Below are 110,351 nucleotides of genomic sequence, written 5' to 3' on the forward strand. Positions count from 1 at the left end.
AAGGGCCAGGGCGCTTGGGACCTGGTCAAACAAGGCCTGGTGATGGTGCCCGAAGGCCGCGGCACCTTCACCCGCATGACCATCACCGAGAACCTGCAGATGGGCGCCTACATCCGCAGCGACAAGGCGCAGATCCTGGCCGATATCGACAAGGTCTTCAGCATCTTCCCGCGCCTGAAAGAGCGCAAAGACCAGTTGGCCGGCACCATGAGCGGCGGCGAGCAGCAGATGCTGGCCATGGGCCGGGCACTGATGGCCCAGCCCAAGGTCTTGTTGCTGGACGAGCCCAGCATGGGTCTCTCTCCCATCATGGTGGACAAGATCTTCGAGGTGGTGAACGACATCCACCAGCAAGGCGTGACCGTCTTGCTGGTGGAGCAAAACGCCAGCCGCGCCTTGGCGCTTGCCAACCGGGGCTATGTGATGGAGTCCGGCCTGATCACCATGACCGGCGAAGGCAAGGCCTTGCTCAATGATCCCAAGGTGAGGGCGGCTTATTTGGGGGAGTGAGTGGCATTTTCAGCGCGAAGCAAAGAAGGGCAGTCGAGTGACTGCCCTTCCCAAGTGGCATGGACAGTTCTGAGGATTTGAGCCGGATTGCCTCCCATGAAGTTCGGCAAGGCCTCACAACCTCGCCAATTCCCACACTCCTTACGGATTCAAAGCTATTGTCTTTTCAAGATACTGACCATGTCGTAGGAGCTTCAATGCAACTGAGCTCCCGCGCCGATCCTGAAGATAACTCATTAACCATTCGGAGTTCTGTATCGGAAGTCCGTCAATTGACAACAACTTGTCACCGACAAGCAGGTCTGCATTGAATGCCGGCGTGCCATCTGCAATTAGCCGAACGACCACTCCCTTGTTCGTTTGCAACTCTTGCCGCTCTAAGTCAGACAGGTCGCGGAAGAAGGCTCCAAGTCGAAACTTTTGCTTTATGAAAAAGACCGCTCCGTAGTCCGAGCGGTGAATTGTCATAGGCACATAATTTGTTGTGGTTCCGTATGTGGTTGTAGTCCCCGTTCCATAGGCAGTCGCGGATCCACGTGCTCCATAGGCGGTGGCTGTGGCGGTTGAGTAAGAGGTGGACGTTGTGGGTGTTGTGATAGGAATGCTCGAAGTGATTGAGCCCGTGTACTTCGGGCTAAGGATGAGTACCAAATCAGCGCCTACTTCTTTAGCCTGTGAGATAGCAGAGCCCTCCGATTCCGGTCGGCCGCTGTTAAACATCGAATTTCCAATCATGACGTATCCGCGCTTGGCATACGCGTCTATGACAACTTGAGCTTCTGTGGGCTGGGCTCGTTCAACGATTGGTGAGTCGGGTGGTGGGGCAACGCGCAATCTTGCAATGGCTTCTGCGGTAGCACCTTGCGCGGGGCGATAAAACTGCTTGTACCCGCTCGCACATCCGCTAAGGAACAAGGTGGCTAAGAGCGCGAGTAGTCCGTAGGTGTTTTTCATCATTGGTTATAGCGTTTGGTGCCTCAGCAAAAACTGGTTACTTAACTGGATATTGGCAGTCTAGCTTCTGTCAGCCGAAGAGAAGCTTCTGCTTTCTTTGCAAGAAGGTGACGATCATGTCGATTTGGCCGCGAGCGTGCAGGATGTTCCCTTTTTGGGATTCTGATGTAACCACTTTGTACCTGGATATGCCGGAAAGGCCGAGGTCACTTCCCTATGATCGTGTAATATGGTTACCAGTTTTCAACCCTCCGAGTTACATCGGTAGCTGAGCCCATGAACAAGACCCTCCTCGCCGTTACCGAACGCATCCGCCAACGCAGCGCCGCCACTCGTGGGCGTTATCTCGACGGGCTGGACCAGCTGGCAGGGCGCAAGCGCGGGGTGGAGCGCATGGGCTGCGCCAATGTGGCCCATGCGTTTGCGGCCATGCCTAGCAATGACAAGCTGCGCATCGTGGCCGAGAAGGCGCCGCATCTGGCCATCGTGACGGCCTACAACGATATGTTGTCGGCCCACCAGCCGTATGAAGGCTACCCAGCCCTGATTCGCCAGGAAGCCCATGCCCAGGGCGCCACCGTGCAGGTGGCGGGTGGCGTGCCGGCCATGTGCGACGGCGTGACCCAAGGTCTGCCGGGCATGGAGCTGAGCCTGTTCTCGCGCGACACCATCGCCATGAGCACGGCCATCGCGCTGAGCCACGATGTTTTCGACGCAGCCTTGCTGCTGGGCATCTGCGACAAGATCGTGCCGGGCCTGCTGATCGGCGCCTTGCACTTCGGCCATCTGCCCTGCGTGTTTGTGCCGGCCGGGCCGATGAGCAGCGGCCTGTCGAACAATGAAAAAGCCAAGGTGCGTGAGCTTTACGCTCAGGGCAAGGTCGGCCGCGAGGAGTTGCTGAAAGCCGAGTCCGCCGCCTACCATGGCGCGGGCACCTGCACCTTCTACGGCACGGCCAATAGCAATCAGATGCTGCTGGAAGCCATGGGTTTGCATGTGCCCGGCGCCGCCTTTGTGCACCCGCATGACCCCCTGCGCGAGGCCTTGACCCGCCAGGCCGTGCGCCAGGCCCTGAGCCTGACTCACAAACACCACTACACGCCCATCGGTCGGGTGGTCGATGAGCGCTGCATCGTCAATGCCATGGTGGCCTTGCTGGCCACCGGCGGTTCCACCAACCACCTGATCCACTGGGTGGCGGTGGCGCGTTCGGCCGGCATCTTGATCGATTGGAGCGATTTCTCCGAGCTCTCGGGCGTCGTGCCTCTGCTGTCCCGCGTCTATCCGAATGGCGCGGCCGATGTGAACCAGTTCCAGGCGGCAGGCGGCCCGGCCTTTGTGATCCGCGAACTGCTCAAGGTTGGCCTGATGCATGAGGACGTGCTGACCGTGGCCGGTGCTTCGCTGCAGGCTTTTGGCACTTTGCCTGCCTTGGATGAGGCGGGCAAGCTGGCCTGGCAAGACTTGGCACCGGCGAGCAAGGATGAGGCCGTGGTGCGCACGGCCGAGCAGCCCTTCAGCGCCACCGGCGGCCTCAAGCTGCTGGACGGCAATCTGGGTCGCGCCGTCATCAAGGTTTCGGCCGTGCCCGAGGATCGCCACATCGTCGAGGCCCCGGCCCGCATCTTCAGCGATCAGGAGTCCATGCTGGCTGCCTTCAAGGCCGGTGAGCTGGAACGCGATGTGATCGTGGTCGTGCGCTTCCAAGGCCCGCAGGCTAACGGCATGCCCGAGCTGCACAAGCTGACCCCACCTCTGGCCGTGCTGCAAGGCAAGGGCTTCAAGGTGGCCCTGGTGACCGATGGCCGCATGAGCGGTGCGTCGGGCAAGGTGCCGGCCGCCATCCACGTCAGCCCCGAGGCCCTGGCTGGTGGTCCCTTGGGCAAGCTGCGCGACGGCGACGTGGTGCGCCTGGACGCCACCACCGGCGAACTGCAAGCCCTGGTCTCGGCCGAGGAATGGGCGGCTCGCGAAGGGGCTCAGATCACCGAGCACCAAGCGCTGGAGAACGGCCACGGCCTGGGCCGCGATCTGTTTGCTGGCATGCGCCGCAATGTCCGCACCGCCGAAGAGGGCGCTGTGTCCTGGCTTTAATCAATGACATCGAAATCGACATGAGCATCACCAACACCCTCAGCCTGGCCAGCCACGGCCCCGTCATTCCCGTCATCGTGATCCAGCGTCTGGAAGACGCCGTGCCCCTGGCCCAAGCCCTGGTCGCCGGCGGCGTGCGGGTGCTGGAAGTGACGCTGCGCACGCCGGTCGCCTTGCAAGCCATGGAAGCCATGGCGCGCGCCGTGCCCGAAGCCATCGTGGGCGCCGGTACCCTGCGCAGCGTGGCGGATGTGAAGGCGGCTCGCGACGCGGGTTGCCAGTTCGGCGTCAGCCCCGGCTTTACCGAGGCGATTGGCGCGGCCTGCCATGAGCAGGGCCTGCCCCTGCTGCCGGGCGTGTCCACCGCCAGCGAGGTGATGCAGGCCAATGCGGCCGGCTATCAGTTCTTGAAGCTGTTCCCGGCCGTGGCCGTGGGCGGCATCAATCTGCTCAAGGCCTTGGGCGGCCCTTTTCCCGATGTGGCGTTTTGCCCCACCGGCGGTATCACGCTAGAGACGGCGCCGCAGTTCCTGAAGCTGGCCAATGTGAAGGTCTGCGGCGGTTCCTGGCTGACCCCTCAAGACGCCATCGACGCGGGCGATTGGGCCCGCATCACGCGCTTGGCGGCGGAAGCTGCTGCCTTGCGCGGCTGATCGACGCTAATTTCAGGTTTGATCGGGAAGATCAAACACCAGGCAGGTCGTGCTGGCGTGCGCATACAAACGCCCGTCATGCCCGACGAGGCTGGCCTCAGCGGTCGCCACCTGGCGGCCCGAGTGCACAACCTTGCCAACTGCCCGCACCAAGGGCACTTTGTCGGTCAGTGCCCGCACCAAGTTCACCTTGAATTCCAGCGTTGTGTAGGCCCGACCCACCGGCATGGTAGTGTGGACGGCGCAGCCCAGGGCGGAGTCCAGCAAGGTGGCGAACCAGCCACCATGCACCGTGCCCAGCGGGTTGTAGTGGCGGCGCAGGGGCTTGCCCTGAAAGACGGCCTCGCCATGGGCCACGCTGATCAAAGCGAAGTCCAGGGTCTCGGCAATCGGCGGCGGCGGCAAGTCGCCGGCAAGCATGGCTTGCATCACTTCCAGGCCGCTGCGGCCCTGGATTTGCTCGCGCGTGGCCAAGCCGGTCTGGGCCTGGATGTGGGCGCGCACGACGGCTTCTTCGGCCATCCACTGGGCCAGCACTTGATCCTGTTGTGACTCTGTCATGGGGTTTGCTTTCGCTTGGTGTCAGGTCTTGCTAGTTTCTTGCGCGATCTGTCGCAGTGCTTGCACAAACACCTCGGGCGGCTGGCCGCCCTGGATCAGATGGCGCTCGTTGATGATGATGGCCGGCACCGAGTGGATGCCCTGGGCCTGCCAGAAGGCCTCGGCCTCGCGCACCTCGCGGGCGTAACGGTCGCTGGCCAGGATGGCACGCACTTCCTCGGCATCCTGGCCCTGAGCCTCGGCCACGCTTTGCAGCAGGGCGTGTGAGCCGGGGTTTTGGCCCTCGGTGAAATAGGCTTTGAGCAGGGCTAGCTTCAGTTTCAGCTGCGCATCGCCGCCGAGTTCGCCCGCCCAGTGCAAGAGGCGATGGGCATCAAAAGTGTTGTAGATGCGGTCGCGCGCGCCCTTGGTGAAGGTGAAGCCCAGAGCCTCGCCGCGCTGGCGTATGGCCTCGCGGGTTTGTTCCAGCTGAGCCGGGCCGGCGCCGTATTTGCGGGCCAGGTGGGCGTTGATCTCTTCGCCCTCGGGGGCCATCTGCGGGTTCAGCTCAAAGGGCTGGAAATGCAGGGTCACCGGCAGCTCGGGCACTTGAGCCAGGGCTTGTTCGAGGGATTTGAGGCCGATGGCGCACCAGGGGCAGGAGACGTCGGAGACGAAATCGATTTTCATGATGGCCCACTCTAGCCGAGCCGGCGATCGCTTGCCCGGGCCAGGTAAAACCACTCCTGGCCGGGCAGGGCTTTGTTATTGGGGAAGACGATGCGGCCGCTGGATGGCGCCAGCACCGGTCGGCCGTCAAAGCGTGTGCCTATGCGCTGGCCCAGCTCGACCGCGTCGAAGCTGGCCCATTCGCGTTCGAATTTGTCTTCGGCATGCTCCCGGTCAATCACTTCATAAAGCTGCAAGAGTTCGGGGGGAGTGGCGGGCTTGTGCGGCTCCACCGCCTCGGGCGCCACCATGCCCAGATGGACTAGGGTGCGCAGAATCGCCAGCCTGGCCACCTCGGGGGCATGAGGGTCCAGGTGCTGCCCGCATTCCAGGGTCAGGCCGTAGCCGCCTTGCGAGCGCATGTACTCGGTCGTGCCCACGCCGTAATGCGGGTCCTGCACCAGCGAGCTCGCGCGCGTGCCGTCGGCGGCCAAGGCTTGGCGGCGTTGCAGGCCCAGCTCGTAGGTAGAGAGCCAGCCCTCGACGATGCGCCCCACGCCCAGGCAGGCGGCCAGCGCGCCTTCCTTGGCCGCGTGGGCAAAGGGCTCCAGCTCGCCCTGGTTGTCGCGCGGGCCCAGCATCGCAAAGGCCTGGCCCTGGCCTTGGAAGGAGTGCAGATCCAACAAGACCTCATGCGCTGCCAGCAAGGGGCAGAGCTGACGGGCGATGCGGTCCTCAAAGTCCTGCGGCACGACGGGCGGGCGCAGATTGCGGTTGAGATTGCGCTCGCCCTCGCGCCGCTGCAAGCGGTGGGCCAGGGGGTTGACGATGGGAACGAAGGTTAGGGTGCCGCGCAATAGCGCTAGCGTGCCGGCATCCAGCTGCGCCATCACCGACTCGATGGCCGATACGCCGCAGACCTCATTGCCATGCACGGCGGCGGTGACGAGCAGCTTGGGGCCGGCATGCAGGCCGGCGAATTGATGGATGCGCAGATGGCGGGGCTGGGGGGCTTGGCTCATGAGTATTCAGGTCTTGGGGAAAGGCGAGGGCCGATATTAGGACAAGGCTGGGGACGGCCGGCCAGGCCAGGTCGCCAGCACCACGCCGCTGAGGGCCAGAGCGTAGGCGATCAGCTGGTTTGCGCTGGGCCGCTCGCCCAGAAACCAGCCGACGAGGCCGGTGGCGATGGGCAAGAAAACCATGAACACCCCCGCCTTGGCCGCAGGCACTTGGCGCAAGCCCGTCATCCACAACCACACCGTCACCATGCTGGCCGCGCCTGCGTAGAAGAGCAGCAAGCCCCAGACGCTGAGCGTGGGGGCGCTGAAATCAAAGCTGAACGCCTGCCAAAGTCCTAGCGGCGTCACCAGGGCCATGCCCCAAAGATTGATCAAGGCGCTGATGCGCTTGGGGGAAACCTGGGCGGTGAGCTTTTTGCCTATGACCACATAAGTCGCCTCGCAGAACACGGCCGCGATCAGCAGCAGGGCGCCCAGCCATGTGGTGTGCTGCTGGCTGGCGGAGGCCTGACCCCGCTCCAAGGCCACCAGGGCGATGCCGCCCACACCCAGGCCTATGCCTAACAGCACCCGGCCGCTCATGCGTTCGGCCAGGAAGACGCGGCTGAGCAAGGCCACGGCCGCGGGAATCGCCGCCATGATGACGCCGGCGGCCATGGCCGAGGCTTGCTTGAGCCCGAAGAGCAGGCAGATGGAAAAGAGGAAGTTGCCGATAAAGGACTCCCAGAACAGCAGGCGCCGCGTGCGCGCATCCAGCGGCGGCTCGGCAGTACCCCGTTTGAGCCAGGGCGCCATCAGCACAGCCGCGATGCCAAAACGCAGCCAGGCCAGCAAAAAGACCGGGAAGCTGAGGATCAGCAGCTTGCTCAGGCCCACATAGCTCCCCACCAAGCTGGTGCTCAGGGCCAGGCAGGCGAGGGCGGCCCAGGGCAGGTGGTGGGTGGAAAGGCTGCTGGCAGGGCTGTGGGGCTGGGTCATGCCACCATCATGCCTCGGCGCTTGGGCTGGCTGGCTTTTGCACCGGCAGCGCCATGCCGACCGAACGCGGCGCGGTCTCTTTAAAACCGTACTGGGCGTACAGCGTTTTGGCCTGGCCATCGGCAATCAGGCTGACATAGCCCGTGGGAGGCACGGCCTCCCGCAGATAGTTTGTGATCTCGGCCATGATGCGTTTGCCCAGGCCCTGGCCTTGGTGCGCGGGCAGGACGGCGATGTCCACGACTTGAAAGAAGCAGCCCCCATCACCAATCACCCGGCCCATGCCTACCGGCGTGTCGGCCTGCAAGATCTGCACCGCGAACAGACTGTTTGGCAGGCCCAAGGCCGCCGCCTGATCGCTTTTGGCGCTGAGCCCGGCTTGCACCCGCAGGGCTTGGTAGGTGACCGCGTCTGGGATTTGCAGCAGGCTGCGGTAAGAGCTGTTCATGCCGTCGTCATCAAAGGTTTGGGTGCCACAGGCTTGGCCTGCTGTGGCGGGAGAGAGGCATTTTGCTTCAGGCCCAGGGCTAAACTGCGCTCAGCATTTTTCTCCCCAGTTTCCTTTCTTCTCAAGCCGCTCATGACGATTGCCTGGCATCTGTTCACCCCCTGGAGCGCCCTCATCGGCGGCGCCCTGATCGGCCTGGCTTCGGCCCTCTATCTCTTGGGCAATGGCCGCATCGCGGGCATCTCCGGCATTTTGTTCAGCCCCTTGCGGGCCCTGCTGAGTCGCCGGCCTCTGCGACCCGAGTGGACGCGCATCGCCTTTCTGCTGGGTTTGCTGCTCGCACCTTGGGCCTGGCTGGCCGTCGCGCCTTTGCCGGCCGCGCAGGCGGTGGCGGGGCCCGGCCTTTTGGTCGCCGCGGGCTTGTTGGTGGGCGTGGGCGTGCGCATGGCCAATGGTTGCACCAGCGGGCATGGGGTTTGCGGTTTGGCGCGCTTTTCCCTGCGCTCCTTGTTCAATGTGGGGGCCTTCATGGCGGCTGGCTTTGTGAGCGTGGCCCTGCTGCGCTGGGCGCTCTGAGATGGGCCTCTTGCTTGCAGCCCTGAGTGGTTTGATCTTCGGCCTGGGCCTCTTGGCCAGCGGCATGACGAACCCAGCCAAGGTGCAAGGCTTTCTGGACCTGGGTGCTGCCTGGGACCCCAGCCTGGCCTTGGTGATGGTGGGCGCCATTGCGGTGGCGGCGCTCGCCTTTGCCCGCGCGCGAGGCCGAGCCAGGTCTTGGAGCGGCGCGGCCATGGAGATCCCCCAAAACCAAACCATAGACCGGCGCTTGATCCTGGGCGGCCTGCTCTTTGGCGCGGGCTGGGGCCTGGCCGGTTTTTGCCCAGGCCCGGCCTTGGTGGCCCTGAGCAGCGGCATGCGCGAGGCCTGGATTTTTGTGCCCGCCATGTTGTTGGGCATGTTTTTGCATGACTGGCTGTCCAAGCCGCGCAACTCAGACAGCCCGCCCTGATTCACCGGAGTTCTTTCCCATGACCTCATCCCTGATCTTTCGCCAGCTCTTCGACCCCACATCCTCCACCTACACCTATTTGCTGGGCGATGCGGCCAGCGGCGAGGCGGTCTTGATCGACCCGGTGTTCGAGCATGAGCGCCGCGATCTGGCCTTGCTGCGCGAGCTGGGCCTGGTTCTCAAGGCCACGCTGGACACCCATGTGCATGCCGATCACGTCACCGGCGCCTGGCTGCTCAAGCAGCGCTGCGGCAGCGAGATTCTCTTGTCCGAGCACTCAGGGGCGATCAACTTCGACCGCCTGCTCAAGCATGGGGATCGGGTGGGCTTTGGCTCGCGCTATCTGGAGGTGCGGGCTACTCCGGGCCATACCAACGGATGTTTGAGTTATGTGCTGGACGATTTGAGCCGCGCCTTCACCGGCGACTGCCTGCTGATTCGTGGTTGCGGCCGCACCGATTTTCAGCAAGGCAGCCCAGGCCTGCTCTACCGCTCGGTGCAGACCCAGATTCTTAGCCTGCCGGACGACTGCCTGCTCTATCCCGGCCACGACTACCGCGGCCTGACGGTGACCAGCGTGCGCGAAGAGAAACGCTACAACCCGCGCCTGGGCGGCGATATCAACGAGGCCGACTTCGCCGGCTATATGAACCATCTGGGCCTGCCGCACCCCAAGCTGATGGATATTGCCGTGCCGGCCAATCTGCGCTGTGGGCGCCCCGAAGGCAAGGCCGGCGAGGCGGCGGACGATCAGCAATGGGCGGCGCTGACCTATAGCTTCAGCGGCATCTGGGAGATCACGCCCCAGGCCCTGGAAGAGCGCTTGGCTGCCGCGGCTGCCCAGCCCATTCAGCTCATCGATGTGCGCGAGCCGCAGGAGTTTGTCGATGTGCTGGGCCATATTCCTGGCGCGCAGCTCTTGCCGCTCTCCCAGCTCGCTGCGCGAGCGGGCGAATTGGATGCCAGCCGCCCCGTCGTGGCCGTGTGCCGCTCGGGCGCCCGCTCGGCTCAGGCCACGGTGCTTTTGCAGAAATCAGGCCTCAAACAAGTGGCCAATCTGACGGGCGGCATGTTGCGCTGGCGGGCCGAGGGCCTGGCCGTCGAGGGCGGGCAGGCCTGAGCGCTAGCCCCGCATTCTTTTGCAGGAGTCGCGCCTGACCAGGCGCGGCGCGGGCATCTCAATCTGCGGCTCTTCCCCCGCCAGCAGCTGCAGCATGGCCTGTGCGGCCAACTGGCCTAACTCGTAATTGGGCTGGTGCACGGTGGTCAGCGGTGGCAGAGAGAACTGCGAGCTGGCCATATCGTCAAAGCCCACCAGGGAGACGTCATCGGGCACCCGTAGCGAGCGCTTGTGCAGGGCCAGGGCGGCGCCTACCGCCATCTGGTCATTGGCCGCAAAGATCGCGCTGAAGGGCTGGCGGCTGCTCAGCAGGTTTTCTACCGCCAACATGCCGCTGACCTCGTGGTAGGCCCCGGGCACGACCAGCTTGGGCTCGAACGCCAGGCCGGCTTCTTCCAAGGCGGCGCGATAACCGCGCAGGCGCTCGGTGGCGTCGGGATGCTCGTCTTCGCCGGAGATGAAGGCAATCTGCTTGTGGCCGAGGTCGGTCAGATGCTGGGTGGCCAGGCGGGCACCCTCGAAGTTGTCGAAGTTCAGGGTGTAGAGGCCGGGGCTGCTGAGCGTACGGCCGGTGGCCACCACGGGCAGTTGCAGGGCGCAATCGGCCAGGGCCTGGTCGCTCAGGCGCCCGGTGAGCACGATGATGCCGTCGACCCGGCGCGAATGCAGCATGGTGATGCAACGCGCCTCGGTGGCGGCGTTCCAGTGCCCGCTGACGAACAAGGGGCTGAAGCCCGCAGGGTCCAGGGTTTCTTCGATGCCGCGCAGGGCCGCGCCGTAAAAAGGGCTGTCGATGGCCTGGGTGATCACGCCGATGCTCATGGAGCGGCCGCCGGCCAGACCCCGCGCAATCGGGTTGGGCACAAAGCCCAGCTCGGCGATGGCTTTGTCCACCGCCTCGCGCTTGGCCTCGCGCACGCCCGCCGTGCCGTTGAGGATGCGCGAGACGGTGCTGAGCGAAACCCCCGCGGCCTTGGCCACCATTTCAATCGTCACCAAGCCCTCTGGGTTGAGCTGACGGGGTCGATTGTTTGGGCTTGGAACCGGTGGCTTGGGCTTCTTCATCGCTCTCATGGGGCGCGGGGCGGGGATGCGGCTGCGAGTGTATCGCCTGGCCCCCGGCGCAAGCCTAGGCCCAGTCGAGCATGGCCTGTTTGGCTTGGCGGCTGACCTTGTACAAGCCCCAGTGCTTCTCGGGTTCCAGCGGGTCGGGTGAGCCCTTCCAGGGTTCGTCAAAGGCCTCGAAGACAAAGCAAAGAATGCCTTCGCCGTCCGTCCATGCCAGCAGATCGCGCAGATAGACGGCTTGCAAGTCCTCGGAGGTGTTGTGCGGTTCGATACCGCGACCATTGGAGTTGGTCGCCCAGCCGGCCTCGGTGATCACCACCGGCTTGTCGGGGTAGAGCTGGGCCACGCTGAGGTAGTTCTCGCGGGTGTAGTTCAAGGCCTCGTGGATGTGCTTGTACTCCCAGACCGGGTAGCTGTGCAGGGAGATGAAGTCCAGCTCGGCCACCAGGTCCTTGAGCTTGTGCCACCAGGGCACATAGTTCTCGCAAAAGGTCACCGGCTGTTTGACGCTGCGTTTGACCCGCCGCACATGCTCGATCATGCGCGGCACCGGCACATAGTGATCGGTCCAGTCCACCGTGGCTTCATTGCCCACGGCGACGGCGAAGACGAGCTCGGGGTTGGCATTGGCCAATTCAATCAAGCGGCCGACTTCGGCCTCGTTCTCGGCGATGCTGGCCTCGAGCTGGGCCTCGCTGTACTGGCCGCCCCAAGGGCAGCCGAAGTTATTCATCTCCGCGCCCAGATAGGCGCCCAGCATGACTTGAAAGTTCAGGCCTTCTTCGCGTATCACCTCCAGCACCCGCTGTGCATGCAGGCTGCAGTCGTAGAGGCGCAGCAGGCGCCAATGCGGCTGGAGCATCAGCAAGTCCTCCAGAATTTCTTCACGGGAGGGGTAGACGCGGCTGTCGGGGCTTTGCCCCTCGCGGTAGCCGGAGTAGCAAATGGCGCGGCCGGTAGGTAGATTCAACATCGTCTGTTTTGTTTTCATTCTTCAAACTTGAGCTTGCCGTCCTTGTTCCACAAGCCCCAAAAAGCGCCGACATCCCCTTCCTGACCGACCTTCCAGGCCTCGTCAAAGGCCGCGAAATAGAACACATCCACATTCGCCTGCTTGGCCCATTGCTGGGTGTCGAGGAAGTAGCGCATGGCCCCATCCTGCGAGGGCCTGGCGCCATGGAAGGCGCTGCCTTGATCGGGCCAGCCGGTCTCGCTGATGATGACGCGCTTGCCGCCGGCCACGGCCTGGGTGCGCTGCCACATGTCTTGCATATAGGCCACCGCCTGCTCGCGCGGGCAGCCTTCCCAGAAGGGGTAGCAATTGCTCAGGATGACGTCGCAGGCGGCGGTGATGCGCGGGTGCTGCTCAAACAAATAATAGGCATCGACATAGCCCACGGGCACGCCGGGCAGGGCTTCTTTGACCCGCTCAATCGTGGCCAGCAACTCATCCTCGGACATGTCTTTGCGCAGCAGCACCTCATTGCCCACGGCCACCAGATCGGCGTGGCCGGCGCGGGCGACGGCGATCAAGCCCTCGATCTCGCGCTCATTGATGGCTTTGTTGCTGCCCAGCCAGGCGCCGACCAGGGTCTTGAGGCCTAACTCGTGGGCGATGCGTGGTGTTTGCTCATGGCCATCGGTGCAGGAGAAGCTGCGTATCCATTGGGTGTGGGGCCGGATGATTTCCAGACGCTGCCGAATTTGCGGGGCGCTGATTCTGGCGCCGGGAGCCTGGCCCTCGGTATAGGGGCTGAAGCACAGGCCATGGACGCCTTGGTGCAAGGCCTGGCGGAACTCCAGGCTCAAGGCCGCCCTGGCTGCGCTGGAAAGCGCCGGTTCCGCCTGCGATGGCGAGGCCGGCAGGCCCTGGCCTTCAAGGCCGTGGAAGTGGAAGCGGTTTGACGTCGAGCCGTCTGGCGATCGCGACATCGAAGGGGGGAGTGAAGTGGAGGGCATGGCGGTTTGCATCGAGGGCGTGGGCAGTTCGTCTGGTTCTAGGGTTGAGGCCGTGGAGTTGGGCGGCGACGCATATTCCTGATCGGGCTCTGGGCTTGCGGTGGAATCGGGCGATGGCATCGCGCTGGGCGCGGGCGCTTGGGCGCGGCGGATGGCCAGCTCCGAGGCCATGGTGTCCACGGTCTTCTCGTCCAGTTCGTAGAACCAGAGTGCCGCCACGGCCAGGGCCGCGCCCACGGCGGGGATCAGGCTCATCATCTTGACAATGCCGTCGATGGTTTGCGCGCTCTGTGCCGCGTTGGCCTGGTAGCCGTAAAAGCTCAGCAACCAACCGGCGCCCGCGCCGCCCACCGCCCAACCCAGCTTCTGCGCGAAGGAGGCGGCGGAGAACACCAGGCCGGTGGCGCGACGCCCGTTCTTCCATTCGGCGTAGTCGGCCGTGTCGGCATACATGGCCCAGACCAGGGGTGCCGTGGGTGCCGCACACAGATTGATCAAGGTGTTCGCACCCCAGACCAGGGCTAGATTGTCGGAAGGTACAAAGTAGAAGGCGGCGGTCAAGAGGGCCGTGACCGACATCGAGACCATATAGAAATTGCGCTTGCCAAAGCGCTTGGACAAGGCCGGTGTCAGCATCACCCCGACGATGAAGGCCACGGCGCCGGTCGTCATCACAGGGCCGAACCAGTCCTTGCCGCCGGGCACGACGTTCTCAAAGTAAAAGATGGTGACCGTGCCACGGATATTGTTGAAGGTCAGGGCGGCGATGCCCACGGCACACAAGACCAGCCAGGGGCGGTTGGCCAGCAGGTCTTTGACGTCGTTTTTGAGGCTGGTCTTCTGGCTCAGCTCCGGGTGCACGCGCTCCTGGGTGAGGGCGAAGCAGGCCCAGTAGAAAATGACGGCGATGACCGAGTAGATCAGCATGGTCATCTGCCAGCCGCGCGGCGAGGTGTCGCTGCCGCCGAAGTAATGCGCCATGGGCATGGCGGTATTGACGATGACGAACACCGGCAGCAGAGCCATCACAAAGCGATAGCCCGAGGCGCTGGTGCGCTGTTTGGAGTCGGGGGTCAGCACGCCCAGCAAGGCGGAGTAGGGGATGTTGATGGCCGAATAAGCCACCATCATCAGGCTCAGCGTGACATAGGCATAAACGACCTTGGCCGTGCCTTGCAGATTGGGCACGGTGAAGGTGGCCACGGCCGTCACGGCCATGGGGATGGCCATCCACAGCAGATAGGGCCTGAAGAAACCCCAGCGCGTGCGGGTGCGATCGGCGATCGCTCCGATGACCGGGTCTATCACCGCATCGCCCATGCGGGTGACCAGGAGCATGGTGCCCATGGTCGCGGCGCTGAGCAGGAAGACGTCGGTGTAGTACTTGGCGATGAAGATGGAGAACATCTGCCAAAACATATTGGAGGCCAAGTCGCCGAAGCCGTAGCCAACCTTTTCGCGGACCGAGAGCTGGTGTTCTGATGCTTGTGTCATGGGCTGCGCTTTGTTCAGGCTTGCTTATGCCAGGGGAATTGGCCCTTGCCGCGGGGTGCCGCCTCGCCATAGCCGCCGACCTTGTCGTAGACGCGCACATAGTCGACGACCAGCTCGGCCGGGAAGCGGGTTTGTTCGTTAGGTGCGCCGGGGAAATTGCCGCCGACCGCCACATTCATCAGCAGGTAAAAGGGCTGATCGAAGGGCGCCGGCCAAGGATTCAGATCGGAGGCCTTGGCCGCATGGATGCCCAGGCCGCCGCGGCTCTTGCTGGAGCTCCACCAAAAGGACTGGGTCTTGGTCAGCACATCGTCCACGTAGAAGCGGATCTCGCCCGGCTCCCATTCCACCGCATAGACATGCCAGTCGCTCACCAGGCTGCCGCTGGGCAGATCATGCACATGGGTGAGCAGGGAGCGGGCCGGAAACTCGGAGCCGAAGTGGATGCTGTTCAGCACCTGCTGCGGCTTCTCGCCCACGATCTCCATCACATCGATCTCGCCGGACGCTGCCCAGCCGCCATAACGGTCGTCCTGCGGCAGCAGCCAGAGCGCGGGCCACAAGCCCTTGCCCCAGGGCACTTTGGCGCGGAATTCAAAGCGGCCGTAGAGCTTGGTGAACAAGGGCGCGCCGTCACGCTTGCGGGTCTTGAGCCGGGCCGAGGTGTAGCCGCAGCCATGCAAGGGCGCTTTGACCGCGCGAAGGGTCAGCAGGCTGTCGGCCACCGTCACGTTCTCGGGCTCGGCGGTGTAGTACTGCAACTCCTCATTGCCCCAGCCGGGCACCCAGACATGCTTGCGGTAGTCGTAAAAGCCATTGCCCAGGTCAAAGTCCCATTTGCTGCGGTCTACCGCATCGCCCTCGAACTCGTCATGCCAGACCAGGGTCCAGCCCTCTCGTTTGGACTGCATGGCGGGCTCACTTGTTCCAGTAAACAGCGTCGATCGTGAGCTTGACATCGCTGCCAGCCGCATTGCCGGTATAGGCATAGCGGTCGGCCAGCACAAAGCGGCCGAGGATGAGGGACAGATCCAGCTTGGGGTTCTTGCTGACAAAGTCCGCCACGGGGATGAGGACCTGGTGCCAGTTGCCGTCGTTGACATAGCCATAGCTGCCGCTGGCAATCTGCAGATAGGCTTCTTGCTGTACGCGGTCAGCGGTGTCGCTGATCAGGCCGATCTCGATCTTGCCGGGGTAGGTGGTCTTGATGCTGAAGCGCAGGCTGCCGTTGGCATAACCGGAGAGATTGGTGGTGACTTCGCTGCGCGACTGATACAGCATGCCCCAACCCCAGGTCTCGGGCTTGGGCTCCACTTCCAGGGCCTGCGGCCCATCGCCGGGTGCGAAGTCGGCCACCGACTGCCAGAAGGTTTTGACAAAGGGGTCGAATTGCAGGCCGGCCTCGCGCAGTTCGGAGCTGGTCGTGGCGTCGGCATAGATCACATAACGATCTTGGGCGACGGCAGGGTTGATCACGGCGGGCTGGAAGTAGACCGCGTCCGCATCGCTCAAGGAGGCGGTGGCCGGCTCGCTGGCGTCGCCGCTGGGCACCCATTGGGCGGCCGGGATCAGGTCCTTGATGGCGTAGCGCGCCTGGCGCTTCACATTGAACAAGCCCCATTTGTCGTCGCCTTGCTTCCAGGGCTCGTCAAAGGCTTCAAAGTAAAACACGGCCTTGGGGCCCGCGCCCGAACGGCCTTCGGCGGCCCAGGCGGCCAGTCGGTCCAGATACATTTTTTGATTGACGGGATGGGCGCGGAACTTCAGCTTGCCCACGTCGACCGCATTCCAGCCCGTCTCGCCGATGGTGATGGGCAGATCGGCCCGGCCCATTTGGTTCAAATGGTCCCGCGCCAGTTGGTATTGGCGGCGCGCTTCGGTGATGGCCGCGTCCATCATGGCTTTGGCGCGATCGGTCGCAGGCTTGTCGGTTTGGCGCCAGTCCCAGAGCTTGTCCACAAAGACGGTGTCCAATTCGGGGTAGGTGTGCAGGGAGGCAAAGTCGATCTGGTCCGTGACCACCGAGTTTTGCGCTCCGGCCCAGTAGGCATAGTTGTCGTCCGTGGTCAGGGGCTGGCTGATCTTGGCGCGCAGGGTTTTCAGATAGCCCGCCATGGTTTCGGGGCTGATGGGGTTGAGCGACCAGCTCACCATGTTCTCGTTGCCCACGCTGACGGCCAGCACGATATCGCTATAGCTATTGGCCAGATCGGCCGCACGGCTGAGCTGGGCCTGGTTGAAGCCTTCATTGCCGCTTTGCAGATAAACGCCCAGCTGGACCTTGATGTCCAAGTTGTATTTGCGGATGACTTGCAGCGTGCCGCGGCCGACCTTGTCGTCGCTGTCGAACAGGCGGATCAGGCCAAAGCCGGCCTGGATCAGCAGTTCCAAGTCCTGCTTGATATTGGCTTCGGGGATGGTCTCAGCGGCCAGGCCGGCCTCATTGACGGCCGTGCGGTAGGGCGAGTAAGCCACCGCCTTGCGGGCGTTGAACTGCGCACTCAAGGGCCTGACCGAGCTGTTGTGCAGATCGGGTGTGGAACCCCCGCCGCCGCAAGCAGCCAAGCTCAGGGTCAAGGACAAGGCCAGGCCGGCTGCCAGCAGCCGACGCAGGGGATGGATCAATCGAAGGAATTTCATGGTGCTAGCCTTGATCTGTGTCGGGTCAGAACACGTAGAGGGCGCCGAGCCCGAACCAGTTCCCGTTGCTGCTCACACGGGAGTCGACATTGGTGAAGGCCGAGTTGCCCGGCATGGACATGGGCGAAAGCCCTTTGCGGCCGTAATGCACCATGCCCGCCATGCCGTAGACCTGCAGGCCCTCGAGCACCGTGTAGTTCAGGCCCACCGTGTTGACCAAGGCCGAATTGCTTTGGCCGCGTTCGCTGGGGTTTTTGGTGCTGGCGGTGCCCAGGTAAGCGAGGCCGGTGTGGGCCGTCCAGGCGCCGAGTTTGTAGCGCAGGCCGGCCATCAGATCGACGGATACGGCGGCATAGCCGGGGTTGTTGACCCGCAGCGTGGTCCCATCGGCTTGCGGGAAGTCCAGGGCGCCACCCCAGTCCACATTGAAGGGGTTGTTCCAGAGGTCATTCGGCGGACCTTGGGTCGTGATCACCGCATGGGCGCCGCTCCAGCGATTGCGTCGCAGGCCGCCGCTGATTTCGATGCGCGAGTCGATGTTGTAACGCGCCATCACCATGGCAATGCTCTGGCCGGAAGGGCCTAGCTTGACGTCGTCGGCAGGGAAGGGGGTCAGGCTTTTGAAGGGGCCATGGCCCCAGGCTTGCGGGTTGCCGTTGCGGGCGTCTTGGTAAAAGGCGTCCACCACCAACTCACCCTTGTGAAACTGGGCGTAGAGCTCCCAGAAGCGGGGCTTGTTGATCTTGAAGGCGGTGTTGCCGCGGTCGTAGGTGGCCTCCAGCACGAGGTCGCCATCCAGCACATCGAAGATGCGCGAGGTGTAGCGCACGGCCTGGCTGAGCAAGCCATAGCCTGCGCCCGAGGAGGCCCAGACATCGGCCACGCCGATATTGGTGCCGTAAGGGTAGTCGGCCACGCTCCAGGCGCGAGTACTCATGGCGCCTATGCGCAGGCTGCCGTAGTCCTCATGGCTGAGCGCGATATTGCGGTCGTACCAGAAGCCGGGAATGTCTTCCTTGCCATCGCGCCAACGCTGGCTGAGCAGGCCGGAGAGCTTGAAGCCTTTGCCGAGGTCAAACTTTGCGCCCAGCCAGGGCTCAAACAGGGTCACATGGGTGTTGCCTGCGCCGTAGGGTTTGTTGGCGCCGATCTGATCGGCCCAGGAGAACTGCTTGTCGGCCCCGGCCACCACCTGGCAGTTGTCGCAGTAGTTGGAGACCCGCAATGCCTCGGCCTTGGCGAATCCGGTCAGGCTGAAGGGGCCGAAATCAAAGGCCTGAGTGGCACCTGCGCCCGCCAGGCCCAGGGCCAGGACGGCCAAGCGCACTCGCGTTGCGGAAGGAAGCGGCCGGCGAGCCTGCTGAGGTCGGGACTGAGACGCAAGGGCCGTTGAGTCGGTGTGCATGGCGAGAGCGCCCGGGGGCGTGCTGTTGGTCTGAGGGTTGGGGGCTTCAAGAGCCAAGCCTGGCTTGTTCGTGAAAGCGCTTTCAAAGCATATGGCATGCGGATCGATCCGGTCAACGCCCGCAATTCAGTATTTTCCCCATGCTGGTGCGCCTTGTTTCATTTCAGTGCGGGTAAACCTGAGGATGAAAATTGAAAGCGCTTTCAATATCATTGTGGCCAGACGCGCAAATTTGCGTGTAAGGACCGAACGATGAAGTGCATTTCCCTGTTGGGCATGGCTTTGCTGCTGAGTGCGGGCCCGGCCTGTGCCGCTGGCGAAGGCCTGGTGAAGCTGGGTGCAGGCGCTTATGCCTCTGCGCCAAAAGGGGGCGACCCGGCCATGCCGGCGGCCAGCTTGCGCAGCGAAGCGATGCTGGCGCGCGCCGCGCCCACCAACCAGTGGTATTCCAGCCTGGTCTTCAATGCCACGCCCGAAGTCATCTACGCCCAGCCCCTGAGCTTCAAGGCCAGCAAATCAGGGTTTGAGATGGCCTTGCCCAGCAAACAGGTGGTCCCCACCGAGCGCCGGGATGTGGAGATCCATTACCCGCATCTGGACCCGCTGCGTATCGCGCCCGTGGCCTTTGACTTGGGCCAGGCCAAGTTGGCCAAGGCGACAGACTGGGCCATCGATGTGAGCATGGGCCAAGGTCAAGATCAGTTCCTTGCCACCATCGCCCACGGCAGCCCCTACGCCTTTTTCAGGATCTCGCGCGGCGATGTGCGGGTGCAACTTCCGCAAGCGGCCGAGCAACAAGCCATCGCCGCGGATCCGCGCGTGCTGGTCTTGCAGATCAAGGGCAAGCGCTATGCCTTGTTCGGCCCCAGCGGTGTGCGCTGGGAGCAGGCCTCCAAGCAGGAATGGCTGGCACATCTGCCCGAAGGCAAGGGCTATCTATCGGCAGCGGCCTTGCCAGATGGCAAGCCGGAGACCCTGGCCCTGTTGACCCGCCATGCTTACGCCTTTCTGGACGACACCCGGGTGGAGTGGCGTTATGAGCGCGAGAAAAGCCAGGTGGAAACGACGTATCGGGCCAGCGTCAAAGTGATGGAGGGGCCGGATCAGGGCAGCTTGCTGGGCTTGTATCCCCACCATTGGTTTGGCAATGCCTCGGTGCAGGGCAAGCTGGGCCCGGCCTATGACACCGTGCGGGGGGCCGTGCAGCTCTTGCCCGGCCATCAATTCAGCACTGTGCAGCGCTACACCTCTTTCGTGCCCTTTTGGCCCGGCATCAAGAACTCACCGCGCCTGGAGGAGTTGGGCGAGCACATGGCCAAGGACTTGCGCGAGGCCCGCCGCATGATGCTGCAAGAAGGCGATGACGCTTACTGGCAGGGCAAAGGTCTGCAGCGCACCCTGATGCTGCTGGACGTGTTTGAGCAGCAAGGCGATCTGAAGGGCCGCGACAAGCTGCTGGAGATGATGAAAAAGCGCATCGAGGAATGGTTCTCGGGCGAGAGCCGCAAAAACTATTTCCACTACAACCGCGCCCTGGGCGCCGTGGCCAGCTACCCGGAAAACGCCTTCTTCACCGTTGCCCAGATCAACGACCACCATTTCACCTACGGCTACTGGATTCGGGTGGCGGCCGAAATCGCCCTGCGCGACCCCGCCTGGGCGGCCAAGGAGCAATGGGGCGGCATGGTGGACCTGTTGGTGGCCGATATCGCCACGGCCGAGCGGGGCCGGGCCGACTTCCCCTTTTTGCGCAACTTCGATCCCTACGAAGGCCATTCCTGGGCCTCCGGCATCGGCCTGGGCTCCCTGGGCAATAACCAGGAGTCTTCCTCCGAGGCCATCAATGCCTGGGCTGCTTTGATCCTCTGGGGCGAGGTCACCGGCAGGCGCGAGTTGCGCGATCTGGGGGTCTACCTCTACACCACCGAGGCCAAGGCCATCGACCATTACTGGTTCGACGTGCACAAGCTGGTATTCCCGCCCGAATACAAAAACGTCGAGGTCAGCCAGGTCTTTGGCGGCGCCTACAAGCACAACACCTGGTGGACCGACGAGCCCCGCCAGATCAAGGGCATCAATCTGCTGCCCATCACCACGGCCTCGACCTATCTGGCGCGCGACCCTGCCTATGTGCAGCGCAATCTGGATACCTTGCCGGGTGACACGGCGATTTACGAGGCCCGCGGCAGCAAGCCCAAGAACCCGCCGCCGGCCGATATCTGGCAAGACATCTTTGCCAAGTACCAGGCCCTGGTCGACCCCAGCAAGGCGCAAGCCCAGTGGAATCGCTGGGGCAGTTTCGAGCTGGGCGACTCGCGCACCCACAGCTTCCACTGGATGCTGAGCCTGCAAGAAATGGGCAGCCCCGACTTCAGCGTGACGGCCGACACCGCGCTCTACGCGGTCTTCAAACGCGCCGATGGGCGCAGGACTTATCTGGCCTTTAACCCCGGCCCCGAGCCCTTGACCGTGAACTTCAGCGACGGACGCTCGCTGCAAATTGCTCCCCGTGCCCTGGGCCAAATCCGCTGACACCCCAGCCGGCCCGCAGCGCGCTTCAACTGAACCTCAAAACAATAGGACGACAAATCATGACTTCCGCACCCAAGCACTTCCCCCTGTCTTTGCTGAGCCTCGGCCTGGTCTTGCTGGTTTCGGCCTGCGGCGGAGGAGATGCCTTGCCGCCCGGTTCGTCCACCGTGATTCCTGCAGCGCCGGGTGCCGACACGATCGCCCCGGTGCTGAGCATCAGCAGCAGTGCCGCAGGCAGCACAGCCACCGGCGATGTGACCTTCACCTTCAGCTTCAATGAATCGGTGGGTACGAGCTTCAGCGCCGACGACATCGTGGTGACGGGCGGCAGCAAGGGTTTGTTCTTCATGAAAGACACCAACACCGCCACCCTGGTGGTGACGCCCACGCCCAACTCGGCCGGCAGCATCAAGGTCTCGGTTCCGGCCCTGGCCTATCAAGATGCCGCCGGCAATACCAATAGCACCAGCGCTGAATTCAGCCAGGCCTACAACACCAAGCCGCCAACGCCGGGCTCCACCGGCAACTGCACCGCCGCACCCTGCATAGGCTTTGAGGCCGCCGGCATGGCCATGGTGGCTTTTGGTGGCCTGGATGCCAGCGTCATCACCGATCCGGCCCTGGCCAGCAACAAGCTGGTGAAGCTGCTCAAAGTGGCGGCCAACGAGACCTGGGCCGGCGCGACGGTCGACCCCAGCGGCACGGGCGCTGCGACGGTGCCGGAGTTTGCCTTTGCCAGCAACAAAAAAGTCACTCTGCGCGTGTACTCGCCCGCGGTGGGCGAGGTGATGATGCTCAAGGTGGAGAACGCCGCCGATGCCTCGGTCTTCATGGAATCGCAGGTCAAGACCACGGTGGCCGCGGATTGGGAAACCCTGACCTTCGACTTCGCCAACCCCAGCAATGGCAGCTTCGATGCCAGCAAGACCTATAACCGCGTCAGCATCTTCCCCCACTTTGGTGCCAAGGTCGCGGCCGATACCAGCTATCTGATCGACGAGCTGAACTACCAAACGGTGCAGCCCAGCGGCAACACGGGCAGCTGCACCAGCGCAAGCGGTCTGCAGTGCTATTCCTTCTCGGAGTCTGGCATGGGCTTCGCGCCCTTTGGCGGCGCACTGACGGCCAGCCTTGCCAGCGATCCGGTGGCCAGCACACCGGCGAACGATGTGGCCAAGTTCGTCGTGGCCGCGGGTGATCCGGGCTGGGCAGGCGCCACCGTCAAGCCCGCGAGCGCCATGCCCGCGTTGGTGTTTGGCAGCAGCAAGCTCGTGACGCTGCGGGTCTACTCACCGGCAGCCGGTCGGGTGGTCTTGTTGAAATTTGAGAACAGCGCCAATTCGGGGCAGAACTTCCAGATCGCTGCCAAGACGACGGTGGCCAATCAATGGGAGACCCTCACATTCGACTACGCGGCCTTGGGCACAGGCGACGCGGGCAGCTTCCCGCACGCCAGTGGCATTTATGACGCGGCGCTTAGCTACAACATGGTCAGCATCTTCCCGGACTTCGCCACCTCCGACCCCAAGCCCCATGGCGCCGGGACCTACTACTTTGATGAACTCAAGTACCCGGTCGCAGTCGCCCCCGTCAACACCGGCACGCTGGTGTTCTCGTCTGGCTTCAAGGCCGGCAATCTGACCAATGAAGGCGGTGCCTACTACGGTTTTTCCGGCAGCGATTTGGATGGCTGGAATTGCACCGGCGGCCCGTCCTGGTGCGGCAATGGCGGCAATAACGACGGCACGGCCAATAGCAATTTCTACCAGTACTACCAGACCTCGCCTAACCCAGCGAGCTTGGGTCTGTACGTTGGCCTGGCGGTGCAAGGCCCGGGTGTCGCTGCGCTCAACACCACGGGTGACACGGTCGGAGGCTTGAGCATCAGCGGCCAGACCAAGCTCAACTTCAACTTCAACCAGAACCCGGAGTGGGCGGCCAGCGCCACCAAGAACTTCGGGGTGAAGATGATCATGGGCAAGTATTACAACGTCGGCAGTGCCAGCGCCCCGGCCGCCTGCAACATCACCTTGTTGGCGGTGGTCACGCCCTCGAACAGCACGGGTGCGACGGCCGCCTATTCGATTCCGCTGAGCTCCTTCAATGTGATCCAGAACTGCGGCACGTCCATCAGCACGGCGGCTGCTGCCCTGGCCAGCGCCAAGGTGGTCAGCATCACTTTTGAAGGTGATGGCGGTACGGCGGCCTTGGGCTCGAGCCCCAAGACCGGTGCCAACCTCACCGTGCCCCAGGCCGGGGTAAGCCCAGCGGTCTACCCGACCACGGTCAATGTGAGCGGCGCCATCACCTTCAACTAAATCGTCGATCCCGCTGGCCAGGTTCGATCGGGGAGTTCGAGCCCGGCCCTTTTTCCTCTTTTTCTTCTTCTTTCAATTCAAAGCCCGACATCAGCATCGGGCCAATTTCATGAGCCATGAGTTTTCCACCAGCAGCTTGCTGGATCTCGCCCGCCGGTTTCCGCCCGACTTCGTCTGGGGCGTGGCCACCAGTGCTTTTCAGATCGAGGGTGCCGCCCAGGAGGACGGCAAGGGCGAGTCGATCTGGGATCGCTTTTGCCGCCAGCCCGGTGCGATTGCCGACGGCAGCAATGGCGATGTGGCCTGCGACCATGTGCATCGCCTGGAAGAAGACCTGGACTTGATCGCCGCTTTGGGCGTCAGCGCTTACCGTTTTTCGGTGTCCTGGCCGCGGGTCCAGCCCCTGGGTTCGGGAGCCTGGAATCCCAAGGGCCTGGCCTTTTACGACCGCTTGGTCGACGGCCTGATCCAGCGTGGCATCAAGCCCACCATGACCCTGAATCACTGGGATCTGCCCCAGGCCTTGCAAGACCAAGGCGGTTGGGCGAACCGCGACACGGTGGCGCATTTTGTCGAGTACGCCCTGGGCATGCACCGCTGGCTGGGCAATCGCGTCGCCGCCATCACCACGCACAACGAACCTTGGGTGATCGCTGTGCTCGGCCATGAACAAGGCATTTTTGCCCCTGGCTTGAAGAGCCGGGCCACCGCCATGCAGGTCACCCACCATCTGCTGCTCAGCCATGGCCTTGCCTTGCAAGCCCTGCGGGCCGAGGGCTGCCGGGCCGATCTGGGCATCGTGCTCAATCTCTCGCACACCTATCCGGCCACCGACACGCCCGAAGACCGTGCGCAGGCTGTGCTGGACGACGGCTGTTTGCTGCGCTGGTATGTGGACCCCTTGCTGCGCGGCAGTTACCCCGAGGACATCTGGGCTCATCTAGGCGCGGACGTGCCCCAGGTTCAGGCGGGCGATATGGCGGCGATTGCGACGCCGCTGGACTTTCTGGGCATCAACAACTACTCCCGTCATATGGCCAGCGCCGACAAGAGCTTTGATGTCAAGAAGAGCGGCCTGCCCCTGACCGAGATGGGCTGGGAGATCTACCCCCAGGGCCTGAGCGATCTGCTGCTGCGCCTGCACAAAGACTATGTGCTGCCGCCCACCTTCATCACCGAGAACGGCGGTGCTTTCGCCGACGAGATGAGGCAGGGCGAGATCCATGATGTGGACAGGCAGCGCTATATCGCTGAGCACATCGCAGCCGTTGCCGCGGCGCTTCAACAAGGGGTGCCCATGGCGGGCTATATGGTGTGGAGCTTGCTCGACAACTTCGAATGGGCTTCGGGCTATGCCAAGCGCTTTGGCATCGTCCATGTGGACTACAGCAGCCAAAAGCGCACCCCCAAGCTGAGCGCCCATTGGTACCGGGCCTTTCTTTCGCAGTGGCGGGCCCTGCAGACCTGAGGGCCCTTCCTCAAGCCTAGGGACAGGCCCTGGCTTGGGGCTTGAACAATGTGGGCTGCCGGCCCGTCTTGCCTTGTCAATCAGCAGGCAAGGGCGATACTCGCCCATGGTGGCCTCGAACATCGCTGGACTCGGGCCGCCCTGAGCTGAGTCTTGTGCGCATTGTTCGGGAGTTTGCCCATGAGTTTTCTGCCGCAATACGAGAACGATCTGTTTGTCAGTTATCGGCGCGCGGCGAATGATTCGCCCGACCGTTGGGTCGATAGCTTTTGCAGCAATCTGCGCTCGGAACTGCGCGACCGCGTCGGCGATGTGGCAATCTGGCGGGACACCGCCGAGCTGCGTTCCGGCGAAACCTGGCGCAAGGAGATTGCCGAGGCCCTGGAGTCCACCGGCATTTTCCTGGCCCTGATCTCGCGCACCTACTTTGACAGCGACGAATGCCGCAAGGAGCTGGATCGCTTTCTCGGCCGCTTGAAAGCCGTGGGTGGGCGGGACAGCTGCAAACTCGTTCCCATCTACAAACACCCCAGCCGCAGCCAGGACGAATTGCCGGCCGAGTTGCGCGAAATCGGCCATCATGAGTTCTTCATCCAGGAGGCCAATAGCTGGCGCGAGCTGGACCCCAAGCGCGATTCCGACGACTACTGGGAACGCATGAGCCGCATGGTCCAAGACCTCACCGTGGCGCTGGAGGAGCTCTTAGGTCGGCAGCAGCGCCAGGCCTTGGGCCGGGTGTTTGTGGCCAGGGTGGGGCCTGAGCTTTCGCAGGAACGCGAGCGCCTGCGCAGCGATCTGCGCCAGCGCGGCTATCTGGTCCTGCCCGAGAAGGAGTATTTGTGGAACGCCGATGACTGCTTGCAGCGCATCACGGCCGATCTGGATCAGGCCTTGCTGGCCGTGCATCTGGTGGCGCGCAGCGAGTCGGTGGAGCCACAGACGGCCCAGCGCGACCGCCAGCAGCTGGAGTTAGCCCATGCCCGCATGCAGGCCCGAGGCATGAGCCCACCCCTGGTCTGGATACAGCCCGGCGCCAGTACCGCGCCCGACAAGCAGGGCCTGGTGGACTTCATCGAGCAAGAGCTGGCCAACGAGGGCGTGGACTATCTGCAAGGCAGCTTGGAAGAGCTGAAGACGCAGATGTTGGACATGCTGCCCAAGCCCCAGCAGGAGGCGCCGCGCTTGCCCCTGGACATGGCGGTGCTGGTGGAAACCGGCGATCTGCCCGCCCTGGCCGCGCTGAAGAGCCGCTTGGTCGACAAACTGGGCGTGGAGCCCCGGCCCATCAAGTTCAGCGGCAGCAAGCCGCTAGACCTGGAGCGTCTGCAGCGCACTTTGCAAGCCTGCCCACAGGCGCTGATCTTCTGGGGCGCGCAGAGCGAGGAATGGGTTTACGACCTGCTTGATTTGCCCGAGCTAGCAGGGCATTTGGGAAAAAGCTCGCTCTGCGTCTACATCGTGGGCGAGGCCAGCGCGGAGAAGGCCGCTTTTCTCAGCGCCAAAGCCTTGGTGCTGCGTGAGGCGGCGGCGGAGTTGGCCGGGGCCGATCTGGCCGGCTTTGTGCAAAACGCGCGTCATGGCAATTCGAGTCGGGGTGAGGCATGAGCGAGGCGCTTGAAGCCGCAGAAGCGCTGCAGCGCCTGCTGGCAGCCAACCCCTTTCCCGGCCTGCGCAGCTTTGAGCCGACCGAGGCCGACCGATTCTTTGGCCGCGAGGGTCAGATCCAGGCCTTGCTGGAACGCCTGGCCCAGCAGCCCTTGGTGGCGGTGTCGGGCGCCTCGGGCTGTGGCAAATCCTCCCTGGTCAAGGCCGGCCTGCTGAACGAGCTCAAGCGCCGCCATCTGGAGGAGGACGAGGCCGAGTGGCGCGCCGTGCTGATGCGCCCCGGCATCCAGCCCATCGCCGCCTTGGCCAGCGCTTTGGCTCCAGTGCTGGAGCCCGGGCTGGATCCGAACCCAGCGGATTGCGCGCCATCGCCCGATGAGTTGAGCCCGGCCGAGCGCCGTCAGGCCTCGCTCTACGGTCAGCTGCGATTGGGCGGCATGGCCCTGGTGGAGCTGGTGCGGCGGGCCCAACTGCCGCCCGGGGTGCGGGTGCTGGTGGTGGTGGACCAATTCGAGGAGATTTTTCGTTTCAAACGCATGGCCGATGCCGAGGAAGCCAGCGCCTTCGTCAAGCTCTTGCTGCATGCGGTGGAGGAGGCGGGATCGCGCATCCGCGTGGTGCTGACCTTGCGCTCCGATACCTTGGGCGGTTGTGCCGACTTCCCCGGCCTGGCCGAGGCGGTCAGCGCGGGCGGCTATCTGGTGCCGCGCCTGAACCGCCAGCAGCGCAAGGACGCCATCATCAAGCCGGTGGCCTTGCGCGGCGCGCAGATTGCACCCCGCCTGGTGCAGCGCTTGCTGAGCGATGTCAGCTCGGACTTCGACGACTTGCCGGTGATGCAACATGCGCTCTCGCGCAGCTGGCAGCATTGGGCGCGCGATTGTGCAGGCAGCCGCCCCATCGATCTGCAGGACTACGAGGCCGTGGGTGGGGCGCAGGACGCGCTGTCCCGCCATGCCGACGAGGCGCTGGACTCGCTGGGGCCCCTGGGCCATGCGGGCGGCGCGGTGGAGCGGGTGTTTCGGGCGCTGACCGAGCGCATGGCCGAGGGCACCGAAGTGCGGCGACCCATCGAGTTGGCCCAGCTCTGCGCCATCTGCGCCGACCCAGGCCCTGGGCCCAGCCGTGGCCGCATGCTGCGCAAGCTGGTCGACAGCGACGTGGCAGCCGGGGCCACGATAGGCGAGGCCGAGGTGCTGGCGGTGATCGAGCGCTACCGCCGCAGCGACACGGCGTTTCTGCTGCCCGCCGCCGACCAAGTCTTGCAAGCCAATTCGGTGATCGACATCTCGCATGAGAGCCTGATTCGCCAATGGACGCGCTTGCGCGCCTGGGTGCTGGCCGAGGCCGAGGCCAAGGCTGCCTTGCTGCGCCTGGTGGCCGATGCCCGCGCCCAGCAGGAGGCCAATGGTGAGTTATGGCATGGCCGCAGCCTGGAGCGCGCCCGCGACTGGCTGCAGCGCAACCGACCCAATCCGGCCTGGGTGCGCCTGTGCACCGGGGGCAGCGAGGCCGAGGCCTTGGAACGCTTCCAAATGGTCAAGGCCTTTCTGGACAAGAGCGCCGAGGCGCAGGACAAGGAAAAGCGTCGCTCCCAAGGCATGCTTTGGAGCTTGCGCGGCCTGGCCTTGCTGGTGACCGGGGTGTCGCTGGCCGCCGCGCTCAATGGCAAGGCCTTGCATGAACAGGCGCTCTCGCGTGAATGGGGCGCCCGGGCCTTGTTGCAGATCACGCAAGACCCCGCCCGCAGTGCCGCCCTGGCCCTGGAGGCGGTGAACAAGGATGGCGGCAATGAGCGCGGCGAGTTTGCCCTGCGTCGCGCCATGGCCGCCTTGGAGCTGGCCCATACCGAGCGCATCGTCGACTTCCCCGAACCCTTGCTGGATGCGCGCTACAGCCCCGATCGCAAACGCGTGCTGGTGGCGGGCGAGCGCCAGCTCTGGGTGTTTGAGGACGAAGCGCTGCTGGCGGCCGCAGCCGCCGGGGCCAGCAGCAAACCCGAGGAGTTGCAGGCCTTGCATGTCAAGCTGCCCGAGCAGCTGGGCAAGCTGGGCCAGGCCTGGCTGTTGGACGATGGCCGCATCGTCGTGATGAGTCTGCGAGGCGAGGTGTTGCTGCTGGACGCCAAGGGCGCGGTGCAAGGCCAGGACTTGTGTGCCACCGGCTCGGTCGCCTGGGTGCTGGCGCTCAATCCAAAGTGGCCGGAACTGGCGCTGAGTTGCGTCAATGCCGATGGCTCCAGCGTCTTGTCGCGCTGGGACTTGGGCGGGCCCGGTGCCCAGCCGCAGCAGCAGCGCCTGCAGTCGGGCAGTGACTTCCCGGTGACGGCGCTGGTCTACACGCCGGATGGGCGCTTCTTCGCCTCGGGCGATAGCGCGGGGCAGCTGATGGTCTGGCGGCGCGATCAGGTCGATGGCCCGGCTTGGATAGGCGGCCAGAGCCAGCAAAAATCAGGCGCCAAGCGGGCGAGCCCCAGCTTTGGCCATAGCGCGGCGATCAATGAGCTGGTCTTCAGCTCCAGCCAAGCAGGCCTTTTGGCCAGCGCCGGCGATGATGGCTATGCCCGCGTCTGGCATCTGGATCTGGCGGCCGGGAGCTTGGCCGGGGGCGAGGCCGGCCTGCATCAGATGCACCACGAGCGCAGCGTCAGCCGGCTGCGCTTTCTGGACCGGGGGGACGACAAGAATCTGCTGCTCACCGTCTCCGACTGGCGGGTCAATCTCTGGAGCCATGAGAAGCGGCATGACGAGCGTCGGCACGATGATTGGGTCAATACCCTCGATGTCTCGGCCGTCGACGGCGAGTTGCTGGTGGCCTCCAGCCAGGATGGCACGGCGCGTGTTTGGTCTAGCCGCTCGACCGTGGCCCTGGCCCAGCTGCGCGGCCACACCAATCTGATCACCCGTGCCTTGTTGAATGAGCGCCGGGGCGAGCATCGCGTCATCACCAGCAGTCTGGACGGCAGCCTGCGCATCTGGCGCCTGAACGTGCCCCATCTCCTGATGGCCAGCAAGCGGCCACAAATCTCCTTTGCCCTGACGCCGCCCGGTGTCAAAGCCCTGGGCTCGGAGCGCCTGATCATGCTGTGCGGCGAGACCGGCAGCGAGGCCGGTGCCGACAGCGCGGCCTGCGCTTTCAGCACCTTGTCCGGACGGGTGGGCGAGGGCCTGGAGGAGGGCGTGGCCTCGGAGCATTTCGCCATGAAGCGCTCGGCACGCCAGCAAGCGGCCCAAGAGCAGGCCGGCCTGGGCAATATCAGCCACACCACCGACACCGCCAATTTCTCGGCCGATGGCATGCAGGCCCTGGTGTTCTCGCGCCAGTACAACATCTATTCCGAGCGCCAGCTCTGGACTTTTTCGCTGGAAGGCGAGGGCCAAAGCAAGCTGGCGCCGGCGTGGATGCAGGGCAGCCAGATGGCTTTGTTCGACCCGACGCAGGCGCAGCTGGCCTTGCTGGACAAGGAGGGCGGGCTGAAGTTCTGGCCCAGCGCCGCCCTGGCGCAGCAGGGCAGCGAGGCGCCGGGTCGGCCGCTGCTGGCCTTCAAGTGCGGGGACAGCAGTTGCGTGGGCCTGGCCCTGAGTCCCGATGGCCGCTGGATCGCCACGGCCGAGGGGGGCGTGGCGCGGCTGTGGGACCGCCAGCATGGCGGCCGCGAGCTGGCCAGGCTGGATCGGCATCAGGGCGATTTGCGCGACATCGCCTTCAGCCCCGACAGCCAGATGCTGGTGACGGCCAGCGCCGATCGCACGGCCCGGGTCTGGGATCTGAGCCCCTTGCTCAAACAAGCGGCCGATGCGCCGCCGCGGCAGGACCTGCCTTCGCGCCTGCTGGGCGGCGGCCACAGCAGCTCACTCAGCTCGGCCGCTTTCAGCCCCGACAACGCCTCGGTAGTGACGGCCGGCGCGGACGGCAGCATCCGCGTCTGGGACAGCCGCAGCGGCTTTGAGCGGGCGGCCCTGCTGGGCCGGCACCGTGGCAAGGTCAATCAGGCGGCCTTCCACCCGAATGGGCGCAGCATCATCTCGGTGGGAGACGATGGCACGGCCTTGATCAGCCCTTGCGAAGCCTGCGTCCTGCCGCTGGCCGAGCTGAAGGCCCGCGCCGCCCAGCAGCTGCAGCTGACCGAGGACGACAAGAACTGGCTGGCCGAGGTGACGAACCGCAAGCTGCGTGCTTACTGATTGATGCGCAGCCAGGTGGTCTTGAGCTCGGTGTACTTGTCGAAGGCGTGCAAGGACTTGTCGCGCCCATTGCCGCTTTGCTTGTAGCCACCGAAGGGCACGGTCATATCGTCCTCGTCATACTGGTTGACGTGCACCGTGCCGGCGCGCAAGGCGCGGGCGACGCGGTGGGCGCGGTCGATATGGCTGCTCCAGACACTGGCCTGCAGACCGTAGGCGCTGGCATTGGCCATGGCCACAGCCTCGGCCTCGGTCTTGAAGCGCAGCACGCTCATCACCGGGCCGAAGATTTCCTCGCGGGCGATCTTCATCGCAGGAGCCACGCCGTCGAACACCGTGGGTTCGACGAAGAAGCCGCCGCTCTCGCTGCGCGCTTGTTTGCCACCCACCAGGGCGCGAGCACCCTCGGCCAGACCTGAATCGATATAGCTCATCACCGTGCGCAGCTGGCCCTCGTCCACCAGAGCGCCCATGACGGTCTTGGCGTCCAGCGGGTCGCCGGCCTGGTATTTGGGCGCCTCGGCCGCGAGCAGCGCGACGAATTCATCGGCAATGCTCTCGTGCACCAGCACGCGGGAGGGCGCGTTGCAGCTCTCGCCCTGGTTGAAGAACATGCTGCCGGCCACCGTGGCGGCGGCGCGGGGCAGGTCGTCAAAGTCGGGAAAGACCAGAAAGGCCGACTTGCCACCCAGCTCGTTGTACACCCGCTTGAGGTTGGAGCGGCCCGCGTACTCCAGCATCTTGCGGCCCACCCGGGTGGAGCCGGTGAAGCCCACCGCGTCCACATCCATATGCAGGGCCAAGGCCTCGCCGGCCTCGTGGCCAAAGCCGGGCACGACGTTGAACACGCCCTCGGGCAGACCGGCTTCGATCGCCAGCTCGGCCAGGCGCAGCGCGGTCAGTGGGGATTTCTCGCTAGGTTTCAAGACCACCGAGTTGCCAGCGGCCAGGGCCGGGCCCAACTTCCAGGCCGACATGATCATGGGGTAGTTCCAGGGCACGATGGCGCCGATCACGCCCATGGGTTCGCGCTGGATCAGGGCCAGGGCATTCGCACCCGTGGGGGCGATCTCGTCGTAGATTTTGTCCACCGCTTCCGCATACCAGGCGATGCAGCGGGCAGCGGCGGGCACATCCACACTCAGCGAGTACTGGATGGGCTTGCCCATGTCCAGGGTCTCCAGCAGGGCCAGCTCCTCCTTGGCCGCCAGGATTTTGTCGGCGAATTTGAGCAGGATGCGCTTGCGCACGGCCGGTGGCTTGGCGGACCAGCGGCCGTCGTCAAAAGCGGCGCGGGCGGCTTGCACCGCGCGGTCGATATCGCTGGCCTGGCCGCGCGCGACCTGGCCCAGATTGCGGCCGTCGATGGGCGAGATGCAGTCGAAGGCGAGGCCTTCGACGCTGTTCACGCGCTGACCGCCGATGAAGGGGCGGCCATCGATGCGCAGTGCAGCGGCGCGGGCGTGCCAGTCAATGGCAGGGGATTTTGAGTTCATAAAGTGTTTAGAAGCTGACGACCACGGAGGTGCCCAGCAGGTGATTGGTCTTGGTGTAGCCACCGCTGCTGACATCGTAGAACACGGGCAGATCGGCCTGATCCAGGCGGTACTCGGCCTTGATGGTGGTGTTGCTGTTGAAGAGGTAGTTGAAGCCCAGGGCCAGGGCCCAGCGATTCGCGCCCTTATTGCAATCGGCGCTATAGCCGGCGCTGCAGTTCAGGGCCGGGTCGGGGCCCAGGCCGTTACGGCCATCGGCGCTGGAGTAGCCCAGCAAGCCGCCGCCATTCTTGTTGTTCTGGATGTAGTCGAAGCGGGCCACAGCCTCCCAGCGCGGAATGAATTTATAGGCCAGCAGGCCGGAGACGCCCCACCATTGCGCGTCTTGCAGGCTGCCGTCTTCGGCCGTGCTGATGGCGGCGTTCTTCTGGCGGCCAAAGCCGATCTGGCCTTGGGCGGTGAAGTCGCCGCGGATGAAGTAGCCGTCCACCTCGAACAGATCCAGATGCGAGTTGGGCTGGCTGATCACATTGCCATTGCCGTCCAGCACATTGCCGGAGAAATTGGCCACCTTGCCATGCACACCGGCGAAACCGAAGCCGTTGAACTCGCCTTTGGCGTAGTCCACCCGGTAGGCCAGCATGGGGGAGCGAGAGCCTTGCGGGGTCTTGGTCGCGTTCATATTGCCGAGCACGGCCTTCATCTGCCACTTGCCGCGGGTGATGTCAAAACCAGCGGCGGTGTAGGCACTGGGTTCGGTGAAGTCCAAGAGCAGGCCGCGGGTGACCAGCTTGGTGGTGGTGGGCTGCACATACTCATAACCCGACCAATCGGGGATTTGACCGGCGATGAAGCGGGTTTGCAGATCGCCCAGCGGGATGCTCACCGAGGCCTCATGCACGATGGAGAAGCCGCCGCTGTCCGAGATGGTGCCCGAGCCGCGATTGGGCATCAGGGTCAGGCGCCATTTGGTGCCGCCGTCCATTTCTTTCTGGAAGTCCAGGCTGGCCACGCCCATATAGCTGTTGTCGTAGTTGTAGCCGTCGTCGGACACGCGGTTCAGGAACTGCACACCGGCGCGGTTCTGGGCCTTGTTGTAGATGAAGGTGGGGTCGGCATAGCCGCTGATCTTGAGCTGCTTCAAGCCTTGGAACTCGACAGCGTCTTCCAGCGCCTCGGTCTTGACGGCGATGCGGTTGAAGTCCTGCACCTGTTGCTGGGTCATGCCCCATTGGGCTGAGCTTGGCGCCGGGGTGGCGGGCTTGGCCTCCACGGCCTTGAGCTTTTCCTCCAGCTGGCCGACCCGCTCGCGCAAGGCTCGCAGCTCTTTCAGCAAGTCCTCATTGCTTTGGGCCACGGCCGCGCTGGGGTAGGCCGCGGCCAAGGCCAGGCATAGGCTCAACAAGGCAGCGGTCTTGGCCTGGGGGCGAGAGTGCAAGGAGGCGATTTGCTTCATATGTTTTCTCCGCGGGTCGTGGTGTTTGGGGCTGAACAGGGGCTGAATAGGGGCAGGAAGGACGGGGGCTGGTCTCAGCCGGCGCTGCGTGCAGCGGCGGCCATTTCCAGATTGCGCCGGCGCTCGGCGCGGGCAATCGCATAGCTGGCGGCGATCACACCGATGGACACGATGAGGATGATGACCGTGGCCACCGCATTGATGCTGGGGCTCACACCCAGGCGGGCGCGCGAGAAGATCACCAGGGGCAAGGTAGTGGAGCCGGGCCCGCTGAGGAAGGCCGAGAGCACCACATCGTCCAGCGAGAGGGTGAAGGTCAAGAGCCAGGCCGAGAGCATGGACTGGGCAATCATGGGCAGGGTCACCAGGCGGAACACCTGCCAGGGCTTGGCGCCCAGGTCCATGGCGGCCTCCTCCAGCTGCGGGTTCAGCTCGGTCAGCCGGGCTTGGATCATCACGGTGGCATAGGCCATGCCCAGGAGCAAATGCCCCAGCCAGATCGTCATGGCACCTCGCTCCGGGAAGCCCAGGGCCCGCTGCATGGACACCAGCATCAGCAGCAGGGACAGGCCGATGATGACCTCGGGCATCACCAGGGGCGCGTTGACCATGCCGGTGAACAAGGTGCGGCCCTTGAAGCGCTTGTACTTGACCAGGGCAAAGGCGGCAAAACAGCCCAGCAGCACCGAGGCGCAGGCGGTCATGAAGGCGATCTCCAGCGAGAGCCGCAGGCCGCTCAGCACCTCTCGGTCCTCCAGCAGGGCTCCATACCATTTGAGGGTGAAGCCACCCCAGACCGCCGGGATCTTGGAGTCGTTGAAGGAGTAAAGAATCAGGGCAAGGATGGGCAGATAGAGGAAGACAAAGCCCAGGCCCAACCAGGTCCGCCCCACGGCGCGCGCCGTTTTGGGGCCAAAGATTGCGCGCTTCATCGTCCGCCCTCCTGGCTCTCGGCCTGGTATTTGCTGAACAAGGCCAGGGGCACCAGGATCAGCAAGACCATCACCACCGCCACCGAGGAGGCCATGGGCCAGTCGTTATTGCTGAAGAACTCGTCCCACAGCACGCGGCCAATCATCAAGGTCTGCGGGCCGCCCAGCAGCTCGGGGATGACGAACTCGCCGACGCAGGGGATGAAGACCAGCATGGAGCCCGCGATGATGCCGGCCTTGGACAGCGGCACGGTGACGCGCCAAAAAGCCGTCCAGGGTGTGGCGCCCAGATCGCTGGCGGCCTCCAGCAGGCGCAAATCCATCTTGGACAGATTGGCGTAGAGCGGCAGGATCATGAAGGGCAGATAGGTGTAGATCATGCCCACCACCAGGGAGAAGGGCGTGTGCATCAGATTGCCCAAGGCTGGGATCAAGCCGGCCGCCAAGAGCAGATGGTCCAGGCCCAGGAACTCGATGGCGTTAGCCACCCAGCCGTTCTCACCCAGCAGCCCTTTCCAGGCATAGACGCGCAGCAAGAAGCTGGTCCAGAAAGGCAGCATCACCAGCATCAGCAAGGCCGGCTGCAGGGTCAGGCGGGCGCGCGCCATGAAGTAGGCGAAGGGGTAGCCGATGAAGAGGCAGCCCAGGGTGGTGATGGCCGCGTACTTGAGGCTGGCCAGATAGGCCAGCACATAGAGATCGTCCTGGGTGATGAAGAGGTAGTTGCTGGTCTTGATGGCGATGCGGACCACGCCATCGGCATAGCTCATCAAGTCCTTGAAGTGCACCGTCTCCATCTCGGAGACGCTGATCTTCAGCACGATCAAAAAGGGCAGGGCGAAGAAGATCAGCAGCCAGGCATAGGGCAGGGCGATGACGGCGGTGCGCCCCCGCGCCAACCAGGTCATGAAGCGTTGCAGCGCCTTCATTGCGTCAGCACCACTTGGGCCGTGGGTGACCAGGAGGCCCAGACCTCCTGATCCCAGGTCAGCGGGTCATTGCGATAGCGCTCCAGATTGCTCTCGCTGACCTTGATGACTTGGCCGCTGGGCAGTTGCAGGTGGTAGACGGTGAAGGCGCCGAAGTAAGCCAGATTGCGCACCTTGCCCAAGACCTGGTTGAACTCACCCTCGGGCTTGTCGCAGCTCAGGCGTATCTTCTCGGGCCGCAAGGCCACGGCCACGGCCATGCCCTCCACGCCGGTGATGCCATGGCCCACATAGTGCTGGCAGTCGGCGCATTGGATGACGACGTGGTCGGGCTGATCGACGCTGAGCGAGCCCTCCATCATGTTCACATTGCCGATGAAATCGGCCACAAAACGCGTCGCCGGGGTCTCGTAAATGTCCACCGGCGCGCCGACCTGCAAGATGCGGCCCTCGCTCATCACCGCGATGCGGCTGGCCATGGTCATGGCTTCTTCCTGGTCATGGGTCACCATCACGCAGGTCACACCCACGTCTTCGATGATGCCCACGAGTTCGAGCTGAGTTTCCTCGCGCAGCTTTTTGTCCAGCGCGCCCAGAGGCTCGTCCAGCAGCAGCAGCTGCGGCTTCTTGGCCAGGCTGCGCGCCAGGGCCACACGTTGCTGCTGGCCGCCTGAGAGTTGATGCGGTTTGCGCTTGGCGAACTTGCCCAGCTGCACCAGCTTGAGCATGGACTCGACCCGGGCAGCGATCTCGTCCTTGGCCATGCCGTCACGGCGCAGGCCGAAGGCGATGTTGTCCCAGACGCTGAGGTGGGGGAAGAGCGCATAGCTCTGGAACATCATATTGATGGGCCGGGCATAGGGCGGCAGACCTGCCAGGTCCTGGCCGTTCAAGACGATGCGGCCGCTCGTCGGGGTCTCAAAGCCACCCAGCATGCGCAGCAAGGTGGTCTTGCCGCAGCCCGATGAGCCCAGCAAGGCAAAGATTTCGCCCTTGGCGATATCGATGGAGACGTTGTTGACGGCGATAGAGCCGCCGCCAAAGTCTTTGACCACGTTCTCGATGCGCAGATAGGCGTCGGCGCTGGTGGCAGGTTTGGCGGCTGTACTCATCGAGGGCTTCCCGTCTTGTTATTGAGGTTCGAGGACCGGGAGGGGCTGGCTCCCGGCCTTGCTGCGCTTGATTGCTGGGTTCAGAGCCCCGTCTTGAAGGAGGTGTACATGCGCGTCATCTGGCGACGGATGTCGTTGTTGATGGCGTCGGGTGCGGCCATGCGCTTCATATCGGCGTCGCTTAGGAAGACGCTGGGGTTGTTGGCCACCTCGGGCTTGACGAATTTGCGCGACTCTTTGTTGGGGTTGGCGTAGAAGACCTTGTTGGTCAGGCTCGCGTGGACCTCGGGGCGCAGGATGTAGTTGATGAATTTGTAGGCGTTGCCGGGGTGGGCGGCGTCGGCCGGGATCACCATGGTGTCCATAAAGATGATGCCGCCGGTCTTGGGGATCAGGGCCTCGATTTTCTGACCCGTCTTGCCGTCGATCGCGCGCTGGCGGGCGATATTGATGTCGCCCGACCAACCCAGGGCCAGGCAGATGGAGCCATTGGCCATGTCATTGATATAGCCCGAGGAGCTGAACAGCGTCACATGCGGGCGAATGGGCTTGAGCAGGGCCGGCACGCCCGCATAGTCGCCCAAGCTCTTGCTATAAGGCGGCTTGCCGAGGTAGTGCAGGGCGGCGGGGATCACCTCGGTGGCCGAGTCCAGAAAGCTCACGCCGCAGCTCTTGAGCTTGGAGATGTACTCGGGTTTGAAGATCAGGTCCCAGACGTTGTCGGGCATGGGCATGCCACCCAGAGCGGCCTTGACCTTGTCCACATTGATGCCCACGGTGGTGAAGCCCCAGAGCCAGTTCACCATGTACTCATTGCCCGGGTCCAGCTTGGCCAGCTGGGCCTGCACATCGGGGTCGAGATTCTTGTAATTGGGGATCTGCGATTTGTCGATTTTGCGCAGCAGGCCGCCATCGGCCTGCAGCTTGGCCCAGTAGCTCGAGGGCACGACGATGTCATAACCCGTCTTGCCGGCGACCAGCTTGGCGTGGACGATTTCGTTATTGTCGAAATTGTCGTAGCGGACCTTGATGCCGGTCTCTTTCTCAAAGTTCTTGATCGTGTCCTCGGAGATGTAGTCCGACCAGTTGTAGACGTTCAAGACCTTCTCTTCCTCCTGCGCGCGGGCGCTGCCGGCTAGCAAGGCAGAGGCGGCCAGGGCCGCAAGAGCGAATCGAGAGAGCTGGCGGCGCAAGGGAGTCGTGGGCATATTCAAGTCTCCTGGGGCTGATGGGGTAGCAAAAATAGAGGGGAAAGCAACTGTGCGGGCCAGTCTAGGGCGAGGGACTTGGCGCCCCCATCCGCCCTAACCCCTAGCACCGCATAAGCGGGACACAAGCAAGTTCAAAGCCAGCCCAAGCCTTTGACTTGGTCCAGGGTGAGGTCCAGGCAGCGCTTGATCAAGACCATCATTTCGTCGATCTGGGCGCGGGTCATCACCAGGGGTGGCGCGACGATCATGCGGTCGCCGACGGCGCGCATGATCAGGCCGTTGCCAAAACAGTGCGCGCGGCAGAGCATGCCCACTTCCAGTGCGCCGTCGAAGCATTGGCGCTTGGCCTTGTCCTTCACCAACTGCACCGCGCCCATCATTCCGCAGGTCTGGATTTCGCCCACCAGGGGGTGCTCGTTCAATTCGGCAAAGCGCTGGGCCAGATAAGGCCCCAGGTCTTCGCGCACTTTGCGCACCACGTCTTGCTCGCGCAGCAGCTTGATATTGGCCAGGGCCACGGCGCAGGCCGTGGGGTGGCCGGAGTAGGTGAAGCCGTGGTTGAACTCGCCGCCTTGCTCGATCAAGACCTTGGCCACCCGTTCGCCCACCATCACTCCGCCCAGGGGGATGTAGCCCGAGGTCACGCCTTTTGCGAAGGTCATCAGATCGGGCTTGGTCCCCATGGTCTCGCAACCGAACCAGTTGCCGGTGCGGCCGAAGCCGCAGATCACCTCGTCGCTGACCAGCAGAACACCGTACTTGTCGCAGATGCGCTGAATCTCGGGCCAGTAAGTCGAGGGCGGCACGATCACACCGCCGGCGCCCTGCACAGGCTCGCCGATAAATGCGGCCACCCGTTCCGGGCCCACGGCCAGGATCTTGTCTTCCAGCCAGCGCGCGGCGGTGATGCCGAACTCCTCACGCGACTGCGTGCCACCCAGCTCAAACCAATGCGGCTGTTCGATATGGGTGATATTGGGAATCGGCAAGCCGCCCTGGACATGCATGCCGCTCATGCCGCCCAGCGAGGCGCCCGCCATCGTCGAGCCGTGATAGCCGTTGTTGCGGCCGATGATGACCTGGCGCTCGGGCTGGCCCAGCACATCCCAGTAGCGCCGCACCATGCGCACAATCGTGTCGTTACCTTCCGAGCCCGAGCTGGTGAAGAAGACATGCTGGAACTGCGGCGGCGAGATTTCGGCCAGCACCTCGGCCAGCTCGATGGCGGGCGTGGTGGCGGTCTGGAAGAAGGCGTTGTAGAAGGGCAGCTCGCCCATCTGCTTGGCCGCCGCGTCAATCAGGCTTTGCTGGCCATAGCCCACATTGACGCACCAAAGGCCGCTCATGGCGTCGAGGATTTTGTGGCCCTCGCTGTCCCAGAGGTAGATGTTCTCGGCCCGGGCTATGATGCGCGAGCCCTTCTTGGCCAGGCCTTTGAAGTCGGTGAAGGGGTGGAGGAAATGCTTGCTGTCGGCGCTTTGCCATTCAGCGGTGGAACGTGTGCTCATGGACGTTTCCTTTGATTCTTTGGACGGTGTGAAGGGCGGGCCACTCAGACGTGGAGCAGCAGATGCTCACGCTCCCAGGGCGAAATCACCTTCATGAATTCGGCGTACTCGATCTCCTTTATCTCGGTGTACACCGTCACAAAGGACTCGCCCAACACGGACGCTAACTCTTTCTCTTCACGCAGCAGGGTCAAGGCCTCGCCCAGGCTGCGGGGCAGCTGGAAGTCGCCGAGATAGGCGTCGCCCTTGCACTCCGGCGTGGGCTCGATCTGGTTCTTGATGCCCAGATAGCCGCAGGCCAAGGTGGCGGCCAAGGCGACGTAGGGGTTGGCATCGGCGCCGATGACGCGGTTCTCGATGCGCCGCGCATTGGGCTCGGCCAGGGGTGAGCGAATGCCTACGGTGCGGTTGTCCGTGCCCCATTGGATATTGATGGGTGCGGCCGTGTGGCGGGCCAGGCGGCGGTAGCTGTTCACATAGGGCGCAAACAAGGCCATGGCGGCCGGGGTGTATTTCTGCAGGCCGCCGATGTACCAGAAGAACTCCTTGGAGGGCGAGCCGTCGGCATTGCTGAAGAGGTTGCGGCCGGTCTTTTGATTGATCACGCTTTGGTGCACATGCATGGCACTGCCGGGCTCACCGGCGATGGGCTTGGCCATGAAGGTGGCGAACATATCGTGGCGCAGCGCGGCCTCACGCACTGTGCGTTTGAAGAAGAACACCTCGTCCGCCAGGCCTAGCGGCGCGGCGTGGAAGAAGTTGATCTCCATCTGGCCCGCGCCCACCTCGTGAATCAAGGTGTCGACATTGAGCTCCATCTTTTCGCAGTACTCGTAGACGTCCTCGAACAGCGGATCGAACTCGTTGACGGCGTCGATGGAATAGGCCTGACGCGAGGTCTCGGCCCGGCCCGAGCGGCCCACCGGCGGCTTCAAAGGCATGTCGGGGTCGGAGTTGCGCGCGACCAAATAGAACTCCAGTTCGGGCGCTACCACGGGCGACCAGCCTTCCGCTTCAAACAGGCCGCAGACCCGGCGCAGCACCGAGCGCGGTGCAAAGGGCACCAATTCGCCGTTGCGGTCGAAGCAGTCGTGGATGATTTGCGCCGTGGGGTCGACGGCCCAGGGCACCAGTCGAGCCGTGGTCGGGTCGGCACGCAGATGCATATCGCGGTCATTCGGGCTGATGACGTCGTAGTAAGGCCCCTCCTCGGGGAACTCGCCCGTCACGCCCATGGCCACCACGGCTTCGGGCAGGCGCATGCCGCGGTCTTCGGTGAATTTTTGACGGGGCAAGATTTTGCCGCGGGCCACGCCGGTCAAATCGGGGACCAGGCATTCGATCTCGGTGACGCGCTGCTCTTGCAGCCAGTTCTCCAGCTCGCTGAAGGTGAAGTTGTTTCTATCGACCATGAGTAACCTTTGTTCGTTGCAGACGGGCAGGGCGAGGCGACTGTGTGAATACGGCCTCGTCGCGCTGCCCCATCGCCCCAGAAGGGGACAGGGGTGCAGGTCTCAGGCACTAAGTCTCGGGATCGCGCACCGAGTCGTGGCGGATGGCCGCGACCTGGTCGCGGTAGTCGCGGCAGGCCTGACCGAAGGCCTGCAGCAAGGCCATGGAGACCGGGTTCTGCGCCGCCTGCCATTCCGGGTGCCATTGCAGGCAGAGCGAGAAGCCGGGGCTGCGTTCAATGCTGAAGGCCTCCACCAAACCATCGGGGGCCAGGGCCTCCACCCGCAAGCCGGGCGCCAGTTGCTTGACGCCCTGTCCATGCAGGGAATTGACTTCGACTGGGTGAAGTCCTAACAGTTTTTCCAAACGGCCACCGGGCTGGATGTTCACCTCATGCTGGACCGCGTAAGCGATCTCGGGCGGCTGCTCGGGCGGGGCGCGGTGGTCGCGCAAGCCGGGCTGCTCCTGCACGGCCTGGTGCAAGCTGCCGCCCAAGGCCACATTGGTTTCCTGAAAGCCGCGGCAGATGGCGAACAGCGGCAGGCCGCGCTCGACGGCCGCGCGAATCAGCGGCAGGGTCCAGGCATCGCGCGTCGGGTCCAGCGGCAACTCGGGGTTGTGCACCTCCTCGTCGAAGTGGCTGGGGTGCACATTGGAGGGCGAGCCGGTCAGCAAAACGCCGTGGGCCAGGGCCAGCCACTCGTCGAGCTCCTCGGGCGAGGCGCTGGGCACGACCACGGGCAGGCAGCCGGCCAGGCGCACGGCATCGATGTACTTCTTGCCGACGATGTGGAAGGGGTGATCGCCCACCGGGCGATTGCAGGCGGGGACCAGCACGACGGGTTTGGCCATAGGGTCTGGCAGATGTGAGTCGCGCATCACAGCATGTCCTTCAGTCGGTAATACAGCATGCCCAGGACCAGGGCGGGCATGCGGAACAGTTTGCCACCCGGGAAGGGCTGGTGGCGTAGCTTGGCGAACACATCGAAGCGTTCGGAATCACCTTGCATGGCCTCGGCCGCCACCCGCCCGGCCAGGCCGGTGAGCGCCAGGCCATGGCCCGAGAAGCCTTGCAGGTAGTAGATATTGCGAGCCCGGCCCAGGCGGCCAAAGTCGGGGGCGCGATTCATGGTGATGTCCACAAAACCACCCCATGCAAACTGCATGCCCAGATCGCTCAGCTGAGGGAAGCTGCGCAACAGATTGCGATGCATGCTGTCCTTCACCGAGCGCGGCGACATGGTGCTGTAGCTGACCCGGCCGCCGTAGAGCAGGCGGTGATCGGCCGTGGGGCGGAAGTAGTCGAGGATGAAGTTGGTGTCGCAGACTGCCGAGCGGCTGGGGATCAAGGCCTGGCAGCGCGCCGCGTCCATGGCCTCGCTGCAGACGATATAGGTGCCGACCGGCATGATGCGGGCCCCGAGCTGTGGCGCCAGTTGGGGCGCCACTTCGGGCAGATACACATTGCCGGCCAGCAGCACTTGCTGGGCACGCAGCTGGCCGCTGGCGGTGTGCAGGGTCAAGACCTGACCCTCGCCCTCGTCAATGCGGGTGACGGCGCTTTGCTCGCACAGGCGCACGCCCAGTTTTTGGGCGGCGGCCGCCAGACCCAGGCAGTATTTGAGCGGGTGCAGATGACCCGAGCGCGGGTCGTGCACGCCGGCCGTGAAACGCGGGCTGGCGATCCAGGCGCCGATGTCCTGGGGCGAGATCCATTGCAGCGGGTAGTCATAGACCTCGGCCATGCGCTGCTGCCACTGCCGCAGCTCGGCGGCTTTTTTCTCGTTGGTGGCCAGGCTCAGAAAGCCCGGCTGCCAATCTGCATCGATGCTGTGCTCGGCGCAGCGCTGCTGGAGTATGTCCAGCGCCTCCAGACTCATGGCCCAGACGCGCTTGGCATCGGCCAGGCCCAGCTGGCTTTCGATCTCGCTCTGGTCGCAGGCCAGGCCGTGGATGGCCTGCCCGCCGTTGCGCCCCGAGGCGCCGCCACCGACCAGGCCTGCTTCCAGCACCACCACCTTGCGCCCGGTTTGGGCCAGCTCGATGGCGGCCGAGAGTCCGGCCAGGCCGGCGCCCACAATGGCCACATCGGCGCTCAAATGCTCCTGCAGGGGGGCATAGGCCTCCAAGCGCGGGGCCGTCGCGACGTAGTAGGAGTCGCGGGTCAGATCACGGTCGATGCTCAGCAAGCTCATAAACGCTAGGCAAGTTTCCTTAGCTTCAAGCAGTGCGGCGCAGCGCCCCGCGCACGGTGTCGATGATGTGGGCGATGTGCTGGGGCTCGATGATCAGCGGCGGGCTCATGGCGATGGTGTCGCCGGTGGTGCGTATCAGCACGCCCTTGTCCCAGCAGTCCAGAAAGATGTTGAAGGCCCGCTTGGCCGGTTCACCGGGCAGGCTGGCCAGCTCGATGCCGCCCACCAGACCGATATTGCGCACATCGATGACGTTAGGCTCACCCTTCAGCGAATGCAGGGCCTCGGCAAACAGGGACTGCATCTGCGTGGCCCGGGTCAGCAAGCCTTCCTCGGCATAGGTGTCCAGCGTGCCCAATGCGGCGGCGCAGGCCAAGGGGTGGGCCGAATAGGTGTAGCCGTGGAAGAACTCGATCAGATGCTCGGGCCCGTTCATAAAGGTGTCGTAGATGCCTTGCTTGGCAAACACCGCGCCCATGGGCACGCAGCCATTGGTCAGGCCCTTGGCGACGGTCATCAGATCGGGCGTCACGCCGAAGGTCTGGGCGGCGAAAGGATTGCCGGTGCGGCCAAAGCCGGTGATGACCTCGTCGAAGATCAGCAAGATGCCGTGCTTGTCGCAGATTTCGCGCAAGCGCTGCAGATAACCCTGGGGCGGGATCAGCACGCCGGTGGAGCCGGCCACCGGCTCGACGATGACGGCCGCGATGGTCGAGGCATCGTGCAGGGCGATCAAGCGTTCCAGATCCTCGGCGAACTCGGCACCGTGGGCGGGCTGACCGACGGAATAGGCGTTGCGAGCCGGGTCATGGGTGTGGCGAATGTGATCCACCCCGCCCAACATGGTGCCGAACATCTTGCGATTGGCCACCATGCCACCCACCGAGATGCCGCCGAAATTGACGCCGTGGTAGCCGCGCTCGCGGCCGATCAGCCGGGTGCGGGCGCCTTCGCCACGCACGCGGTGGTAGGCAATGGCCATCTTGAGCGCCGTCTCCACCGACTCTGAACCCGAGTTGGTGAAGAAGACCTTGTTCAGGCCGGCCGGGCTGAGGGCGGCCAGGCGCTCGGCCAGCTCAAAAGCCTTGGGGTGGGCCATCTGGAAGGGCGGCGCAAAGTCCAGCTCGGCCGCTTGTTTCTGGATGGCTTGCACAATCTTGGGCCGGTTGTGGCCGGCGTTGACGCACCAGAGGCCGGCGATGCTGTCCAGCACCTGGCGGCCCTTGTCATCGGTGAAGTACATGCCGTCCGCGGCGGTGATCAGGCGCGGTGCTTTCTTGAACTGGCGGTTGGCCGTGAACGGCATCCAGTAGGCGTCGAGTTTGTTTTCGTCTGACATGGTGGGCTCCTTGATGGCTGGGCCGGCGCTGCTTTCAAGCGGTGCAGATGCAGCCGGCGATTGAACCCAGTCTAGACATTTGTGCGCGCAATGTGCTTGCGCTCTGGCCCCGGTGCTTTCCCGAGTTCTTGCAATTTCGTGCGAACATCAGGCTTCGATTTGCTTGAATCTGCGAAAAATGAGTTCAGAAGTGCAACTGGATGCGATCGACCGCAATATCTTGAACGAGCTGCAAAAGGATGGCCGGCTCTCCAATGTGGAGTTGGCGCGGGCGGTCCATCTCTCGCCCTCGGCCTGTTTGCGGCGGGTCAAACAGCTGGAAGACGGCGGGGTCATCGCCGGCTATGTGGCCTTGGTCAACCCCAAGGCGGTGGGCAAGCCGGGCATCAGCTACACCATCATCAATCTGGAACGCATGACGCCCCAGGCCTTGGGTGCTTTTGAGCAGGCGGTGCGTGACATCCCCGAAATCCTGGACTGTTTTTACGTGGCCGGGACCAACGACTATCTGCTGCGCTTTGCCTACCGCGATGCCGAAGACCTGGAGCGCCTGCACAGCGATGTGCTGATGCATCTGCCCGGCGTGGCTCGCTCCAACTCCATGCTGGTGCTGCGCACGGTCAAAAAGACGACGGCGTTTGACTTGTAGATTGAGCCCGGTCCTGGCGATTTGCGGATTTCGCCACGCTGCTGGCCGCACAGGCGGTGCCGCCCAGCCCAAGAGTTAGGCGATTGGCGTGGCCCCGGTGCCACAATCGAGCGCATGCAAGCACACCCTCCAATCTTTGAGCTGCCGTGGAGAGCCGCGGTGCAAGCGGGTGAGCTCGGTTTGTGGGATCTGCGGCATGAGTCGGAGACGGTTCAGCACTCGCCGCAGTGGAAGGCCCGTCTGGGTTTCCCCGAGCCGCAGCGCCCGGACAGCACGCATTTCTGGCGCTGCCGGGTCCATCCCGAAGATCTTGATCCCATGATTGCCGCCATGCGTGCCCATCTGCGGGGCGAGGCCGACAGCTACCAAGCGCGCTTTCGGCTGCGCAGCAATGGCTCGGGCTACCGCCTGCTTCAATCCCGTGGCCGCGTCGTTGCGCGCAATGCCCAGGGGCGGGCGCTTCGCATGGTGGGAACCATGATCGACTTGACCGATCGCCCCCTGACGCCCCGCGCTGGCCTGCCCGAAGGCCTGCGTGACCAGATGGAAGGCATGCCCTTGGAGCTGCCGTTTCACCAGTTGCTGAGCGATGAGCTGCCTGGCGTGGACCCTGAGCGCCTGCGCCAGGAGCGGGAGCTGGTGCTCAGCCAGGTGCAGGACCTGCTGCAGGCCTCGGCGGCGCAACTCGGCGGGCTTTGAGGCCTGGCTAGGGCCATTCTTGGGTCATCCTTGGCTCATTTCTGGGCCGCTTCGCCCAAAGCCTTAGCTCAGCAAGAGAACACCGAGGCCGACGATGGCGACGTAGATCAGCAAGGCCAGATGGGCCGCGTCCTCGATCAGGTCCATCCAATGGGGCGGCCACTGGATTTTGCGCCGACGCAGGCCGGGGAAGCCGTCCTCATCGTCGCGCGGCATGGGGGGTACAAAGCAATGCCTGGGATCCACCAGCGCAGCCGCGCGATGGCAGAGTTGGCGAATGGGGTTGCAGCTGTGACGGGCGTTCATGGCAAGCTCGATACGCAAGGCCAGGATGGCCTAAGTATGGAGCCGGGCGTCGCCCCTTGCCAGCAAAATATGAGTGTCGATTGGGCGTTATTGCCGAGATCTAGCTGGCTTGATTGCCGCGCGCCAGCCAGCTGCTGTGCAGACTGCCCAGCATGGGCAGCAGTTGCACGGCCATCATGCTGACAAAGATCAGGCCGCAGCCCAGCAGGCCTGCAGGGCTGAGACGGTCGCCCATCAGCACAAAGCCGAAGCCGGCGGCGAACAAGGTCTCGCTGGACAAGATGATGGCGGCGTCCGCCGCGTGGGCGTAGCGCTGGGCCACCACCTGGGCGGTGAAGGCCACGCCAACCGACATCACGCCGGTGTAGAGAATCGGCCAGGTGGCGGCCTGCAGGCCGGCCCAGGAATAGCTTTCAAACGCCAGCCCCCAGGCCAGGGCCACCAGGCCGCAAAACAGGAACTGGCCGCAAGCCACGGTGAAGGGCGCGGCCATGCGGTCGGCCACCCGGCCCACCATCAGCACATGCAGGGCCCAGGGCAGGGCGGAGACCATCACCCACAGGTCACCGACGCCGATGTCCAACTCTTTCGCGCCCGAAAGCAGAAAGGCCCCCACCAAGCAGGCCAGCGCGCCGGGCCAGACCGACCAATGGGGCAGCTGGCGCAGCAGCAGATAGCCCAGCACCGGCACCAGGGGCACGTAGAGGGCGGTGAGGAAGCCGGCATTGGTGACGGTGGTGTGAACGATGCCGATCTGCTGCATGGCCGCACCCAGCAGCAGCAAAAAGCCCAGGCCCATGATCTTGAGGCCATCGTGAGGCAGCAGGCCGCGCTGATCGGCTTTGAGCCGGCGCGACTCCAGCCAGGCCAGGGGCAGCACCACCAGGGCGCCGACAAGAAAACGCACGCCGGTGAAGAGCATGGGCCCGATATGTTCCATGCCATGGCTTTGCGCCACGAAGGCCGAACCCCAGATCAGGGCGATGAGGACGAGCAGAAGATTGGCGCGGATGCGGGACATGGCGGTGGACTCGGGCGGGCGTAACCGCGCATTATCCTCGGCCCCTGCCATGGCCTTCAGCCGCGCAGATAAGCCAGTTCCGCCTCGCTGAAGCCCGCCGCCTCGCGGGCGCTGAAGTTGAAGGGAGGGCGCAGGCGAGGTGCCTCGTAACGCGCCACCAGCTCGGGGTAGAGCGCAATGGGGTCGAGGCCGCGTTCGCGGCAGCAGTGGCGGTACCAGTGGTTGCCAATCTGCACATGGCCGATCTCATCGCGCAAGATCACGTCCAGAATCTCCACCGCGCGCGTGTCACCAGCCTTGGCCAGCTTGGCCTGCAGGGGCGGCGTGGCATCCAAGCCGCGTGCCTCCAGGGTGCGCGGCACCAAGGCCATGCGGGCCAGCACATCGCCGGCCGTGCGCTCGGCCATGGTCCACAAGCCGTCGTGCGCATCGAAGTCGCCGTACTGGTGGCCCAGGGTCTGCAGATGGCTGTGCAGCAGATTGAAGTGCAGGGCTTCTTCGGCCGCCACCTGCAGCCAGTCCAGATAGAACTGCTGGGGCATGCCGCTAAAGCGCCAGACCGCATCCAGGCCCAGATTGATGGCGTTGAACTCGATATGCGCGATGGCGTGGATCAGGGCGGCCCGGCCCTCCTGCGTGAAGGGCGAGCGATTCGGCACCTGCAGGGCCGAGAGCAGGCGGGGTTTCTCGGGCCTGCCGGGCAGCTCGGCTGGGCGAGTCAGCTGGGCCTGGGTGTCGAGGCGCTGGTCGAGCGGGATGCCGCTGCCGGCTTGCAGCTCTTGATAAAGCCGGGTGATGGCCTCAGCTTTGGGGGCGGGGTCGCGGATGCAGAGGATTTGCAGCGCTTGTTGGCGGATTTCCATGCCCCGATTATCGAACGCGGCTTGCCGCCCCTCTTGCCCCAGCTCAAGGGCAAAAGGCCCGCCCCGGCCGGAGGCGGGCTGCCTCGGTAAAATCACGCGTTTTTGCTTCACTATCAAGCCCTGTGTACCGCCTTCTTGCGCGGGCAGGGGCACGCCCAGGAGTTTGGAAATGGCTGTTTATCAATTGGCTGACGATGTGCCCGCACTGCACCCCAAGGCTTGGGTGGCGGAAAGCGCCGAAGTCATCGGCCGCGTCAGCCTGGGCGAGGACGTCAGCGTCTGGTTCAATGCCGTGCTGCGTGGCGATACCGAAAGCCTGACGATTGGCGCGCGCAGCAATATCCAGGATGCCTCGGTGCTGCACGCCGACCACGGCTTCCCCCTGGTCCTGGGCGAGGGCGTGACGGTGGGCCACAAGGTCATGCTGCATGGCTGCACCGTGGGTGACTATTCGCTGATCGGCATCGGCGCCATCGTGCTCAACGGCGCCAAGATCGGCAAGAACTGCCTGGTTGGCGCCGGCGCCCTGGTGACCGAGGGCAAGGAGTTCCCCGATGGGTCCTTGATCGTCGGCAGCCCTGCGCGGGTGATCCGCGAGCTGAGCCCTCAGCAGATTGAGGGCCTCAAACTGAGCGCCGCACACTACATCGAGAATGCCCGCCAGTACGCCACGGGCCTCAAGAAGATCGCTTGATCTCAGGTCATTCGAAGTACAACAAATCAAAGAAACGAGCGTCTGCCCATGAGCGAGCTGCATAAATTTTTGTTTGAAGGCCTGCCTGTGCGCGGCATGTTGGTGAGGCTCACCGACAGCTGGCGCGAGGTCCTCAAGCGCCGCGAGGCCGTTGGCGCCCACCCGCCCGAGCTGCGCGCCCTGTTGGGTGAGATGGCTGCGGCCGGCGTGCTGATGCAATCCAACATCAAGTTCAACGGCGCCCTGATTCTGCAGGTCTTCGGCGATGGCCCGGTCAAGCTGGCCGTGGCTGAGGTGCAGCCCGATCTGAGCTTCCGCGCCACCGCCAAGCTGGTGGGTGAGGTGCCGGCCGGCGCGCAGCTGGAGGCCATGCTCAATGTGCACGGCCAAGGCCGTTGCGCCATCACCCTGGACCCCAAGGACAAATTCCCCGGCCAGCAGCCCTACCAGGGCGTGGTGCCCCTGCATGGCGACCAGCGCGAGCCCTTGCAAAAGCTCTCCGAGGTGTTGGAGCATTACATGCTGCAGTCCGAGCAGTTGGACACCAAGCTGGTCTTGGCCGCCAACGACGAGATGGCCGCGGGCCTGCTGATCCAGCGCCTGCCTATCCAGGGCGAGAACAATCTGGAAGGCCAAGTGGCGGGTGCGCGCAACGAGGACGATATCGGCCTGTCCGACGCCTTCAACCGCATCAGCATGTTGGCCTCGACGCTCACCTCGGAAGAGCTGCTGGGCCTGGACGCCGAGACGATTTTGCGCCGCCTGTTCTGGGAAGAAACGGTGCGCCGTTTTGAACCCTTGACTCCCAAGTTCGCCTGCAGCTGCTCGCGCGAGCGGGTCGGGCAGATGCTCAAGGGCCTTGGGCGCGAGGAGGTGGACGGCATCGTGGCAGAACGCGGCCAGGTGGAGATTGGCTGTGAGTTCTGCGGCCTGCAATACCACTTCGACGCGGTGGACGTGGGCGGCTTGTTCGCCAGCGGCCAAACGCAGTCGGATGCCAGCGGCACGCTGCAGTAATCACTAGCGCCGCAAGCCCTGGTGCTCGCACTCGGGCACATCGCATTTCTCGCACACCCAGGTCCAGCTCGGCAGCTGGGCCTGGCGCTTTTTTTGGCGCTCCTCCAGGCCGGTGAACAAGCCCGTGGCCGCTGATGGGGCCTGCTGACGTTTGAGCAGCAGGGGGGTGATGGCGTTCAGCGCCGCCTCCAGTCTGGCGCCTTCAAGGCCCGCCACCACCGACCAGGCCAAGCCGCCTTGCATCAAGGCCCGGCGCACAGCTGCATCGACAGGCGCTCGTACCTGCGGGCCGTCGCGCTGCAAGCCATCGGCCACCCAGGGCAGATCCAAGGCCGTCAGCAGATTGAGGTCGAAGCCGCGCTGCAAGCGCAAGGCCTCGGGCAGCAGGGAATCGTCCTGGAACAGGTGTTGGCTGTAGACGGCCGTCATCAGAGGCGTGGTGTCACAGATCAGCACATCACAGGTCTGGGCGGCCGCCTCGATCTGTGCGGCATGGGTCGCGGCGATGCCCGCCTGCTCTTCGGGGCGGGGTGTGCGCGAGTGCTCTTCGCACCATTGCCGCAGATACTCCGGCAGCCAGACGCAGCGCAAGCCCGTGGCCTCGGCCAGGGCCTGGCTCAGGTCTTGAGCCAGCACCGATTTGCCGGTGCTCTCCGCGCCCAGCAGCGCGATGCGCAGGCAGGTGTCCGATGCCCGTTTCATGCCGCTGTGGCCTGGGGGCGCAGCAGCTGCCGCTGCCAGGCCCGCCAGCCCGCCACCGACATGGGGATGAAGAAGGCGTAGAGCAGGACGGTCAACCAATAGCCCTTGTAGGCGAACAAGGCCACGCTGACGATATTGACCAGCACCCAGACCGACCAGTTCTCCTGGTATTTGCGGCCCAACAGCCATTGGCCCAGCACGCTGGCCACGGTGGGCAAGGCGTCCCAGTAGGGCACGGTGGAATCGGTCTGGTGATGCAGAAAAAGGCCCAGCACCGGCCAGGCCAGCAAGGTCAGCAACACGGCCGCACCCAAGCCGCGTGGGCTCAGGCGGCGCACGCGCAGGCTCTGGCCGTCCTCACCCTTGCCGCGCAGCCATTGCCACCAGCCCCAGGCGGCCAGGGCAACGAACATCAGTTGCAGCGAGGCTTCACCGTAGAGCTTGCCGTTCCAGAACAGCAGGAAGTAAAGCAGGGAGCTGGCAATCGCCAGCGGCCAGGCCAGCACATGGACCCGCATATTGCAGATCACCATCCAGACGGCCATCACGAAAGCCAGCACCTCGGTCCAGGTGATGGGGCTGCCCAGCAGGGTGAAAGCGGGCTGCAACAAGGGTTGCAGCACTTGCAACAAGTCGTCCATCGAGAAGGCGGGGGAGGTCTGAGGAAGGGGAAGTGGCGGGCGGGGCGCTCAGCGCTTATCAGCGCGCACCTGCACATAGATTTCGTCGGGCTTGATCATGCCCAGCTCGTTGCGAGCTTTTTCTTCCACCATCTCCAGGCCCTCACGCAGATCGCGCAACTCGGCTTCGATCTGGGCATTGCGGGCCCGGGCTTCATCGTTGGCGAGCTGGGCCTTGGCCAGCTGCTCGCGCAGCTGCGCGCCACGCGGCAGGCTGCCCTTGCCCATCCAGAGCTGGGCCTGGATGAAGAGCAAAAAGGCAGCGAGGAGGAAGCTGATGGTTTTCACGCCCGGAGTTTAACCAAAGCCTTGAGCAAGAAAGAAGCGGGCATAAAAAAGCAGCCCCTGTGTATGGGGGCTGCTCTGTGCCTAGCTAGCGATTAGCGCAGGTTGTAGAAGGCTTTGCGACCCGGGTAGGAGGCCACATCACCCAGGTCCTCTTCGATACGCAGCAGCTGGTTGTACTTGGCCATGCGGTCCGAACGGCTCAAGCTACCGGTCTTGATCTGGCCGGCATTGGTGCCCACGGCGATGTCGGCAATGGTCGAGTCTTCGGTCTCGCCCGAGCGGTGCGAGATCACGGCGGTGTAGCCGGCGCGCTTGGCCATCTCGATGGCGGCGAAGGTCTCGGTCAGGGTGCCGATCTGGTTGATCTTGATCAGGATGGAGTTGCCAATGCCCTTGTCGATGCCTTCTTGCAAGATCTTGGTGTTGGTGACGAAGAGGTCGTCGCCTACCAGCTGAACCTTCTTGCCCAAGGTTTCGGTCAGGTGCTTCCAGCCGTCCCAATCGCCTTCGGCCATGCCGTCTTCGATCGAGATGATGGGGTATTTGTCCACCCAGGTGGCCAGCATGGAGGTCCACTCTTGCGCGGTCAGGCTCAGGCCTTCGGCGCCCAGCACGTACTTGCCGTCCTTGTAGAACTCGCTGGCGGCGCAGTCCAGGCCCAGGGCGATCTGCTCACCGGCCACGAAGCCGGCCTTGTCGATGGCTTCCAGAATCATCTGGATGGCTGCCTCATGGCTGGCCACGCTGGGGGCGAAGCCGCCTTCGTCGCCGACGGCCGTGCTCATGCCCTTGTCGTGGATGATTTTCTTCAGTGCGTGGAAGACTTCGGCGCCGTAACGCACGGCCTCGCGGAAGCTGGGGGCGCCCACGGGGATGATCATCAGCTCTTGCAGATCGAGGCTGTTATTGGCGTGCGCGCCGCCGTTGATGACGTTCATCATCGGCACCGGCAGCTGCATGCCGCCCATGCCGCCGAAGTAACGGTACAGGGGCAGGCCGGATTCTTCGGCCGCGGCGCGGGCCACGGCCATGGAGACGGCCAACATGGCGTTGGCGCCCAGGCGGCCCTTGTTCTCGGTGCCGTCCAGCTCGATCAGGGTGCGGTCCAGAAAGGCTTGCTCGGAAGCGTCCAGGCCCAGCACAGCCTCGGAGATTTCGGTGTTGATGTGCTCGACGGCCTTCAACACGCCCTTGCCCAGGTAACGGCTCTTGTCACCGTCACGCAACTCGATCGCTTCGCGCGAACCGGTGGACGCGCCCGAGGGCACGGCCGCACGGCCCATCACACCCGATTCCAGCAAGACATCGCATTCCACGGTGGGATTGCCGCGGCTGTCGAGGATTTCGCGGCCGACGATATCAACAATGGCACTCATTCTTCAGTCTCCAAAAGGTCAAAATGTCAATTCAAGCCGTGCATGGTGCCAGTTTTGCGTTACCAGCGCAGAACAAGAAAATGGGCAAGCCGTCTTCGAGCGCGCGGCGTCAAACGCCTTCGATCAGCACCATGCGCATCAGCGCCGCGCCGGCGCGGGCCGCTCTGGCTTGGCTGTATTCGGGGGATTCGTAGAAGGCCTTGGCCGCAGCCGCCGAAGGGAACTTGAGCAGCACCACGCGCTCGGGCGTCCAGTCCCCTTCCAGCACCTCCACCTTGCCACCCCGCACGCAAATCTCGGCGCCATGGGCCGCGATGGCCTGGCTGGAGAATTTGCGGTACTCCTCGTACTGCACGGGGTTCGTCACCTGGACGTTGGCAAGAATGTAGGCGCTACTCATGGCTTCAGCTCAAGCGCTCTTCTTCAAGCCGCTGCCTTGTGGTCCAAGGCGGCCTTGATGAAGGCGGTGAACAGCGGGTGACCGTCCCAGGGGGTGGACTTGAATTCCGGGTGGAATTGCACGCCTACATACCAGGGGTGGACCGCGCGCGGCAGCTCGACCATTTCGGTCAGCTTCTCGCGCTGGGTGATGGCCGAGATCACCAAGCCGGCGTTCTGCAGACGATCGAGGTACTTCTCGTTGGCTTCGTAGCGATGACGATGGCGCTCGGTCACGACCGGGCCGTAGATGTCATGTGCCAAGGTGCCGGCTGCCACGTCCGAGCTTTGAGCGCCCAGACGCATGGTGCCGCCCAGATCGCTCTTTTCATCACGCTTCTGGATGCTGCCGTCGGCGTCTTGCCATTCGTCGATCAGAGCGATCACTGGGTGCGGCGTCTCGGGGTCGAACTCGGTGGAGTTGGCGCCCGTCAGGCCTGCCAGATGGCGTGCGTACTCGATGGTGGCGACTTGCATGCCCAGGCAGATGCCCAGGTAAGGCACTTTGTTTTCACGGGCGTACTGGGCGGCCAGAATCTTGCCTTCCACGCCGCGCTTGCCAAAGCCACCGGGCACCAGCACCGCATCGAACTGCTGCAGCTGCGAGATGTTTTCGGCGGTCAGCAGCTCGGAGTCCACATACTCGATATTGACGCGAGCATGGTTGTGGATACCGGCGTGACGCAGGGCTTCGTTGAGCGACTTGTAGGAGTCCGACAGGTCGGTGTACTTGCCGCACATGGCGATGGTGACGTCCTTGGCGGGGTTCTCCACCTCGTTGACGAGGGTGTCCCAACGCTTCAGATCTGCCGAGCGGGTGTTCAGCTGCAGCTTGGTGCAGATCAGCTGATCCAGCCCTTGCTCGTGCAACATACGGGGCACTTTGTAGATGGTGTTGACGTCCCACATGGAGATCACACCGTACTCGGGCACATTGGTGAACAGCGAAATCTTTTCGCGCTCATCGTCCGGGATGCGGCGGTCGGCACGGCAGAGCAGGGCGTCCGGCTGGATGCCGATTTCGCGCAGCTTTTGCACCGTGTGCTGGGTCGGCTTGGTCTTGAGCTCCCCGGCGGCGGCGATCCAAGGCACATAGGTCAGGTGGACGAAGGCGACGTTGTTGGGGCCGGCCTTCAGGCTCATCTGACGCGCTGCTTCCAGGAAGGGCAGCGATTCGATATCGCCCACCGTGCCGCCGATTTCCACGATGGCCACATCGACCGCATCGGCCGAGCCGACACCGGCGCCGCGGCGCACGAAGTCTTGGATCTCGTTGGTGATGTGCGGGATCACCTGGACGGTCTTGCCCAGGTAGTCGCCACGGCGTTCCTTCTCCAGCACCGACATATAAATCTGGCCGGTGGTGAAGTTATTGGCCTTCTTCATCCGGGTGGTGATGAAGCGCTCATAGTGGCCCAGATCGAGGTCGGTCTCCGCACCGTCTTCGGTCACGAAGACTTCACCGTGCTGGAAGGGCGACATCGTGCCCGGATCCACATTGATGTAGGGATCGAGCTTGATGAGGGTGACTTTGAGGCCGCGCGATTCGAGGATGGCAGCCAGTGAGGCTGATGCGATGCCCTTGCCGAGTGAGGACACCACACCGCCTGTGACGTAGACGTACTTGGTCATGTCTTGCAGCGCCTGTTTAAAACGCTGTGGTGGTAAAAAGAGATTATAGCGAGGCGCGGGCCTCGCGCTCGCGCCCGGGGTCAGGTCTTGATGCGCGGGCGGCCAAATTGTTCACTCGAGCCCCACTCAGGGCCTGTCTTGCGACTGCATCTCCGCCAGTATTTTCAGGGCCAGTTCGGCCGTCGCCTCGGGTTGTTCAAAGGGGAAGAGATGCGCGCCCTCTACCCAATGGAAATGTCGACCGGCCAAATGCTTGGAGGCAGTGGCCCCGGCTTGGCGAAGTTCCTCGGAGCGCTTGCCGGCCACAAAACCGACCGGGCATTTGGGCGGGTGTTTTTGCAGCAACCGGCCCAGATGGTGGGGCAGGGTGTTGTAGATGCGGGTTTCTATTTCGCGGCGGAACTTCAGATGCGTCTTGCCGCCGTGTTCCTCAAAGCCCGTGTCCACATAGTCTTGCAGCACCCGCGGGTCCCAGCGGGCAAATTTGCTCTTGGCGGCGAAGTGTTCCAGCACGGCTTGGCGGCTGGGCCATTCATGTCGGCGTTGGCGCGAGATCTTGCCCGGCGAAACCCGGTGCATCAGTCGTGTGGCCTTGGCCACCTGCACGCTGTGGGCGCGCCAGCCGGTGACCACGGGGGAGTCCAACATCAGCAGGCCTTGGGCCAGATCCGGCCGGCGGCAGGCGACCAGGAGGCTGAGCATGCCGCCCAGGGAATGGCCCATCAGCATCACCGGCCCAGGCTCGGCCATCTGGGGCTGTACTTCTTGCTCGATGAACTGGATCAGTTGATCGCGCAGATGGGGCCAGTTGCTGGTGACCGGGAAGGCCGGATCGTGGCCGAACTGGGGCAGAGCAAAGACCTGCCAGCCCGCGGCCCGCCAGGCTTCGAACAAAACGCGGTAGCAGCCGGCGCCAAAGCCATTGGCATGCGAGAAAACAATCGTCTTGCTGGTCGTGGGCCTGGCGGCGGAGGGCTGCTTCATGCGGGGCTGAGTTTCTTGAGCGCGTAGATGAGATCCAGGGCCTCACGCGGGGTGAGGGTGTCGGGGTCTACATTCTTCATGGCTTCGCTCAAGGCGCTTGTCTCTTCGATGACAGCTTGGGGAGCTTCGGGCGGCGCGGCAAACAGGTCGATCTGTACATCGCCCGCGGTGGCCTTGGCTTCCAGGGCCTCTAGCGTCGCGCGCGCCTGGCGCACCAGGCTGGCCGGCATGCCGGCCAAACGCGCCACCTGCACGCCATAGCTGCGGCTGGCGGGCCCGGGCTGGATCTCGTGCAGGAAGACGATGTTGTCACCACTCTCCACCGCGCCCACATGGCAGTTGATGGCCTGTGGGTGCTTGGTGGGGAACTCGGTCAGCTCGAAATAATGCGTAGCAAACAGGGTGAAGGCGCGGGTCTTGTCGTGCAGATGGCTGGCGATCGCGCCGGCCAGGGCCAGGCCGTCGAAGGTCGAGGTGCCGCGACCAATCTCGTCCATCAACACCAGGGACTGATCCGTGGCACTGTGCAAAATCGCCGCGCCCTCGGTCATCTCCAGCATAAAGGTCGACTGGGCATTGGCCAGGTCGTCCGCCGCGCCGATGCGGGTGTGGATGGCGTCCAGCGGCCCCAGTCGGCAGGCGCTGGCCGGCACGAACGAGCCCATGCTGGCCAGCAAGCTGATCAAGGCGACCTGGCGCATAAAGGTGCTCTTACCACCCATATTCGGGCCGGTAATCATCAGCATGCGGGTGCGCGCGTCCAGCTTGCAATCATTGGCCATGAACTCACCCGCGCCGGTTTCCCGCAGGCGGGCTTCCACCACGGGATGGCGGCCGGCCGTGATGTCGATGCAGGGCTGGCTGACGAACTCCGGCCGGCACCAGCCCAGGCTGCTGGCGCGTTCAGCCAGAGCGGCCAGCACGTCCAGGCTGGCCAGCGCACGACCGAGCAGGGTCAGGGGCTGGAGCTCTTCGATCAGCTGATCCAGCAGCAACTCGTAGAGCAACTTCTCGCGCGCCAGCGAGCGCTCCTGGGCCGACAAGGCCTTGTCTTCAAAAGCCTTGAGCTCGGGTGTGATGTAGCGCTCGGCGTTCTTGAGGGTTTGGCGGCGCTGGTAGTCCAGCGGCACCTTGTCTACCTGGCCCTGGGTGACTTCGATATAGAAACCGTGCACCTTGTTGTACTGCACCCGCAGATTGTTGATGCCGGTGCGGGCGCGCTCGCGGGTTTCCAGATCCAAGAGATAGGCATCGCAGTTCTGGCTGATGCCGCGCAACTCGTCCAACTCGGCATCAAAGCCCGCGGCAATCACGCCGCCGTCGCGCACCAGCACGGCCGGCTCTTCGGCCAGGGCGCGGCTCAGCAATTCCTCGATATGGGGCGAGGCCAACAGCCCCTGGGCCAAGTCCTCAATCAGCGGGCTGCCGGCGGGCAGGGTGTCGCGCAAATCGGGCAGGACTTGCAAGGTGGCGCGCAAGCCGCTCAGCTCGCGCGGGCGCACCTGGCGCAGGGCGATGCGGGCGGCGATTCGCTCGACATCGGAGACATGGCGCAAGGCCTCGCGCAAGGGTTCGGGGCTGGCCTGCAGCAGCACATCGATCGCCTCGTGGCGGGCCAAGGCCTGGCTGCGCTCGCGGCGTGGGTGCAGCAGCCAGTGGCGCAGGGCGCGGCTGCCCATGCCGGTGCGGCAGCTGTCCAGCAAGGACAAAAGCGTGGGCGAGGTCTCGCCGCGCAGGGTCAGCACCAGCTCCAGATTGCGCTGGGTGGCGGGCGGCATATCCAGCAACTCACCGCTGCGCTGCACCGACAAGCTTTTCACATGGGCCAAGGCGCGGCCCTGGGTGTGCTCGGCATAACTCAGCAGTGCAGCGGCAGCGGCCTGGGCGGCCTTGAGCTCCTGGGCGTTGAAACCGGCCAGGCTGGCCACGCCCAGCTGTTCGCAGAGTTTGCGAGCGCCCAAAGCGGTGTCGAACTGCCAGCTGGGGCGGTTGGTGATGGGCGCGCGGGCGGCCAGGACGGCGGCGGGTTGTCGCTCGCGGTCCACCAAGACTTCGGCCGGGCTGAGTCGGGCCAGCCAGGAGGGCAGTTCTTTGTCCGAGCATTCGGCCAGGCCCAGCTGGCCCTGGGTCATGGACAGCCAGGCCAGGCCATAGGTCTTACCCTGGGTGACGACGGCCATCAAGACTGAGTCTTGCTTGTCGGCCAGCAACTCGCTATCGGTGACCGTGCCGGGTGTGACCACCCGCACCACCTTGCGCTCCACCGGGCCCTTGGAGGTGGCGACATCACCCACCTGCTCGGCAATCGCCACCGGCTCGCCCAGCTTGATCAGCTTGGCCAGATAGGACTCCAGCGCGCTGACCGGCACGCCTGCCATCACAACGGGCTGGCCGGCGCTTTGACCGCGGGTGGTCAGGGTAATGTCCAGCAAGGCATTGGCCTTGCGAGCGTCGTCGAAGAAGACCTCGTAAAAGTCCCCCATGCGGAAGAAGACCAGCGCGTCCGGATGCTCGGCCTTGATGCGCAGGTACTGGGCCATTACCGGGGTGTGAGCCGAAAAATCTTTTGCCCCGCTCTCGTTGGAAGCCATTTTTTCTAGTTTTTCAGAGGGAAGCGACATGTGTTCTATTAATCCGTATTGCTCTCTAACAACCTCTATCGACCCGTAGCGGTCCGCCAAATTTTCCGCCAAGTCACCGCCAAATTTCGAAAGGTCGGCATAATCGCCTTGGCTTTTGGCGGAGATCCGTGTCGGGCCTCCGCCAAAACCGCAGGAGACCCGCGCCATGAAATTGGAGTTGAAGACCGACCTCGTGACTAAGATGACGCTCGACTCGGTTCCCGAGCTCGGAGTGCCATTCAAGGATTGGAAGCCAGCCGCTGGCCCCAATTATCTGGTGTATGACACGCACCGGGATTCTCCGACCGGGTTCGCGGTTCGGGTGGGCAAGAAGGCCTCGGTCTATTTGGTCGAAAAACAGGTCGCCGGAAAGAACCTGAAGATCTACGTCGGGCTGGCCCGAGGCCGGAAAGGCGACGAGCGGGTGATGGAGCTCGATGACGCGCGTGCGCGAGCCCATGAGTTGGTCGCCACGGCCAAAATGCACGGAGCCAACCCGAAGGTCATCGGGGAGCGAATCGAGGCCAACGAACTCACACTCGGCCAAGTCTGGAGTCAATACATCGCCGACTTGACGGGGCGCAGCAAGCCGGTCAAGTCCAGCTCGTTGGACTCGCTCAGGAAGGGCCGGGCCAAATTCAAGGACTGGGAGGACCGCAAGGTCCGATTGATCACAGGGCAGGAGATCATTGAGCGCTTCGACCTGCACGCGGTCACCCACAAGCACCGGACGGCCGCCGAGGCGATGGGCCGCTGGGCCACAGCAGCGGTGAACAACGCCATCGAAAACGAAGTCCACAACGCCCATGCCGAAGGCAGGACGCCCTCGCTGACCTACAACCCCTTCACGATCCTGATCACGAAGGAAAAGTATCGCGATCGCAACCAGCTTGAACGCGACTACAAGGCCAAGGGCGTGCGCAATCCCTTGTCGTTCGCCACCACGGTCGGTCCCTTCGTCATGGCCGCATGGGCCTATCGTGAGCAGAATCCCGTGGCAGGGGACTATTTCCTATTGGATTTGCTTTGGGGGCTGCGGGGAGACGAATGCCGCTCCACGAAGTGGCGCGACCAGATCAGCGACGTGGAGGCGGTCACGTCCCGGTGGGTGGACATGGACGCAAAGGTGGTGCGAATCAACGACGCCAAAAACCGTGGAGACCACGAGTTCCCGATCGGCCCGTGCGCCTATGAGCTCTTGAAGCTCCGCCGGGAGTCGCAGATCGAAGGCGAGCAGTGGGTCTTTCCGGCCAGATCGCCCAGTTCTTTGAAGGGCTACTACTCCGACCCCACCGTAGCGTTGAGAACCGTTCGTGACCTGGCAGGCATCAAGGTGGTTCGGGGTCACGACCTGCGCCGGACATTCGGCGCCGCCTGCGAGAAGCTCGGACTAAACGACCGGCAGATCAAGCGGATGCTCGGCCACGGCGTGGCGGGCGGTGAGACCTTGGGCCGCTACACCTCGCCGGAATGGGAGGACCTCAGCGACCGAATGAAGAAGGTCGAGGAGGAGATTCTTAAAGTGGCCCCTACGGTCTACAACGCGCTTCGCCCGCGCGGCGCTCATCGCATGAATGATGCGGAGGTCGCAGTGATCGACCCCTCACCCAAACGCAGGGCATCCAGGCGCAAGCCGCGATAATTTGCCAACAAGTTGAATTTGAAGGGCGGTGATCCATGGCGGGGGAGGCAAAAGATTCGGAGCAGGGTTCGTCGGCGGAGCCGTCCAAACGCGCTAAGACGGGCGGACGGGTCAAGAAGTCGATTGATCAATTGATGGCTGAGCTTCGCGTCCGAGATGAAATCGCGGGCATGAGGGACGACACGACGTTGCCCGAAGAGCTCGCAGCGATCTACCTTGGCGTGTCTGTGGCGGAATTGGCGGAGCAGCGCAAGCCGTCCAAACGCACAAAACCGGCGGGTTCGAAGAGCCAAGCTGCCGTGGCGACCCCTCCCAAGATCAAGATGATCAAGCCCATCCGCGAGGGGGCCGTGGGGCAAAACCAAAAAGTTTTCTACAAGCTGGGCCACCTTCGCGAGTATCAAGAGAGCATCACCGTCGAGTCATCCTTCGACGCTGCGGTCAAGGCGGGCTTGTATGGTTTCGTCTCAGTCCACGCGCCGTTCTTCGCTCAAATGGAAAAGCGCTCAGATCGTGGCCGCGCGGTGTTGATCGGCAAGGCTTGGGATAGGAGGGATCCGAAGTGGGCCGATCGGTTCAAGGAGTTGATCGATGGCAACTTGCGTGCGCTTTGGCTCACTCCGGCAGAGGCGGCATCAAGTCGCTGGGCAAGCCTGTCGTCCCACAAGGCCTTTGCCAAGCCATGGCTAGATGCGCTCAAAGTCGAGCGGCAGGCGGTCAAGGCTGCCATCGAGGGCACTGAGATTTCAGAAATTGCGCCCGAGAAGCCAGGCAAACTGAAATTGGTGGGTTGAGCAGCGATGAGTCTTGCTCATCATCACACGATCAACAAGCACATTGAGAAGCATGCCCAAGCGATTGACTTGCTTCGTGTTCGCCGGGCATACAAGATGTGATGGCACTTTGAAAGCTAGATGGCCCCGCCTGGCTGATCCCACTGCTTCCCACGCTCTTTCTCGCTGGTCGGGTCAGCCGAGGCCCGTTGTGGCTTCCTAGTCAATGCTCGCATCGATCTCGCTTCCTTGGAGCTTGCCGCGATAGATGCGGCATTGGCGCAGCGCTCGCCAAATTCCCTTATCGTCAGCCACTCGAAGTCCTCTGCGGCTTCGCCGGCAAGCTGCGCGGCGATCAGGTCGAGTGGTCGGCCGTCCTTCTGGATGGCGAACGGCCACTGCTCCTTAGGACCGGCGGCCCCAAGCCAGGTCTGAAACCCCAGCACCGCGCCCACAGCGCCTGGATACTTTCGCGGGTTGTCTTGGTCGGCTAGTTTGAGGCCGCGCGCCTGCGCGGTCTTGTCGATGAAGGCGAGTAGGTCGAAGGCGGTGTAGACAGGCTGCTTTTTCTTGATGAAGGGGATCGAGGCCAAGTCCAACGGGGGAATGGGTTGCTTCTTCTTTTCCCAATCCGTGCGTTTGCGCCGAGCTTCGTAAAGCGTGGAGGGGTCGCATTGGAGCAGAACGCAGGTCGATGCCACTGACACTTCGTAGCTCATCTTTTCCTCGTCAGGGATGGCGCGCAGCAGCGCACGCATCGCGATTTGCGCTTTCATCCGCTCCATGTCGTCGGTGTGCTTGACCAAATTGGGCATCGGCGCCTCCTATGAATCAATTTTAGGCGGCGCAGCCCCACGGTCTGGATGCCGCAGTGAGCTCACGTCCGTCACGCGGTCTGGAAAAGCGGGGAACGGCGCGCAAGGGCGCGCGCTTGGTTCTCAAACAGGCGTTTTTCCCTGTTCCAAATCTACGATCGAGGCCATGCACACGGCACTGGGCCGATGGCAGCCAACACATAAGGAAAAGTCATGGGCAAGGCATCTCGGATGAAGAAGGAGCGCCAGCGGCAGACTTCAGTGACCATCAACGGCGGCGGCGCCTCTCAATGCATTCAAGCAAATCCAACGTCGGTTCAGAGTCGCGCGGACATGCGGGCGCTCTTTGATGATCTCGGTGCAGGCAACGTGATCGTCATCGACGGCAATGGCGTCGCCCATGGCGAAGAGGAGGCTCGCCAGTTGTATTGGACGGATGGGGTCGCGAAGAAAGCTCGTGCGACAGTTCCCGGCGTGGCCAAGAATGACATTTCTAAGCTGCGTTCATGCAGTCGATCAGCCCCTTTGCTGACAGCCGCCATTGCCCGCGCCGATTCGAGCAGCATGCAGGCCCTGGACCACAAGCAGTGGGATTCCGTTCGCTACGTCCGTCGATGGAGCCGCAACGGCGACGGCATTACTGCTCTAGTCGCGTCCGACCAAGAGTTGGACGTCTATTGGACCGCTCCATGGAGCGGGAGGACCAACTGGCGGATAGTGCAGCGTGACCGCGTTGACGGGTTCATCCAGACGACCATCTTCGACAGCGTTGGAATCAGTGAGCTAAGGGCGATGGCCTTGTCCGACAAAGAGGCTGAGATTCTTCGCAGTTTGCAATCGCCCGTTGGGGAGCAGTCTTCCTCGCGGCTCCAAAGCGGGAGGCTTTGAGTGCGGAGCAACTGCCGTGTCTTAGTTTCCTGCTTGCAGAGGCCGATCTCAGCGTGCCATCAGTGCTTGCGTTTCCTGCGCAGATGTTCCGCGAGCTGATCGACTAGGCCGGCCACCAAGGCTCAGTGAGCAGGGGAAAGCTCCGCGAGCTGGGCCTCGATCGCGTCCGGGTCGGTGTTGCGGGTGCTTGCTTCGAGCAGCAGCTTGTCCATCCAGCAGACAAAGAGCTCGGCGAATTCAAGGAGCCCGGCCAAGGTCAGCGGCCCCAACTCGCCTCGATCCTTGAAATCGTCTCGGTCCCTGACGGCGCCCCTTCGGCGCGATCTCGAGTCATGGGCGCCCGTGGATCATCAACTAATCGCCCTGAGCAGGCTTGGCGTCATGCCGCTGGACAGTCGAAACGCTCGGCTCATTTGAGCTTGGTCAGAGAAGCCTTCTTCCAATGCGATGGTGGTGAGGCTGTCGCTGCTCCTGATTCGTTTCGTGGCGCGGATCAGGCGCGTGGCGGTGCGAATGGCCTCGGCCGTCAAGCCTTCCTCGCGCAGGCGCCGTTCCATCGTGCGTTGATGGCAGCCGATCAGGCGAGCGGCCTCGCCAACGGGGACGTAGCCCTCCGCGTCGAAGACGACGGCGACTTCGGCGCTTGCCGAGCGAGCCACGCCCAGGTGGATGGCGAGGTCAGGAAGGCTCAGTATTCTCGGCGTCGATATTCCGTTCTCGTTGCGGGCGACGATGTCCATGACGGTTTGCAACACGAGCATGGAGCCAAGGCGACAGGGTTCGGGGTCATCACGAGTTGAGAGCAACTCACGCCTTTGGATGATGGGCTTCGAGCCGCCAGATGGCACTTGGGATGCCGCCGTCGTGCGTATGGCCAAATTGGCGGAGGCGTTGTAGGCGTTGTAGCAGCGAAGGGCGTTCGCCGTTTGGCTATGGCTTCTGAAAATTTGGACGGCTGGATTCAGGTCGCTGGTCAGCCAATCCTGGACAAGCCGTTCGATGACGCCCACCCCCGAGCGCGACTTGATCCGCACACGGCCTGCCGCGTGGTATCTCGCATAGGGCAGGTGGCCATGAATGACGTGCGTGACAGCTGATGCGAAGCGTGCTTGCGGCGTCCACCCACTCGAGGCCTCCAGCGCATGCACGACAGTGTGGTAGGCCTCCCCGCTATTTGCCAATCCATGCTCCCATTGATTGAGTTTTGATCGTAGCGCGCAAACCGCGCGTCTGTTCTGTCGAAGTCGGTGGGATTCTTTCCAGAAGACTCTTTTGTGAATTGAATCGATGCGACAGACGTGGCGTCCATGCCGCCCGTTAGTAGATAGCTACTTGGTGGATTGCCGGAATTCAATGTGGCGTGGGCGCCAAAGCTGGGGTTGTCGCATGGATTCAAGCGTCGCGGGCCGACGCTGCATACATTGGCTCGCATGTCGATTGCCGTGCCAAGGACCACAAACTCAACATGAGCTCTACGCCATCGGCTCCCGTCTCGGGCCATCCCTTCGAGGGGCTTTACGCCTTTGTCAGCCAGCATCTCGTGATCGTCAACAGTGTCCTGGTGGCCTGCGGCACCTTGGTCGGCGCGCTCGACTTCATGGCTCCAAGGCTTGCGCTGCTGCCGAGGCTTCTCTACTCATGCACTGCGTTGTTGGCGCTGGCCATGATCGCTGCGGCGCTGGCTCCGACCTTGGCCGCCCGGCTTTGGGCCGCGACGGGTAGGGCCTGGCCTTGGCGGGGCGGGCCGATGTGGCGCCGTCCAGGTTGGCAGTTCGGAGTCGCTCTCTTGATAGGCGTCAGCGTCTTGGGATTCGCGTCTGTGGCCAAGGCGTCCCAAGGCGGATGGATCGCCAGCGCCATCCCGGCGGCCCGAGCCTTGCAAGAAGACTTGCTTTCGATTCGGGCCGAAGTGTCTGATATCAAGTTGGGAGTGGGCGAGGCCAATACGAAGCTCGACCGGATCGCGCTGGCGGTCGATCCCTCCAACGCCGCCGACCGATGCGCCGACCTCGACTGTGCCGTCTCCAACGGGGCCAGCCCCGAGGCCGTCGAGCGCATCTTCTCAAAGGGCGCTCAGATTCCGGGCGGGCCTATTCCGCAGGGGGCGTTGTTGCTTGCGGCGGCTCTCTCGCCGGGAGCGGGCCGACTTGAAGTCATCGATTTGCTGGTCCGCAAGGGCCTCGATCTCGACCTGTTGATCCCGCCGGTCCTGAGCGACCCGGCCACGCTTACCAAGCAGGGGCGGCGCGCGGTCGCCGACATCCAGCAGGCCGCCAATTTCGCGGCCAACCCCTTGGCCAAGCATGGGCAGGCTGGCGGCAACGCCGCAGCGAAGGACCTCGAAGCGTGGAACGCGGTCTCGTTTTGTTTCCTGCGGACATCGGGCGGTGTCTCGCTGGTCGAGCTCGCCGCCTTGCTGGGCGACTCCGAGCTGACGGCCCACCTGCGCGCCCGTGGGGCCAAGCCGCCCGAGCGCCCTTTGGCATGCCAGTGGAAGTTTGGCCATGCCGAGGGCTTCGCCCGCGTCGAGATCGACGCGGCAGGCAAATACGCGGGCGTCGCGGTCCGATGAGTTGGACCGATATCAGTTTCAATGAAGAAAGTGGCGATATGGCGATAACGAAGAAAATCATCGGAGCGGGAGCGATCGCGTCTTTGGCGGCGGCCCTCGGGGGCTGCGCAAACCAATCTGGCGGGGGCGGGGCATCCAACGCGTTCAAAGGTGCGATCGACGCGATTGGGGCGGGCTTGGCGGCCGGGATGTCGGGCGGAGCCCCGGCGCAGCAAGGCGCTCCCACAGCGACTTCGAGCGGCAAGGTTGTTGTGATCAACGGAATCTTGATCGCTGTCGATGGCGAGCGTCCGAGCGATCCACGTTGGGCGGGCAAGCAGATCAAGGACACGCCGCTTTTTGGCTTCTTCAACGCCCACCCGATAAGCCGGCCCGGCGAATATTTTCCGCGCATCGGCATCCGCATCGACGACTACTCGCAGAGCTTGGTCTCCGACAACGTCATCACCAAGCACTTGAACGCCAGTCCCGGGGCTACGCCTCGCGACAACGAGTGCATCAAGTTCACGGCCATGGTCTGGATGTCGGAGAAGCAATCGCAGAGGATCGACAACGTGGTCCTGTGCAGCTCCGATATCAGCTCGAAGGACGGCTACATGTCGCAAGGCGCGTTGAAGAACTACCGCAACAACGCGTATGCGCCGGTGTCGATCAGCTCCATGCAGCTTCGCACGCTTGGACCGCGCGAGCCGCAGAAGCTCCTGCCCGACTTCACTCCGGCAGATGTCGCGCTTTACGGGAGCGGCCAGCACTTGTTCTCTAGCCTGTTCAGCCAGCTTGGCTTCCAAGGCCCGGTCGATGGCGATCAGCGGCTTTGGTTCGTCAATCTGGCCTCCGCCGCGAAGTGATCGCGATGCCAATCCACTTTTAAATAGAACGCCATGCTGTATTTCATCACCATCCCTTGGGCCTTCATGATTGGCGGCACTGCCATGTCCCTTTTCTTCCAGCCGGGCCCCGGCAAGCTCGGCTCCCTAATCCTCATGGCGGTGGGCCTCGGCCCGCTGTTCTTGCAGGTCCGCCGCAACCAAGTCAGGAAAGACAGGTCTGACGCCGCGCACGCGGCGATGCTCGCATGCGTTGGCGTGGTGCCCGGCGCGGGCTTCGACCATTCAGAAGGGGACTCGGCCGTGGCGATCAACAGGCAGGCCAAAACCTTGGGCCTGCGAATCGGCGAGAAGTGGAAGGCCTACCCCTTCGCCGATGTTCGTGCTTGGGAAACCAACAAGGAAAGGGCAGGCCAGGTCGTGGCGTCGAACCTGACTGGGACGATGGCAGCGATGGGGCCGAACCTGAGGGCGATCCAAGATGCTGCGGCGGCCACGGGCTTCTTCGTGACCGTCCGCGACATCGAGAACCCGAAGTGGCGCATTGCCATGAGTGATTCCAACACACAGGCGAGGTGGATGGAAATCCTTCGGCAGTCGATCAACGAGGACTGAGGCCCGGCAAGGGAGAAATCAAGGGCAAGTATCGGAACATGGTCATCGTCTAGGCCTTCATCGAGTTCATCGCGGCCGTCCTGAGCCCAGAGGCGGGGGGCGAGGGCCTGCGTTATCGGATGCGTCGGGAAGGTCGAGCAATCGTCAGGCGCGATGTCTGCGGTTGCCGGGGCTTGATTTGCCACCCCATGCGCGCGAGAACAATGATGAAAATGGGGGAGGCGATGGTGAATGCGAGGCAAATTGGGCGGTGGTCGAAATTGTTCGGGAAATGGCTGAGCTTTGAAGAAGAAGTCGCCTCCGCCCGCGAAATTGCGTCGAAGTGGAAGCTTGGGCTCGAGGGCAAGCAGCTCGATGCCGTGATCGAGCCGATTGCGGGGTATGCGAGTCCCGCGTGGGGCTCCGACAGCCAATGGCTCTATCTGCGCAGGCCAGAGGGAGTATGGAAGACTCGACTGCCGCAAACGGTGGAAGGCGACTGGGTCATGCTTTGCCAAAAGGATGCGAATCAAGGTGTTCTGGGCGCGCTGAGCTTCAAGACGGACTTTCTCGGCGACGGCGGGTGGCATTGGAAGGACGAAGGCCCCCTCAGCGCGCGTGAGATCGACGATTTGCATATGCCGATCATTGGATGTCCTGACGATGCCACGGAGATATGGGAGCCCCTTTGGGAAGTGGTCGAGATCGCCAATGGCAGGACTCTTTTGAGCGCGGGGGAGGCCTTCGGCGATGAAGAGCTCAGCTTTTCCCGCTCTGGCGACTGGTTGCTTGCCATGGACGCATCGAAGGCTCGCAATGTTGCCTTTGACACGTCCAAGAGCAAGGCGGCCAAGAGGGGCTTGGAGGACGGAACACTTTGGCTGAGGCTGCAAGGGGAGTGGATGCAATCTCGGGATATTCAGGTCAATTTGACCAAAAGCGCCATCTGATTCCCGTCTTCGGTGGTGCGTAAGCGAGCTTTCCTGCCGCAGCGTTGAGCGCTTGCTGAACCTCAGCCTTGTGACCAACAGCGGCGAGGACATTGAAAGCCATGGTCCAGATCGCGGGAGAAGCATCGCGTTCCGGGATAAGCGGCTGGATGATGGCAAGTTGGTTGAGTTCCACCGAAATGGCATATGCGTTGGGATCGGCAGCCTCGTCGAGCTGCCGCTTTTGCACCAAGTCTTGCGCGATTTTTGGCCAATTGAATCCGAGAGATTTCATTGCATTCAATGCCCGGATGTCAGCCCGAAGCTCGCTGACCAAATGAGCCGCCTTACGAACAGTGGGAGTCATGATTGGGTAAGAGTCATATTCGGCGGCAAGCTGATTGGCGGCATGCTTCCACTCATCGGCCATATCGTATTCCATGCCTTGGGCAAAGCCGGACCTCGAAACGTAGGGCGTAGCTCCTCCCGACCTCATTCGTGATATTTCCGAGAGATGGGATGTCTCGTGGGCAAGCAGCAAGGTGGCTGTCTGGTCCGGCGTCCAATTGGGAGCGAAGAAAGCTCCAATGCCCGATGTCAGGACATCCACGCCGAACAAAACCTTCCCTATCGGAGGTTTCTTCGGATCAGTCGGCATGGACGTAAAGGTGTCGATGGTGGTCGTAGGAACGACTTCGATCACTGGGACGCCATGCTCATGCCCGTGAGGCCACCAACCGGCCAACGCATTTGCGGCTCGCTCAATGACGGGGCGAAGCAATATGTATTGCTGCTCGTCAACTTTTGGATGGCGCTGGATATCAGGAATGAACAATGCAGATGGCTCCTCTTCTGTTGATCATTTTCGCCGATGGCAATATGGTCCGCAAAGCCGTGCGGCAGATGTTGATGAGTTAGGTTGCCGTATGTGCTGACTCTCGTGGGCAGGGCTGGCATGCGTGGAAATATGGATGCACCTGACGCACCATCTGCATAGCGTTTGCTATGCGCGATGGATTGCAGGCTTTAAGACCGATGTGCATATCGTTCGATATGCACATCGGCTATTGATCGTCCCAGCCTTCGGGGTCAGGCCTAGCCGCAGCCGCTGCGAGAAGGTCGAGGACGGCCTTTGAATTTTGCATAGCGCTTGTGATGCCGGCCGAGCTCTTGTCGGCGTCCTCCCTGCGTTCGATGAGGATTTGATCGACGACCTCTTGAATGCAAGCGAGCTTATCCAAGACGAGGTCGCTTCCCGAATTGTTTCCGGCGCAGGCCAAGTCAATTGCGCGTTCAATGGCATCGCTTGGCGTGGCCGAAACCGACATGTCTTTGGCGATGGCCAAAAGCTTTGCCTTGCGCCGCTTGCTCATGCGGACATATACGGCTTCGCGTTCCCAAGAATCGTTTGGCTCCATGTCCTTCCCTCTCTTTGCCCGTTGGGCTTGGTGGCTGATATCAGCGACGTAGTTCCTGTTCCTTGTGCTTGGACGCCTCCCACGGGGCCATCTTGTCCAGCAGCGAGCGGGCGGCATTGACGGCGCGCGCGGGAACCTTTGTCGTTGCGGCGGAGCCGAGGCTGCTATCAGACGTCTCGTAATCTAGTGAGGTTCCTTTGGCGCGGCTGCGACGCATGCGCGATGCCAGTGCGTCGATGGCGGCTTCGCGCGACTTGGGCTTGGAGTCGGCCTCGCGGTGCGACTCGGGATCGACCAGGCCCAGCAGTGCGGTGTTGACGTAGAGCGTGGTGGCAAACCGGGAGCGGCTTGCCGCCACGTAGGTCCACTCGCGGTCACCCATGGCCGGGTTGACAAGTGCGTGGGTCGAGGACAGCGTCCGCCCCTGCGAACGGTGAGTTGTCAGTGCGAATCCCAAGTCGAAGCGGGCGAACGAAGCGGGGATGTGGACCAAGGTGTCGCCGCGCTCATTGGGAGCGTCGAGCTCGACGGCCATCAACGGGCCGCCGATTCGAAAGGTGTCGATGCTGCGGATCGCGCCGGTCATGCCATTGGCGACGCCCAAGGGCTTGTCGTTCATGGTGAACACGATCCGGTCGCCGGGGGCGAAGCGCCTGATATCAGTCGATTCGTCGCGGTGGATGATTTTGACTTCGATCTCGCGTGAGGCATCGACTAGTCCGGCCCCGATCAATTGTTCGCGGGCCAGTCGGTTGAGCTCGGCGACCTCGGCACGCGTGCCGGCGATGATGGCCTTGTCATGAAGTGGCGTCTTGTCGGCGGCCCAAGCTGATATCAGCTCGGCATACGCGCTGTCTTGGCCTGATATCAGCTTCAATCGGCCACGGGCGTCGAGCAGTTCCAGCGCGGACTTGGCCTCGCCCCTGGCGAAGAACTCGACCGCCTCGCGCATCCATTGAAAATCGTATCGCTCCTGCCAGCGGGCGAAGGCCCGGCCAAGCTTGTTGTCCTTGGTGCAGAGTGCTTCGATGGCGGGCAGGCGGGCGTCTTCGGGGACGACCCGCAGGGCTTTGGCTTGCGCTGGGGTGAGCCCGCCATCGCGTCGGGTGGCGCGCGCGTCGAGCCAATCGAGCAGTGGCTCGAAGTCCGTCCGCTGTCGCTGAATGTTGGAAATCTCGGCCTTGCCATGCTTGCGCATCAAGGCGCCGAAGATGCCGCCCGCTTCGATGGGCTGCAACTGTTTGGAGTCGCCGACCGACACAAGCTTGCCACCAGCATCGAGCACAGCCGCTTGCAGCAGGCCAAACTCGCGCGAGCCGACCATGCCTGCTTCGTCCAGGAAGAGGATCGACTTGGCCGACAGCTTGCAACGGCCTGCCCGCAGCGACAGCAGCAGGCTCGCGATGGTGCGCGACGGGATGCCGGTCTCGCGGGCCAGGTTTTGAGATGCCGCAGCAGACTGGCAGCAACCCAAGACTTCAAAGCCTGCTTGCTTGTAGGCAGAGCCCACCGCCTGCAACATGGTCGTCTTCCCCGTTCCGGCCCATCCCTCCACAAAGGAGTGGGCGCCGGTGTCGCATGCGATGTGCAGGGCCGCCGCGCGTTGCTGCGACAGCGAGACCTCCACGCCGAGTTTGGCGCGGAGCTGGGTTTCGAGTTCATTGAACTTGTCGTCAATGGCCTGGCGGGCGACGCGGTGGCGGGAGCTGGCCTTGCCCGCCTCGACCTTGGCGCTGATATCAGCTTCCAGGTCTTTGGTGGCTTTGGAGGTGAACACGGGCGTCAGGAGCTCGGTCTGTCCCAATTGGATGACATGCTCGTGCCGCATGAAGCGGTCCAGTTCGGCCAGGCACTGCGCCGCGTTCCACTGGCCCATGGCCTTTTCGCAAATCGACGCCAAGGCTTCCTGCGGCGTTGAGCAGGATTGGGATTGCATGAGCTCTGTAAGTAAGGCTTCGTGATCGATGGAGAAGGGTGTTTTGGGCTGGGGCGAAGCATGTCGCATGGCGGCGACCGACTCGGGTGTGATGCCAACGCTCGCGGCCTGCGCTTCGAAGCGGCCTAGCAGTTCCGGCAGACTAGGCTCGGACTTGGCCGAGCGAGTGTTGAGTGCCGCGATCTCGCGGGCGGCCGAGCTGGCGTCCGCTCCCATGCCAGCGTCTTGCAAGTAGGCGGCGATTTGCCTGCTGCGGGTGGAGAGCGCCTCGCGCTGGCGGTCGTCGATGCCGCGCAGCGTGAAGTAGGGGCCGTCCTTGACGATGCCGAAGCCGAGCCCGCGCAGCCGGTGCGCGAGCTCGGCCCGGAACAGAATGCCGGTGGCCATTTTTCTTTCGAATTGCGGGCGGTGTTCCAGTGCGCTCCACTCATTTGAGCCCTGGCGCTTGCCGACATTGAAGAAGAATGCATGGATATGGGCCTGAGGGTCCAACGCCCTGGAACTGAAGTGGGTGTAGCAGCAAGCGACAGCGGCCTCGGCGACTTGCTTGATTCGGCCTCCATGGCCGTGGCGTGTGACAGCCGCCGACTCGGCGTATTCCAATGCTGTCCGGGCCGACTGCTGCAAGCACTCGATCAAGGCGCTCTGCGTGGCCGGATCGGCCCCGGCGAAGACGGCTGAGAAGTCCTTGGGCGCTGAGAAGGTCATGTCCAAGCCCATGACGTGGGATGAGCCCGCGCCCTTCACCAAGGGCTCCCCAGTCATGGGGTGCAGGCCAACGGCTAAACGCTCGACCTGCTCGGCCTGCGCGATGTCATCAAGTCCTAGCAGGGCGGGGCCGTTGCATGCCCAAAACGGCGCAGGCCCGCTGGGGCCATCCTTGCCCCGCGCGTAGTCGTCAAAGTCGCCGCGTTGGCGCGTGCTGGGTTCGCCCAAGTAGTGAACATAGCCGTCGCCGGCCTTGCCTTGGTGGTATGCCGCATTGATCTTGACGATGGAGAGCATCAGTCGCCCCCATCAGTCGAACCGAAGAGAGCGTCGAATTCAGCGGCAGCGGACTCTGCCGGAATTGCCTGTGGTTCAGGCGCGGACAGCGAAGCATCTATGGCGGCCGATAGGAACTGGGCCAGGCTCTGCCCACGAGCGGACCTGGCTTTGTCGATGTCGGCCAACCTAGCGGCGACCGCGCCGAGCGTGGGAGCGAGGAACATTCGAATGAAGGCCGCGCGGCTGACCCCGACGGCTTGGCTCGCCGCGCCCAATAGCGCGCGATCACCCTTGTCCAAGCGCAGCAAGACATGGTCATGCTGCGCCTTGCTCTTCTCATAGTCGCGTCGATTGAGCTGACCCTTGCGGGATCGATCGGAGCGGAGCGTAGTAGATGTTTGTCCTTCCATAGTCTGGTAGGCCGCCGGGGACGAAGCTTGGCAGGCTTGGAGGCTGCTGGGGTGACCGGCGGCGGATGAGTCTGTTCATCTCGTGCGGGCGCAGTTTCGCGTATCGGTTGAGCATTTCTATGCTGCTGTGTCCGACCATCTCCATGAGCGCTTTGATTGGCAAATCAATCTGAGTGAGCACCAGGCGGCTGATCCCCTCATGTCTTAGGTCGTGCAGGACAAAATCAACAAGCCCCGCATCACGCGCATGCTTTGCGAAGCCGTCGGAGACATTGTCGGGCTCACCGAGGGTATGAAAGATGCGCTTGCTGTTTGGCGACCTGAGCGCTTTGAGCTGTTCGAGCACGTCCATGGCTTCGTCGGTGAGCATCATGGTGCGCGCTTTGGTTTTGGAGTGCTCGCCAGGAATGTGCCACCACTCCCCCGAGGGGTCGATCTCCTTCCACTCTGCCCAGACCATCTCTTGCAGCCGGGCGCCAGTGTGCATGGCGAATTGGACGAAAAGCGGCCAATGGTCTTTGCCCTTCTTTCTAGGGTCGATGTTTCGAAGCACTCGCATGAGCGCTTCTTCCTCTCCCGGTTCTAAGCGCCGATTTCGCTCGTTGTTCAGAGCTTCCTTGCGAAGTCCTTCGGCCTTGGCCGCCTCCACAAAAGCCTTTTCTGTGACGACGAATGGGGGTGGGTTCATGTCGAGCTGCTCCGCGCGCCACTTGATCGCCGAGCTGATGACGGAAAGTTGATGCCTGATGGAGCCCCATGCATAAGGCTTTTTGCGGATGGTCGTGGTTTTGCGAGCCCGCAGTATGTATTTCTTGATCCAGCTCGGGTAGAGCTGGCCGATGGTGGGATCCCCGCAGACTTCCAACAACGCCGGGATCGTGGAGTGGTGCCATGCGTTTTCGGGCAACGCTTTCTGAAAGTTCCCCAAGACTTCAACAAGCCTCTGATCGGCTAGGTCGCCGCTCTTCGGCAGCCAAGCGCGCGGGTCGGCGGCTTCCCGCTGCTCTTTCCGCAGGCGCTTCTCCGTGCTCGTTTGATACTCGATGGCCGCCTCGTAAGTGGAGTAGGTTTTGAAGATGGGCGGCAAGTCTTTGATGCGGATCGAGACCTGATATGAGACGACTCCCTGCTTGTTGACTCTCTTCTGTGGTTTAGCCATGATGGTTCCTTATTGTTTTTTTGTGGGCCGATGACCTTGGTAGTGGCCGCTCAGGCCGGTCAAAAGCAGGGAAATTTCTTTGCGCCGCGAGCCGCGCTGAAAACAGTTGTGGCGCGCTGCATTCCCTTAGAACAGGATGCCTTCCACCATAGGAGAAACAAGGAGGTTTCGGCGAGGAAAAATGGGGCGGTTCGAATCCCCCTCTCTCTGCCATACGTTAAGTTACTAATTTTTAGGCCCGAAACAACGGTTGGGTCAATGAGTTATATCGAAGAGTTTCAGAGTTCAATGGCGGTTTTGTCGGAAATCGCAAGTCCGGCGATGTCAGTGATTGCAGCGGATGCAGCGCGAATATTTTTTAAAAACTGACCGTTTCCGCTGAACGGCAATGTCGCCCATGCGTCCAAGGCGGCCATCTACGTAACTTCGCCGCGACTGGCGCCCCTATCTTCGAGAATAAGCCCAATTTTCCTGACGCAAGAGCACCTCGAAAGCCTACTTAGGTGAGGCGACGCGAATTGAGGAGGTGGGAATGGCGGACATGTCGGCGGACATCGGTGGGGACGGCTGCGAGCGCCAAGTCGAGAAGGTCACGGCGATTGCGGCAAGGCTTGGCGTTCACGGCGATTTCATCCGCGTGCCTCAGCTTGCGAAGGCCCTCGGCATCTCCTCGACTTCGATCCATGCGCAGATACGTCGTGGCAGCTTCCCTATTCAGCATCGACGCGTTGGCAACGTGATCGTCGTAAAGCTCGATGACTATGTTCGCTGGTTTGAGACAGGTGCTTCAATAGCTGCCAAAGCTACGGAACCGCAGCAGGTTCCGCAACGCGCGCGCGAGGAGTCCGAAGTCATGGAGGTCATGCCGGCCAAGCCTCATTTGGCAAGACGTGAAACAAGCAAGGAGTTCAAGGCTCGCATCCACCGTGAAGTGATAGCCGATATGCGACGCAAGGGCTTCGATGTGGAATGAAAACCGCCGGGTTGATAGCCCGGCGTTTCCTCCAATCACCCACGGCCGGTCTCAAATTTTGCCGGCCCGGCCCTTGACCACGCCACGGATGGACAATCGTTCAGGGTCATTGATCACAATCGACTTGAATGTGGGGTTAGCCGATTCCAAGACGAGGTGATCTCGATCGATGATGCGGAGACGTTTTACCATTTGGCCTTCGCCTGAGATGCAGGCGAGCACGATGTCGCCGTCCTTCGGCTTGGCCTTCGGGTCCACCAGAACTACATCGCCGTCCTTGATGTGATCCTCCTTCATGGACCAACCCGAAACAGTGGCCACGAACATCGAGCTCACGTCTTGGTGCCCAAAGAAGTCGCTTGCCCGTGCCTTCCGGTAGGGGACATCTCCTCCATCGCCTGATGGGAAGCCGGCCGCGACCGTGTCTTCGTAGAACCTCAGTGATTCGAGGCCGTCGTCCACGTTTTCAAAGTCGTCGTCCTCATAAGTGTCAGGTGGAAACTGTGCGGCGACGGCCTGGATCATGATGTCGAATTGCTGCGAGACGCTTTGCGAGCTCAATCCTCGGGACCGAATGTCGGCTGCCACCTCTTGCGGCGTGATGCGAAGCATTGCGTGCAACTTGCTGGGATAGTTGCGCGCGTTGTCGGTTAGTTCGATGGTGCCGCTTCGGTTTCTGTCTTGTTGTTGTGTAGCCATGTTGGACTCCTTTGCGTAGTTGAGTTTGACGATGATTGGATGGGCGCCTCTCATTGAGGATTCCTTTGCCCGAAAACCTTGAGCCGGCTCGTCACCCTCTGGCGGGCCGCCTTGAATGCCGCTGGGCTCAGGTTGAACGCGTCGCACATTTCTTCAGGTTCGAGGCCGACCAGCATGCCTTCCAACACCTGTCGTCCTTGCTCGTCTTCACCTAGGGTGGCCTTGACGAACTTCGCGGCCTTGTGTGTGATGCCCGTCCGCTCGTTGCGCAAGGCCACATCCTCCGCCGACATGGTCTGAGCGTGATGTGAGCGCATCTCGGCGAAATCGTCTTCGCTCAATGCGTCCAGCGATAAATTGGACCACTCGGCGAGCTTGCGCGAGTTGCTGGCGATGCTGCGAACGCAGTTGGCGATGAACACGCCGAGGTCAACGTCCGGAGGCCAATTCCTCCTGCCATCCATGACTCTGATGATGACCTCATGGATGATGTCCATTGGGCTGGTGTAGATCGTTCCTCCGATGCATCTGCTCGCGAAGACTTCCAAGAGTTCCCTCTCTTTTGAGTTCATTCGCGAAAAGGCGTTGAAGAAATCATCTTGTGCTTTTGTTCTCATGGGGCTCCTTCTTGTTTTATTGGCGACTTGAATGCCTTCTGTGATCCAGAGGACCGAGGGCGCTTCTACGCCCCTATCTCCCGTTGCTGGCGAGTGGGCATGTCAGCTGACTGGTTTGTGTCGAAGCCGATGGACGGCACTTCCACCGCACGTCGATCAAGCTCGCGAAACGCCTTCCTGACCGGCCTTCCATGGAGAGCAACTCCAAGGCGGCGGCATGGATGGAAAGACTGTTTACGACTGGGGGCAGGCGCCTCCATTGGCTCCTTCCATCAAGCGAGTCGATCCGCTCGGTTGGCTTGCGGCGAGCGCCGTGGCGGGAATCGTCGTGGCGCTGCTCGCGCTGTTGCTCGTTTGGCGTCCCATTCCCGGGCTGGCTATGCCACCGGGGCAGCTCTCGGAGCATTTGTCGTATTGGATGAAGCTGGCCGCGCACGCCGCGTCCCCTGCGTTCTGCCCGGTCGAGGCTCGGTTCTATCAGAGGTTCTTTGCGGGCCTGGCCGATGAACAGCGCAGCGGTTTGATTTGCCGAATGGTGTTTGTGGCGTGTGCCTTCTTCATTCCCGCTGTCTTCCTGGCAAAGCCATTTCTGCGCTCACGCGATGGCCTGATCCATTTGAGGGGATCGAGTCGCCACAGCGGCGCGGAGGCGACCAAGCGTTTGGCTGAGGCATTGCACGAGAGGGTCAAGCGACGCCCCGACCATGAGATCGCTCCTGGTGTGGTGTATCCCGCCGACATGTTCACAAGACACGTTCTTGTTGTTGGGGGAACCGGTTCAGGAAAATCCACCGCCTTGAAAGGCTTGATCGACAAGATCGTGGCCTCGCGCGAGCAGATGCTTCTGTTCGATCCAAAGAGCGAATTCACGGTCGGCTTTGCCCGGCCTGCATTGATCGCCCCTTGGGACAAGCGCAGCCTTTCGTGGGACATCGCGCGCGACATGCGAAACCCCTTGGACATGCGCAGGTTCGCCGCCGCGATGATCCGCGAGAGCCAGGACCCCATGTGGTCAAACGCCTCGCGTCAACTGCTGGTCGGCCTAATGATCTACCTACGCGGCACTCGCGAGTTTGATTGGGGCTGGTTGGAGCTGCGCGAGCTCATCTCTCAGCCGCAGTCCCAGTTGCTGGCGATCATGAAGGAATGGCACCCGGAGGCCATTCGCGCGGTCGAGAAAGCGTCAGTCACCACGGCAGGCATCTTGATCAACTTGTCTTCCTTCTGCTCGACCATCTTCGACCTGGCCGAGGCATGGGGCGAGGTGCCAGCGAGCCGGCGCATCAGCTTCGTCGAATGGACGCAGGGTCGCTCGAAGTTTCCGCAGATCATCTTGCAAGGGCACGGAGCCTACTCTGAGCTCACCAAGAGCTACGTGGAAGGCATCGTCGGCATCATGTCGGCCATCGTCAACTCGGTTGAGATGGAGGACGACCCGAAGCGCAAGATTTGGTTCGTGGCCGACGAGTTCGCGCAAATGGGCAAAATTCCAGTGCGACCACTGTTCGAGGTGGGCCGCTCGCGTGGCGTCCGGTGCGTCGTCGCATGCCAGGACTTCGCCCAATTGGATGAGCTCTATGGCGCTTCGATGGTCAAGGCGCTGATCGGCATGTGCGGCACCCTAATTGTGGGGCAGATGATGCAGGGCGAAACGGCCGAGCAGCTCTGCAAGGCCTTCGGCGCCCGCGAGGTCGAGCGGGCCAACATGTCATCGTCATATGGCGGCGCAGGCGGCGGCCCAAACCGCTCCACGACTTTATCTTTCAATCGTGATGAGGTGGCGCTCTACAAGCCATCCGAGCTCTCGTCACGGTTGGGCTTGACCCAGGATGGAAAAGGCGTCGTGCTGATTTTGTTCACAGGCGGCCAAGCCTACGAACTGTATTGGCCGCACTACCAAATTCGACGCGAGCGCCTTGCTCACGTTCCTGCTCCGTGGACTACAGGAGTTGCGGCCATTGCCGCGCGCGTGGCTGTATCAAAGGCGGTGGCGCGTGGCTCGCAGGAGCAAAAGACAGAGGCGGAGCCTGCGCAGGGGAATTCGCGATCCTCTGTGCCACTTGGGCCGGGGGCTTCGATTGAAGAAGCGGCCGAATTCTCGGCGGAGGATGCCGTGGCTAGATATGGAATCGCTGGTCAACCAACTCAGGCCGCGAATGTGATCGTTCCCGCCCCGGTCGAAGTCAGGGCCGCGCATGTGCAGGCTACGCCTGCACAAGGCTCGGAAGACCAACCGTCGCCGCTCGCCGACGCAGTGGTCGATGTCGCCTTGCGCGGCGCCGGCATGGATGCCATGTCAGCCGCGACCGTGGCGCTGACCATCGCCAACGCCATTTCAGACGGCCGCAGCGGCCCTCGCGAAGTGGCCGTGTTTGCCCCAACGCCGCCAACGAAGCCGACTGATGCTGGTGCAAAGCCTGGCAGCCGCGCGGATCGCAAGCCACGCCGCTCGCAGCCGCTGCAATAGTCGTGCCGAAGGGTCGCGTCGGGAGCATTTACAGATGAGGCCGGAGCGTCTTCGGCCCATCTTAAGGAGACCGACATGGAGGCAGGAAAAGGGCTGGGAGGTGGCGCACAGCAACGCGAAGGCGGAGGGGACCGCTTTCATCAGCGAGCCCAAGGCGCGGTAGAACGTCGCCAGGACGCGCAGGCGCTGGAGGACGACGAAGTCGAAATGATTGGCGACCTCGGCAACGAGTTCGACGATCCGGAGGGCTGGATGTCGGAGCACCCGGACTATTGGAAAGACCTTGGCGACCCACCGCTGCCGACTCGTGCCCAGTTGCTGCGCCACCGAATCGGCGAGTTCATCGCCTTGCTGCGCTCGTTCATGCCAGGCAGTGCTCCTGCCTGGCCCATCGAGCGAATTCCCGAAACTGTGTGGCGTCGAGCGGCTCATGAAGTGTTCGGACCTGATACGTTTCAGGACTACAGGTTCGATGCCGACTTGCGCGGCGCTGCTCAAACGCCGATGGCTGAGGACGGGCCGCAGCCCTCCAGCAATGGTGGGCAGGCCGGAGCGAAGACAGGCGAGACGCCTGACTTCGGGAATCCCGCGCGGCATGCCGAGCAAGTCGGCACCACGCCCAGCGATGCCAGCGGCATCGCCACAGACACTCCACCGCGAGCAGGAAGGCAACCGAAGCCATAAGCGGGGAGCAGCGGCGCCAGCTATCCAACAAAAAACAATAAGAACAGGAGGCAGCCATGGAGGCAGTCCAAGAAGTGCCGCAGGGAGGCGACGTTAGATTCAACGTGAAGCAGCAAGTCGCCCAGACCCTGATCGCAGCGATGGAGAAGGGCGACACGCCATGGCAGCGGCCATGGGACGTGCAATCGGGTTCATCGTTGAACCCAAAAAATCCAACCACAGGCAATGCATACCGGGGCGTGAATCGCATCCTGCTTGCCATCGCCGGAACGGGATATGGCTCAAACCTTTGGTTGACATACCAACAGGCCGCAGCCAAGGGCTGGCAAGTCAGGAAAGGCCAGAAAGGCACCATGATCGTGAAGGTCGTGGACTTCGAGCGCAATCGAGCTGGCGTCGAGGGACGCCCGGCTGCTGCCAATGAGGGCGGCAGCGCGGTTGGCTCCAAAGAAGCGGAGCAAGAGCCAGCAATGGGTAAGGCGCTCAGGCGCTACTGGGTCTTCAATGCTGAGCAGATCGAGGGCATGCCACAACCAGAGGCGAAGCCGGAGCGTGACTTCGAGCCTGTTGAGCGAGCTGAGGCGGTAATGCAAGCCCTGATCGAAAAGACTGGCTTGATGGTCATCCATGGCGGCAGCAAGGCGTGCTACGTGCCTGCCCATGACGAGATCCGATTGCCGCCCAAGAATGCATTTCATTCGGCATACGACCTATGGGCGACAAAATTGCATGAGGCAGCCCACTCGACCATGGCGGAACATAGGTTGAACAGGACGGAGGCTTATGCCAAACGGTGGGGCGATTCCGCCTATGCGCTCGAGGAACTGACTGCTGAGATCGCGTCGGCCATTTTGGCCAGCGAAACCGGCGTGCCTATGAGCCAGGACCCCAAGCATGTCCAAAGCCATGCGAGTTACCTGCGGTGTTGGATCAAGGCGATCCAGAACGATCCCCAGGCGGTCTTCACTGCGGCGAAGAACGCCGACCGCATCTGCGAATACCTGCTTGGCTTGGTTCAACAAAGGATGGTGATCGAGCCGCACAAGGAATGGATTGAAGAATACGAAGCGACACCCATGGCAAGGAGGGCCTGATATGAAAACCAATAGCGACAAATCGATCAAGCAATCTCACGTAGCAGACGGAGCGATGGGGCAGTCGGTCCGGGAGGCATGCATCAACATTGCCGACAGCGACGAGCCCTTGCTCTTCATCGAAGGGCACGACAACGCGATCATTGGCGTCACCGAGCGCGGCGGGGTGGCTCTTATCGTTTACGACAGCGAGAAAATTCTGCGGCGATTGAGGAAGCGAGACGGCATGTCCAAGGATGATGCCGAAGAATTCTTCGCCTACAACATCTACGGTGCATGGAGAGGGGAGCAGACGCCAATATTCGTTGCGAAGATTAGGTGAGTCTCGATAAAGGCTGGAAGGAGTCAACCGGCCTTTGTCTTTGGCGGCTGGCTCAGAGCAAGTGGGACAACGCAGGAAATCCGAGCATGAACGTGTCGTTCTTCCACTCGCTGTCCATCGCGGTGATGCGGTGGATGAACGCGTTGCTCACGTCGTCGGAGTAGTCGATGAGCCCTCGCAGCAACTCGAAGGTTTCGGTCTGCGCGGCGCTCCACGCCTTTTTGCGCGCCAGCAGCTCCGGCAGCCGATGCTTCTCGACGAAATCCTCATACTTGCCGATCAGGCCCACCGTCACGTCAGCTAGCTGGATGCCCGGGTCGGTTTTGGAATCTGAGAACCGATAGTCGATGTCCTGCGCGCGCTGCTTGAAGCCGTCGGTGCCCAAGCTCTTCTCGACTTGGATTTCACGATCGAAGACATGCGTGGCGTTTTTGAACAGCAGGACCGGCATGGTGAAGAACGAGCTGAAGCTGCCAATGAGCACATCGGCGTCGTTGCCTTCAAGGAACGGCAGTTCGGTCAGCGCCGTGGCCTTCCTCACCATCTCCTTGAGCAACTCGGTGGGCAGATTGACAGCCCCGGGGCTGTGCAGTGTGAGGAACGCGTCCACGTCAGCAATGAAGCTGCCCACCTTGCCGATGGGGATGCCGGGGTAGCCGTGGCGCCGCATCAAAGCCAGGAATGCAGGCTTGTCCATGCAGGCGATGCGGTATAGCTCGTTTTTCATCTCGCGCCGCGCGTGGCTGAACGCCTCGAAGCGCTTGCTGGCGATGATCGAGTCGACGATGTCCACGATGGACCAATAGACAATGTTGATGCTCGAGTAATGAATCGCCAGCCTGTGCTCGGTCAGCCAGGCCAAGAAGCGCGCCATCTTGTGCGACGCAAGAGCAGCCTCGAAGTCGCCGCTGGCGATGTGTTTGAACTTGATCTCCGGCGCGTTGACCTGCATGCCCAGGGCCTCGCGCAGTGGCGCGATGTCTGGCAAGGCTTGACCCTCTTGAAGCACGATGCCGCCGAGGACGAAGTTCTTGTGCTCATTGACGTTTGTCCCCGCGTCGGTCAGCGCGAACTTGCGGATGTTGTTTGTCTCATCGTAGAAGAAGGCGAACTTGTCGTCGGCCCGGCGGATGCCGTGGACCCCGATCATCATGGCTCGCATCTCACCCCAGTCGAACGCCATGTGAGTCCCTTGTCCTATTGGCCTAGCACCATTGCAGTCTGAGGCAGAACCTCTTGTCGCCCAACGCGCAGGTCGAGGGCGTCCATCTCTTCAAGCGTCTGAGCGACAGACTCCACATAATCAGCATCGAAGTCGTCACGGTTCGCTTCTTCGTGCGTGCCCTTGTTCAAGTAAGTCCACACGAGGTTGACGGCCGGGATGCCCAAAATACGGCCATACGCAGCCAACAGCACTGGCTTGTTCGCGTGGTTGAAGGTCGCCGCGTCTTCCAGCCGTTTGCGTAGAGCGTCGCACAGGTTGCGAAGGCCTGGCTCGGCGCCGACGCCAGCGAGTTGCAAGTTGAGCATGCCCAGCTCGTGGCTACCGAGCCAGCGCCATACCTTCTCGGAAAGCACTTCGAGCCCTTGCCGGCACGCGGCCAAAGACTCTCGGTGGTCGAGGTTGTCCTTTGCCGCTCGGGCCTTCGCCACATAGTTCTTGATGGCGATGTTGCCGGAGACGCGGGGTTGGTAGTTGCCGGTGCCTTCCGGCGCAGTCCATGGTCAACGCTCAGTGTGCTCAAACACCATAGAGGTTGGCGCAGGCGTCCTGGTAGGCGTCCCAGCCAGGCAGTTGCACAAGCGCCGCTCGAATCTTCGTCCGCCGCGTGATCATGTGCTTCTGAGGCGATAGCATAGGTTGCATGTCAGGTTGCGTGCGCCGGGTGGCCCATTCGGACAGCAACGCCTTGGTTGCATCAACGATCGCTCGGTGGTCTGGGTTTGCCGCGTCAAACGCCGGAGTTCGATCGAATGCCAGCTTGTGGATATGGCGTTCGCCAAAGGCTCCGCGAGGCTGATGCGCCTTGATCACCTCGATGACGGCTTGGCTGTTTATCAACGCGGTGATGTAGATTGCCTCGTCCTCGGTCGCCACGCGCCCCCAATAAAGCGTCTGGTCGATGACAGTCTTACCGCAAGGGATCTGGTCGCCGCGCACATACGCTGCGCACGGCAGCTTGCCGCCAGCCGAGGCGAATACCAGCCAGTCCTGGCCGGTCCATCCTTGGCCAGACAGCTTTTTGCGGTCCGAATCCACCGTCTCGAAGAATTCATCGACGCTCTCGTTGATGGCAGTCAAGGCAGCTTTGATCGCGCCACCTGTCGCTCCGCCAAGCGCAGCGATCCCCGGTCCTGTGCGAGGCTCCCACCCGCCGGTCCCGTATCGAAACGGCAAAAGTCCTTTGGCGCCGGCGGCGAGCTCATACGGTGCCAAATGCTTTGAGATCAGCACGTCGAACATCACCTGGTCGCTAACGCTGTTTGCAGTCAGCGCGAAATCTTTAAGCCGATGGCCGTCCGATCTGAGGAAGTAGAAGGGCGAGCCGGCGTTGATTGGCCCCAAGTTCCAACCCGCGCCGCTCTTTGCCGCTGCATGAAAAACGATGCCGCGAGGCATCACGTCGGCGCCTTGCCGAAACAGCGGCCCGATGGATTTCTTGGTCGCGACTTTCACGGCTGGCTCAGCGGGGGGCGTGGTGGTCCATGCAGTGCGGCCATTGGATTTGATGATGTGGTAGGTCGTCGCAATCTCTGATGTTCTGCCTACGTCCCGTCCCGCGAAAGTCGTGGAGCCGCTAGGGTGCGACTTGGAGCCAAAGAGCACGATTGCCTCGTTTTTGAAGGTCTGGTTGGCAATCTTCCAGATTTCGCCAGGAGCGAATTGCACGGGCTTGTTCGCCGTGAGGTAGCCGGCAGAGCGAAATGGCTCGTGGTGCGACCCGTTGAGCACCGTGTCCGGCAGGATGCATCCGATCACCGCACCCGGAGTCAAATAGCGTTCGACGGCGTGCAAGAGAAAGATTGTTGCGATTTCCACATGCAAATGGGAAGAGCCTGGCGCTTTGATGCCGTGGAGATCAGACTTGGCTTTCAGCGCATCCTGATAGGGGTTGCTCGCGATTTTGCTGAGAGTCAGCCATGGCGGGTTCGTCACGACTCCGTTGAACCGCCCCGCGACGAGAGCTGGCCGGAAACTGTTTCGGAGAACGAATGCCCATATGCCGTTGCGACCGGCGCGCTGGAGTTTCTCCAATGCACTGAGCAGCTTCTTGCAGAACTCGATCGAAGCGGCCCTTTCATCGATGGTCAGTGCGACCCCAGTGTCAGACAAAACAGCGTCCACCATCGTCTCGATGTCTTGATCGGTGAGCGTCGTGCTCGTTGCCGCTGCACTGCTCATCGCCATGTCATAGCCACGCGAGAGCAGGGCGTCGAATAAAGTCTGATTCGATGCAGTGATCAAAAACTGGGGGAGTTGGACCTCTTCCGTGTCGAGCGTGAGCTTGCGTTGTTCTTCGCCTGTCGCGCTAAACACCTTTGTCACCGGCGTGTTCGCAAGCAGCGAGTCGGCGTGATAGACGGGAATCTGGGCCTCGTGCCCTGCTGCGAGCCAATCCTTGCTGGCTAGCACCCAACCAACCTTGGCAAGCATCACAGCCAATGGGTCGATGTCGAATGCGGTGATCGCAGTAGTGAGTTCGCTAAGTGCAGCGGGGTCGCCTGGAACTCGGCCAGCAGCTCGAAGGCGCTGTTGAGCGCGCTTCACTGTTTCCACGATCATCGCTCCCGATCCGCAGCACATATCGATAAAGCGCGGCTGTTGTCCCTCGGGGAGTGCCGACATGACATGCTCGACAAGCTTACCAGCGAGCCAAGAAGGGGTCCATTCCTGCCCAAGCAGAAGTCGTTGCGATCGGGCCGCCAACTGCGCCATGAGTGTGCCAAAAAGGTCTTCGGCGGGGGACGATTCGAAATCGTAGGCGCGAAGATCGTTTTGAAGTTCGCGCGCGACGGCGACCAAGTCGCTTACATAGGGGCTGGCGTTGAGCCAACCGAAATAGTCATATTCGACGAGGTTGGGCAGCCCACGAGCTTTGAAGAATGAGCCGTCTAAGATCGCTTGCAACTCTGCGTTGTCGCTGATCAAGGCCCTCCCGTTCAGAACGTTGGCGCAAATGAGCTTGGCGAGGGTGAGGATGTAGAGTTCCCCGACATACGAACCTTTGTCGAACTTGCCTGCAGCCGCGTCTCCACCCAAGTAGGAGACGAAGTCTGTCCAAAGCTTTGTGATCAAGCTGGCATAGGTGGGGTCATGGGCGAACGCATGGTCCACAAGTGCATCAATCGGCTGGACGTGGGCTTGGCAAAAAGGGCTGTTAAAGCCCAAGTCCTTCGCGAGGGTGAGCGCGGCCAACAAGCGGCCACCCTCGCGGCCAAGATGGCGGACCAAAAAAGCCCCGAGCTTCTTCGCCTCGACATCGCCAGCTGCTGAAAGGTCGCATGATTCGATCTCGGCGAGCTCGATGTGCTCCGGGCCGAAGCTCGTGGCGCCAGGAACGGCAGAAAGGTCCTTGACTTCCGAGATGCCAAAGGCGTGCCATCGGACAGTGTCGGAGAGCACGCCAACAAGCAAGTCGCGAGGTGTCCCCGCGTTGAGCTGGCCAGCGCAATATTGCTTCACCTGGTGGAGGCCGTGGGCAAAGGTGCCCAGCGCGTGCAAGTCCCTCTCGTATTCGATCACCGTGGCGCCCACGAGCACATCGACGAAACCATGCTTCTTGGCCCCGAGCTCGTGAAATTTTGCCAACGACTCCGTCCCGGTGACGTGAGCCTTGGTCCACCAAGGCTGGTCGGGAAACATCAACGGCAGCTTAGCTGAGAGCGCGTGCCGCAGCACATCCTCCGCCTTGCCTTCACGGATGAGGTCGCTGGCTTCCTTCAGGAAAGCCTTCCCCTGCGCTTCAACATATTTCTCCATCATCGTTTCCTCCCTTTTTTGTGTTGTGTTTTGAGCGTCTTTCCTGTCCCGCGCGCGCGATTTGCAGCAATTCCTTGAATCCTTCGCGATCGCACCCGAGAGCTTCGCCCACCACGCAGTTGATGCTGTTCAGCACCGCTTCAACTTCTGCGGGCTCGGCCATGGCAGCGAGCTCGTCGCCATGCAGTGAGAGCGTGCGAAGCTGCTCTTCATTGAACGCGGGAACGGGTAAGCGGCGCAGGTGCGCGGCTTCCACCTTCAGGGCGCCGCCGCCCATGACTGCTCCCGACGTCTCGATTACCGCCTGCGCCCAGGCGCTATTCATGAAAGCGAGCAAAGCAGCCGCGTTCCATTTGCTTAGCGGCAAAGTCCATATCGTCGAAAAGTTTGCGTCGATGAGGCATTGCCTAGCCTTGTTTAGGTAGGCCCTCGGAGTGGATGAGTTCACTCTCGCCAACAGAACGTCCGGCAAGTGCCTCGGCGCGAAGTCGGGCAACATATACCAATGTCGCGGCGGCATGCCGCGAGCCGCAGGCCTGATGTTTGGAAAGACGGCGGTGAGATTCCAAACCTTTTGTGGCTTTGCGTCAGTGCCGAAGTTGGCCTGTCCTGCCGCCCGAACTACCGCAGCAATTGACTCGGGCATGCGTTCATAGACCGTGGGAAACATGTCGACTTCGCCCAAGTCCTCCGGCAGCGCATGTTGTCTGAGGTCCAGCGCCCATCCCGTGGCGAGCTCAGTCGAGACGGCGAAGCCCGCCGGAAGCTCAGATTGCCGGCGAATGACGGGCCGAGCAACGCCTTCTGGTGCCTGTGCTGCCAATCCCGCCAGCGGGCCGGAAAAGGACAGCGCTATGTGCCCTGACGAGCGCGCGCCGTCGGCGTAGAAGAAGCCATTGGCTCCGGTGCGCAGGCCCTGGCCAACGCCCACGCCCTGCGACTCCAACGTGGAGAAGGAGGGGGCGATGCCCTGGCGGGTAAGCCACTCATGAATCTCGTGAGAGACGTAGATGCCTTCCGACGCTTGACTGCTTGTTTCGCCGATGGCTGCGAACCACTTTTGCCTCGATGCGGCTGCAATCATGTTTCTGCATGCGAGCTTCATCGACGCGGGACGCGCGCGAGCGAGCCCTGTGGGGTGGCTCGCGCCATTGCGAAGCCACGATCGCGCTTGTTTTGCGAAATCTCGCTCTGGTCTCGATCCTCCGGCAAGTGCGATTCGCCCAATGGGGCTCTCCGGGCTGGCCGCAGCGGCGGAGATCAAGATGTGGCAGTAGGTGGAGCTGTTAGCTCGCACAAGAGCCGACGCGCGCCGCTTCACCCGCTTGGCCACGATGAGCGTCGTCTTGATCTGGGCGTCGTCGAACCAAGAGGCATGCTCGTCTTCAACGATGAACTCAATATCGAACCATCGGAACAACAGGTAGTGCACGATAGTCGCGTAGTCTCGCGTCAGCCACGACTCAGGCACCACCAACGCCAAACGGCCGCCAAGCTTTACGAGGCCGGCGCAAAGAATCCAGGAGGGAACTGCTAGGTCGGACAGGCCGGAGTAGCCGCTGATGAGGTGCGCGAACAGGCGTTTGTCTTCCGCGTCGAGAGCAGAGAGCCTTGGCAAGGTTTGCAACAGCCCGGTCCGAATTTGCATCGCGCTCGGAAGAAAACGGTCAACCTCTGCTTTATCTGAGAACGACTGATATCGAACATAGGGAGGATTGCCAATCACCAAGTCCCACTCCGTCTTTGGCAGGAGCGAGATGGTGTCTGGGTCGAAAGCGCTCCCGAGAATGCAGTCGGCCTGCGGCAATCGGTTGGAGCACGCGTCTCGAGCGGCACGGTCGATTTCGATGCCAGCGATCAAGGCCGGAGCGGCGCCAATTCCCAGGCACGAAGCCAGCAGATCGCCAGACCCAGCCATAGGATCGATGATGCTCTCAGCCTTCTCCGCTTGGGCCAACGCGGCGAGGATGCGGCCCAGGCCCACGCCGGTGAAGTATTGACCCAGGCGTTTGCGGCGCTCCGCATCTGGCGTGTGGCTAGCAGTCGGGGGCTGGTTAGCCTGGCTCATCGGTCTGCGGAGGGCATAGGGCCTGAACTGGCCTCTGCGCGCGCAAGGGCATAGAAGGCCTTCGCGTCCATCTCGATGTCACGGCCAAGCTGCAAGCACTTGCCGACGAATTGCGAATAGAGTAACTGCGGATCAGAAAGCGAGCCATTGCCGGCATCTCGAATCACTTCCGCTGCGATCTTGGAACTCGTCTTACCAACTGCCCGATCCAGCCGGCGCTTCGACAGCAACAACAATGGATCGCCTTTGACTGAGACGGTGGAGACGACCTGCTTAAAGCTTGCTTGAATCTTGTCCAGGACGCTCGTGGCTTCGACTGTGAAGCCAGCAGTCGCATAGGCCTGCGCAAGCGCCCGCCAAACCTCCGAGTGCGCGGAGTGAAATACCACTGTCGCCAAGCCTTCTGGTTTGAGCACGCGCGAAATGTCTTTGAAGACGCTTGCCATCATTGCTCCATATTCCAACACGCCTTTGGACTGCGAGGGGCTCACGATCACTTCGCGAGCGCGGTCAGTCGTCTTGCCAAGCCAATGCTCGTTGATCTGATTGAGCTCCGCGTAGGGGATGTAGGCGCCGAAAGGAGGGTCTGTGAAGACGTAGTCCACCGAATGAGGTTTTAGCGGCATGCTTTCACTGGTGCTGTTGTGGACGACAACCGTGCTTCTGCTGCCATGAAGCAGGTGGAAGGAGTCGATGAATGCTTTGGACTTGCGTCGCACGCCTTCAAGAATGTTTTTCTCCACCGGCAGTCCGCTGATGTAAAGCACGCCGCTTTGCGACCCAGTGAGAACGAAGTCGCTCTGCCCCTTTTTGAGAACCACGCGGGTCATGAGCGTTGAGTGGCTCGAGTTGTAGCTAAGGACCAGCAGTCGCAATGCGTCGCGCACGTGCTCTGGGAAATCGGCGGCGAGATCAAAAAGTGTCGCCATCGCGATGAAGTTGCGCTTCGTGTAGAAGTGATGAAGCTTCTCGATGCCGACGTGATAGCCAGTGCGGCGCAGCTCGCCCCAAACAAGATCGGCGTTGGGCGCGGACTTCGGCAGTTTCGCTTTGGCGATTCGCGCGAGGACTGCGTGGTCTTCGGGCGTGGGCGGACGCTGCCATTTCGCGGACCCGGTCCGGCCATGCACTCGCGCGATCACGCGTTTCTTTGTCAGCTGCTTGCGTCCAAATGCGTCTAGGGACGATTCAAGCGCTCGCTCGCAGGCTCCGACCGGGACCTGTGTCCGGCAGCTCTTGCAACGGAAAGTGTCCGACATGCTCAGTGGCTTTGTCTTCACGCTCGCGTCCCACAGCGAGACTTCGTTGCCGCAGTGTGGGCAAACAAGCATTTCGGACCAGATCATGTGGCGCAGAGTTCCGGGAGAGCCGCTCGCGTCCTTCGCCTCGTATAGCCAGGAAAGCTTTTCTTCTGCGCGTCGGCACAGCTCATTGACCGCCGCTGCGAATGTCTCCGGCTCTGGCGGGCGGCATAGAGTTTCTGATACGAACGCGCCCAATGTGCCGATTTCAAAAAGATGGGCGGTGCGTGGTCCCCACTTCGGCGTGATTCCGAGCGCGTCGGCCATGCGGCGCATCTCATCGGTGGGACGATCGCACAGCAGTGTCGCGAGCCCTGTGGTTCCGCTTCCTGCAAATGCATCGAGCACGGTCGCGCCTGGCTTAGTGTGCGCGGCAATGAAGAGGGCAATGACCTCGGGCGAGATTTTCGTCGGATAGGAAAAAGCGTTGTAAAGCGGTCCCGTGCGCGTTGATGGCAAGGGAGTTCTGTAAAGGTCGGCGATGTTTGCCACGGGTGATTGATTCTTTTGGTTGTCGACCTCTTGCGAGTCCGAATGGACGCAGGCCGCTTCTCGTTCGAGGCTCGTATCCCGTCAAGCCACGGCTTTGACGTGCTGCTTGTTAACGGCTCGCGCGCGAGCCGCTCGCTCGGTGGGAAGGGCAATGTCTTTGGATTCGCAAAACCCTGCGACGAGCACTTCAAGCATATTGACCATGCTTCTTTGCTCATGGTCGGCAGCAGCTTTCAAAGCTAGCTTGAAAGATGGCGAAACACGTAGATTCAGCGTGTCGCTTTTTACGTCATCGAATCGCATGGGATAGCCCCGCAAGTGTCTGTGCATTTGCGGTATTCTAGCTGCGCGCTAGAGTCGGTCATTTGGGGGGCTAGGGCTGCCAATTGCTTGGCGCGTGTGGTTTGTCGGTAGCCTCAATCGTGCAATGTTTAGTGGGATGGGCTATCTGGCTTCATTAAGCCTGCACTGCAGTGCCATCTCGTAGGCCTTCTCGAAATGAGGCGCTAGCGGACGCTCCAGCGACTGATGCTGTGCGATCACGGTAGGCTTGTCGGAGTCCCCAAGGCGGCCTTTGAAGATCAGCCAGGAAAACAGATGCGGCGTGGTTTGCGTGAGGGCGTGGCCTGAATCCACGGCCAGCTTGCGCGCCTTTTTGTCGTCGGTGATGACAGCTTGGCCGATTTTCATGGCGAAGGCGATGGACGACAGCTCGCCCTTGCCAAGCCTCTTCCTGCTTTCAAGGAGTTTTATGGCCTGCAAGTCCCCGATGTCGCAGGAGTGGGCGGCGAATCCGCCACGAGCCTGTTCTTGTGTAAGCCGTCGCATCAGTTCTGTCTCAGCCGGAGTCGGGGCTTTTCTCGGCTTGGTCAGGCATTCGTAGCGGACGAAGCTGGTGACGCAGAACTCGCAGCGAGCCTCTTTGGCGGCGGCGTGTAGTCGAGCCGAGGACAGCACGTTCCATACGGAACAGGTGTCGGCGACATTGATCAGATGGAATTTCGATGGATCAATGGCCATGAAGCGTCCGGTTATAGAGGGAAGCCAACTCAGCCAACTCGCCGTGGCTGCAGAGCAGGGCTTCGGCCAGTCGGCCGACGCTGATCACACCTGCGCTGAAGCCGTCGAAACATAGGCCAACGTAAAAATCCGAAAGGCCGAGTTCAAGGAGGTGGGCCTTGCGCTGACGCTGTGTGGCGTTGAGGCTCTCGGGAAGCTCGGGGTCGATCTTGGCCTCGCGCGGCACGCGCAATCGGCGAATGCGGTCGTAATTGCCTTGGTCGATGAGCTTGGCCTCTTTGAGGGCGATGGCAAGCGCGACGCAGCTCACGCGCAAATCGTTTGCCCACCGCTGCGCGTCCGCGTCGCTCCACTGATTCGGCGGAGGCATCTTCCTCAGGAATTCGGGCGGCATCAAGAAGCACGATGCGAAGCGATTGGCGCGAAGCTCCAAGTAATCCGACCCGCTGGGGCCATCGAAGCTGACGCTGGCGCCTTGCGCGGAGTCGAAGATGGCATGGGCCATTTCATGGGCCGCGCTGAATCGCTGGCGGTAAATGTCCTCGCTGTGGTTGACCAAGGCGCACTTGCCGGCGACCGGATGCATGATAAAGAGGCCGGATATGTTCGAGTTCCCCAGCTTGCGGCGGAACATATGCACTCCGACGCTGCGAAACTCCGCGTAGACATCGCGAGGAACCGCGCGATCATCATGGCCCAGGGCGGTCCGCAATCGTGCGGCGGCGGCTTCACCGTGACCTTTGAAGTAGTCGCCGCTGGGTGAGAAGGCAAAGTCCTTGGGCGGGCGACCAAGCTCTCGCATCAAGAAGTCTTCCGTCTCGCACAGGTAAAGGAAGTCTTGGACAGCTCGGCGGTCTTCTTTTGTGAAGTCGTTTCCATGGGCGCGATAGAGCGTCTCGGTTTGCTCGAACGGCGCGACCTGTTCGTTCGAGATGAAGAACTTGAAGTCGCAGCGGTAATGATCCGCCAGGATCAGCACGTCGTCGCCCGAGGGTTCGACCTGGCCGGCTTCGATTGCCGCCAGTCGTGCGGCGTCAATGCCGGTCGCGGAGGCGACCTCAATGGTGGACTCCTTGAGCTGTCCACGATATTTGGCGAGTTTGGAGCCTAGGGCTTTGAGGTTGATGGCCATTACTCTCAATCATAGGTGCAGGACTGCTGACCTAACGCCAGGCGATTTCGACGTTATGGGCAAACCGCAAGATTGCCTTTAAGAGCGAGGGGCGTAGTTCCGGACTCGTTCAACTTCGACGAGCTTGCGCCAATCAACGGTGAATTCGCTCTCGCCAAGCCAGTTGGCGCTATGGGCTGACGGCCCAGCGATGATCGATTCAACGGGCGCGTTGGTTCGCAAAATCACGCCGCCTCGGCCTTCAGCATTCCATCCGCTTGCGAACATTCGAGCCGTCTCTTCCTTGTCGCTCCATGCGGAGCCGATCCTGCCCGCTTCCAAGCGGTCGATGTTTTCACCTCGATAAAGGATCATTCCGGGACCTTCAAAACGCGGGAGCCAGACCCAGAGCATGTCGAGCAGAAGCTCATCGTCGTCCACAAGTTCGCGGATGAAGTGGTGGGACACATGCCACTGGGTATGGAAGCGTTCAGCGATTGCGAGGTCTCTGGGCGGACATGCGATCAAGCTCTTGAACAAGGCTCGCCATTTAGTTCGATGCTGAGCGACCTCAGGGCTGCGTAGCATCGGGCCGTAGTGCTTGCCATCCAGGATGTGTTCCAGCAGAGGTGGGTAACCGCTGAGTGCGGCGGCGATGCTTGGCAGCATCAAATGGTTCCCGACAGCCATTGCAGGTGAGCCTGTCGCATGATCAAGCCTTGGCGCCAGCAGTGGTCCCAATGGCTTTCTTAAACGTTGCGACCAACGACTTGACCCGTTCACCGGCCTTCGCGCGGGTGGCGCTGTCCACGTCGAACCCATCGAGAAATGCCTCTGATGAGTCGACGAGGAAATACGTCGTCATGACGGCTAAGTCTGGGTCTCCCGTGGACTCTGGATTGAGGAACGTGAATTCGGTTTCAATTGCAGCGAACTGTTCGTCGTCAGCCCCTAGGCTGCATCCCAGGGCCAATCCAACGGCTTGCATGTTCTGAACGGCAGCCGCTTCGAAGCCGTCTTCACGCTCATATCGTTTCTTGAACCTGGCAGCCAAGTCTTTGGGGATGTTGTCTAGGAAATCACTGACTGCATGTTGAAGCTCAGCCGTATCGTCCTCCGACTCATCTTCGCTTTCGCCAGAGTTTCCGGTGATCTTGCCTGCGTCCTCGGTGTCGAGGACCTCTTTGCCATTCAAGAATTCTTCGAGCCATCGGTCTGCGCTCTCTTGGGGGCCATGGCCTTCATAGACGCCTTCGAGCCATTCTGCGTCTCCGATGTAACGCACGGCCTTGAATGCCTCATCCACGGAGGTGCCAATGGCCCACCCAGGAAGTTCGACGCCGTCCAGGTGCCCACCGAGTTGGAGCTCGACGAGCAATTGGCACACTGAGTCCATCGCAGGGATGTGCGTCATTCGTCTTTTCATCGCCATAGGTTGCCTCCGTTGTTTTCACATTCTCGTGGAAATGGGGGTGGGGCTTGCGCGGCCCGCCTGCGAGTTCTAAGTCGTCTACTGCTTGGGCATGGAGGAAGGTCCGGGAGCCGATCTAGCGGCCCGGCATCAAGCTGGCCAAGGTCGGCGAGATGCTGCTCGAATTGCCCCGGCCAGCCATAGCAATTCGAGCTCGATCTAGGCGAGCCGGAAACTGAGCAATTGGGTTCGATCGAAAGTCGAGCTGGCCAGGCCAGCCGGGTTGAGATCAGTCGGAGAAGACCATGGCGCGCCTGCCTGCCAAGCCGGTCATGGCGATCAACGCCACCTCAAACGCAAACATCGCGAAAGCTCGAGTGCAGGGCAACCAGACAAGAAGAAATGCGATGGCCGCTAGGCTCGCCCTGAGCGCCAATGAGGCAGGGGCGATGGGGGGCGAGGCCGCTCCTGCGGCCCTGTGAGCGGGGCGGATCGAAGGCGCGAATGCGATGTCTATGCAAAAGATGGTGGTGCACCCCAGCGCAACTTCGATACGGCCAAAAGCCGCTGACGGGTCGATCCATGGGGCGGCGGCAAACGCGACGCTCAGAACCAAAAGCGATGGAAGGGAGTATGGAATTTTCAACGCGGGCCTCTGTCTGAGGCCATTCCAGCGCGCCGGCCATGAAAGTCAACCGCGCGGTTGCCAGATCGACGGCTTCTTGTTCTGAAGTCGGTCGCGCTTGTTGTCGTAAAAAGCGTTCATCGACGGGCTGCGGAGTGCCTTGATCAAGGCGATCCCGGCCAACATTTCCGCAGTTCCCGTTGGACCCAGCATGCGCGCGGCGCGGCGATCAGCGTCCCATTCAAAAAGCATCGACTTGTCGTATGCGATAGCGGTCGCGATGCCGACAACTATGAGCGGGCCGGCAAATGAGAGCACTGACTTTGGGTTTCCGCTGAACAATTTGACGTATGCCGACATGAGAGCTATTGAGAGAAGCGCCAAAATTACCCCTGCCGAGCTGACCAAAGAGTGGTGTCCCTCCACATGTCCAAGTTCATGGGCGATGAAATAGCGGCGCAGATTCGCGTTGATGGGAAGCATGTCGCGCGAGATTGTGAAATCTCTCCCATTGGTGGAGGCTTGGTGCGTCAGACTCTTCGAGATCCCCGCATTGAGTTCGATGATCACCAAGCGTGGAGCCGCCTTGGCGAGACTCTTTGACCTCGAGCGCAAAGCCAGCTCTCGAATCTCTTTCGTCCAGTCCAGCAGCTGCGCTTGTTCCAGTGGGTTCAGCGAAGCTGGCGATACGTAAATTATGCTCATGTGCTGCCGCCACCGGCGATTGGAATGGTCATGCTGAGTCAACCCTCGCTCTTCTCGGCGGCAGCCAATCGGAGCTTGGTTTCGTCGCGGGCTTGGCCAAGTTGCTCAAACTGGCCTGTCAGCAACGTGTCTATCGCGCACCACACGCGCGCGCTTCGTTTGACGGTGTCGTCATTGCCGGCGGCCCCGAGCTTCGCTGCGGGCCGCATGGCCGGGCCGAGCGTGTAGACGAAGTGATCCCCGTCGGTTGGGATCCATGTGGGATCAACGGTGGACACGTCGAAGACGATGTCGTGCCTCTCGATGCGGTGGACTGAATGCACTTCGCCCCAGTAGCGGAAGGCGATGTAGTTCGGAGGCTGCATGGGCCATCCGTTGCCCACCGGATGAAAGTAGCTGCCATCTTGCTCCACCACGTCGATCCATGTCTTCGGACCATCGGCTCGCATCGGGGCGGAGCTCAGCGAAACGACATAGACCAGGTTGTCCCTTGTTCTTTCCATGGCGGCGAAGCCCTCCAAATGCTGAATCAGTTCGCGAAGCCAGAGCTTCTCTTCGAGGCCGCTCGCTTGGTTGCGGGCCGTCTTTGCCATTCCTCGGATGGTGCCCCAAGAGAGGTGCACGAGCGGAGCTCCGTCGATGTGGGAGGGCAGGCGGCGAGCGGCAATGGACTGCGCCACTGCCGACACCGAGACGAGCACTTGGCGCGCCGCTGGTTCGATGCCGAGCCTGGGGCGGTAGCGGCTGAGCTGCTCGATGCTCGGCAGCTCGAAGCCCTGCTTGGCCTCGAGGATCGCATGGAGCTCGTCGCCGCAGCGGATTTCCATGTCGGTGAAGCCTCGGTCGTGCCCATGGGTTTGCAGGGCAATCCGAATCTCGTTCGCGTTGAGGGGTTTGCCGGCGAGCCTCTCGGCCAGGATGGCAGCGAGGCTCGGGCATCGCGCGAGCGTCCACCCGAGTGCATAGGTTGCGCTGTTTTCGTCCTTGCCCATGAGTTCGAAGACGTTCTTCGGAAACGAAGCGCGGATGGCCAAGGTCGCTTGCGGCGCCATCAACGCGCCTCGCCCAAGCAGCCGTTCAGTCGGTCAAAACGCTCCGCCAAAAACGACGTGGACGGGCTCCAATGAGGCTCCATAGCCTGAGAATTTGGCTCCATGCGAAGCATATGCGACCGGTCAGAGCGATGCCGTGGAGCATCGGCCCCAAATGGCTCCACCTAGGCACCGCCAAAAGTTTTCAAATAAGGCTGTAGCCCGCATGAATGCTAGGCCGCGCTGGTCATGGGCCATGACTGGCGTGTGGGCGGAGAAGTCCGGAGCTTGGCTCATCTTGGGTAGGGCGTTCTGAAAATGAACAAAGCCCTCATCAGAGGGCTTTACATTGGTTTTGCTTGGAAGCTTGGGACGGAGTTTAGTTCGTCTCGTCGCCCTCAGACTTCTTGATGCGCACTGCCGCGCGCTTCTTGGGGGCGGCAGGTGCATTACCAGCGGCTGCGGCAGCCACCACGGCGGCAGCATCTTTGCCTTCACCGGTGGCGTCGGCGGCCACGTCTTCTTCCTTGATCACACGGGTGTAAGGCGCCAGCAACTGCACCAGCTGGCCGTAAATCTTGGGGCTGCCGGCCACCACTTCGCGCTGCATCAGGAAGTCGGACTCGCCGGTGAAGTTGCCGATCAAGCCACCGGCTTCGGTGATGATCAGCGAGCCTGCGGCCACATCCCAGGGCTGCAGACCGGTCTCAAAGAAGGCGTCGTAGTAACCGGCGGCCACATAGCAGAGGTCCAGGGCGGCCGCGCCCGGGCGGCGCAGGCCGGCGCACTCGGTCATGACGGTTTCAAACATCTTCAGATAGCGCTTGAAGTTGTCGCCACGACGGAAGGGGAAGCCGGTGCCGATCAAGGCGTCGCTCATGCGGGTGCGCTTGGAGACGCGCAGGCGGCGGTCGTTCATGAAGGCGCCACGGCCCTTGGTGGCGTAGAACAGATCGTTTCGGGTGGGGTCGTAAACAACGGCTTGTTGCACCACGCCGCGGTGTGCCAAGGCGATGGATACGCAGTACATGGGCAGGCCGTGGATGAAGTTGGTGGTTCCGTCGAGCGGGTCGATGATCCAGACGAATTCAGAATGCTTGGCGCCATGCTCGCGGCCCGACTCTTCGGCGAGGATGCCGTGGTCGGGGTAGGCTTGCAGCAGGGTTTCGATGATGATCTTTTCAGCGGCTTGGTCCACCTCGGTCACGAAGTCATTGGGCGACTTGGTGTTGATCTTCAGGATATCGAGGTCCATCGAAGCGCGGTTGATGATGGCACCGGCTGCGCGCGCCGCCTTGATGGCGACATTGAGCATGGGATGGAGCGAAGCTTGCTGCGTCATTCGTGAAACCTTGGAAAAATGGGGTAGCGACATCGCTGACCCTAGGGCCTGCGAGGAAGAGGTGGACTGGCGAAGAGAAAGAGCGAATCCCGTTCAGGATGCTTTGACGAAGACGGTGGGGCTGGCAAGAAGAATTCTTTTGCGGATTTTCTTATTGCAGGAGTCTTCATCTGCGCATGCTGCGGATAATCCTCTATTTTAACCGAAATCCCCTAAAAGCGGCTAGTTTTACGCTGTGCCCGCGTTGATATGACACGATTCGTCCTGATCCAGACCAGCCACCCCGGCAATGTCGGCTCCGCCGCCCGCGCCATGAAGGTGATGGGCTTTTCCGAACTGGTGCTGGTGGCGCCGCGCTTTGCCGATGTCTTGTGCCAGGAGGAAACCGTGGCCATGGCCAGCGGTGCGGCAGATATCCTGGCCCGCGCCCGCATCGTGGCCACGCTGGAAGAAGCCCTGGATGGCTGCACTTTTGCCTGCGCCACAGCCATGACGCCGCGCGACTTCGGCCCGCCGGTGCGCGAGCCGCGTGCCTTGTTTGCCGAGTTGGCGGCGGCGCCAGCCGAGAGCGCGCACAAGCTGGCCCTGGTCTTTGGCTCCGAGCGCTACGGCATGAGCAATGAGGATGTGTACCGTTGCCACGCGGTGCTGTCGATCCCCACCCATCCGGACTACGGCTCGCTCAACCTCGCCCAGGCGGTGCAATTGCTGGCCTATGACTGGCGCCAGGCCCTGGGCGGCTTCTCGGTGCAGGCCCGCACGGCCGATCCGCGCCTGGCCGATGCCGTGGCCGTGCAGGGTTTGTTGAGTCATCTGGAGGAGGCGCTGGTGGCGGTGGAGTATCTGGACCCGGCCGCACCCAAGAAACTGATCCCGCGCCTGAATCAGCTTTTCAATCGCGCCCAGCTGACGGTGGAAGAGGTGCATATCTGGCGCGGCATTGCGCGCGCCATGCTCAAGCAAAGCGCGGCACTTGGCGCCACGGCCGCTACGGGCAAAACGGGTAGCGACGACGCGGCTTGAAGCGGGCCGCTAAACTGGCCGCCCCCTCCCGTCCCTTTGTGAAGTAGCCCCTCATGTTTCAGCGCATCCGCGAAGACATTGCCTGCATTCTTGAACGCGACCCTGCGGCGCGCAGTCGCTGGGAGGTGCTGACCTGTTATCCGGGCCTGCATGCGCTGATGTTTCATCGTCTCGCGCATGGCTGCTGGATCCGTGACTGGAAGTGGTTGGGCCGCTTCATCTCGCATCTGGCGCGATTCTTCACCGGCATCGAGATTCATCCCGGTGCCAAGATCGCACGCCGCGTCTTCATCGACCACGGCATGGGCATCGTCATCGGTGAGATGGCCGAGATCGGCGAAGGCTGCACCATTTACCAGGGTGTGACCCTGGGCGGCACGGCCTTGGTCAAGGGCGCCAAACGCCACCCCACGCTGGAGGCCGGTGTCATCATCGGCGCCAATGCCTGCGTGCTCGGCGGTTTCACCGTCGGCGCAGGTGCTCGAGTTGGCTCAGGCGCGGTGGTGACCAAGCCGGTGCCGGCAGGTGCTACGGCCGTGGGCAACCCGGCGCGCATCATCGAAGCCAAGGCCGACGCCCAGCGCGAGGAGGTTGCGGCTCGCATGGGCTTCTCGGCCTACGGTGTGTCGCAGGGCGATGACCCTGTAGCCCAGGCCATGCGTGGCCTGATCGACAACGCCGCCGGCCATGAGCATCAGATCGCTTTGCTGTGGCAGGCGGTGTGCAAACTCTCCGCCGCTTCGGGCGAGAAGGTGGGCGACTGCGTCCCGCAAGACGCCCAGCAAGCCGAAGCCTTTGACGCGGCAGGTTTGAATCGCCTCGTGAAGTAGCCGACTGTCAGGCGGCTTTCACAGGCCTTTGCGCTGATTTTGGGCGGAAGGCCTTGACGACCTCCTCGGCGGTTTCCAGGTAAGGGCCGCCGATCAGGTCGATGCAATAGGGCACGGCTGCGAAGATGCCGGGCACCAGGGTTTCGCCGTCCGAGCTTTTCAGGCCTTCCAGGGTTTCGGCAATCGCCTTGGGCTGGCCCGGCAGATTGATGATCAGGCTTTTGCCTCGGATCACGGCGACCTGGCGCGACAAAATTGCCGTCGGTACAAAGCGCAGGGAGATCTGCCGCATCTGCTCGCCAAAGCCGGGCATTTCTTTGTCGGCCACATCTAGCGTGGCCTCGGGCGTCACATCCCGCAGTGCCGGGCCGGTGCCGCCGGTGGTCAGTACCAGATCGCAAGCGGCCTCGTCCACCAGCTCGCGCAAGGTCTGGGCGATCAGGGCGCGTTCATCGGGAATCAGGCGCGGCTCGAAGCTGATGGGGTTGCGCAAGGCGCGGCTCAGCCAGTCTTGCAGGGCAGGCAGGCCTTTGTCTTCATAGACGCCGCTGGAGGCGCGGTCGCTGATGGAGACGATGCCGATGCGAACGGCGTCACTCATCGGCGCCGTCCTCATCTTCTTCGTCCTGCTTGCCCTCGCTGGGATTGACGCGCAGCTGCTCGGTCTTGATGAACTGGAACAAGTCGCGGTAAGCGCGGCCGCTGCGCTTTTCGGGCTCCAGGGCGGCGTCTTTGCGGGCCGCGCGTACCAGGCTGCGCAGCTGCTGCACATCGATGCCGCCGTGAGCCTCGATAAAGGCTTGCAGGGCGCTATCGTTCTTGAGCAGACGCTCACGCCAGGCCTCGCTTTGGTGCAGGGCCAGGCTGTCCTTGGCATGACCCAGTTTGAAGGCGGCCACGGCTTGGCGCAGAGGCTCGGGGTCGACCCGGCGCATCAGCTTGCCGATGTATTGCATCTGGCGGCGGCGGCCTTCGTGGGCGGTGATTTTCTTAGCAGCCTTGATGGCATCGGCCAGAATTTCCGGCAGGCCCAGCGGTTCGATACGGCTGGCCGGCAGGGTCAGCAAGTCTTCGCCAAGCGTTTGCAATTCAAGCATGTCACGCTTGAGCTGGCTCTTGCTGGGGCGGTTGTCGAAGTCGTCGTCTTCGGCCGTGAATTCTTCTTGTGTTCTCATGATGACGCTGCTGCTTGTGTTGCGGCTCACCCCAAAAAGGGAGCGAGCAAAGTTCAGGGTGCTGGGATTCAAGGGCCAAGGCCTTGTTGGGCTGCTTGGGATTGCCAAGCAATTTGCCCGGCCGACCTTGAATCTGGCAAAAGAGGCCTATCTAGGCTGATATGGCTGCGGCATCATGCCGCGACCTTATGATTGTCCCCTAGTTCTGAGATTTATTGCCGCACTGCAGGCGGCCCTTTTCATCCGGGGCCTGCGTCAAGCCCTGTGCCTGCCAACAGCGTCAGTCCCAAATCCCCCAGCCCAAGTCCTATTCATGCCCAAGTTCGCCGTGCCTTCTAGCCCTGCCTCTACTGCCGCCTCGTCTCCAGCCCATTCGGCGTCGGGCAGCGGTTTTGCCTACCGTGTGGAGCAATTCCAGCAGCTGATCGAAGACGTGCTGCAAGAGGCCAAGCGCATCGGCGCCAGCGACGCCGGTGCCGAAGTGTCGGAGGGCTGTGGCCTGTCGGTGTCCACCCGCATGGGCGAGCTGGAGAATGTGGAGCGCAATCGCGACAAGTCCTTGGGCATCTCGGTCTATGTGGGCCAGCGTCGCGGCAATGCCAGTACCTCGGACTTCTCGCCCAAGGCCTTGCGCGACACGGTGCGTGCGGCCTTCGACATCGCCCGCTTCACCGCCGAAGACCCGGTGGCTGGCTTGCCCGATGTGGAAGACTTGTCGCTGGATGCGAGTACCCGCCCCGAGCTGGATCTCTTCCACCCCTGGGCCATCGATGCCCAAGCCGCTGCCGAGTTGGCCCTGCGTTGCGAGGCCGCGGCCTTTGCCACCGACCCGCGCATCCGCAATAGCGAAGGTGCTGCCGTCTCGGCCCAGACCTCGCATTTCTACACCGGCAATAGCCGCGGCTTCCGTGGCGGCTATGCCAGCTCGCGCCACTCCATCTCGGTAGCCCCCATCGCCGGACGCGGCGCCGATATGCAGCGCGATGCCTGGTACAGCTCTATGCGCGATGCCAAGGATCTGGCTTCGCCCGAGGCCGTCGGCCGTTATGCAGCGGAGCGTGCGCTCTCCCGCCTGAAGTCGCGCCGCGTCGCCACGGCCGAGGTGCCGGTCTTGTTTGAGAACTCGGCGGCAGCTGGTTTGCTGGGCTCCTTGGTGCAAGCGACCAGCGGCGGTGCTCTGTATCGCCGGGCCAGCTTCTTGCTGGACAGCCTGGGCAAACCGGTCCTGGCCTCGCATATCGACATCGACGAGAACCCTCATGAACTCAAGGGCAAGGGCAGCTCGCCCTTTGACGATGAAGGCGTGACGACCCGTGCCCGCAAGGTGGTGGAAGCCGGCCAGTTGCAGGGTTACTTTTTGTCCACCTACACCGCGCGCAAACTGGGCATGCGCACCACGGGCAATGCCGGTGGTTCGCACAATCTGCGAATGACGAGCCGGCTCACCGCGCCTGGCGATGATCTGCCCACCATGTTGCGTCGCCTGGGCACCGGCCTTTTCGTCACCGAGTTGATGGGGCAGGGCGTCAACTATGTGACGGGGGACTATTCGCGGGGCGCCAGTGGTTACTGGGTCGAGAACGGCGAGATCGCCTACCCGGTGCACGAGGTGACGATCGCGGGGACCTTGCCGGAAATGTTCCAAAACATCATCGGCATCGGCCGCGACGCCTACACCATGGGCGGCAAGACCGTGGGTTCGCTGCTGATCTCCCGCATGAAGCTGGCTGGCAGCTAAGCCCTGGCATTTTTGACGCGCGTCTGCACGGGTTTGCCCCGGCAAAAACGCCCGGTCTGGGTCGCAGCTCAACCCTAGAATTGTGCGGAGGCCCACCTTGGATTGGGCGCTCCCAACAAACTAGGAGACCTTGATGCAACGTCGTTCCTTTGTTCGTCACGCGGGCCTGGCCGGTGTGCTGGCGGCGGGGGCCGCGCCTGCCGTCGTGCATGCGCAGGCCAATATCCGTTGGCGGCTGGCCTCCAGCTTTCCCAAATCGCTGGACACCTTGTTTGGTGCCTCCGAGTTGTTCGCCAAAAAGGTGAGCGAGATGAGCGGCGGCAAGTTCCAGATCTCCTTGCACGCTGGCGGCGAGTTGATGCCGCCGGGCCAGGTGGTGGATGGGGTGCAAAGCGGTGCGGTGGAAATCGCGCACACGGCGCCCTATTACTTCTTCGGCAAGGACGAAACCTTTGCCCTGGGCTGCGCCATCCCCTTTGGCTTGAACAGCCGGCAGATGACGGCCTGGATGGTGGAGGGCAATGGCCTGAAGCTGATGCGCGAGTTTTACCGCCAGTACAACATCATCAATTTCCTGGGTGGCAATACCGGGGCGCAGATGGGCGGTTGGTTCCGCAAGGAGATCAAGTCCGTCGGCGATATGAAGGGCTTGAAGTTCCGGGTGGGTGGCTTTGCCGGCCGTATTCTGGAGCGCATGGGCGCGGTGCCGCTCAATATTCCCGGCGGCGAGATTTACTCGGCCCTGGAAAAGGGCACCATCGACGCGGCCGAATGGGTGGGCCCTTACGACGACCAGAAGCTGGGCTTCAACAAGGTGGCGCCGTATTACGCCTACCCTGCCTGGTGGGAGGGTGGCCCCCAGGTGGACTTCTTCATCAACACCAAGTCCTTTGAAGGCCTGACGGCCGAGTACAAGGCGATTGTCGAGTGCGCGGCCTTTGCCGCCCATGTGGACATGCAGGCCAAGTACGACGCCAAGAACCCTGCGGCGCTCAAGCAATTGGTGGGCTCGGGCACCAAGCTGTTCCGCTTCCCCAAGGAGGTGATGGACATCGCCTTCAAGGAGTCGCAAGCCGTCTACAGCGATCTCTCGGCCAAGAACCCGCATTGGAAAAAGGTCTACGAGGACTTCAGTACCTTCCGCCGCGACCAGAACCTCTGGTTCCGCTTTACTGAAGCCGGCTTCGACGATTTCATGCAATCGCAAAAACTCTGAGAGCCGCTGGTTCAAAACAAGCCCTGCCTATCGATCTGGCAGGGCTTTTTTCTGCGCACTACTTCTTAGCGGCTTCTTCTTGCAAGGCTCGCCGCACAGCTTCCATCGGGTCCTCCGCCTGGCTCGCCTTGCCAATGCCGCTAGCCGCGCTGCTGGCGCTCTCAGGCTTGGCTTGGCTCATCTGTCGCATGGCTTCGTCGGCATTGGTCTGGGCCTGATCGGCCTTGCCATTGGGGTGGCTAAGGTCTTGCAGCAACTCGGTCGCATGATTGAGGTCGACGGCCTTCTCTTTGTCGAGAAAGGCGGTGACCGACTGTGGAAAGAAAATCACGATGGCCACCAAGATCAGCTGCATCAAGACCCAGGGGATGGCGCCCATATAGATGTCCGAGGACGCCACCTTGCGCGGAATGGCGCCGGTCTTGAACAAGGTGTCTGAGATGCCGCGCAGATAAAACAGGGCAAAGCCAAAGGGCGGGTGCATAAAGCTGGTCTGCATATTGACGCACAGCATCACGCCGAACCAGACCAGGTCTATGCCCATCTTGTCGGCCACCGGGCCCAGCAGGGGCAGGATGATGAAGGCGATCTCGAAGAAGTCGAGGAAGAAGGCCAGGAAGAAGATGAAGATATTGACGGCAATAAGAAAGCCTGTCTGCCCACCCGGCAGATGACTGAGCATGTGCTCGATCCAGGCGCCGCCTTCGACACCCTGGAAGACCAGGGAAAAGGTGCGCGAGCCGATCAGGATGAACACCACCATGGCGGTGATGCGCATGGTGCCGGCCATGGCCTCGCGAATCAGCGGCCAGTTCAGACGCCCATGCAGGGCCGCCAAGATGAATGCGCCCACGGCCCCCATGGCCCCCGCCTCGGTAGGCGTGCAGACGGCGGTGTCAATGCCCGGCAGGCCGCCCATGCTGCCCAGTACGGCAAAGATCAGAATCGCCGAGGGGATGATGCCGCGCAAGCACTTCTTCCACAGCGCCCAGCCTTGCAGCGAGCGCTCGGTCTTGGGGATGCCGGGCAGGTAGTGAGGCTTGAAGCGGGTGAGGGCAAAGGTGTAGAGCGCGAAGATCAGCACCTGCAAGATCGACGGTCCCCAGGCGGCCTTGTACATATCGCCGACCGAGCGACCCAGCTGATCGGCCAGTACCACCAGCACCAGGGAAGGCGGCACCAACTGGGTGATGGTGCCCGAGGCCGCCAGCACGCCGGTGGCGTAACGCATGTTGTAGCCATAGCGCATCATCACCGGCAGCGAGATCATGGCCATGGCGATCACCTGACCCGCCACCGTGCCGGTGATGGCGCCCAAGATGAAGCCAACGATGATGACCGAATAGCCCAGGCCGCCGCGCACCGGGCCGAAGAGCTGGCCCATGGAGTCCAGCATGTCTTCGGCCAAGCCGCAGCGTTCCAGTAGGGCGCCCATCAGGGTGAAGAAGGGAATGGCCAGCAGTAGATCGTTGGACAAGATGCCGAACACGTTCTGCGGCAGATTGGCCATGAACTCGGGCGGGAACCAGCCCTGCGACACGGCGAAAAAGCCGCAGGCCAGACCCAGCGCCGCCAAGGAAAAAGCGACCGGGAAGCCGATCAGCATGATGATGATCAGCCCCGCAAACATCAGGGGCGGGAAGTTCTCCATCGCCATCATCATTGCAGCGGCCTCTCGTACTGCACATCCATCTCTAACTGCTGATTCAAGCAGGCGATGCGCTTGATCACCTCCGCCAGCGCCTGCAGGCAGAGCAGGCCGAAGCCCAGGGGTAGCAGCAAGGCGGCAGGCCAGCGGATCAATCCACCGGCGTTGGCCGACATCTCGCCGCTGCTGAGCAACTTCCAGAGATAGGGCAGGGCGCCCAGGCTGGCCACGCTGTCCGAGGGGCTCATGCCGGTGTTCAGCTTGAGCCAGAACATCTGGCCCGATAGCCAAGTCAGATAGGCCATCACCGGCAGCAAGAAGACGATCAGGCCAAACAGGTCGATACCCAGCTTGCCGCGTCCGCTCAGGCGGCTGTAAACGAGGTCAACCCGCACATGCTCATTGACCTTGAGCACCTGGGCCGCGCCCAGCATCACGCAGGCCGCGAAGAGATACCACTGAATCTCGCTAAAGGCGTTGGAGCTGTAATCCAAGGCATAGCGCACGACTGCATTGGCCGCGCTGATCAGGCAGGACAGCAGAACCGCCCAGCTGGCGAGCGTGGCAAAACGGGCGCTGATCTTGTCTATACCCTGGGCCAGGGCGAGAAGGGCTTTCATGGCGCTCCCAAAAGAAAACGGACTCGCTGCATGCGCAACGAGTCCGCCACTTTAGCGAGCCCTATCGCCCCAAGCGCTCAATCAGGCCTGAAATGACCCAGCTTCAGGGAAAGCACTGAGGGCGTATTCACAGCGCCGAAGCGGCCATGAACAGCTTGGTCGAACGCGCGCCCGAGCGGCAAAAAGCCAGCACGGGCTTGGGCAGGCTGTCCAATAGCGCGCGAAAAGCCGCAATCTCTTCGGGCGACTGATAGCCACCTTGCACCGGCAGGTGCTGATAAACCAAGCCAGCGGCCGCGGCGGCCTCGGCCATCTGCGCGCTGGTGGGTTGATCGGGGCCGCCTTCGAAATCGGGGCGGTTATTGATCACGCTGCGAAAGCCGGCCGCAGCCGCTTCCTGCATCGATTCCGGCGCCAGCTGGGGAGCGACGCAGAACTCGGGCGCGACGGTTTGAATGGGCAACAAGCTCATGCGGGGCTCCGTGGGGGTTCAGTTGCTCAAGGCTTTTTTGACCGCGGCGGACACCAGGCCCATATCGGCCTTGCCTGCCAGCTGCGCCTTGACGGCACCCATCACCTTGCCCATATCGGCGGCACCCTTGGCGCCCAATTCGGTGACGATGGCGGCAACGGCGGCGCCAATCTCCTCGGCCGACATGCGCTGGGGCAGATAGGCTTCCAGCACGGTCAGCTCAATCGCTTCCTTGTCGGCCAGATCTTGGCGGCCGCCGGCGATGAACTGGGTGATGGAGTCCTTGCGCTGCTTGACCAGCTTGTCGACGATGGCGATCAAGGCCACATCGTCCACCACCACGCGCTCATCCACCTCTTTTTGCTTGACGGCTGCCAGCAGGCCACGGATGGTGGTCAGCTTGTCGGCTTCCTTGGCACGCATGGCGGCTTTCATGTCTTCGGTGATGCGGTCTTTCAAGCTCATGGTGGTTCCTCGTGTTGGGATTGGATTTGATTGTCGGGTGAGAGTTAAAGCCAGCGCAAAACAGGCACAAAAAGAAAAAGCCCGCGACAGCGTCCTGTGCGGGCTTCTTCTGGAGAGCTTTGGAAGCTCAAGGAGGCTTGTTACCGGATCAATCAATTGAAAATTGATTGGGCTTCAAGCTCCTGCTGACTCTGGAAAGAATCAGTACAGCTTCTTAGGCAGCTGCATGCTGCGAACGCGCTTGTAGTGACGCTTGACGGCGGCAGCCTTCTTGCGCTTGCGCTCTGCAGTGGGCTTCTCGTAAAACTCGCGGGCGCGCAGGTCGGTCAGCAGGCCCAGTTTTTCGATAGTGCGCTTAAAGCGGCGCAGTGCCACATCAAACGGCTCGTTCTCTTTGACGCGAATCGTGGTCATGAAAAGGTAGTTCCTTCAATATGCGCTCGGTGTTCGCCATCCACTTTTTTCAAAACATCGAAACTAGTTTTGATGCAGTGTCTGAAACGGCTTATCCGGATTCCGCTTCAGTAGTGTTGCGAATCGACGCGCAGGGTTTGCCAGCAAAGAGGGAGATTGTAGCCTGAAAATTGTCAGTTTGACAAATTCATTGGCAATGATCGCGCGCAGGCTGCGGCACTGGCCCAGGCCCATTGAAAGTTGTAGCCGCCCAGCCAGCCGGTGACGTCCATCACCTCACCGATGAAGAAGAGGCCGGGTATCCGTTTGCTCTCCATGGTCTGCGAACTCAGCTCACGGGTGTCGACGCCACCCCGCATCACCTCGGCCTTGCGCCAGCCCTCGCTGCCGTTTGGCGTGAGTTGCCAAGCCTGCAGCTGTTGGGCCAGGTTTTGCAGATCCTTGTCCTTGCACTCGGGCATGCTGCGTTGACTGCTTAGGCCCAGACGCTCGATCCAGGCCTGCGCCAGTCGCTGTGGGAAGAGGGCGGCCACCACATTGCCTAACTGCCGCTTGGAGTCGTTCTTGGCGTTCATCAGCTGTTCTTGCAAATCTTGGTCAGGTGCCAAATCGATTTGCAAGGCCTGACCTTCTTGCCAGAAGCTGGAAATCTGCAGAATCGCAGGGCCGCTGAGGCCGCGGTGGGTGAACAGCAGGTCCTCCAGGAAGCGAGCTTTCTCCTTGCCTTTGCCGGTACTCACCGCCACGGGCAAGGACAGGCCGGACAAGGCGGAGAAGGGGGCCCAGTTCTCGGCGTCAAAGGTCAGGGGCACGAGCGCGGGGCGGGGTTCAACAATGGCGTGCCCGAAACGCTTTGCCAGGCGCAAGCCCCAATCGCTGGCGCCAATCTTGGGGATGGAGAGGCCGCCAGTGGCGATCACCAGCCGGGCGGTTTTCACCAGGCCGCGGCTGGTATCGAGCTCGAAGGCGGGTTCGGCATCGGCGGCCGTTTCCATTTGGCGCACATCCGCGACGGTGCAGGGTTGCCAGCGTTGCACGCCACCGGCCTCGCATTCGTCCAGCAGCATGCGAATGATTTGTTCGGCGGAGTCATCGCAAAAGAGTTGCCCCTTGTGCTTTTCGTGAAAGGCGATGCCGTGTTGTTGCACCAGATTGATGAAGTCCTGCGCGCTGTAGCGGGCCAGGGCCGAACGGCAAAAAGCCGGGTTGTTAGAGATGAAATTGCCTGGGCCCGCATCACGGTTGGTGAAGTTGCAGCGGCCGCCGCCCGAGATGCGAATTTTCTCGGCCACTTTCTCGGCATGGTCTATCACCAGTACGCGCAAGCCGCGCTGCCCGGCCATGCCGGCACAAAACAAACCGGCGGCACCGGCGCCAACAACCACCAAATCAAACTGCATGGGTTTTCTTTTTGTTCACGGAAGCAAGAGTCGCGAAAAATCTTCGCGGGAATGGCGCTATTGTCCGGCGGAACTAGCGTTCGCAATTTGGGCCTGAAACCGCCGGTGTTCCATGGATCAAATTGCGCGTTTGCCTGCATCATCTCGGGCAAGGCTTGGTGTGGGCGCCCAGCGTTAACGGTCGGCGACATTTCGCACGGGAATGCAACACCTGTGTAAAGTTTTTTCGTAATCGCCTGTAAACCGGCAAGGGCTTGGATACCATGCCGCGACATTGCCAATCTAGGGGGAAAAAGCAGGCGCAAGGTCTGGCCCTCTTGATCATGCAAGGCCATGCCATCTACATTCGATGTATCGCTGCGAAGTTTTGCGGCAAGGCTTGTTTGTCGGCCCTGGTTTTCTTGAGGATTCATGGACATTTCAGCCGCTTCGCACGATGAGGAAACACCCCAGCCGGGCAGCCTTGCGCTGTGGTTGCGGGAGCATGCTGAACTGGCCCAGAGCCTGGCCGTCAAGTTGCTGAGCTTGACCGAACCGCTCAATACTTTTGCCGCCATTAAGGCCGTTGCGAATGGGCGTTATGTTTTTGCCAGTGGTGGGCTGGATCAACTCTTTGCCAACAAGCCCGTGGTGGGCAGCAATGACAATGATTTGATGCGCAGCGAAGAGGTGGTGGCCATGCGCCGGGTTGAGCAAGCCGTGATGGCGCAGGACTCGGTGGTGGTGAGCGAGCATCGCCTGGAATTGGCGGGCCGCCGCCGTGAGTTCACCGTCACCCGCGCACCGGTCGGCAAGGATTTCTTGCTCTCCGTCTGGCATGAACGCACGGAAGAGCGGCATCGCGAATCCCATCTGCAAAGAGCCTTGTTGCAGATTGAGCAGCAGCAGAAGGCGCTGGAACAGATTCGACGCGAGTTGCAGCAGGGCAGTGGCCGGGACGATATGTCGGGCCTATATCTGCGCGCCCAGTTCGATGACCAGCTACTGCGCGAGATTGATCTCTCCACCCGCGAACACCGGGAGTTTGCTCTGGTCATCATCGCCCTGGATCCCTTGCCCGCCACCATGGAGGCTTTGGGCGAGGCGGCGCATGAGCGTTTGCTTGAAGGCATGGGCCGCATGCTGCGGGCCAATACCCGGGCCATGGATGCAGCCTGCCGCATCGGCGAGTCGCAGTTTGCGGTGCTGCTGTCAGGCGTGGGCTTGGCGACTGCCCATGCGCGCATGGAGCAGCTGCGCCGCCAATGCACGGCGCAAATCATTGTCATGAATGGCCAGGACATGGGCTTGTCCCTGTCCATGGGTGTCTCCAGCTTTCCGCATACCGCCTCCAAACAAGACGAGTTGCAAGCCGCCAGCGAGGCCGCGGTGCGCGAAGCCCAGCGGCGCGGTGGCAATCAGGTGGTGCTGGCCTCCATTCCCTTTGAACTTTGAGGGCTTGGGGCCTATACGGCCAGCAGCTCTTGCAAGACCTGCCATTCCTCTGCGCTAACGGGCGTGATCGACAGACGGTTGCCCGCTTGCAGCACCCGCATGCTTTGTAAGCGGGGTTCGACCCGCATCTCGACCAGGCTCAGCAAACGGGTTTTGCGGCAAAAGCGCACATCCACATGCAACCAGCGCGGCGCCTCCGGCTTTGACTTGGGGTCGTGGTAGGGGCTGTTTGGATCGAACTGGGTCGCGTCCACATAGGCGCTGCTGGCGACTTCCGCAAAACCGGCGATGCCAGGCTGGGGGCAGGACGAGTGGTAGAACAGCACGCCGTCGCCCAGGGCGAAGACGTCGCGCATGAAGTTGCGCGCCTGGTAATTTCTGACGCCGACCCAGGGCAGGGTTTGCTGCGGGGCGCGGGCTAGGTCATCGATCGAGCACTCATCGGGCTCGGACTTCATCAACCAGTAGTTCAAGGGCTTGGCCTTTGACCGATGGGGTGAGTGGAAATTGGGGGTGTCCACCGCGAGCCGCGAGCCGCATTCCTGAACCGGGGGTTCAGGGGGGCGAGGTCAGCCAAGCTTCGGGTTCATCTGACGCGAGATGATCACACCTGCAGAGGAAATGTTCCAAGCCCGAGCTCAAAGAGCATTGGTTCAAGGAAATATAAGACTCGCGCAAACGCAGTGGACAAGGCGGATTCTAAGGCCTGGCGACTGACTCGCAGGCAAGATCAGAGCAAATGTCCGTCGTGATCCAGGGCCTCATCGAGGCGCCGCATCAAGCCTTCCAGATCGGGCAGGCGGCCCAGCGCTTGCTCAGCGGCCTGAACGTCGGCCTGAGCCTGCACCGAACTTGTGGCCGGCGCAGGCCTGTCGCCATCCTCGGCCAATTGATAGGCCAGGTTCAAAGCGGCCAGCACGGCGATGCGTTCGCGCGCCTTGACCTTGCCGCCGTCGCGGATGGCGCACATCTCCCGATCCACCTGGCTGACGGCCTCGGCCAGCGCGGCTTCGCCGCCTTCGGGGCAGCCCAGCAGATAGCTCTGGCCCATGATGGTGACTTCCATCTGCTTCATGAGGAGTGATTCTTTCCGGCTTCGTTGTCGACGGGCAGGCGTTCCAGCAAGGCGTCGATGCGCCCGCGTGCCGCGTTCAGGCGAGAGCGCAAGCTGTCGCGCTCCTGACTCAATTGCAATACCTGCTCTTGCAGCAAGGCATTGGTGCGTTTCAGTTCATCGTGTCGCAGCAGCAAACGCTCAACGCGTTCCAGCAAATCGGTGAGGCTTGGCATGGCTTCCCGTGGCTATCTAGTCAAGGATGGATTGTAGGCGGCGACCATGGTCGCACTGGCTGGAAACCGTGCAGGCGCTGCACAAAGGCTGACGTGCTTTGCACACATAGCGACCGTGAAGAATCAGCCAGTGGTGGGCGTCGACCATGAATTCGGCCGGGATGCGTTTGAGCAGGCCCATCTCCACGGCCAGCGGCGTTTTGCCTGGCGCCAGACCGGTGCGATTGCTGACCCGGAATAGATGAGTGTCCACGGCCATGGTGGGCTCGCCAAAGGCGACGTTCAAGACCACATTGGCGGTTTTGCGGCCCACGCCGGGCAAGGCTTCCAAGGCTTCACGGCTGCGTGGCACCTGGCCGCCGTGCTGGTCGACCAAGATCTGGCAGGTCGCCATCAAATGCTTGGCCTTGCTGCGGTACAGGCCGATGGTGCGGATGTATTCGCTCAAACCCTCCAATCCCAG

Annotated in this window: 106 protein-coding genes (1 of these 106 running past the window's edge); 35 read left to right on the top strand and 71 right to left on the bottom strand. The window is 62.4% G+C overall.

The window, feature by feature from the left end; all coding sequences use genetic code 11:
* Nucleotides 1–510 (top strand): ABC transporter ATP-binding protein (locus DBR47_RS12035; RefSeq protein ID WP_148090426.1); only part of this gene is annotated, 510 nt, incomplete at its 5' end.
* 141 nt (nucleotides 511–651) lie between these two features.
* On the opposite strand, the gene DBR47_RS12040 is transcribed toward DBR47_RS12035, so the two are convergent.
* Nucleotides 652–1,467 carry a PDZ domain-containing protein gene (locus DBR47_RS12040; protein ID WP_124450321.1) on the bottom strand — a complete coding sequence of 272 codons (816 nt, stop codon included), beginning with the start codon at nucleotides 1,465–1,467 and terminating at the stop codon, nucleotides 652–654.
* Nucleotides 1,468–1,740: 273 nt separating this feature from the next.
* Here DBR47_RS12040 and edd point away from each other — a divergent pair, with 273 nt between their 5' ends.
* Nucleotides 1,741–3,558: a phosphogluconate dehydratase gene (gene edd / locus DBR47_RS12045; protein WP_124450323.1), complete on the top strand. Its 1,818-nt coding sequence runs from the start codon at nucleotides 1,741–1,743 to the stop codon at nucleotides 3,556–3,558.
* 20 nt (nucleotides 3,559–3,578) lie between these two features.
* Nucleotides 3,579–4,211 carry a bifunctional 4-hydroxy-2-oxoglutarate aldolase/2-dehydro-3-deoxy-phosphogluconate aldolase gene (eda, locus tag DBR47_RS12050; protein WP_124450325.1) on the top strand — a complete coding sequence of 211 codons (633 nt, stop codon included), beginning with the start codon at nucleotides 3,579–3,581 and terminating at the stop codon, nucleotides 4,209–4,211.
* A gap of 12 nt (nucleotides 4,212–4,223) precedes the next feature.
* On the opposite strand, the gene DBR47_RS12055 is transcribed toward eda, so the two are convergent.
* The 5 genes from DBR47_RS12055 to DBR47_RS12075 are packed head-to-tail and all read right to left on the bottom strand — an operon-like array spanning nucleotide 4,224 to nucleotide 7,868.
* Entirely contained in the window at nucleotides 4,224–4,772 is a 549-nt protein-coding gene (locus DBR47_RS12055) for a PaaI family thioesterase (RefSeq protein ID WP_124450327.1), read from the bottom strand.
* Nucleotides 4,773–4,793: 21 nt separating this feature from the next.
* Nucleotides 4,794–5,441, bottom strand: a complete 648-nt coding sequence (locus DBR47_RS12060) for a DsbA family oxidoreductase (RefSeq protein ID WP_124450329.1) — start codon at nucleotides 5,439–5,441, stop codon at nucleotides 4,794–4,796.
* An 11-nt stretch (nucleotides 5,442–5,452) separates the two neighbouring features.
* A complete protein-coding gene (locus DBR47_RS12065; RefSeq protein ID WP_124450331.1) occupies nucleotides 5,453–6,442 on the bottom strand; it encodes a succinylglutamate desuccinylase/aspartoacylase family protein in 990 nt (329 codons plus the stop codon).
* 36 nt (nucleotides 6,443–6,478) lie between these two features.
* Nucleotides 6,479–7,420, bottom strand: coding sequence for a DMT family transporter (locus tag DBR47_RS12070; protein ID WP_124450333.1), 942 nt, complete (start codon nucleotides 7,418–7,420; stop codon nucleotides 6,479–6,481).
* Between the two features lie 7 nt (nucleotides 7,421–7,427).
* Nucleotides 7,428–7,868, bottom strand: coding sequence for a GNAT family N-acetyltransferase (locus tag DBR47_RS12075; RefSeq protein WP_124450335.1), 441 nt, complete (start codon nucleotides 7,866–7,868; stop codon nucleotides 7,428–7,430).
* Nucleotides 7,869–8,000: 132 nt separating this feature from the next.
* Here DBR47_RS12075 and DBR47_RS12080 point away from each other — a divergent pair, with 132 nt between their 5' ends.
* The 3 genes from DBR47_RS12080 to DBR47_RS12090 are packed head-to-tail and all read left to right on the top strand — an operon-like array spanning nucleotide 8,001 to nucleotide 9,997.
* On the top strand, nucleotides 8,001–8,444 hold the full coding sequence (locus DBR47_RS12080; RefSeq protein ID WP_124450337.1) for a YeeE/YedE family protein: 444 nt from the start codon (nucleotides 8,001–8,003) through the stop codon (nucleotides 8,442–8,444).
* Nucleotide 8,445: 1 nt separating this feature from the next.
* Nucleotides 8,446–8,877, top strand: coding sequence for a DUF6691 family protein (locus DBR47_RS12085; protein WP_124450339.1), 432 nt, complete (start codon nucleotides 8,446–8,448; stop codon nucleotides 8,875–8,877).
* A 31-nt stretch (nucleotides 8,878–8,908) separates the two neighbouring features.
* Nucleotides 8,909–9,997, top strand: coding sequence for a rhodanese-like domain-containing protein (locus DBR47_RS12090; RefSeq protein WP_124451035.1), 1,089 nt, complete (start codon nucleotides 8,909–8,911; stop codon nucleotides 9,995–9,997).
* Nucleotides 9,998–10,000: 3 nt separating this feature from the next.
* Here the strand turns inward: DBR47_RS12090 and DBR47_RS12095 are convergent, their stop codons facing one another.
* The 6 genes from DBR47_RS12095 to DBR47_RS12120 all read right to left on the bottom strand — a co-directional run bounded on the left by DBR47_RS12095 (nucleotide 10,001) and on the right by DBR47_RS12120 (nucleotide 18,485).
* Nucleotides 10,001–10,993: a LacI family DNA-binding transcriptional regulator gene (locus DBR47_RS12095; RefSeq protein WP_231512275.1), complete on the bottom strand. Its 993-nt coding sequence runs from the start codon at nucleotides 10,991–10,993 to the stop codon at nucleotides 10,001–10,003.
* Between the two features lie 133 nt (nucleotides 10,994–11,126).
* Nucleotides 11,127–12,038: a glycosyl hydrolase gene (locus DBR47_RS12100; protein WP_124450342.1), complete on the bottom strand. Its 912-nt coding sequence runs from the start codon at nucleotides 12,036–12,038 to the stop codon at nucleotides 11,127–11,129.
* Between the two features lie 14 nt (nucleotides 12,039–12,052).
* On the bottom strand, nucleotides 12,053–14,518 hold the full coding sequence (locus DBR47_RS12105) for a glycoside-pentoside-hexuronide (GPH):cation symporter (protein ID WP_124450344.1): 2,466 nt from the start codon (nucleotides 14,516–14,518) through the stop codon (nucleotides 12,053–12,055).
* Nucleotides 14,519–14,532: 14 nt separating this feature from the next.
* Nucleotides 14,533–15,429: a family 16 glycosylhydrolase gene (locus DBR47_RS12110; RefSeq protein ID WP_124450346.1), complete on the bottom strand. Its 897-nt coding sequence runs from the start codon at nucleotides 15,427–15,429 to the stop codon at nucleotides 14,533–14,535.
* 7 nt (nucleotides 15,430–15,436) lie between these two features.
* Complete coding sequence (locus tag DBR47_RS12115) at nucleotides 15,437–17,158, bottom strand: hypothetical protein (RefSeq protein WP_124450348.1); 1,722 nt, start codon at nucleotides 17,156–17,158, stop codon at nucleotides 15,437–15,439.
* A gap of 25 nt (nucleotides 17,159–17,183) precedes the next feature.
* On the bottom strand, nucleotides 17,184–18,485 hold the full coding sequence (locus DBR47_RS12120) for a hypothetical protein (RefSeq protein WP_124450350.1): 1,302 nt from the start codon (nucleotides 18,483–18,485) through the stop codon (nucleotides 17,184–17,186).
* Nucleotides 18,486–18,815: 330 nt separating this feature from the next.
* On the opposite strand from DBR47_RS12120, the gene DBR47_RS12125 reads away from it, so the two are divergent.
* Complete coding sequence (locus tag DBR47_RS12125) at nucleotides 18,816–21,095, top strand: glycosyl hydrolase (RefSeq protein WP_124450351.1); 2,280 nt, start codon at nucleotides 18,816–18,818, stop codon at nucleotides 21,093–21,095.
* Nucleotides 21,096–21,154: 59 nt separating this feature from the next.
* A complete protein-coding gene (locus DBR47_RS12130; RefSeq protein ID WP_124450353.1) occupies nucleotides 21,155–23,413 on the top strand; it encodes an Ig-like domain-containing protein in 2,259 nt (752 codons plus the stop codon).
* On the opposite strand, the gene DBR47_RS25250 is transcribed toward DBR47_RS12130, so the two are convergent.
* Nucleotides 23,406–23,531 (bottom strand): hypothetical protein, encoded by a 126-nt coding sequence (locus tag DBR47_RS25250; protein ID WP_255420777.1) that lies wholly within the window; start codon nucleotides 23,529–23,531, stop codon nucleotides 23,406–23,408. The two genes, DBR47_RS12130 and DBR47_RS25250, sit on opposite strands and share 8 nt — an antisense overlap.
* Between DBR47_RS25250 and DBR47_RS12135 the strand changes: the two genes are divergently transcribed.
* From DBR47_RS12135 to DBR47_RS12145, 3 genes are all read left to right on the top strand, one after another.
* Nucleotides 23,523–24,881 carry a GH1 family beta-glucosidase gene (locus DBR47_RS12135; RefSeq protein ID WP_124450355.1) on the top strand — a complete coding sequence of 453 codons (1,359 nt, stop codon included), beginning with the start codon at nucleotides 23,523–23,525 and terminating at the stop codon, nucleotides 24,879–24,881. The two genes, DBR47_RS25250 and DBR47_RS12135, sit on opposite strands and share 9 nt — an antisense overlap.
* 180 nt (nucleotides 24,882–25,061) lie before the next feature.
* Complete coding sequence (locus DBR47_RS12140; protein ID WP_124450357.1) at nucleotides 25,062–26,486, top strand: toll/interleukin-1 receptor domain-containing protein; 1,425 nt, start codon at nucleotides 25,062–25,064, stop codon at nucleotides 26,484–26,486.
* Entirely contained in the window at nucleotides 26,483–30,670 is a 4,188-nt protein-coding gene (locus tag DBR47_RS12145; RefSeq protein WP_124450359.1) for an AAA family ATPase, read from the top strand. The genes DBR47_RS12140 and DBR47_RS12145 overlap by 4 nt, the downstream gene beginning before the upstream one ends.
* On the opposite strand, the gene DBR47_RS12150 is transcribed toward DBR47_RS12145, so the two are convergent.
* From DBR47_RS12150 to DBR47_RS12200, 11 genes are all read right to left on the bottom strand, one after another.
* Complete coding sequence (locus DBR47_RS12150; protein ID WP_124450360.1) at nucleotides 30,664–32,166, bottom strand: aldehyde dehydrogenase; 1,503 nt, start codon at nucleotides 32,164–32,166, stop codon at nucleotides 30,664–30,666. The two genes, DBR47_RS12145 and DBR47_RS12150, sit on opposite strands and share 7 nt — an antisense overlap.
* Nucleotides 32,167–32,173: 7 nt before the next feature.
* Nucleotides 32,174–33,622 (bottom strand): DUF3138 family protein, encoded by a 1,449-nt coding sequence (locus DBR47_RS12155; RefSeq protein ID WP_124450362.1) that lies wholly within the window; start codon nucleotides 33,620–33,622, stop codon nucleotides 32,174–32,176.
* A 74-nt stretch (nucleotides 33,623–33,696) separates the two neighbouring features.
* Nucleotides 33,697–34,554 carry an ABC transporter permease gene (locus DBR47_RS12160; RefSeq protein WP_124450365.1) on the bottom strand — a complete coding sequence of 286 codons (858 nt, stop codon included), beginning with the start codon at nucleotides 34,552–34,554 and terminating at the stop codon, nucleotides 33,697–33,699.
* Nucleotides 34,551–35,483: an ABC transporter permease subunit gene (locus DBR47_RS12165; RefSeq protein WP_124450367.1), complete on the bottom strand. Its 933-nt coding sequence runs from the start codon at nucleotides 35,481–35,483 to the stop codon at nucleotides 34,551–34,553. Before DBR47_RS12165 ends, DBR47_RS12160 begins: the two co-directional genes overlap by 4 nt.
* The gene (locus DBR47_RS12170) at nucleotides 35,480–36,595 is read right to left on the bottom strand and encodes an ABC transporter ATP-binding protein (RefSeq protein ID WP_124450369.1); all 1,116 of its coding nucleotides are present in this window, start codon (nucleotides 36,593–36,595) and stop codon (nucleotides 35,480–35,482) included. The genes DBR47_RS12165 and DBR47_RS12170 overlap by 4 nt, the downstream gene beginning before the upstream one ends.
* An 80-nt stretch (nucleotides 36,596–36,675) precedes the next feature.
* A complete protein-coding gene (locus DBR47_RS12175; protein WP_124450371.1) occupies nucleotides 36,676–37,803 on the bottom strand; it encodes a polyamine ABC transporter substrate-binding protein in 1,128 nt (375 codons plus the stop codon).
* A gap of 134 nt (nucleotides 37,804–37,937) precedes the next feature.
* Nucleotides 37,938–39,314 (bottom strand): aspartate aminotransferase family protein, encoded by a 1,377-nt coding sequence (locus tag DBR47_RS12180; protein ID WP_124450373.1) that lies wholly within the window; start codon nucleotides 39,312–39,314, stop codon nucleotides 37,938–37,940.
* A gap of 44 nt (nucleotides 39,315–39,358) precedes the next feature.
* The gene (locus DBR47_RS12185; protein ID WP_124450375.1) at nucleotides 39,359–40,726 is read right to left on the bottom strand and encodes a glutamine synthetase family protein; all 1,368 of its coding nucleotides are present in this window, start codon (nucleotides 40,724–40,726) and stop codon (nucleotides 39,359–39,361) included.
* A gap of 109 nt (nucleotides 40,727–40,835) precedes the next feature.
* Entirely contained in the window at nucleotides 40,836–41,645 is an 810-nt protein-coding gene (locus DBR47_RS12190) for a gamma-glutamyl-gamma-aminobutyrate hydrolase family protein (protein ID WP_231512276.1), read from the bottom strand.
* Entirely contained in the window at nucleotides 41,645–42,961 is a 1,317-nt protein-coding gene (locus DBR47_RS12195) for an FAD-binding oxidoreductase (protein WP_124450377.1), read from the bottom strand. Before DBR47_RS12195 ends, DBR47_RS12190 begins: the two co-directional genes overlap by 1 nt.
* A 25-nt stretch (nucleotides 42,962–42,986) precedes the next feature.
* On the bottom strand, nucleotides 42,987–44,300 hold the full coding sequence (locus DBR47_RS12200; RefSeq protein WP_124450379.1) for an aspartate aminotransferase family protein: 1,314 nt from the start codon (nucleotides 44,298–44,300) through the stop codon (nucleotides 42,987–42,989).
* A gap of 178 nt (nucleotides 44,301–44,478) precedes the next feature.
* Here DBR47_RS12200 and DBR47_RS12205 point away from each other — a divergent pair, with 178 nt between their 5' ends.
* Together DBR47_RS12205 and DBR47_RS12210 are read left to right on the top strand one after the other, a co-directional pair.
* Nucleotides 44,479–44,949, top strand: coding sequence for an Lrp/AsnC family transcriptional regulator (locus tag DBR47_RS12205; RefSeq protein WP_124450381.1), 471 nt, complete (start codon nucleotides 44,479–44,481; stop codon nucleotides 44,947–44,949).
* Between the two features lie 159 nt (nucleotides 44,950–45,108).
* On the top strand, nucleotides 45,109–45,648 hold the full coding sequence (locus DBR47_RS12210; protein ID WP_197047027.1) for a PAS domain-containing protein: 540 nt from the start codon (nucleotides 45,109–45,111) through the stop codon (nucleotides 45,646–45,648).
* A 63-nt stretch (nucleotides 45,649–45,711) separates the two neighbouring features.
* On the opposite strand, the gene DBR47_RS12215 is transcribed toward DBR47_RS12210, so the two are convergent.
* From DBR47_RS12215 to DBR47_RS12225, 3 genes are all read right to left on the bottom strand, one after another.
* The gene (locus DBR47_RS12215) at nucleotides 45,712–45,954 is read right to left on the bottom strand and encodes a hypothetical protein (protein ID WP_124450385.1); all 243 of its coding nucleotides are present in this window, start codon (nucleotides 45,952–45,954) and stop codon (nucleotides 45,712–45,714) included.
* 100 nt (nucleotides 45,955–46,054) lie between these two features.
* On the bottom strand, nucleotides 46,055–46,975 hold the full coding sequence (locus DBR47_RS12220) for a DMT family transporter (protein ID WP_124450387.1): 921 nt from the start codon (nucleotides 46,973–46,975) through the stop codon (nucleotides 46,055–46,057).
* A gap of 56 nt (nucleotides 46,976–47,031) precedes the next feature.
* Complete coding sequence (locus DBR47_RS12225) at nucleotides 47,032–47,838, bottom strand: ferritin-like domain-containing protein (protein ID WP_124450389.1); 807 nt, start codon at nucleotides 47,836–47,838, stop codon at nucleotides 47,032–47,034.
* 169 nt (nucleotides 47,839–48,007) lie between these two features.
* Here DBR47_RS12225 and DBR47_RS12230 point away from each other — a divergent pair, with 169 nt between their 5' ends.
* Both DBR47_RS12230 and DBR47_RS12235 read left to right on the top strand, forming a co-directional pair.
* Nucleotides 48,008–48,532, top strand: coding sequence for a gamma carbonic anhydrase family protein (locus DBR47_RS12230; RefSeq protein WP_124450391.1), 525 nt, complete (start codon nucleotides 48,008–48,010; stop codon nucleotides 48,530–48,532).
* Nucleotides 48,533–48,580: 48 nt separating this feature from the next.
* On the top strand, nucleotides 48,581–49,549 hold the full coding sequence (locus DBR47_RS12235; RefSeq protein WP_124450393.1) for an Hsp33 family molecular chaperone HslO: 969 nt from the start codon (nucleotides 48,581–48,583) through the stop codon (nucleotides 49,547–49,549).
* Between the two features lie 3 nt (nucleotides 49,550–49,552).
* Here DBR47_RS12235 and DBR47_RS12240 read toward each other — a convergent pair whose 3' ends face one another.
* From DBR47_RS12240 to mutS, 8 genes are all read right to left on the bottom strand, one after another.
* On the bottom strand, nucleotides 49,553–50,251 hold the full coding sequence (locus DBR47_RS12240; protein ID WP_124450395.1) for an AAA family ATPase: 699 nt from the start codon (nucleotides 50,249–50,251) through the stop codon (nucleotides 49,553–49,555).
* A complete protein-coding gene (gene pnuC, locus DBR47_RS12245) occupies nucleotides 50,248–50,892 on the bottom strand; it encodes a nicotinamide riboside transporter PnuC (RefSeq protein WP_124450397.1) in 645 nt (214 codons plus the stop codon). Before pnuC ends, DBR47_RS12240 begins: the two co-directional genes overlap by 4 nt.
* 48 nt (nucleotides 50,893–50,940) lie before the next feature.
* Nucleotides 50,941–51,219: a septum formation initiator family protein gene (locus DBR47_RS12250; protein ID WP_124450399.1), complete on the bottom strand. Its 279-nt coding sequence runs from the start codon at nucleotides 51,217–51,219 to the stop codon at nucleotides 50,941–50,943.
* A 92-nt stretch (nucleotides 51,220–51,311) separates the two neighbouring features.
* Nucleotides 51,312–52,595, bottom strand: coding sequence for a phosphopyruvate hydratase (gene eno / locus DBR47_RS12255; RefSeq protein ID WP_124450401.1), 1,284 nt, complete (start codon nucleotides 52,593–52,595; stop codon nucleotides 51,312–51,314).
* 109 nt (nucleotides 52,596–52,704) lie between these two features.
* The gene (locus DBR47_RS12260) at nucleotides 52,705–52,995 is read right to left on the bottom strand and encodes a DUF1330 domain-containing protein (RefSeq protein ID WP_124450403.1); all 291 of its coding nucleotides are present in this window, start codon (nucleotides 52,993–52,995) and stop codon (nucleotides 52,705–52,707) included.
* Between the two features lie 23 nt (nucleotides 52,996–53,018).
* On the bottom strand, nucleotides 53,019–54,665 hold the full coding sequence (locus DBR47_RS12265) for a CTP synthase (protein WP_124450405.1): 1,647 nt from the start codon (nucleotides 54,663–54,665) through the stop codon (nucleotides 53,019–53,021).
* 126 nt (nucleotides 54,666–54,791) lie between these two features.
* Nucleotides 54,792–55,649, bottom strand: a complete 858-nt coding sequence (locus DBR47_RS12270) for an alpha/beta fold hydrolase (protein ID WP_124450407.1) — start codon at nucleotides 55,647–55,649, stop codon at nucleotides 54,792–54,794.
* Nucleotides 55,646–58,189: a DNA mismatch repair protein MutS gene (mutS, locus tag DBR47_RS12275; protein WP_370454910.1), complete on the bottom strand. Its 2,544-nt coding sequence runs from the start codon at nucleotides 58,187–58,189 to the stop codon at nucleotides 55,646–55,648. Before mutS ends, DBR47_RS12270 begins: the two co-directional genes overlap by 4 nt.
* Nucleotides 58,190–58,436: 247 nt before the next feature.
* Here mutS and DBR47_RS12280 point away from each other — a divergent pair, with 247 nt between their 5' ends.
* Together DBR47_RS12280 and DBR47_RS12285 are read left to right on the top strand one after the other, a co-directional pair.
* Nucleotides 58,437–59,912 carry a tyrosine-type recombinase/integrase gene (locus DBR47_RS12280; RefSeq protein WP_124450411.1) on the top strand — a complete coding sequence of 492 codons (1,476 nt, stop codon included), beginning with the start codon at nucleotides 58,437–58,439 and terminating at the stop codon, nucleotides 59,910–59,912.
* 35 nt (nucleotides 59,913–59,947) lie between these two features.
* Entirely contained in the window at nucleotides 59,948–60,706 is a 759-nt protein-coding gene (locus tag DBR47_RS12285) for a hypothetical protein (RefSeq protein ID WP_124450413.1), read from the top strand.
* A 116-nt stretch (nucleotides 60,707–60,822) separates the two neighbouring features.
* On the opposite strand, the gene DBR47_RS12290 is transcribed toward DBR47_RS12285, so the two are convergent.
* On the bottom strand, nucleotides 60,823–61,500 hold the full coding sequence (locus DBR47_RS12290; RefSeq protein WP_124450415.1) for a hypothetical protein: 678 nt from the start codon (nucleotides 61,498–61,500) through the stop codon (nucleotides 60,823–60,825).
* Nucleotides 61,501–61,713: 213 nt separating this feature from the next.
* Here DBR47_RS12290 and DBR47_RS12295 point away from each other — a divergent pair, with 213 nt between their 5' ends.
* Nucleotides 61,714–62,388, top strand: a complete 675-nt coding sequence (locus DBR47_RS12295; protein ID WP_124450417.1) for a hypothetical protein — start codon at nucleotides 61,714–61,716, stop codon at nucleotides 62,386–62,388.
* A 122-nt stretch (nucleotides 62,389–62,510) separates the two neighbouring features.
* Here the strand turns inward: DBR47_RS12295 and DBR47_RS24575 are convergent, their stop codons facing one another.
* Together DBR47_RS24575 and DBR47_RS12300 are read right to left on the bottom strand one after the other, a co-directional pair.
* On the bottom strand, nucleotides 62,511–62,657 hold the full coding sequence (locus tag DBR47_RS24575) for a hypothetical protein (RefSeq protein ID WP_156089044.1): 147 nt from the start codon (nucleotides 62,655–62,657) through the stop codon (nucleotides 62,511–62,513).
* Between the two features lie 81 nt (nucleotides 62,658–62,738).
* Entirely contained in the window at nucleotides 62,739–63,536 is a 798-nt protein-coding gene (locus DBR47_RS12300) for a helix-turn-helix domain-containing protein (RefSeq protein ID WP_124450419.1), read from the bottom strand.
* A 317-nt stretch (nucleotides 63,537–63,853) separates the two neighbouring features.
* On the opposite strand from DBR47_RS12300, the gene DBR47_RS12305 reads away from it, so the two are divergent.
* The 4 genes from DBR47_RS12305 (at nucleotide 63,854) to DBR47_RS12320 (ending at nucleotide 67,331) form a co-directional block, all read left to right on the top strand.
* Entirely contained in the window at nucleotides 63,854–64,960 is a 1,107-nt protein-coding gene (locus DBR47_RS12305) for a hypothetical protein (protein ID WP_124450421.1), read from the top strand.
* Complete coding sequence (locus tag DBR47_RS12310; protein WP_124450423.1) at nucleotides 64,957–65,808, top strand: hypothetical protein; 852 nt, start codon at nucleotides 64,957–64,959, stop codon at nucleotides 65,806–65,808. Before DBR47_RS12305 ends, DBR47_RS12310 begins: the two co-directional genes overlap by 4 nt.
* Nucleotides 65,809–65,841: 33 nt before the next feature.
* The gene (locus tag DBR47_RS12315; protein WP_124450425.1) at nucleotides 65,842–66,402 is read left to right on the top strand and encodes a DUF4755 domain-containing protein; all 561 of its coding nucleotides are present in this window, start codon (nucleotides 65,842–65,844) and stop codon (nucleotides 66,400–66,402) included.
* A gap of 188 nt (nucleotides 66,403–66,590) precedes the next feature.
* Nucleotides 66,591–67,331 carry a hypothetical protein gene (locus DBR47_RS12320; RefSeq protein ID WP_124450427.1) on the top strand — a complete coding sequence of 247 codons (741 nt, stop codon included), beginning with the start codon at nucleotides 66,591–66,593 and terminating at the stop codon, nucleotides 67,329–67,331.
* Here the strand turns inward: DBR47_RS12320 and DBR47_RS12325 are convergent.
* From DBR47_RS12325 to DBR47_RS24580, 5 genes are all read right to left on the bottom strand, one after another.
* Nucleotides 67,306–68,145: a hypothetical protein gene (locus DBR47_RS12325; protein ID WP_124450429.1), complete on the bottom strand. Its 840-nt coding sequence runs from the start codon at nucleotides 68,143–68,145 to the stop codon at nucleotides 67,306–67,308. The genes DBR47_RS12320 and DBR47_RS12325 overlap by 26 nt on opposite strands.
* Nucleotides 68,146–68,374: 229 nt before the next feature.
* Entirely contained in the window at nucleotides 68,375–68,728 is a 354-nt protein-coding gene (locus DBR47_RS12330) for a hypothetical protein (RefSeq protein ID WP_124450431.1), read from the bottom strand.
* A gap of 40 nt (nucleotides 68,729–68,768) precedes the next feature.
* Nucleotides 68,769–71,669, bottom strand: coding sequence for a MobF family relaxase (gene mobF, locus DBR47_RS12335; protein WP_124450433.1), 2,901 nt, complete (start codon nucleotides 71,667–71,669; stop codon nucleotides 68,769–68,771).
* A 318-nt stretch (nucleotides 71,670–71,987) separates the two neighbouring features.
* Nucleotides 71,988–73,220 carry a site-specific integrase gene (locus tag DBR47_RS12340; protein WP_124450435.1) on the bottom strand — a complete coding sequence of 411 codons (1,233 nt, stop codon included), beginning with the start codon at nucleotides 73,218–73,220 and terminating at the stop codon, nucleotides 71,988–71,990.
* Nucleotides 73,221–73,498: 278 nt separating this feature from the next.
* Entirely contained in the window at nucleotides 73,499–73,636 is a 138-nt protein-coding gene (locus DBR47_RS24580; RefSeq protein WP_156089045.1) for a hypothetical protein, read from the bottom strand.
* Nucleotides 73,637–73,752: 116 nt separating this feature from the next.
* On the opposite strand from DBR47_RS24580, the gene DBR47_RS12345 reads away from it, so the two are divergent.
* A complete protein-coding gene (locus tag DBR47_RS12345) occupies nucleotides 73,753–74,193 on the top strand; it encodes an AlpA family transcriptional regulator (protein WP_124450437.1) in 441 nt (146 codons plus the stop codon).
* Between the two features lie 51 nt (nucleotides 74,194–74,244).
* Here DBR47_RS12345 and DBR47_RS12350 read toward each other — a convergent pair whose 3' ends face one another.
* Together DBR47_RS12350 and DBR47_RS12355 are read right to left on the bottom strand one after the other, a co-directional pair.
* Nucleotides 74,245–74,892: a LexA family transcriptional regulator gene (locus DBR47_RS12350; protein WP_197047029.1), complete on the bottom strand. Its 648-nt coding sequence runs from the start codon at nucleotides 74,890–74,892 to the stop codon at nucleotides 74,245–74,247.
* A gap of 50 nt (nucleotides 74,893–74,942) precedes the next feature.
* Complete coding sequence (locus tag DBR47_RS12355; RefSeq protein ID WP_124450441.1) at nucleotides 74,943–75,509, bottom strand: sigma-70 family RNA polymerase sigma factor; 567 nt, start codon at nucleotides 75,507–75,509, stop codon at nucleotides 74,943–74,945.
* A gap of 217 nt (nucleotides 75,510–75,726) precedes the next feature.
* Here DBR47_RS12355 and DBR47_RS12360 point away from each other — a divergent pair, with 217 nt between their 5' ends.
* The 4 genes from DBR47_RS12360 (at nucleotide 75,727) to DBR47_RS12375 (ending at nucleotide 80,076) form a co-directional block, all read left to right on the top strand.
* A complete protein-coding gene (locus DBR47_RS12360; protein ID WP_231512277.1) occupies nucleotides 75,727–77,976 on the top strand; it encodes a type IV secretion system DNA-binding domain-containing protein in 2,250 nt (749 codons plus the stop codon).
* 75 nt (nucleotides 77,977–78,051) lie between these two features.
* Complete coding sequence (locus DBR47_RS12365; protein ID WP_124450443.1) at nucleotides 78,052–78,660, top strand: hypothetical protein; 609 nt, start codon at nucleotides 78,052–78,054, stop codon at nucleotides 78,658–78,660.
* Between the two features lie 56 nt (nucleotides 78,661–78,716).
* Nucleotides 78,717–79,754, top strand: coding sequence for an ArdC family protein (locus DBR47_RS12370; protein WP_124450445.1), 1,038 nt, complete (start codon nucleotides 78,717–78,719; stop codon nucleotides 79,752–79,754).
* A 1-nt stretch (nucleotide 79,755) separates the two neighbouring features.
* Complete coding sequence (locus DBR47_RS12375) at nucleotides 79,756–80,076, top strand: hypothetical protein (protein ID WP_124450447.1); 321 nt, start codon at nucleotides 79,756–79,758, stop codon at nucleotides 80,074–80,076.
* Nucleotides 80,077–80,128: 52 nt separating this feature from the next.
* Here the strand turns inward: DBR47_RS12375 and DBR47_RS12380 are convergent, their stop codons facing one another.
* The 10 genes from DBR47_RS12380 to DBR47_RS12425 form a co-directional block, all read right to left on the bottom strand.
* Complete coding sequence (locus DBR47_RS12380) at nucleotides 80,129–81,259, bottom strand: DUF3800 domain-containing protein (RefSeq protein WP_124450450.1); 1,131 nt, start codon at nucleotides 81,257–81,259, stop codon at nucleotides 80,129–80,131.
* 14 nt (nucleotides 81,260–81,273) lie between these two features.
* Nucleotides 81,274–81,606 (bottom strand): hypothetical protein, encoded by a 333-nt coding sequence (locus DBR47_RS12385; protein WP_231512278.1) that lies wholly within the window; start codon nucleotides 81,604–81,606, stop codon nucleotides 81,274–81,276.
* 211 nt (nucleotides 81,607–81,817) lie between these two features.
* Nucleotides 81,818–85,057 (bottom strand): hypothetical protein, encoded by a 3,240-nt coding sequence (locus DBR47_RS12390; RefSeq protein WP_197047030.1) that lies wholly within the window; start codon nucleotides 85,055–85,057, stop codon nucleotides 81,818–81,820.
* Nucleotides 85,041–87,125: an Eco57I restriction-modification methylase domain-containing protein gene (locus DBR47_RS12395; protein ID WP_124450454.1), complete on the bottom strand. Its 2,085-nt coding sequence runs from the start codon at nucleotides 87,123–87,125 to the stop codon at nucleotides 85,041–85,043. Before DBR47_RS12395 ends, DBR47_RS12390 begins: the two co-directional genes overlap by 17 nt.
* Nucleotides 87,122–88,918 (bottom strand): DNA methyltransferase, encoded by a 1,797-nt coding sequence (locus DBR47_RS12400; RefSeq protein WP_124450456.1) that lies wholly within the window; start codon nucleotides 88,916–88,918, stop codon nucleotides 87,122–87,124. Before DBR47_RS12400 ends, DBR47_RS12395 begins: the two co-directional genes overlap by 4 nt.
* 81 nt (nucleotides 88,919–88,999) lie before the next feature.
* The gene (locus tag DBR47_RS12405; RefSeq protein WP_124450457.1) at nucleotides 89,000–89,221 is read right to left on the bottom strand and encodes a hypothetical protein; all 222 of its coding nucleotides are present in this window, start codon (nucleotides 89,219–89,221) and stop codon (nucleotides 89,000–89,002) included.
* A gap of 141 nt (nucleotides 89,222–89,362) precedes the next feature.
* Nucleotides 89,363–89,938: a hypothetical protein gene (locus DBR47_RS12410; protein ID WP_124450459.1), complete on the bottom strand. Its 576-nt coding sequence runs from the start codon at nucleotides 89,936–89,938 to the stop codon at nucleotides 89,363–89,365.
* Nucleotides 89,928–91,070 (bottom strand): ImmA/IrrE family metallo-endopeptidase, encoded by a 1,143-nt coding sequence (locus DBR47_RS12415; protein ID WP_124450461.1) that lies wholly within the window; start codon nucleotides 91,068–91,070, stop codon nucleotides 89,928–89,930. The genes DBR47_RS12410 and DBR47_RS12415 overlap by 11 nt, the downstream gene beginning before the upstream one ends.
* A 78-nt stretch (nucleotides 91,071–91,148) precedes the next feature.
* A complete protein-coding gene (locus tag DBR47_RS12420; protein WP_124450462.1) occupies nucleotides 91,149–91,718 on the bottom strand; it encodes a hypothetical protein in 570 nt (189 codons plus the stop codon).
* A 43-nt stretch (nucleotides 91,719–91,761) separates the two neighbouring features.
* Nucleotides 91,762–92,481, bottom strand: a complete 720-nt coding sequence (locus tag DBR47_RS12425) for a hypothetical protein (RefSeq protein WP_124450464.1) — start codon at nucleotides 92,479–92,481, stop codon at nucleotides 91,762–91,764.
* A 284-nt stretch (nucleotides 92,482–92,765) separates the two neighbouring features.
* Here DBR47_RS12425 and DBR47_RS24585 point away from each other — a divergent pair, with 284 nt between their 5' ends.
* On the top strand, nucleotides 92,766–92,942 hold the full coding sequence (locus tag DBR47_RS24585) for a hypothetical protein (RefSeq protein ID WP_156089046.1): 177 nt from the start codon (nucleotides 92,766–92,768) through the stop codon (nucleotides 92,940–92,942).
* 209 nt (nucleotides 92,943–93,151) lie between these two features.
* Here the strand turns inward: DBR47_RS24585 and DBR47_RS12430 are convergent, their stop codons facing one another.
* From DBR47_RS12430 to DBR47_RS12440, 3 genes are all read right to left on the bottom strand, one after another.
* Nucleotides 93,152–93,790 (bottom strand): M48 family metalloprotease, encoded by a 639-nt coding sequence (locus DBR47_RS12430; RefSeq protein ID WP_124450466.1) that lies wholly within the window; start codon nucleotides 93,788–93,790, stop codon nucleotides 93,152–93,154.
* 38 nt (nucleotides 93,791–93,828) lie between these two features.
* Entirely contained in the window at nucleotides 93,829–94,842 is a 1,014-nt protein-coding gene (locus DBR47_RS12435; protein ID WP_197047031.1) for a hypothetical protein, read from the bottom strand.
* Nucleotides 94,843–95,200: 358 nt separating this feature from the next.
* Nucleotides 95,201–96,136 (bottom strand): inositol monophosphatase family protein, encoded by a 936-nt coding sequence (locus tag DBR47_RS12440; protein ID WP_231512279.1) that lies wholly within the window; start codon nucleotides 96,134–96,136, stop codon nucleotides 95,201–95,203.
* On the opposite strand from DBR47_RS12440, the gene DBR47_RS24715 reads away from it, so the two are divergent.
* From DBR47_RS24715 to cysE, 3 genes are read left to right on the top strand one after another with little or no spacing between them, the layout of a single operon-like run.
* Entirely contained in the window at nucleotides 96,135–96,365 is a 231-nt protein-coding gene (locus tag DBR47_RS24715; protein WP_197047076.1) for a hypothetical protein, read from the top strand. The two genes, DBR47_RS12440 and DBR47_RS24715, sit on opposite strands and share 2 nt — an antisense overlap.
* A gap of 47 nt (nucleotides 96,366–96,412) precedes the next feature.
* On the top strand, nucleotides 96,413–97,186 hold the full coding sequence (locus DBR47_RS12445; RefSeq protein WP_124450472.1) for an RNA methyltransferase: 774 nt from the start codon (nucleotides 96,413–96,415) through the stop codon (nucleotides 97,184–97,186).
* A gap of 53 nt (nucleotides 97,187–97,239) precedes the next feature.
* Nucleotides 97,240–98,016 (top strand): serine O-acetyltransferase, encoded by a 777-nt coding sequence (gene cysE / locus DBR47_RS12450; RefSeq protein ID WP_124450474.1) that lies wholly within the window; start codon nucleotides 97,240–97,242, stop codon nucleotides 98,014–98,016.
* A 7-nt stretch (nucleotides 98,017–98,023) separates the two neighbouring features.
* Here cysE and mog read toward each other — a convergent pair whose 3' ends face one another.
* Together mog and yjgA are read right to left on the bottom strand one after the other, a co-directional pair.
* Nucleotides 98,024–98,617 carry a molybdopterin adenylyltransferase gene (gene mog, locus DBR47_RS12455; RefSeq protein ID WP_370454911.1) on the bottom strand — a complete coding sequence of 198 codons (594 nt, stop codon included), beginning with the start codon at nucleotides 98,615–98,617 and terminating at the stop codon, nucleotides 98,024–98,026.
* Nucleotides 98,610–99,191, bottom strand: coding sequence for a ribosome biogenesis factor YjgA (yjgA, locus tag DBR47_RS12460; protein WP_124450479.1), 582 nt, complete (start codon nucleotides 99,189–99,191; stop codon nucleotides 98,610–98,612). The genes mog and yjgA overlap by 8 nt, the downstream gene beginning before the upstream one ends.
* Here yjgA and DBR47_RS24590 point away from each other — a divergent pair.
* The 3 genes from DBR47_RS24590 to DBR47_RS12470 all read left to right on the top strand — a co-directional run bounded on the left by DBR47_RS24590 (nucleotide 99,190) and on the right by DBR47_RS12470 (nucleotide 102,145).
* A complete protein-coding gene (locus DBR47_RS24590) occupies nucleotides 99,190–99,351 on the top strand; it encodes a hypothetical protein (RefSeq protein ID WP_156089047.1) in 162 nt (53 codons plus the stop codon). The genes yjgA and DBR47_RS24590 overlap by 2 nt on opposite strands.
* Before the next feature lie 153 nt (nucleotides 99,352–99,504).
* Complete coding sequence (gene pmbA, locus DBR47_RS12465) at nucleotides 99,505–100,929, top strand: metalloprotease PmbA (protein ID WP_124450481.1); 1,425 nt, start codon at nucleotides 99,505–99,507, stop codon at nucleotides 100,927–100,929.
* Nucleotides 100,930–101,062: 133 nt separating this feature from the next.
* The gene (locus DBR47_RS12470; RefSeq protein ID WP_124450483.1) at nucleotides 101,063–102,145 is read left to right on the top strand and encodes a TRAP transporter substrate-binding protein; all 1,083 of its coding nucleotides are present in this window, start codon (nucleotides 101,063–101,065) and stop codon (nucleotides 102,143–102,145) included.
* Nucleotides 102,146–102,203: 58 nt separating this feature from the next.
* Here DBR47_RS12470 and DBR47_RS12475 read toward each other — a convergent pair whose 3' ends face one another.
* From DBR47_RS12475 to DBR47_RS12505, 7 genes are all read right to left on the bottom strand, one after another.
* The gene (locus DBR47_RS12475; RefSeq protein WP_231512305.1) at nucleotides 102,204–103,802 is read right to left on the bottom strand and encodes a TRAP transporter large permease subunit; all 1,599 of its coding nucleotides are present in this window, start codon (nucleotides 103,800–103,802) and stop codon (nucleotides 102,204–102,206) included.
* Nucleotides 103,803–103,804: 2 nt separating this feature from the next.
* Nucleotides 103,805–104,413, bottom strand: coding sequence for a TRAP transporter small permease subunit (locus DBR47_RS12480; protein WP_124450485.1), 609 nt, complete (start codon nucleotides 104,411–104,413; stop codon nucleotides 103,805–103,807).
* A 127-nt stretch (nucleotides 104,414–104,540) separates the two neighbouring features.
* Nucleotides 104,541–104,885 carry a TIGR01244 family sulfur transferase gene (locus DBR47_RS12485; protein WP_124450487.1) on the bottom strand — a complete coding sequence of 115 codons (345 nt, stop codon included), beginning with the start codon at nucleotides 104,883–104,885 and terminating at the stop codon, nucleotides 104,541–104,543.
* 18 nt (nucleotides 104,886–104,903) lie between these two features.
* On the bottom strand, nucleotides 104,904–105,350 hold the full coding sequence (locus DBR47_RS12490) for a GatB/YqeY domain-containing protein (protein WP_124450489.1): 447 nt from the start codon (nucleotides 105,348–105,350) through the stop codon (nucleotides 104,904–104,906).
* Between the two features lie 201 nt (nucleotides 105,351–105,551).
* Nucleotides 105,552–105,764, bottom strand: coding sequence for a 30S ribosomal protein S21 (gene rpsU, locus DBR47_RS12495; RefSeq protein WP_007833691.1), 213 nt, complete (start codon nucleotides 105,762–105,764; stop codon nucleotides 105,552–105,554).
* Nucleotides 105,765–105,937: 173 nt separating this feature from the next.
* Nucleotides 105,938–107,164, bottom strand: a complete 1,227-nt coding sequence (locus tag DBR47_RS12500; protein WP_124450491.1) for an NAD(P)/FAD-dependent oxidoreductase — start codon at nucleotides 107,162–107,164, stop codon at nucleotides 105,938–105,940.
* Nucleotides 107,074–107,577, bottom strand: coding sequence for a hypothetical protein (locus DBR47_RS12505; protein WP_124450493.1), 504 nt, complete (start codon nucleotides 107,575–107,577; stop codon nucleotides 107,074–107,076). Before DBR47_RS12505 ends, DBR47_RS12500 begins: the two co-directional genes overlap by 91 nt.
* Between DBR47_RS12505 and DBR47_RS12510 the strand changes: the two genes are divergently transcribed.
* Nucleotides 107,576–108,598 (top strand): GGDEF domain-containing protein, encoded by a 1,023-nt coding sequence (locus tag DBR47_RS12510; protein WP_124450495.1) that lies wholly within the window; start codon nucleotides 107,576–107,578, stop codon nucleotides 108,596–108,598. The two genes, DBR47_RS12505 and DBR47_RS12510, sit on opposite strands and share 2 nt — an antisense overlap.
* A gap of 11 nt (nucleotides 108,599–108,609) precedes the next feature.
* Here the strand turns inward: DBR47_RS12510 and DBR47_RS12515 are convergent, their stop codons facing one another.
* The 4 genes from DBR47_RS12515 to nth form a co-directional block, all read right to left on the bottom strand.
* Nucleotides 108,610–109,071, bottom strand: coding sequence for an EVE domain-containing protein (locus DBR47_RS12515; RefSeq protein ID WP_124450497.1), 462 nt, complete (start codon nucleotides 109,069–109,071; stop codon nucleotides 108,610–108,612).
* A 257-nt stretch (nucleotides 109,072–109,328) separates the two neighbouring features.
* A complete protein-coding gene (locus DBR47_RS12520) occupies nucleotides 109,329–109,673 on the bottom strand; it encodes a cell division protein ZapA (RefSeq protein ID WP_124450499.1) in 345 nt (114 codons plus the stop codon).
* A complete protein-coding gene (locus tag DBR47_RS12525; protein ID WP_124450501.1) occupies nucleotides 109,670–109,888 on the bottom strand; it encodes a DUF904 domain-containing protein in 219 nt (72 codons plus the stop codon). Before DBR47_RS12525 ends, DBR47_RS12520 begins: the two co-directional genes overlap by 4 nt.
* A 16-nt stretch (nucleotides 109,889–109,904) precedes the next feature.
* Nucleotides 109,905–110,351, bottom strand: the 3' portion of a protein-coding gene (gene nth / locus DBR47_RS12530; RefSeq protein ID WP_124450503.1) for an endonuclease III. 198 nt of this gene lie beyond the right edge of the window; 447 of the gene's 645 nt are visible here — the last part of the coding sequence; its start codon lies beyond the right edge, outside the window; its stop codon occupies nucleotides 109,905–109,907.

The sequence above is a fragment of the Paucibacter sp. KBW04 genome (assembly GCF_003852425.1).
Lineage (GTDB): Bacteria > Pseudomonadota > Gammaproteobacteria > Burkholderiales > Burkholderiaceae_C > Paucibacter_A.

What these genes read in the sequence shown, in the direction of transcription:
- DBR47_RS12435 (WP_197047031.1), bottom strand. Translation starts at nt 94,842, where the DNA reads ATGGCGCCGCAAGCGACCTTGGCCATCCGCGCTTCGTTTCCGAAGAAC.
- DBR47_RS12160 (WP_124450365.1), bottom strand. Translation starts at nt 34,554, where the DNA reads ATGAAGCGCGCAATCTTTGGCCCCAAAACGGCGCGCGCCGTGGGGCGG.
- DBR47_RS12130 (WP_124450353.1), top strand. Translation starts at nt 21,155, where the DNA reads ATGACTTCCGCACCCAAGCACTTCCCCCTGTCTTTGCTGAGCCTCGGC.
- DBR47_RS12125 (WP_124450351.1), top strand. Translation starts at nt 18,816, where the DNA reads ATGAAGTGCATTTCCCTGTTGGGCATGGCTTTGCTGCTGAGTGCGGGC.
- DBR47_RS12470 (WP_124450483.1), top strand. Translation starts at nt 101,063, where the DNA reads ATGCAACGTCGTTCCTTTGTTCGTCACGCGGGCCTGGCCGGTGTGCTG.
- pnuC (WP_124450397.1), bottom strand. Translation starts at nt 50,892, where the DNA reads ATGGACGACTTGTTGCAAGTGCTGCAACCCTTGTTGCAGCCCGCTTTC.
- DBR47_RS12260 (WP_124450403.1), bottom strand. Translation starts at nt 52,995, where the DNA reads ATGAGTAGCGCCTACATTCTTGCCAACGTCCAGGTGACGAACCCCGTG.
- eda (WP_124450325.1), top strand. Translation starts at nt 3,579, where the DNA reads ATGAGCATCACCAACACCCTCAGCCTGGCCAGCCACGGCCCCGTCATT.
- DBR47_RS12355 (WP_124450441.1), bottom strand. Translation starts at nt 75,509, where the DNA reads ATGAGAACAAAAGCACAAGATGATTTCTTCAACGCCTTTTCGCGAATG.
- DBR47_RS12225 (WP_124450389.1), bottom strand. Translation starts at nt 47,838, where the DNA reads ATGGAAATCCGCCAACAAGCGCTGCAAATCCTCTGCATCCGCGACCCC.
- DBR47_RS12350 (WP_197047029.1), bottom strand. Translation starts at nt 74,892, where the DNA reads ATGGCTACACAACAACAAGACAGAAACCGAAGCGGCACCATCGAACTA.
- DBR47_RS12080 (WP_124450337.1), top strand. Translation starts at nt 8,001, where the DNA reads ATGACGATTGCCTGGCATCTGTTCACCCCCTGGAGCGCCCTCATCGGC.
- DBR47_RS12505 (WP_124450493.1), bottom strand. Translation starts at nt 107,577, where the DNA reads ATGAATCCTCAAGAAAACCAGGGCCGACAAACAAGCCTTGCCGCAAAA.
- DBR47_RS12170 (WP_124450369.1), bottom strand. Translation starts at nt 36,595, where the DNA reads ATGAGTACAGCCGCCAAACCTGCCACCAGCGCCGACGCCTATCTGCGC.
- DBR47_RS12440 (WP_231512279.1), bottom strand. Translation starts at nt 96,136, where the DNA reads ATGCTCAATGTCGCCATCAAGGCGGCGCGCGCAGCCGGTGCCATCATC.
- DBR47_RS12415 (WP_124450461.1), bottom strand. Translation starts at nt 91,070, where the DNA reads ATGGCCATCAACCTCAAAGCCCTAGGCTCCAAACTCGCCAAATATCGT.
- DBR47_RS12265 (WP_124450405.1), bottom strand. Translation starts at nt 54,665, where the DNA reads ATGACCAAGTACGTCTACGTCACAGGCGGTGTGGTGTCCTCACTCGGC.
- DBR47_RS12395 (WP_124450454.1), bottom strand. Translation starts at nt 87,125, where the DNA reads ATGAGCCAGGCTAACCAGCCCCCGACTGCTAGCCACACGCCAGATGCG.
- DBR47_RS12320 (WP_124450427.1), top strand. Translation starts at nt 66,591, where the DNA reads ATGCGCGCGAGAACAATGATGAAAATGGGGGAGGCGATGGTGAATGCG.
- pmbA (WP_124450481.1), top strand. Translation starts at nt 99,505, where the DNA reads ATGCCCAAGTTCGCCGTGCCTTCTAGCCCTGCCTCTACTGCCGCCTCG.
- DBR47_RS12445 (WP_124450472.1), top strand. Translation starts at nt 96,413, where the DNA reads ATGACACGATTCGTCCTGATCCAGACCAGCCACCCCGGCAATGTCGGC.
- DBR47_RS24585 (WP_156089046.1), top strand. Translation starts at nt 92,766, where the DNA reads ATGGCGCGCCTGCCTGCCAAGCCGGTCATGGCGATCAACGCCACCTCA.
- DBR47_RS24715 (WP_197047076.1), top strand. Translation starts at nt 96,135, where the DNA reads ATGGGATGGAGCGAAGCTTGCTGCGTCATTCGTGAAACCTTGGAAAAA.
- DBR47_RS12485 (WP_124450487.1), bottom strand. Translation starts at nt 104,885, where the DNA reads ATGAGCTTGTTGCCCATTCAAACCGTCGCGCCCGAGTTCTGCGTCGCT.
- DBR47_RS12150 (WP_124450360.1), bottom strand. Translation starts at nt 32,166, where the DNA reads ATGAACTCAAAATCCCCTGCCATTGACTGGCACGCCCGCGCCGCTGCA.
- DBR47_RS12085 (WP_124450339.1), top strand. Translation starts at nt 8,446, where the DNA reads ATGGGCCTCTTGCTTGCAGCCCTGAGTGGTTTGATCTTCGGCCTGGGC.
- cysE (WP_124450474.1), top strand. Translation starts at nt 97,240, where the DNA reads ATGTTTCAGCGCATCCGCGAAGACATTGCCTGCATTCTTGAACGCGAC.
- DBR47_RS12360 (WP_231512277.1), top strand. Translation starts at nt 75,727, where the DNA reads ATGGATGGAAAGACTGTTTACGACTGGGGGCAGGCGCCTCCATTGGCT.
- DBR47_RS12240 (WP_124450395.1), bottom strand. Translation starts at nt 50,251, where the DNA reads ATGAAACGGGCATCGGACACCTGCCTGCGCATCGCGCTGCTGGGCGCG.
- DBR47_RS12405 (WP_124450457.1), bottom strand. Translation starts at nt 89,221, where the DNA reads ATGCGATTCGATGACGTAAAAAGCGACACGCTGAATCTACGTGTTTCG.
- DBR47_RS12365 (WP_124450443.1), top strand. Translation starts at nt 78,052, where the DNA reads ATGGAGGCAGGAAAAGGGCTGGGAGGTGGCGCACAGCAACGCGAAGGC.
- DBR47_RS12110 (WP_124450346.1), bottom strand. Translation starts at nt 15,429, where the DNA reads ATGCAGTCCAAACGAGAGGGCTGGACCCTGGTCTGGCATGACGAGTTC.
- DBR47_RS12100 (WP_124450342.1), bottom strand. Translation starts at nt 12,038, where the DNA reads ATGTTGAATCTACCTACCGGCCGCGCCATTTGCTACTCCGGCTACCGC.
- rpsU (WP_007833691.1), bottom strand. Translation starts at nt 105,764, where the DNA reads ATGACCACGATTCGCGTCAAAGAGAACGAGCCGTTTGATGTGGCACTG.
- DBR47_RS12105 (WP_124450344.1), bottom strand. Translation starts at nt 14,518, where the DNA reads ATGACACAAGCATCAGAACACCAGCTCTCGGTCCGCGAAAAGGTTGGC.
- DBR47_RS12140 (WP_124450357.1), top strand. Translation starts at nt 25,062, where the DNA reads ATGAGTTTTCTGCCGCAATACGAGAACGATCTGTTTGTCAGTTATCGG.
- DBR47_RS12410 (WP_124450459.1), bottom strand. Translation starts at nt 89,938, where the DNA reads ATGGCCATTGATCCATCGAAATTCCATCTGATCAATGTCGCCGACACC.
- DBR47_RS12185 (WP_124450375.1), bottom strand. Translation starts at nt 40,726, where the DNA reads ATGGTCGATAGAAACAACTTCACCTTCAGCGAGCTGGAGAACTGGCTG.
- DBR47_RS12280 (WP_124450411.1), top strand. Translation starts at nt 58,437, where the DNA reads ATGAAATTGGAGTTGAAGACCGACCTCGTGACTAAGATGACGCTCGAC.
- DBR47_RS12390 (WP_197047030.1), bottom strand. Translation starts at nt 85,057, where the DNA reads ATGGAGAAATATGTTGAAGCGCAGGGGAAGGCTTTCCTGAAGGAAGCC.
- mutS (WP_370454910.1), bottom strand. Translation starts at nt 58,189, where the DNA reads ATGGCCCAGTACCTGCGCATCAAGGCCGAGCATCCGGACGCGCTGGTC.
- DBR47_RS12175 (WP_124450371.1), bottom strand. Translation starts at nt 37,803, where the DNA reads ATGCCCACGACTCCCTTGCGCCGCCAGCTCTCTCGATTCGCTCTTGCG.
- DBR47_RS12480 (WP_124450485.1), bottom strand. Translation starts at nt 104,413, where the DNA reads ATGAAAGCCCTTCTCGCCCTGGCCCAGGGTATAGACAAGATCAGCGCC.
- DBR47_RS12310 (WP_124450423.1), top strand. Translation starts at nt 64,957, where the DNA reads ATGAGTTGGACCGATATCAGTTTCAATGAAGAAAGTGGCGATATGGCG.
- DBR47_RS12420 (WP_124450462.1), bottom strand. Translation starts at nt 91,718, where the DNA reads ATGCTGCCAAGCATCGCCGCCGCACTCAGCGGTTACCCACCTCTGCTG.
- DBR47_RS12060 (WP_124450329.1), bottom strand. Translation starts at nt 5,441, where the DNA reads ATGAAAATCGATTTCGTCTCCGACGTCTCCTGCCCCTGGTGCGCCATC.
- DBR47_RS12500 (WP_124450491.1), bottom strand. Translation starts at nt 107,164, where the DNA reads ATGCAGTTTGATTTGGTGGTTGTTGGCGCCGGTGCCGCCGGTTTGTTT.
- DBR47_RS24580 (WP_156089045.1), bottom strand. Translation starts at nt 73,636, where the DNA reads ATGGCCGCCTTGGACGCATGGGCGACATTGCCGTTCAGCGGAAACGGT.
- DBR47_RS12370 (WP_124450445.1), top strand. Translation starts at nt 78,717, where the DNA reads ATGGAGGCAGTCCAAGAAGTGCCGCAGGGAGGCGACGTTAGATTCAAC.
- DBR47_RS12285 (WP_124450413.1), top strand. Translation starts at nt 59,948, where the DNA reads ATGGCGGGGGAGGCAAAAGATTCGGAGCAGGGTTCGTCGGCGGAGCCG.
- DBR47_RS12055 (WP_124450327.1), bottom strand. Translation starts at nt 4,772, where the DNA reads ATGACAGAGTCACAACAGGATCAAGTGCTGGCCCAGTGGATGGCCGAA.
- DBR47_RS12315 (WP_124450425.1), top strand. Translation starts at nt 65,842, where the DNA reads ATGCTGTATTTCATCACCATCCCTTGGGCCTTCATGATTGGCGGCACT.
- DBR47_RS12375 (WP_124450447.1), top strand. Translation starts at nt 79,756, where the DNA reads ATGAAAACCAATAGCGACAAATCGATCAAGCAATCTCACGTAGCAGAC.
- DBR47_RS12510 (WP_124450495.1), top strand. Translation starts at nt 107,576, where the DNA reads ATGGACATTTCAGCCGCTTCGCACGATGAGGAAACACCCCAGCCGGGC.
- DBR47_RS12230 (WP_124450391.1), top strand. Translation starts at nt 48,008, where the DNA reads ATGGCTGTTTATCAATTGGCTGACGATGTGCCCGCACTGCACCCCAAG.
- DBR47_RS12235 (WP_124450393.1), top strand. Translation starts at nt 48,581, where the DNA reads ATGAGCGAGCTGCATAAATTTTTGTTTGAAGGCCTGCCTGTGCGCGGC.
- DBR47_RS12115 (WP_124450348.1), bottom strand. Translation starts at nt 17,158, where the DNA reads ATGAAATTCCTTCGATTGATCCATCCCCTGCGTCGGCTGCTGGCAGCC.
- DBR47_RS12345 (WP_124450437.1), top strand. Translation starts at nt 73,753, where the DNA reads ATGGCGGACATGTCGGCGGACATCGGTGGGGACGGCTGCGAGCGCCAA.
- DBR47_RS12385 (WP_231512278.1), bottom strand. Translation starts at nt 81,606, where the DNA reads ATGCTCAACTTGCAACTCGCTGGCGTCGGCGCCGAGCCAGGCCTTCGC.
- DBR47_RS12200 (WP_124450379.1), bottom strand. Translation starts at nt 44,300, where the DNA reads ATGTCAGACGAAAACAAACTCGACGCCTACTGGATGCCGTTCACGGCC.
- DBR47_RS12220 (WP_124450387.1), bottom strand. Translation starts at nt 46,975, where the DNA reads ATGTCCCGCATCCGCGCCAATCTTCTGCTCGTCCTCATCGCCCTGATC.
- DBR47_RS12270 (WP_124450407.1), bottom strand. Translation starts at nt 55,649, where the DNA reads ATGAAGCAGCCCTCCGCCGCCAGGCCCACGACCAGCAAGACGATTGTT.
- DBR47_RS12330 (WP_124450431.1), bottom strand. Translation starts at nt 68,728, where the DNA reads ATGGAGCCAAACGATTCTTGGGAACGCGAAGCCGTATATGTCCGCATG.
- DBR47_RS12190 (WP_231512276.1), bottom strand. Translation starts at nt 41,645, where the DNA reads ATGCGCGACTCACATCTGCCAGACCCTATGGCCAAACCCGTCGTGCTG.
- yjgA (WP_124450479.1), bottom strand. Translation starts at nt 99,191, where the DNA reads ATGAGAACACAAGAAGAATTCACGGCCGAAGACGACGACTTCGACAAC.
- DBR47_RS12135 (WP_124450355.1), top strand. Translation starts at nt 23,523, where the DNA reads ATGAGCCATGAGTTTTCCACCAGCAGCTTGCTGGATCTCGCCCGCCGG.
- DBR47_RS12075 (WP_124450335.1), bottom strand. Translation starts at nt 7,868, where the DNA reads ATGAACAGCTCTTACCGCAGCCTGCTGCAAATCCCAGACGCGGTCACC.
- DBR47_RS12155 (WP_124450362.1), bottom strand. Translation starts at nt 33,622, where the DNA reads ATGAAGCAAATCGCCTCCTTGCACTCTCGCCCCCAGGCCAAGACCGCT.
- eno (WP_124450401.1), bottom strand. Translation starts at nt 52,595, where the DNA reads ATGAGTGCCATTGTTGATATCGTCGGCCGCGAAATCCTCGACAGCCGC.
- DBR47_RS12525 (WP_124450501.1), bottom strand. Translation starts at nt 109,888, where the DNA reads ATGCCAAGCCTCACCGATTTGCTGGAACGCGTTGAGCGTTTGCTGCTG.
- DBR47_RS12520 (WP_124450499.1), bottom strand. Translation starts at nt 109,673, where the DNA reads ATGAAGCAGATGGAAGTCACCATCATGGGCCAGAGCTATCTGCTGGGC.
- mobF (WP_124450433.1), bottom strand. Translation starts at nt 71,669, where the DNA reads ATGCTCTCCATCGTCAAGATCAATGCGGCATACCACCAAGGCAAGGCC.
- DBR47_RS12295 (WP_124450417.1), top strand. Translation starts at nt 61,714, where the DNA reads ATGGGCAAGGCATCTCGGATGAAGAAGGAGCGCCAGCGGCAGACTTCA.
- DBR47_RS12475 (WP_231512305.1), bottom strand. Translation starts at nt 103,802, where the DNA reads ATGGCGATGGAGAACTTCCCGCCCCTGATGTTTGCGGGGCTGATCATC.
- DBR47_RS12040 (WP_124450321.1), bottom strand. Translation starts at nt 1,467, where the DNA reads ATGATGAAAAACACCTACGGACTACTCGCGCTCTTAGCCACCTTGTTC.
- DBR47_RS12195 (WP_124450377.1), bottom strand. Translation starts at nt 42,961, where the DNA reads ATGAGCTTGCTGAGCATCGACCGTGATCTGACCCGCGACTCCTACTAC.
- DBR47_RS12205 (WP_124450381.1), top strand. Translation starts at nt 44,479, where the DNA reads ATGAGTTCAGAAGTGCAACTGGATGCGATCGACCGCAATATCTTGAAC.
- DBR47_RS12070 (WP_124450333.1), bottom strand. Translation starts at nt 7,420, where the DNA reads ATGACCCAGCCCCACAGCCCTGCCAGCAGCCTTTCCACCCACCACCTG.
- DBR47_RS25250 (WP_255420777.1), bottom strand. Translation starts at nt 23,531, where the DNA reads ATGGCTCATGAAATTGGCCCGATGCTGATGTCGGGCTTTGAATTGAAA.
- DBR47_RS12165 (WP_124450367.1), bottom strand. Translation starts at nt 35,483, where the DNA reads ATGAAGGCGCTGCAACGCTTCATGACCTGGTTGGCGCGGGGGCGCACC.
- DBR47_RS12490 (WP_124450489.1), bottom strand. Translation starts at nt 105,350, where the DNA reads ATGAGCTTGAAAGACCGCATCACCGAAGACATGAAAGCCGCCATGCGT.
- DBR47_RS12290 (WP_124450415.1), bottom strand. Translation starts at nt 61,500, where the DNA reads ATGCCCAATTTGGTCAAGCACACCGACGACATGGAGCGGATGAAAGCG.
- DBR47_RS12340 (WP_124450435.1), bottom strand. Translation starts at nt 73,220, where the DNA reads ATGGCTAAACCACAGAAGAGAGTCAACAAGCAGGGAGTCGTCTCATAT.
- DBR47_RS12425 (WP_124450464.1), bottom strand. Translation starts at nt 92,481, where the DNA reads ATGGCGATGAAAAGACGAATGACGCACATCCCTGCGATGGACTCAGTG.
- DBR47_RS12145 (WP_124450359.1), top strand. Translation starts at nt 26,483, where the DNA reads ATGAGCGAGGCGCTTGAAGCCGCAGAAGCGCTGCAGCGCCTGCTGGCA.
- DBR47_RS12305 (WP_124450421.1), top strand. Translation starts at nt 63,854, where the DNA reads ATGAGCTCTACGCCATCGGCTCCCGTCTCGGGCCATCCCTTCGAGGGG.
- DBR47_RS24590 (WP_156089047.1), top strand. Translation starts at nt 99,190, where the DNA reads ATGATGACGCTGCTGCTTGTGTTGCGGCTCACCCCAAAAAGGGAGCGA.
- mog (WP_370454911.1), bottom strand. Translation starts at nt 98,617, where the DNA reads ATGAGTGACGCCGTTCGCATCGGCATCGTCTCCATCAGCGACCGCGCC.
- DBR47_RS12215 (WP_124450385.1), bottom strand. Translation starts at nt 45,954, where the DNA reads ATGAACGCCCGTCACAGCTGCAACCCCATTCGCCAACTCTGCCATCGC.
- DBR47_RS12065 (WP_124450331.1), bottom strand. Translation starts at nt 6,442, where the DNA reads ATGAGCCAAGCCCCCCAGCCCCGCCATCTGCGCATCCATCAATTCGCC.
- DBR47_RS12430 (WP_124450466.1), bottom strand. Translation starts at nt 93,790, where the DNA reads ATGAGCATAATTTACGTATCGCCAGCTTCGCTGAACCCACTGGAACAA.
- edd (WP_124450323.1), top strand. Translation starts at nt 1,741, where the DNA reads ATGAACAAGACCCTCCTCGCCGTTACCGAACGCATCCGCCAACGCAGC.
- DBR47_RS12180 (WP_124450373.1), bottom strand. Translation starts at nt 39,314, where the DNA reads ATGAGCACACGTTCCACCGCTGAATGGCAAAGCGCCGACAGCAAGCAT.
- DBR47_RS12380 (WP_124450450.1), bottom strand. Translation starts at nt 81,259, where the DNA reads ATGGCGTTCGACTGGGGTGAGATGCGAGCCATGATGATCGGGGTCCAC.